This is a genomic window from Streptomyces mutomycini (assembly GCF_001700505.1).
Classification (GTDB): Bacteria; Actinomycetota; Actinomycetes; order Streptomycetales; family Streptomycetaceae; genus Streptomyces; species Streptomyces mutomycini.
In genome coordinates, this window is record NZ_MAPV01000094.1 from 1 (window position 1) to 114,167 (window position 114,167).

The 114,167-nt window shown below is 70.8% G+C and carries 96 protein-coding genes, 1 pseudogene and 1 riboswitch (1 of these 98 running past the window's edge); of the genes and pseudogenes, 36 read left to right on the top strand and 61 right to left on the bottom strand.

Features of this window, described 5'->3' with window-relative positions; genetic code table 11:
• Window positions 1–87: 87 nt before the first annotated feature.
• From BFF76_RS14550 to BFF76_RS14560, 3 genes are read right to left on the bottom strand one after another with little or no spacing between them, the layout of a single operon-like run.
• Window positions 88–852, bottom strand: coding sequence for a DUF3710 domain-containing protein (locus tag BFF76_RS14550; protein ID WP_065848381.1), 765 nt, complete (start codon window positions 850–852; stop codon window positions 88–90).
• 1 nt (window position 853) lies between these two features.
• Window positions 854–1,381: a dUTP diphosphatase gene (gene dut / locus BFF76_RS14555; protein ID WP_031089429.1), complete on the bottom strand. Its 528-nt coding sequence runs from the start codon at window positions 1,379–1,381 to the stop codon at window positions 854–856.
• A complete protein-coding gene (locus tag BFF76_RS14560; protein WP_031089426.1) occupies window positions 1,381–1,965 on the bottom strand; it encodes a PaaI family thioesterase in 585 nt (194 codons plus the stop codon). The genes dut and BFF76_RS14560 overlap by 1 nt, the downstream gene beginning before the upstream one ends.
• Before the next feature lie 58 nt (window positions 1,966–2,023).
• Between BFF76_RS14560 and BFF76_RS14565 the strand changes: the two genes are divergently transcribed.
• On the top strand, window positions 2,024–2,479 hold the full coding sequence (locus BFF76_RS14565) for a DUF3093 domain-containing protein (RefSeq protein ID WP_031089424.1): 456 nt from the start codon (window positions 2,024–2,026) through the stop codon (window positions 2,477–2,479).
• Between the two features lie 11 nt (window positions 2,480–2,490).
• On the opposite strand, the gene BFF76_RS14570 is transcribed toward BFF76_RS14565, so the two are convergent.
• The 4 genes from BFF76_RS14570 to BFF76_RS14585 all read right to left on the bottom strand — a co-directional run bounded on the left by BFF76_RS14570 (window position 2,491) and on the right by BFF76_RS14585 (window position 6,064).
• Window positions 2,491–3,447 (bottom strand): hypothetical protein, encoded by a 957-nt coding sequence (locus BFF76_RS14570; RefSeq protein WP_065848382.1) that lies wholly within the window; start codon window positions 3,445–3,447, stop codon window positions 2,491–2,493.
• Window positions 3,448–3,459: 12 nt separating this feature from the next.
• Window positions 3,460–3,756 (bottom strand): DUF4193 domain-containing protein, encoded by a 297-nt coding sequence (locus BFF76_RS14575; RefSeq protein ID WP_003965732.1) that lies wholly within the window; start codon window positions 3,754–3,756, stop codon window positions 3,460–3,462.
• 405 nt (window positions 3,757–4,161) lie between these two features.
• On the bottom strand, window positions 4,162–5,403 hold the full coding sequence (locus tag BFF76_RS14580) for a sensor histidine kinase (RefSeq protein ID WP_031089419.1): 1,242 nt from the start codon (window positions 5,401–5,403) through the stop codon (window positions 4,162–4,164).
• A 7-nt stretch (window positions 5,404–5,410) separates the two neighbouring features.
• Window positions 5,411–6,064 carry a response regulator transcription factor gene (locus tag BFF76_RS14585; RefSeq protein ID WP_031089418.1) on the bottom strand — a complete coding sequence of 218 codons (654 nt, stop codon included), beginning with the start codon at window positions 6,062–6,064 and terminating at the stop codon, window positions 5,411–5,413.
• A 362-nt stretch (window positions 6,065–6,426) separates the two neighbouring features.
• Here BFF76_RS14585 and BFF76_RS32985 point away from each other — a divergent pair, with 362 nt between their 5' ends.
• The gene (locus BFF76_RS32985; RefSeq protein ID WP_167359495.1) at window positions 6,427–6,600 is read left to right on the top strand and encodes a hypothetical protein; all 174 of its coding nucleotides are present in this window, start codon (window positions 6,427–6,429) and stop codon (window positions 6,598–6,600) included.
• Window positions 6,601–6,703: 103 nt separating this feature from the next.
• Here the strand turns inward: BFF76_RS32985 and BFF76_RS14590 are convergent, their stop codons facing one another.
• Entirely contained in the window at window positions 6,704–7,504 is an 801-nt protein-coding gene (locus BFF76_RS14590) for an inositol monophosphatase family protein (protein ID WP_065848383.1), read from the bottom strand.
• Window positions 7,505–7,574: 70 nt separating this feature from the next.
• Window positions 7,575–8,699, bottom strand: coding sequence for a ferrochelatase (locus tag BFF76_RS14595; RefSeq protein WP_031089413.1), 1,125 nt, complete (start codon window positions 8,697–8,699; stop codon window positions 7,575–7,577).
• Window positions 8,700–8,844: 145 nt separating this feature from the next.
• Here BFF76_RS14595 and BFF76_RS14600 point away from each other — a divergent pair, with 145 nt between their 5' ends.
• Window positions 8,845–10,089, top strand: a complete 1,245-nt coding sequence (locus tag BFF76_RS14600) for an MFS transporter (protein WP_065848384.1) — start codon at window positions 8,845–8,847, stop codon at window positions 10,087–10,089.
• Window positions 10,049–11,368, top strand: coding sequence for a D-arabinono-1,4-lactone oxidase (locus tag BFF76_RS14605; RefSeq protein ID WP_065848385.1), 1,320 nt, complete (start codon window positions 10,049–10,051; stop codon window positions 11,366–11,368). The genes BFF76_RS14600 and BFF76_RS14605 overlap by 41 nt, the downstream gene beginning before the upstream one ends.
• A 25-nt stretch (window positions 11,369–11,393) precedes the next feature.
• On the opposite strand, the gene BFF76_RS14610 is transcribed toward BFF76_RS14605, so the two are convergent.
• Window positions 11,394–12,413, bottom strand: coding sequence for an ICP22 family protein (locus BFF76_RS14610; protein ID WP_065848386.1), 1,020 nt, complete (start codon window positions 12,411–12,413; stop codon window positions 11,394–11,396).
• 497 nt (window positions 12,414–12,910) lie between these two features.
• Here BFF76_RS14610 and sepH point away from each other — a divergent pair, with 497 nt between their 5' ends.
• Complete coding sequence (sepH, locus tag BFF76_RS14615) at window positions 12,911–13,975, top strand: septation protein SepH (protein ID WP_031089405.1); 1,065 nt, start codon at window positions 12,911–12,913, stop codon at window positions 13,973–13,975.
• An 86-nt stretch (window positions 13,976–14,061) separates the two neighbouring features.
• Here sepH and BFF76_RS14620 read toward each other — a convergent pair whose 3' ends face one another.
• Window positions 14,062–14,889, bottom strand: coding sequence for a sulfurtransferase (locus tag BFF76_RS14620; RefSeq protein ID WP_065848387.1), 828 nt, complete (start codon window positions 14,887–14,889; stop codon window positions 14,062–14,064).
• 239 nt (window positions 14,890–15,128) lie between these two features.
• Here BFF76_RS14620 and BFF76_RS14625 point away from each other — a divergent pair, with 239 nt between their 5' ends.
• The gene (locus tag BFF76_RS14625; RefSeq protein WP_031089403.1) at window positions 15,129–15,905 is read left to right on the top strand and encodes a VOC family protein; all 777 of its coding nucleotides are present in this window, start codon (window positions 15,129–15,131) and stop codon (window positions 15,903–15,905) included.
• 139 nt (window positions 15,906–16,044) lie between these two features.
• Here BFF76_RS14625 and BFF76_RS14630 read toward each other — a convergent pair whose 3' ends face one another.
• A complete protein-coding gene (locus BFF76_RS14630; RefSeq protein ID WP_065848388.1) occupies window positions 16,045–16,458 on the bottom strand; it encodes an arsenate reductase ArsC in 414 nt (137 codons plus the stop codon).
• A gap of 92 nt (window positions 16,459–16,550) precedes the next feature.
• Here BFF76_RS14630 and BFF76_RS14635 point away from each other — a divergent pair, with 92 nt between their 5' ends.
• The 3 genes and pseudogenes from BFF76_RS14635 to BFF76_RS33785 form a co-directional block, all read left to right on the top strand.
• The gene (locus BFF76_RS14635) at window positions 16,551–16,859 is read left to right on the top strand and encodes an ArsR/SmtB family transcription factor (protein WP_031089399.1); all 309 of its coding nucleotides are present in this window, start codon (window positions 16,551–16,553) and stop codon (window positions 16,857–16,859) included.
• The gene (gene arsB, locus BFF76_RS14640; protein ID WP_031089397.1) at window positions 16,856–17,965 is read left to right on the top strand and encodes an ACR3 family arsenite efflux transporter; all 1,110 of its coding nucleotides are present in this window, start codon (window positions 16,856–16,858) and stop codon (window positions 17,963–17,965) included. The genes BFF76_RS14635 and arsB overlap by 4 nt, the downstream gene beginning before the upstream one ends.
• Before the next feature lie 135 nt (window positions 17,966–18,100).
• Window positions 18,101–18,349 (top strand): annotated as a pseudogene (locus BFF76_RS33785) (NAD(P)-binding protein); the annotation flags it as partial.
• A gap of 157 nt (window positions 18,350–18,506) precedes the next feature.
• On the opposite strand, the gene BFF76_RS14650 reads toward BFF76_RS33785, so the two are convergent.
• Window positions 18,507–18,863, bottom strand: coding sequence for an ArsR/SmtB family transcription factor (locus tag BFF76_RS14650; RefSeq protein WP_031089394.1), 357 nt, complete (start codon window positions 18,861–18,863; stop codon window positions 18,507–18,509).
• A gap of 190 nt (window positions 18,864–19,053) precedes the next feature.
• Between BFF76_RS14650 and BFF76_RS14655 the strand changes: the two genes are divergently transcribed.
• Together BFF76_RS14655 and BFF76_RS14660 are read left to right on the top strand one after the other, a co-directional pair.
• Window positions 19,054–20,451 (top strand): NAD(P)-binding domain-containing protein, encoded by a 1,398-nt coding sequence (locus BFF76_RS14655; protein WP_031089392.1) that lies wholly within the window; start codon window positions 19,054–19,056, stop codon window positions 20,449–20,451.
• Window positions 20,448–21,716, top strand: a complete 1,269-nt coding sequence (locus BFF76_RS14660; RefSeq protein ID WP_065848390.1) for an MFS transporter — start codon at window positions 20,448–20,450, stop codon at window positions 21,714–21,716. The genes BFF76_RS14655 and BFF76_RS14660 overlap by 4 nt, the downstream gene beginning before the upstream one ends.
• Here the strand turns inward: BFF76_RS14660 and BFF76_RS14665 are convergent.
• From BFF76_RS14665 to BFF76_RS14680, 4 genes are all read right to left on the bottom strand, one after another.
• Window positions 21,668–22,318: a thymidine kinase gene (locus tag BFF76_RS14665; protein WP_031089389.1), complete on the bottom strand. Its 651-nt coding sequence runs from the start codon at window positions 22,316–22,318 to the stop codon at window positions 21,668–21,670. The genes BFF76_RS14660 and BFF76_RS14665 overlap by 49 nt on opposite strands.
• A gap of 55 nt (window positions 22,319–22,373) precedes the next feature.
• Entirely contained in the window at window positions 22,374–23,561 is a 1,188-nt protein-coding gene (locus tag BFF76_RS14670; protein WP_053928809.1) for an alkaline phosphatase family protein, read from the bottom strand.
• Window positions 23,561–24,157 carry a DUF5998 family protein gene (locus BFF76_RS14675; protein WP_031089387.1) on the bottom strand — a complete coding sequence of 199 codons (597 nt, stop codon included), beginning with the start codon at window positions 24,155–24,157 and terminating at the stop codon, window positions 23,561–23,563. Before BFF76_RS14675 ends, BFF76_RS14670 begins: the two co-directional genes overlap by 1 nt.
• 61 nt (window positions 24,158–24,218) lie before the next feature.
• Window positions 24,219–27,137, bottom strand: coding sequence for a bifunctional acetate--CoA ligase family protein/GNAT family N-acetyltransferase (locus BFF76_RS14680; RefSeq protein WP_065848391.1), 2,919 nt, complete (start codon window positions 27,135–27,137; stop codon window positions 24,219–24,221).
• 154 nt (window positions 27,138–27,291) lie between these two features.
• Here BFF76_RS14680 and BFF76_RS14685 point away from each other — a divergent pair, with 154 nt between their 5' ends.
• Window positions 27,292–27,573 carry an HPr family phosphocarrier protein gene (locus BFF76_RS14685; RefSeq protein WP_031089384.1) on the top strand — a complete coding sequence of 94 codons (282 nt, stop codon included), beginning with the start codon at window positions 27,292–27,294 and terminating at the stop codon, window positions 27,571–27,573.
• Between the two features lie 182 nt (window positions 27,574–27,755).
• On the opposite strand, the gene BFF76_RS14690 is transcribed toward BFF76_RS14685, so the two are convergent.
• From BFF76_RS14690 to BFF76_RS14705, 4 genes are all read right to left on the bottom strand, one after another.
• Window positions 27,756–28,460 carry a GntR family transcriptional regulator gene (locus BFF76_RS14690; RefSeq protein WP_065848392.1) on the bottom strand — a complete coding sequence of 235 codons (705 nt, stop codon included), beginning with the start codon at window positions 28,458–28,460 and terminating at the stop codon, window positions 27,756–27,758.
• Window positions 28,461–28,682: 222 nt separating this feature from the next.
• A complete protein-coding gene (locus tag BFF76_RS14695; RefSeq protein ID WP_031089379.1) occupies window positions 28,683–29,486 on the bottom strand; it encodes a M23 family metallopeptidase in 804 nt (267 codons plus the stop codon).
• 14 nt (window positions 29,487–29,500) lie between these two features.
• Window positions 29,501–29,668, bottom strand: a riboswitch (cyclic di-AMP (ydaO/yuaA leader).
• A 190-nt stretch (window positions 29,669–29,858) separates the two neighbouring features.
• Window positions 29,859–31,241 (bottom strand): M16 family metallopeptidase, encoded by a 1,383-nt coding sequence (locus tag BFF76_RS14700; RefSeq protein ID WP_031089377.1) that lies wholly within the window; start codon window positions 31,239–31,241, stop codon window positions 29,859–29,861.
• Between the two features lie 26 nt (window positions 31,242–31,267).
• Window positions 31,268–32,629 carry a M16 family metallopeptidase gene (locus BFF76_RS14705; RefSeq protein ID WP_031089375.1) on the bottom strand — a complete coding sequence of 454 codons (1,362 nt, stop codon included), beginning with the start codon at window positions 32,627–32,629 and terminating at the stop codon, window positions 31,268–31,270.
• A 247-nt stretch (window positions 32,630–32,876) separates the two neighbouring features.
• Here BFF76_RS14705 and BFF76_RS14710 point away from each other — a divergent pair, with 247 nt between their 5' ends.
• Window positions 32,877–35,327: a DNA gyrase/topoisomerase IV subunit A gene (locus tag BFF76_RS14710; protein ID WP_053928812.1), complete on the top strand. Its 2,451-nt coding sequence runs from the start codon at window positions 32,877–32,879 to the stop codon at window positions 35,325–35,327.
• Window positions 35,328–35,397: 70 nt separating this feature from the next.
• On the opposite strand, the gene BFF76_RS14715 is transcribed toward BFF76_RS14710, so the two are convergent.
• The gene (locus BFF76_RS14715) at window positions 35,398–36,510 is read right to left on the bottom strand and encodes a CobW family GTP-binding protein (protein ID WP_065848393.1); all 1,113 of its coding nucleotides are present in this window, start codon (window positions 36,508–36,510) and stop codon (window positions 35,398–35,400) included.
• 21 nt (window positions 36,511–36,531) lie between these two features.
• A complete protein-coding gene (locus BFF76_RS14720; protein WP_053928814.1) occupies window positions 36,532–37,695 on the bottom strand; it encodes a citrate synthase/methylcitrate synthase in 1,164 nt (387 codons plus the stop codon).
• 141 nt (window positions 37,696–37,836) lie between these two features.
• On the opposite strand from BFF76_RS14720, the gene BFF76_RS14725 reads away from it, so the two are divergent.
• Window positions 37,837–39,183, top strand: a complete 1,347-nt coding sequence (locus BFF76_RS14725) for a citrate synthase (protein WP_053928841.1) — start codon at window positions 37,837–37,839, stop codon at window positions 39,181–39,183.
• 28 nt (window positions 39,184–39,211) lie between these two features.
• Here BFF76_RS14725 and BFF76_RS14730 read toward each other — a convergent pair whose 3' ends face one another.
• A complete protein-coding gene (locus tag BFF76_RS14730; RefSeq protein ID WP_031089360.1) occupies window positions 39,212–40,219 on the bottom strand; it encodes a LacI family DNA-binding transcriptional regulator in 1,008 nt (335 codons plus the stop codon).
• A 329-nt stretch (window positions 40,220–40,548) separates the two neighbouring features.
• Between BFF76_RS14730 and BFF76_RS14735 the strand changes: the two genes are divergently transcribed.
• Together BFF76_RS14735 and BFF76_RS14740 are read left to right on the top strand one after the other, a co-directional pair.
• On the top strand, window positions 40,549–42,216 hold the full coding sequence (locus tag BFF76_RS14735; protein WP_031089358.1) for an ATP-binding protein: 1,668 nt from the start codon (window positions 40,549–40,551) through the stop codon (window positions 42,214–42,216).
• A complete protein-coding gene (locus BFF76_RS14740) occupies window positions 42,213–42,890 on the top strand; it encodes a response regulator (protein WP_065848394.1) in 678 nt (225 codons plus the stop codon). Before BFF76_RS14735 ends, BFF76_RS14740 begins: the two co-directional genes overlap by 4 nt.
• A 19-nt stretch (window positions 42,891–42,909) precedes the next feature.
• Here the strand turns inward: BFF76_RS14740 and BFF76_RS14745 are convergent, their stop codons facing one another.
• The 3 genes from BFF76_RS14745 to BFF76_RS14755 all read right to left on the bottom strand — a co-directional run bounded on the left by BFF76_RS14745 (window position 42,910) and on the right by BFF76_RS14755 (window position 47,352).
• Window positions 42,910–44,502 (bottom strand): solute symporter family protein, encoded by a 1,593-nt coding sequence (locus BFF76_RS14745; RefSeq protein ID WP_065848395.1) that lies wholly within the window; start codon window positions 44,500–44,502, stop codon window positions 42,910–42,912.
• Window positions 44,499–44,972, bottom strand: coding sequence for a DUF485 domain-containing protein (locus tag BFF76_RS14750; RefSeq protein WP_031089351.1), 474 nt, complete (start codon window positions 44,970–44,972; stop codon window positions 44,499–44,501). Before BFF76_RS14750 ends, BFF76_RS14745 begins: the two co-directional genes overlap by 4 nt.
• 253 nt (window positions 44,973–45,225) lie before the next feature.
• A complete protein-coding gene (locus BFF76_RS14755) occupies window positions 45,226–47,352 on the bottom strand; it encodes a DNA gyrase/topoisomerase IV subunit B (protein WP_065848396.1) in 2,127 nt (708 codons plus the stop codon).
• Between the two features lie 434 nt (window positions 47,353–47,786).
• On the opposite strand from BFF76_RS14755, the gene BFF76_RS14760 reads away from it, so the two are divergent.
• Window positions 47,787–48,020, top strand: coding sequence for a DUF7455 domain-containing protein (locus BFF76_RS14760; protein WP_014153643.1), 234 nt, complete (start codon window positions 47,787–47,789; stop codon window positions 48,018–48,020).
• A 112-nt stretch (window positions 48,021–48,132) separates the two neighbouring features.
• On the opposite strand, the gene BFF76_RS14765 is transcribed toward BFF76_RS14760, so the two are convergent.
• The 6 genes from BFF76_RS14765 to BFF76_RS14790 form a co-directional block, all read right to left on the bottom strand.
• Window positions 48,133–48,963, bottom strand: coding sequence for a S1 family peptidase (locus tag BFF76_RS14765; protein ID WP_065848397.1), 831 nt, complete (start codon window positions 48,961–48,963; stop codon window positions 48,133–48,135).
• 104 nt (window positions 48,964–49,067) lie between these two features.
• The gene (locus BFF76_RS14770; protein ID WP_053928842.1) at window positions 49,068–50,615 is read right to left on the bottom strand and encodes an RNA polymerase sigma factor; all 1,548 of its coding nucleotides are present in this window, start codon (window positions 50,613–50,615) and stop codon (window positions 49,068–49,070) included.
• A 323-nt stretch (window positions 50,616–50,938) separates the two neighbouring features.
• Window positions 50,939–51,802, bottom strand: coding sequence for a FadR/GntR family transcriptional regulator (locus tag BFF76_RS14775; RefSeq protein ID WP_031089341.1), 864 nt, complete (start codon window positions 51,800–51,802; stop codon window positions 50,939–50,941).
• A gap of 185 nt (window positions 51,803–51,987) precedes the next feature.
• Window positions 51,988–53,772 (bottom strand): ABC transporter ATP-binding protein, encoded by a 1,785-nt coding sequence (locus BFF76_RS14780; RefSeq protein ID WP_065848398.1) that lies wholly within the window; start codon window positions 53,770–53,772, stop codon window positions 51,988–51,990.
• Between the two features lie 145 nt (window positions 53,773–53,917).
• A complete protein-coding gene (locus BFF76_RS14785; protein WP_031089338.1) occupies window positions 53,918–54,682 on the bottom strand; it encodes an NUDIX hydrolase in 765 nt (254 codons plus the stop codon).
• 145 nt (window positions 54,683–54,827) lie between these two features.
• Window positions 54,828–56,210 carry a DUF4192 domain-containing protein gene (locus BFF76_RS14790; protein ID WP_031089337.1) on the bottom strand — a complete coding sequence of 461 codons (1,383 nt, stop codon included), beginning with the start codon at window positions 56,208–56,210 and terminating at the stop codon, window positions 54,828–54,830.
• Between the two features lie 110 nt (window positions 56,211–56,320).
• Here BFF76_RS14790 and BFF76_RS14795 point away from each other — a divergent pair, with 110 nt between their 5' ends.
• Window positions 56,321–58,492, top strand: a complete 2,172-nt coding sequence (locus tag BFF76_RS14795) for a RecQ family ATP-dependent DNA helicase (RefSeq protein ID WP_031089336.1) — start codon at window positions 56,321–56,323, stop codon at window positions 58,490–58,492.
• Window positions 58,493–58,708: 216 nt separating this feature from the next.
• Window positions 58,709–59,341, top strand: a complete 633-nt coding sequence (locus tag BFF76_RS14800) for a hypothetical protein (protein ID WP_053928818.1) — start codon at window positions 58,709–58,711, stop codon at window positions 59,339–59,341.
• Window positions 59,342–59,398: 57 nt separating this feature from the next.
• On the opposite strand, the gene BFF76_RS14805 is transcribed toward BFF76_RS14800, so the two are convergent.
• The 6 genes from BFF76_RS14805 to BFF76_RS14830 all read right to left on the bottom strand — a co-directional run bounded on the left by BFF76_RS14805 (window position 59,399) and on the right by BFF76_RS14830 (window position 65,595).
• Window positions 59,399–60,037: a flagellar biosynthesis protein FlhF gene (locus BFF76_RS14805; RefSeq protein WP_031089334.1), complete on the bottom strand. Its 639-nt coding sequence runs from the start codon at window positions 60,035–60,037 to the stop codon at window positions 59,399–59,401.
• Between the two features lie 57 nt (window positions 60,038–60,094).
• A complete protein-coding gene (locus tag BFF76_RS14810; RefSeq protein ID WP_065848399.1) occupies window positions 60,095–60,805 on the bottom strand; it encodes a ribonuclease HII in 711 nt (236 codons plus the stop codon).
• A gap of 469 nt (window positions 60,806–61,274) precedes the next feature.
• Complete coding sequence (locus BFF76_RS14815; RefSeq protein WP_065848400.1) at window positions 61,275–63,095, bottom strand: DUF4153 domain-containing protein; 1,821 nt, start codon at window positions 63,093–63,095, stop codon at window positions 61,275–61,277.
• Window positions 63,096–63,313: 218 nt separating this feature from the next.
• On the bottom strand, window positions 63,314–64,225 hold the full coding sequence (locus BFF76_RS14820; protein ID WP_031089329.1) for an ADP-ribosylglycohydrolase family protein: 912 nt from the start codon (window positions 64,223–64,225) through the stop codon (window positions 63,314–63,316).
• A gap of 12 nt (window positions 64,226–64,237) precedes the next feature.
• Window positions 64,238–64,897, bottom strand: a complete 660-nt coding sequence (locus tag BFF76_RS14825) for a histidine phosphatase family protein (RefSeq protein ID WP_031089326.1) — start codon at window positions 64,895–64,897, stop codon at window positions 64,238–64,240.
• Window positions 64,898–64,989: 92 nt separating this feature from the next.
• A complete protein-coding gene (locus BFF76_RS14830) occupies window positions 64,990–65,595 on the bottom strand; it encodes a YdbC family protein (protein ID WP_031089323.1) in 606 nt (201 codons plus the stop codon).
• Window positions 65,596–65,797: 202 nt separating this feature from the next.
• Here BFF76_RS14830 and BFF76_RS14835 point away from each other — a divergent pair, with 202 nt between their 5' ends.
• Window positions 65,798–66,328, top strand: a complete 531-nt coding sequence (locus tag BFF76_RS14835) for a TerD family protein (protein ID WP_053928820.1) — start codon at window positions 65,798–65,800, stop codon at window positions 66,326–66,328.
• A gap of 315 nt (window positions 66,329–66,643) precedes the next feature.
• Here BFF76_RS14835 and BFF76_RS14840 read toward each other — a convergent pair whose 3' ends face one another.
• Both BFF76_RS14840 and nrdR read right to left on the bottom strand, forming a co-directional pair.
• Window positions 66,644–69,553, bottom strand: a complete 2,910-nt coding sequence (locus tag BFF76_RS14840) for a vitamin B12-dependent ribonucleotide reductase (protein ID WP_065848422.1) — start codon at window positions 69,551–69,553, stop codon at window positions 66,644–66,646.
• Between the two features lie 156 nt (window positions 69,554–69,709).
• The gene (nrdR, locus tag BFF76_RS14845) at window positions 69,710–70,225 is read right to left on the bottom strand and encodes a transcriptional regulator NrdR (protein ID WP_031089318.1); all 516 of its coding nucleotides are present in this window, start codon (window positions 70,223–70,225) and stop codon (window positions 69,710–69,712) included.
• Between the two features lie 578 nt (window positions 70,226–70,803).
• Here nrdR and lexA point away from each other — a divergent pair.
• Window positions 70,804–71,601, top strand: a complete 798-nt coding sequence (gene lexA, locus BFF76_RS14850) for a transcriptional repressor LexA (RefSeq protein WP_031089315.1) — start codon at window positions 70,804–70,806, stop codon at window positions 71,599–71,601.
• A gap of 137 nt (window positions 71,602–71,738) precedes the next feature.
• On the opposite strand, the gene BFF76_RS14855 is transcribed toward lexA, so the two are convergent.
• The 5 genes from BFF76_RS14855 to BFF76_RS14875 are packed head-to-tail and all read right to left on the bottom strand — an operon-like array spanning window position 71,739 to window position 79,779.
• On the bottom strand, window positions 71,739–73,706 hold the full coding sequence (locus tag BFF76_RS14855) for an ATP-dependent DNA helicase (protein ID WP_065848401.1): 1,968 nt from the start codon (window positions 73,704–73,706) through the stop codon (window positions 71,739–71,741).
• A gap of 50 nt (window positions 73,707–73,756) precedes the next feature.
• Window positions 73,757–75,601 (bottom strand): IucA/IucC family protein, encoded by a 1,845-nt coding sequence (locus tag BFF76_RS14860; RefSeq protein WP_053928822.1) that lies wholly within the window; start codon window positions 75,599–75,601, stop codon window positions 73,757–73,759.
• A 60-nt stretch (window positions 75,602–75,661) separates the two neighbouring features.
• Window positions 75,662–76,381: a GNAT family N-acetyltransferase gene (locus BFF76_RS14865; RefSeq protein ID WP_031089307.1), complete on the bottom strand. Its 720-nt coding sequence runs from the start codon at window positions 76,379–76,381 to the stop codon at window positions 75,662–75,664.
• A gap of 40 nt (window positions 76,382–76,421) precedes the next feature.
• Window positions 76,422–78,359 (bottom strand): IucA/IucC family protein, encoded by a 1,938-nt coding sequence (locus tag BFF76_RS14870; protein ID WP_031089305.1) that lies wholly within the window; start codon window positions 78,357–78,359, stop codon window positions 76,422–76,424.
• A 28-nt stretch (window positions 78,360–78,387) separates the two neighbouring features.
• Complete coding sequence (locus BFF76_RS14875) at window positions 78,388–79,779, bottom strand: diaminobutyrate--2-oxoglutarate transaminase family protein (protein WP_065848402.1); 1,392 nt, start codon at window positions 79,777–79,779, stop codon at window positions 78,388–78,390.
• Between the two features lie 340 nt (window positions 79,780–80,119).
• On the opposite strand from BFF76_RS14875, the gene BFF76_RS14880 reads away from it, so the two are divergent.
• The gene (locus BFF76_RS14880; protein WP_065848403.1) at window positions 80,120–81,331 is read left to right on the top strand and encodes a trypsin-like serine peptidase; all 1,212 of its coding nucleotides are present in this window, start codon (window positions 80,120–80,122) and stop codon (window positions 81,329–81,331) included.
• A 72-nt stretch (window positions 81,332–81,403) separates the two neighbouring features.
• Here BFF76_RS14880 and hflX read toward each other — a convergent pair whose 3' ends face one another.
• From hflX to miaA, 6 genes are all read right to left on the bottom strand, one after another.
• Window positions 81,404–82,924 carry a GTPase HflX gene (gene hflX, locus BFF76_RS14885; RefSeq protein WP_031089298.1) on the bottom strand — a complete coding sequence of 507 codons (1,521 nt, stop codon included), beginning with the start codon at window positions 82,922–82,924 and terminating at the stop codon, window positions 81,404–81,406.
• Between the two features lie 133 nt (window positions 82,925–83,057).
• The gene (locus tag BFF76_RS14890; RefSeq protein ID WP_065848404.1) at window positions 83,058–84,542 is read right to left on the bottom strand and encodes a M1 family metallopeptidase; all 1,485 of its coding nucleotides are present in this window, start codon (window positions 84,540–84,542) and stop codon (window positions 83,058–83,060) included.
• Between the two features lie 103 nt (window positions 84,543–84,645).
• Entirely contained in the window at window positions 84,646–86,826 is a 2,181-nt protein-coding gene (locus BFF76_RS14895) for a RelA/SpoT family protein (RefSeq protein ID WP_065848405.1), read from the bottom strand.
• 140 nt (window positions 86,827–86,966) lie between these two features.
• Window positions 86,967–87,839, bottom strand: a complete 873-nt coding sequence (dapF, locus tag BFF76_RS14900; protein WP_065848406.1) for a diaminopimelate epimerase — start codon at window positions 87,837–87,839, stop codon at window positions 86,967–86,969.
• A gap of 68 nt (window positions 87,840–87,907) precedes the next feature.
• Complete coding sequence (locus BFF76_RS14905) at window positions 87,908–88,345, bottom strand: hypothetical protein (RefSeq protein WP_031099390.1); 438 nt, start codon at window positions 88,343–88,345, stop codon at window positions 87,908–87,910.
• 108 nt (window positions 88,346–88,453) lie between these two features.
• Window positions 88,454–89,392, bottom strand: coding sequence for a tRNA (adenosine(37)-N6)-dimethylallyltransferase MiaA (gene miaA / locus BFF76_RS14910; protein ID WP_053929953.1), 939 nt, complete (start codon window positions 89,390–89,392; stop codon window positions 88,454–88,456).
• 200 nt (window positions 89,393–89,592) lie between these two features.
• Between miaA and BFF76_RS14915 the strand changes: the two genes are divergently transcribed.
• Window positions 89,593–89,838, top strand: coding sequence for an antitoxin (locus tag BFF76_RS14915; RefSeq protein WP_031099388.1), 246 nt, complete (start codon window positions 89,593–89,595; stop codon window positions 89,836–89,838).
• A gap of 82 nt (window positions 89,839–89,920) precedes the next feature.
• On the opposite strand, the gene BFF76_RS14920 is transcribed toward BFF76_RS14915, so the two are convergent.
• Both BFF76_RS14920 and miaB read right to left on the bottom strand, forming a co-directional pair.
• Window positions 89,921–90,640, bottom strand: coding sequence for a class III extradiol dioxygenase subunit B-like domain-containing protein (locus BFF76_RS14920; RefSeq protein ID WP_053929954.1), 720 nt, complete (start codon window positions 90,638–90,640; stop codon window positions 89,921–89,923).
• Between the two features lie 14 nt (window positions 90,641–90,654).
• The gene (gene miaB / locus BFF76_RS14925; RefSeq protein WP_065848407.1) at window positions 90,655–92,175 is read right to left on the bottom strand and encodes a tRNA (N6-isopentenyl adenosine(37)-C2)-methylthiotransferase MiaB; all 1,521 of its coding nucleotides are present in this window, start codon (window positions 92,173–92,175) and stop codon (window positions 90,655–90,657) included.
• Window positions 92,176–92,274: 99 nt separating this feature from the next.
• Here miaB and BFF76_RS14930 point away from each other — a divergent pair, with 99 nt between their 5' ends.
• A complete protein-coding gene (locus BFF76_RS14930; RefSeq protein ID WP_031099382.1) occupies window positions 92,275–93,273 on the top strand; it encodes a TAXI family TRAP transporter solute-binding subunit in 999 nt (332 codons plus the stop codon).
• 16 nt (window positions 93,274–93,289) lie between these two features.
• On the opposite strand, the gene BFF76_RS14935 is transcribed toward BFF76_RS14930, so the two are convergent.
• Window positions 93,290–94,684, bottom strand: coding sequence for a sensor histidine kinase (locus BFF76_RS14935; RefSeq protein ID WP_053929955.1), 1,395 nt, complete (start codon window positions 94,682–94,684; stop codon window positions 93,290–93,292).
• 15 nt (window positions 94,685–94,699) lie between these two features.
• Window positions 94,700–95,398, bottom strand: a complete 699-nt coding sequence (locus BFF76_RS14940; protein ID WP_031099379.1) for a response regulator transcription factor — start codon at window positions 95,396–95,398, stop codon at window positions 94,700–94,702.
• 414 nt (window positions 95,399–95,812) lie between these two features.
• On the opposite strand from BFF76_RS14940, the gene BFF76_RS14945 reads away from it, so the two are divergent.
• From BFF76_RS14945 to BFF76_RS14980, 9 genes are all read left to right on the top strand, one after another.
• On the top strand, window positions 95,813–96,598 hold the full coding sequence (locus tag BFF76_RS14945; protein WP_031099375.1) for an amino acid ABC transporter ATP-binding protein: 786 nt from the start codon (window positions 95,813–95,815) through the stop codon (window positions 96,596–96,598).
• A gap of 31 nt (window positions 96,599–96,629) precedes the next feature.
• On the top strand, window positions 96,630–97,553 hold the full coding sequence (locus tag BFF76_RS14950; RefSeq protein ID WP_031099373.1) for a glutamate ABC transporter substrate-binding protein: 924 nt from the start codon (window positions 96,630–96,632) through the stop codon (window positions 97,551–97,553).
• A 165-nt stretch (window positions 97,554–97,718) separates the two neighbouring features.
• Window positions 97,719–98,366 carry an amino acid ABC transporter permease gene (locus BFF76_RS14955; RefSeq protein WP_031099372.1) on the top strand — a complete coding sequence of 216 codons (648 nt, stop codon included), beginning with the start codon at window positions 97,719–97,721 and terminating at the stop codon, window positions 98,364–98,366.
• On the top strand, window positions 98,363–99,283 hold the full coding sequence (locus tag BFF76_RS14960; protein WP_053929956.1) for an amino acid ABC transporter permease: 921 nt from the start codon (window positions 98,363–98,365) through the stop codon (window positions 99,281–99,283). Before BFF76_RS14955 ends, BFF76_RS14960 begins: the two co-directional genes overlap by 4 nt.
• 347 nt (window positions 99,284–99,630) lie before the next feature.
• Window positions 99,631–101,265 (top strand): FAD-dependent monooxygenase, encoded by a 1,635-nt coding sequence (locus BFF76_RS14965; RefSeq protein WP_053929957.1) that lies wholly within the window; start codon window positions 99,631–99,633, stop codon window positions 101,263–101,265.
• 32 nt (window positions 101,266–101,297) lie between these two features.
• Complete coding sequence (locus BFF76_RS34560) at window positions 101,298–101,384, top strand: putative leader peptide (RefSeq protein ID WP_311605579.1); 87 nt, start codon at window positions 101,298–101,300, stop codon at window positions 101,382–101,384.
• 73 nt (window positions 101,385–101,457) lie between these two features.
• Window positions 101,458–102,048 carry a cupin domain-containing protein gene (locus tag BFF76_RS14970; protein ID WP_199831543.1) on the top strand — a complete coding sequence of 197 codons (591 nt, stop codon included), beginning with the start codon at window positions 101,458–101,460 and terminating at the stop codon, window positions 102,046–102,048.
• A complete protein-coding gene (locus tag BFF76_RS14975; protein WP_381822613.1) occupies window positions 102,039–102,452 on the top strand; it encodes a rhodanese-like domain-containing protein in 414 nt (137 codons plus the stop codon). Before BFF76_RS14970 ends, BFF76_RS14975 begins: the two co-directional genes overlap by 10 nt.
• 150 nt (window positions 102,453–102,602) lie before the next feature.
• Window positions 102,603–103,238, top strand: coding sequence for a DUF6197 family protein (locus tag BFF76_RS14980; protein ID WP_065848408.1), 636 nt, complete (start codon window positions 102,603–102,605; stop codon window positions 103,236–103,238).
• 326 nt (window positions 103,239–103,564) lie between these two features.
• Here the strand turns inward: BFF76_RS14980 and recX are convergent, their stop codons facing one another.
• The 4 genes from recX to BFF76_RS15000 all read right to left on the bottom strand — a co-directional run bounded on the left by recX (window position 103,565) and on the right by BFF76_RS15000 (window position 107,286).
• On the bottom strand, window positions 103,565–104,257 hold the full coding sequence (gene recX / locus BFF76_RS14985; RefSeq protein WP_031099359.1) for a recombination regulator RecX: 693 nt from the start codon (window positions 104,255–104,257) through the stop codon (window positions 103,565–103,567).
• Between the two features lie 3 nt (window positions 104,258–104,260).
• A complete protein-coding gene (recA, locus tag BFF76_RS14990; protein ID WP_031099356.1) occupies window positions 104,261–105,388 on the bottom strand; it encodes a recombinase RecA in 1,128 nt (375 codons plus the stop codon).
• A gap of 326 nt (window positions 105,389–105,714) precedes the next feature.
• Window positions 105,715–106,857 (bottom strand): AI-2E family transporter, encoded by a 1,143-nt coding sequence (locus tag BFF76_RS14995; RefSeq protein WP_031099354.1) that lies wholly within the window; start codon window positions 106,855–106,857, stop codon window positions 105,715–105,717.
• A 234-nt stretch (window positions 106,858–107,091) separates the two neighbouring features.
• Window positions 107,092–107,286 carry a DUF3046 domain-containing protein gene (locus BFF76_RS15000; RefSeq protein WP_031099352.1) on the bottom strand — a complete coding sequence of 65 codons (195 nt, stop codon included), beginning with the start codon at window positions 107,284–107,286 and terminating at the stop codon, window positions 107,092–107,094.
• A gap of 80 nt (window positions 107,287–107,366) precedes the next feature.
• Between BFF76_RS15000 and BFF76_RS15005 the strand changes: the two genes are divergently transcribed.
• The 3 genes from BFF76_RS15005 to BFF76_RS15015 all read left to right on the top strand — a co-directional run bounded on the left by BFF76_RS15005 (window position 107,367) and on the right by BFF76_RS15015 (window position 114,075).
• Complete coding sequence (locus BFF76_RS15005; protein WP_065848409.1) at window positions 107,367–108,281, top strand: hypothetical protein; 915 nt, start codon at window positions 107,367–107,369, stop codon at window positions 108,279–108,281.
• A gap of 211 nt (window positions 108,282–108,492) precedes the next feature.
• On the top strand, window positions 108,493–113,208 hold the full coding sequence (locus BFF76_RS15010; protein ID WP_065848410.1) for an Lhr family helicase: 4,716 nt from the start codon (window positions 108,493–108,495) through the stop codon (window positions 113,206–113,208).
• 60 nt (window positions 113,209–113,268) lie between these two features.
• Window positions 113,269–114,075: an Fpg/Nei family DNA glycosylase gene (locus BFF76_RS15015; protein ID WP_065848411.1), complete on the top strand. Its 807-nt coding sequence runs from the start codon at window positions 113,269–113,271 to the stop codon at window positions 114,073–114,075.
• Here the strand turns inward: BFF76_RS15015 and BFF76_RS33795 are convergent.
• Window positions 114,058–114,167 carry the final stretch of a hypothetical protein gene (locus BFF76_RS33795; RefSeq protein WP_065848412.1) on the bottom strand. 148 nt of this gene lie beyond the right edge of the window, so 110 of the gene's 258 nt are visible here — the last part of the coding sequence; its start codon lies beyond the right edge, outside the window; its stop codon occupies window positions 114,058–114,060. The genes BFF76_RS15015 and BFF76_RS33795 overlap by 18 nt on opposite strands.

The following is a 114,167-nucleotide window of genomic DNA, read 5'->3' on the forward strand; positions in this document are numbered from 1 at the left end:
CGCCGCCGGAAAAGGGCACCGCCGGGAAAGGCCGGTGGGCCGCACCCCTCGGGTGCGGCCCACCGGCCGGAACGGACTGCGGTGCGGTCAGCGCACCTCGGTGATCTCGGGCCCGCGCTGGAGCTGGCCCATGCCCCCGGAGAACTTCGAGCTCTCCTGGTCCTCCTGCTGCACGCCCTCGGGCACCATCTGGGCGTCTTCGGGAAGCTTGAGGACGATCGGGTCGCGCGGTGCCATGGGGCCGTCACCGCGGACGACGACGGTGTCCCGGAAGACCGTCTCCAGCAGCCCGGCGGCCTCCGGCTGCACCGCGCCCTGGCCGGAGATCACTCCGCGCAGGAACCAGCGCGGACCGTCGACGCCGACGAAGCGCACCAGCTGTACGCCGTTCTTCCCGTCGGGAAGCTGTACGGGGACCTGGGCGCGAAGTTCCCAGCCCAGCGGGCCCTCGACCTCGTCGATGATCCCGCCCTGCTGGGTGATGCCCGAGGCGATCTCCTCGCGCACCTCACCCCAGATTCCTTCCTTCCTGGGGGCGGCGAAGGCCTGCAGCTGCACCGCGCTGTCGCGCAGCACGACGGTGGCCGCGACGATCGCGTCGCCGGCGACCTCCACCCGGAGCTCCATGCCCTCGACCCCGGGCACGAAGATGCCGCCCAGGTCCACCCGGCCCTCACCGGGCCGGGAGACCTCGGAGATGTCCCACGGCCCGTCCGGGCGGGGGGCCGGCGGAAGGTTCGTGCGGCGCGAGCCGCTCCCGGTGTCGTCGAGCTCGTCGGCGACCTGCTCGGCCTCGCGCGCTTCGTCCGCCGTGTTTTCGGCGGAACCACTGTTCTTGCGACGTCCGAACACGTCAACGTCCTTCCCGGTCGGGTACGACCGAAGCGTAGCTGTTCCCACCCTGGGTGTTACCGCCCGTGACGCCGTCCACTGCGGCATGACCGCCGGTGGATCCGAAGCCCCCCTCGGCCCGCGCCGAGCCCGGAAGCTCCGTCACCTCGTGGAAGCGCACCTTCTCGACCTGCTGGACGACCAGTTGGGCAATCCGGTCGAACCGTTCGAACCTCACGGTCTCGCGTGGGTCGAGATTGACCACGATGACCTTGATCTCTCCACGGTACCCGGCATCGACCGTCCCCGGGGCGTTCACGAGGGCCAGTCCGCAGCGGGCCGCGAGGCCCGAACGGGGGTGCACGAAGGCCGCGTAGCCGTCGGGCAGCGCGATCGACACCCCGGTGGGGAGGACCGCCCGTTCGCCCGGGGCGAGCTCGGCGGCCTCGGTGGTGACCAGGTCGGCACCGGCGTCGCCCGGGTGTCCGTAGCCGGGAATCGGCACGTCCGGGTCGACCCGGCGGATGAGTACGTCGACGGGGTGGCGCATCAGGGGTTCACCTCGAAGGCACGGGCACGCCGGATCTGGTCCGGGTCGGACATCGCGGCCTGGATCTCCTCCGGCCGTCCGTTGTCGATGAAGTGCTCCACCTTGACCTCGATGAAGAGGGCTTCCGCACGGACCGCGACGGGCCCCTCCGGGCCGCCGGTCCGCCCCGTCGCACGGCAGTAGATCTTCCGGCCGTGCACGGCGGTGACCTCGGCCTCCAGGAAGAGCACCGTGTCCACCGGCACCGGCAGGACGTAGTCGGTCTCCAGCCGTCCGGTCACCGCGATGACCCGCAGCAGCCAGCTCAGCGCGCCGAGCGTCTCGTCCATCGCCGTGGCGAGGACACCGCCGTGGGCCAGTCCCGGGGCCCCCTGGTGGGCGGGCTTCACGGTGAACTCGGCGGTGACGCTCACGCCTTCTCCGGCCGTCGCCTGGAGGTGCAGTCCGTGCGGCTGTCCGCCACCGCAGCCGAAACAGTGTTCGTAGTGGGAGCCGAGGAGCGCCCCTGGCGCCGGGGCGTCGGGATGGCGGACAGGCTTCACCGCGTCGGCGGGGGGTGTCAGACGTGCAGATGTTCCACTCACAGGCGCAGACCTTACCCGCGCGCCCGGCCGCGGGGCGCGCCGTGCCAAGCTTGCCTTCATGCAGCCTTCCGCACCCCCCTTCGACGAACGTCTCACAGCGCCCCGTTCGTGGTGGCTCATCGCCTTCGGGATCGGCGTCGCGTGCGCGCTGATGTTCCTGCCGCTCGGCGCCCTGCCCATGCTCGGCGCCCTGGTCGCCGGTACGGCCGCGGCGTGCGCGGGCGTGAGTTCCTACGGCTCCGCGCGTATCCGCGTCGTGGCGGGCGCCCTCGTCGCGGGCGATGCCCGTATCCCCCTGGAGGCGCTCGGCGACGCCGAGGTGCTGGACGGGGAGGAGGCGCGCGCCTGGCGCTCGTACAAGGCGGATCCCCGCGCGTTCATGCTGCTGCGCAGCTATGTCCCGACCGCGGTGCGGGTGAAGGTCACGGACCCGGCCGACCCGACGCCGTACGTCTATCTGTCGACGCGGGAGCCGCAGGCTCTGGTGGCTGCCCTCGCGCCCGTACCCGCCTGACGGACGGCTGTTCAGCGGCCGGGGTCGTCGTGGCCCTCGGGCAGCTCCGCGGGGGGTTCCGCGGGCTTCAGCGGAGGAAGCTCCGGGAGGCGGTCCCAGGGGACCTGCTGGCGCCGCAGGTCGCTCCTGACCCGGTCGGCCAGCTTTCTGGTGTCCCTGCGGTTCATCACAGCGCCGATGACGGCGCCGATCATGAACGGGATGAGGTTCGGCAGGTCGCGCACGATGCGCTTCATGATCTGCTGGCGCAGTTCGCGCTTCATCTGTCCGCCCAGTGCCGCGTTGAGCGTGGTGGGGCGTGAGACGTCGATGCCGCGTTCCTCGGTCCAGGACGTCAGATACGCGGTGCTGCGCTGGCCGAGGTTACCGGGAGGGCGTTGGCCGTAGACCTCGTGGAGCTCGGCGACGAGCTTGAGCTCGACGGTGGCCACTCCGGTGATCTCGGCCGCCAGCTCGGCGAGCATGGCGGGGGGTACGGGCATCATCGCCGCCGCCCCGATGCCCGCGCCGACGGTCGCCGTGGCGTTGCAGGCGCCCGCGACGAGTTTGTCGGCGAGCTCTTCGGGGCCGAGGCCGGGGAACTGCCTGCGCAGGGTGGCGAGGTCGCGTACGGGGACCCGGGGAGCTGTGTCGATGATGCGGTCGGCCACCAGGGCGACCGCGGCCGCGGCGCTCTCGCCGCTTCTGCGTACGCCTCGTCTCAGTGTGTGCAGACGGCCGGAGCCCTCGGGGGGCTGTGCCGGTCCGTCCTGTCCGGGTCCGGGTGGCCGGTCGGCCGCCCCTACCGCTTCGAGCGAGGCCGGACGGCCTCGCTCGTCGTCAGGTGTGCCGCCGGGAGAGGCAGGCAGGGCGGCCTGGTGCTCGGCAGTGGGGCTCTCGCCCTCCGCCGGGCCTGCGCCGCCCTGATGTGCCTCCGACGACTTCGTGCGCCGCAAGCGCCGCTTCCGGAACGGTGTGTCGCCTGCCACGGCCGGCCTGCCTCAGTCGCAGTCGCGGCAGATGGGCTGACCGTTCTTCTCGCGCGCCAGCTGGCTGCGGTGGTGCACGAGGAAGCAGCTCATGCAGGTGAACTCGTCGGCCTGCTTGGGCAGGACCCGCACGGCAAGCTCTTCGTTGGACAGGTCTGCGCCGGGCAGCTCCAGTCCCTCTGCCGCGTCGAACTCGTCCACGTCGACGGCGGATGCCGTCTTGTCGCTCCGGCGAGCCTTGAGCTCTTCGAGGCTGTCCTGGTCCACGTCGTCGTCGGTCTTGCGTGGGGTGTCGTAATCCGTTGCCATGTTCGCTCTCCCCCTCATGGGTGTCTGCGGTGTCTCAGCGCACGTAACGCGTGAGAGGCCGGACTTGTGCCCGACCTGAGGCGGAGATTTTGCCTCACATCAAGGTCTGTTACTCAATCGACACCCAACCGGATCTCTCGCGAGCGATCAGCTTGGGTGGCGATGGGGACCGTACACGGTCCGATCACTGCTGTTCACGGGCGCCACCCCGTGTACTTCCCGTGATATCACCCCCTGAAAACCCGGACGTTTCCAGGCTTTCGGGCAAAGACGTGATGACGGAGAGTAGAAGGACCTGAAATCGCTTCTGTGATCGATCACACAGGGGTGAAGTGAGCACAGGGCACTAAAATTCCGCCCAAAGCGAACAGAGGGATCCAATACGGCTTCACACCGTGAAGCCTCTCAGGCCGGCAGGGTGACGCGCATCACGAGACCACCGCCTTCGCGGGGCTCCGCGATGATACGGCCTCCGTGTGCCCTCGCGACGGATCGCGCGATCGACAGGCCGAGTCCCACCCCCTTGTCACTGCCCGTTCGCTCCGTGCGCAGCCGCCTGAACGGCTCGAAGAGGTTGTCGATCTCGTAGGCGGGCACCACGGGCCCGGTGTTCGAGACCAGCAGGAGTGCCTGCCCGTGCTGGAGCTCGGTGGTGACCTCCACCCAGCCGTCCTGCTCCACGTTGTAGCGCACGGCGTTCTGCACGAGGTTCAGCGCGATGCGCTCCAGCAGGACACCGTTGCCCTGGACGACGGCCTGGGCACGCTCGCCCCGTATGTCGACCCCCTTCGCCGACGCCTCGGCCCTGGTCTGGTCGATGGCACGGTCGGCGACCTCGGCCAGGTCCACGGGTTTGCGTTCCACGATCTGGTTGTCGCTGCGGGCGAGGAGCAGGAGCCCTTCGACCAGCTGCTCGCTGCGCTCGTTCGTGGCCAGGAGCGTCTTGCCCAGCTGCTGCAGCTCCGGCGACGCCTCCGGGTCGGAGAGGTGGACCTCCAGGAGGGTGCGGTTGATCGCGAGGGGGGTGCGCAGCTCGTGCGAGGCGTTGCCCACGAACCGCTGCTGGGCGGTGAACGCCCTTTCCAGGCGGTCCAGCATCTCGTCGAAGGTGTCCGCGAGCTCCTTGAGCTCGTCGTCCGGGCCGTCCAGCTCGATGCGTCGGGTCAGGTCCGTGCCGGCCACCCTGCGGGCGGTGCGGGTGATCCGGCCCAGCGGGGACAGGACGCGGCCGGCCATGGCGTAGCCGAACGCGAAGGCGATGATGCTGAGGCCCACGAGGGCCAGCAGCGCCCGGTTCAGCAGGCTGTCGAGGGCGTGCTGGCGCTGAGCCGCGGTGCAGTCCTTGATCGCCTCGTTGAGCTGGCTGTTGTTGAGCGCGGAGCCGAGTTGCGGGCACATGTCGCTGGAGATCTGCACGTTGGTGCCCTTGACCTGGAATGCAAGGCCCCCCGCGTCGTGCAGGGCCTGGGCGGCCAGCATGTAGATGATCGAGAGCAGCAGGATGCCCGCGATCAGGAACATCCCGCCGTACAGCAGCGTGAGCCGTATCCGGATGGTCGGACGCAGCCACGGGTAGGGAGCCTCCTGCTGTTTGGGCTCCCAGGTCGGTTTCGGAGGCGTCGCGACAGGGCCCGGGGAGGCTGCCATCACGCCCTCAGATCCGGTATCCGGAACCGGGGACGGTGACGATGACGGGTGGCTCACCGAGCTTGCGGCGCAAGGTCATGACCGTCACCCGCACCACGTTGGTGAACGGGTCGGTGTTCTCGTCCCACGCCTTCTCCAGCAGCTGCTCGGCCGAGACGACCGCGCCCTCGCTGCGCATCAGGACCTCCAGCACGGCGAACTCCTTGGGCGCCAGCTGGATCTCCTGCTCGTCCCGGAAGACCTCGCGGCGGTTGGGGTCGAGCTTGATGCCGGCCCGCTCCAGCACGGGCGGCAGGGCCACCGTGGTGCGGCGCCCCAGGGCTCGCACCCGCGCCGTCAGCTCGCTGAAGGCGAAGGGCTTGGGCAGGTAGTCGTCCGCTCCGAGCTCCAGGCCCTCCACCCGGTCGCTGACGTCACCGGACGCGGTGAGCATCAGCACGCGGGTGGGCATGCCGAGCTCGACGATCTTGCGGCAGACGTCGTCCCCGTGGACCACCGGGAGATCCCGGTCGAGCACGACGACGTCGTAGTCGTTGACCCCGACGCGCTCCAGGGCGGCCGCTCCGTCGTAGACGACGTCGACGGCCATGGCCTCCCGGCGCAGCCCGGTGGCCACCGCATCGGCGAGCAGCTGCTCGTCCTCGACGACGAGTACGCGCACGGCGCAGTCCTTCCCTAGATCTCCGAAAAACGACGAGCGGCCCTCGTTCCGGCCGCTCGCCGCACGTCAGCGGCACCGACTGTGCGCGTCCATCCTGCCCGCAACGCGCATAAACCGGCGGTAAGACGACGCGGCCCGGAACGCTGCTCCATGGAAATGATCGGATTTCCGGGCCAGTTGAGGTTTCTCGCGGGCCCGCGACGGGGAGGACGCTCTCACACCCGCGATCACGCCCTGCATGTGGCGTACCACAGCCCGTCCTGCTTCCAGAGGGACTGCGTGATCACCCGCGCTCCGGCCCACGTGCCGGAGGACCACCGGGCACAGCCCCGTGCCACCGACCCACGACGAGGGGGCGCTTCATGGACGCTTTCACCGCAGGCCTTCTGCAACGGATCAAGACCACCGAGTCCGACCTCACGAGGGCTCGCGAGACGGGCGACGACTTCCTCGCGGACGTCGAGCAGGGAGAGCTGGACGACCTGCACCGCCTCGCCGCCGAGCACGGCGTGGAGATCAGCGCCACAAGCGTCTGAGCCGCCACGAGAGGGCCCCGGGAGCCATCGCGGCTCCCGGGGGGCCCTCTTCTCGGTTCCGGCGGCTCCTCCGGGGCTCCGCAGCGGGCTCAGGAGGCGTGCGTCAGTCGTGCCAGGCGCCCAGTTCCTCGAGGAGTGCCTGCAGCGGCTCGAAAACACCCGGGGTGGCCGCGACCGTCAGGTCACCGTCCGCGGGGCGCCCGGGCCGTCCCCCGGTGAGGGCACCGGCTTCCCGGGCGATGAGGTCGCCGGCCGCCACGTCCCACGGGTGCAGTCCACGCTCGTAGTAGCCGTCGAGGCGGCCCGCCGCGACGTCGCAGAGCTCGATGGCCGCCGACCCCCCGCGCCGGATGTCGCGCAGCCGCGGAATCAGCTGCCGGGCCACGGCCGCCTGACGGGTGCGGACCTCGGTGACGTAGTTGAAGCCGGTAGCCACCAGTGCCTGGTTCAGGGGCGCCGTGGGGCGGCACTTCAGCGCGTCCCCGTTCCCGTACGCGCCGCCGCCGAGCACCGCGTGGAACGTCTCGCGCCGCATCGGGGCCTCGACCACGCCGACGACACGCTCGCCGTCGCGCTCGGCGGCGATGGACACGGACCAGGTCGGGAGGCCGTAGAGGTAGTTCACCGTGCCGTCGAGCGGGTCGATGACCCACCGGATGCCACTGCTCCCCTCGGCGCTGGCGCCCTCCTCGCCGAGGAAACCGTCCGTGGGGCGGTGTTCGGAGAGATAACCGGTGATCAGCTTCTCCGCCCGGATGTCCATCTCGGTGACGACATCGATCGGGCTGGACTTCGTCGCGGCGACCCCGAGATCGGCGGGGCGGCCGTCGCGCAGCAGCGCGCCGGCCCTGCGGGCCGCCTCCAGGGCGAGGTCGAGCAGTTCGGACAGGAGGGGGTCGGTCACAACGCTCCAGAGGTGGTGTCGCGGGCCGGGACGTGTATGCCGGCCCACGGCGGCGGGAGGTGCCTGCGGTCTAGAACGGGCTGTCGGCACCGGCGGCGGCGGGCTTGAGGGCCCTCGCGGGGCAGCAGCCCACCGGACAGAGGTCGTGCGAGGGGCCGAGCGAACCAAGGGCGCACGGTGTGACCGGCCGCTCCTGTTCGGCCGCGGCCCGCTCCAGGACGAGCTCGCGCACCGCGGCGGCGAACCGGGGGTCCGCGCCCACCGTCGCTGAGCGGCGCACCGGCAGACCGAGCTCGGCGGCCTTCGCGGTGGCCTCCGTGTCGAGGTCGTACAGCACCTCCATGTGGTCCGACACGAAGCCGATGGGGGCCATGACGACCGCCGGGACACCGTCACCGTGGAGGGACTCCAGGTGGTCGCAGATGTCGGGCTCGAGCCAGGGGATGTGCGGGGCACCGCTGCGCGACTGGTAGACGAGCTGCCACGGGTGCTCGACGCCCGTCTCCTCGCGTACGGCCTCGGTGATCAGCCGGGCGACGTCCAGGTGCTCGGCCACGTAGGAGCCGCCGTCGCCGTGCGTCTCCACCGGCCCGGAGGTGTCCGCCGCGGAGGTCGGGATGGAGTGTGTGGTGAACGCGAGGTGTGCCCCCGCCCTGACGTCCTCGGGGAGATCTGCCAGCGACGCCAGCACGCCGTCCACCACGGGCCGTACGAAGCCGGGGTGGTTGAAGTAGTGCCGCAGCTTGTCCACCCGGGGCACCGGGAGCCCCTCCGCCTCCAGGACGGCCAGCGACTCCGCCAGGTTCTCGCGGTACTGGCGGCAGCCCGAGTACGAGGCGTAGGCGCTGGTGGCGAGCACGGCGATCCGACGGCGGCCGTCCGTGATCATCTCGCGGAGGGTGTCGGTGAGGTAGGGGGCCCAGTTGCGGTTGCCCCAGTACACCGGCAGTTCGAGGCCGTGATCCGCGAAGTCCTTGCGCAGCGCGTCCAGCAGCGCCCTGTTCTGCGCGTTGATGGGGCTTACGCCGCCGAAGAGGAAGTAGTGCTTGCCGACCTCCTTGAGCCGTTCTTCGGGGATGCCCCGGCCGCGCGTCACGTTCGCCAGGAACGGGACCACGTCGTCGGGGCCTTCGGGGCCGCCGAAGGAGAGCAGCAGCAGAGCGTCGTAGGGAGCGGGATCACGCAGATCGGACATGCACCCGATCCTGCCACCCGCCACCGACAGTCCCGCGACCGCCGTCGGCGGGTCGTCACGGGCGCCGGCCCCCGTGACGACCGCGGGCGGAGCCGTAAGCTGTGACGGCCCTTGCACACCTGACAGGCTTCCCCGGAGCTCCCCCTTGCCCAGCCCCTACCGCGCCATATTCGCCGCCCCCGGAAGCCGGGAGTTCTCGGCGGCCGGATTCTTCGGCCGGATGCCGCTGTCCATGATGGGGATCGGCGTGGTGACGATGGTCTCCCAGCTCACCGGCCGCTACGGGCTGGCGGGTGCGCTCTCCGCGACGCTCGCCATGGCTGCGGCCGTCATGGGGCCCCAGGTCTCGCGGCTGGTCGACCGGCACGGGCAGCGCCGCGTGCTCCGCCCCGTCACACTGTTCGCGGCCGCCTCGGTCGCTGGGCTGCTGGTCTGCGCCCAGCAGGGGCTGCCCGACTGGACCCTGTTCGTCTTCGCCGCGGGCGCCGGCTGCGTCCCGAGCGTGGGATCGATGGTCCGGGCACGCTGGGCCGAGATCTACCGGGATTCCGGGCGCCCGCTGCACACCGCGTACGCGTGGGAGTCGATCGTCGACGAGGTGTGCTTCATCTTCGGGCCCATCGTCTCCATCGGCCTTTCCACCGTGTGGTTCCCCGAAGCGGGGCCCCTGCTGGCCGGTGTGTTCCTGGTGACCGGTGTCTTCTGGCTGACCGCCCAGCGCGCCACCGAGCCCCGGCCGCACCCGAAGGAGCACCACACCGGCGGCTCGGCGCTGCGCTCGCCCGGACTCCGGGTGCTGGTGGTCACCTTCGTCGCCACCGGGGCGATCTTCGGAGCGGTGGACGTGGTGACGGTGGCCTTCGCCGAGGAGCGCGGCCACAAGGCGGCGGCGAGCCTCGTGCTCGCGGTCTACGCCCTGGGCTCGTGCCTCGCCGGAGCGGTCTTCGGCCTGCTGGACCCCCGGGGGAAACCGTCCACCAGGTGGCTAGCCGGGGTGTGCGCGATGGCCGTGAGTATGATCCCCCTCCAACTGGCCGGGAGCCTGCCGTTCCTGGCCGTGGCGCTCTTTGTCGCGGGCCTCGCCATCGCACCGACGATGGTCACCACGATGGCCCTCGTCGAACGGCACGTGCCGCGCACCCGGCTGACCGAGGGCATGACCTGGACCAGTACCGGACTCGCGGTCGGAGTGGCGCTCGGCTCCTCTGCCGCAGGCTGGGTGGTCGACGCCTCGGGGGCCGAGGCGGGGTACGTGGTGCCCGCGGTGGCGGGAGCGCTCGCGGCCGCGGTGGGGCTACTGGGGTATCGCCGGCTCTCGGAGCCGGTTCCTACGGGAGGGCACGGGGAACATGACCGACACCTACGCACGGACGGCGAGCACGTGGCGTAACTGGGCGGGGAACGTCACCGCCCGGCCCGCGCGCGTGGAGTCCCCCGCATCCGTCGACGAGCTCGCCGACGTGCTGCGCCGGGCGTCCGGGGACGGCCTGACGGTCAAGCCCGTCGGGGCCGGTCACTCGTTCACCGCGACCGCGGCCACCGACGGGGTCCTCATACGCCCGGACCTGCTCACCGGCATCCGCGACATCGACCGTACGGCGATGACCGTCACGGTCGAGGCCGGCACCCCGCTGAAGCGCCTCAACGCCGCGCTCGCCCGTGAGGGGCTCTCCCTCACCAACATGGGCGACATCATGGAGCAGACGGTCGCCGGCGCCACGGCCACGGGCACCCACGGCACCGGCCGCGACTCGGCGTCGATCTCGGCACAGATCCGCGCGCTGGAGCTGGTCACGGCCGACGGCACCGTCCTGCGCTGCTCGGCCGACGAGCACCCGGACGTCTTCGCGGCGGCCAGGGTCGGGCTCGGGGCGCTCGGTGTGGTCACCGCGGTCACGTTGGCCGTGGAGCCGGTCTTCCTGCTGACCGCTCGCGAGGAGCCGATGACCTTCGACCGGGTCACGGCCGATTTCGATCAACTGGTCACGGAGAACGAGCACTTCGAGTTCTACTGGTTCCCACACACCGGCAACTGCAACACCAAGCGCAACAACCGGAGCGCGGGCCCCGCCGACCCGCCCGGGCGGGTCGGAGGCTGGATCGAGGACGAACTCCTCTCTAACGGGATCTTCCAGGTCGCCTGCTCGGTCGGCCGGGCAGTCCCTGGGGCCATTCCCTCGATCGCCAGGATCTCCAGCCGCGCCCTGTCGGCCCGTACGTACACCGACATCCCGTACAAGGTGTTCACCAGCCCCAGGCGGGTGCGCTTCGTGGAGATGGAATACGCCCTGCCGCGCGAGGCGGCGGTCGGGGCCCTGCGTGAGCTCAGGGCGATGGTGGAGCGCTCGCCACTGCGGATCAGCTTTCCCGTGGAGGTCCGCACGGCACCCGCGGACGACACCGCGCTCTCCACGGCCTCTGGCCGGGAGAGCGCGTACATCGCGGTCCACCTGTACCGGGGGACGCCTCACCACGCGTACTTCACGGCCGTCGAGCGGATCATGACGGGATACGACGGGCGCCCGCACTGGGGCAAGATCCACACCCGGGACTCCGGCTACCTGGCCGGGGCCTACCCCCGGTTCGGCGAGTTCACGGCCGTACGCGACCGGCTCGACCCCGGCCGGCTGTTCACCAACGACTATCTGCGCCGCGTACTCGGGGACTGAGCCCGCGGCGGCGGTCAGGACCGGATCAAGGGTCCGTGTCCGTCCCGGTGCCGCCCTGCTGCTCCGGTACCTCTTCGGCGCCGGTCGGGTCCGGCGCGGCCGGGGCGGTGCCGTCGTCGCCCGGCGTGGCCGGGGTGGTGGCCTCGGGCGCCGAGGTTCCGCCGGGCGCGGAAGGCGTGGGAGCGGGGTCCCCGGCGGAGCCGTCGCTGCCGGAGGGATCGGGCCGGGCGCTGCTGTCCCCGCCCGTGCCCGTGCCGGGCGTCGTCGTGCTCGCGTCGCCCGGCGTGTTCCCGTCGCCCCGCTGACCTCCGTCGTCCTTCCGGTCCTCGTCGTCCTCCTGGCCCGTGCCGTCCGACGGCGAGGGTGAGGTCGTCCCGCCGTGGCGCTCGCCACTCACGACGGAACCTATGGTCGTCCGTCCGTCGCTTCCCAGACCGTGGCCGGAGACCATCTCGTACACGGTGACGCCTGCCATCGACAGGACGAAGACCCCGGTGGCCGCGAGGGCCGAGCGCTTCCAGCCACGGACGCGGGTGCCGTGCGTGCGGGCGTCGGAGTAGGAGTCGTCCGTGAACGCGTCGCCGGGGCGCGGGGCTCCCGGGGACGTCTCGCCGAGGGCCGGGGTGCCGTGACGCGTCCCACCGGGCTTCGCCTCGCCCGTCCGGAGCTGTCGCAGCACAGTCGTGCGGTCCGCACCGGTCTCCACCGTGCGCAGGACCCTCGTCCCCTCGTCCTCCTGGTGCCGTCCCGCCGGGGACGTCTCCTTCGTGTGCACGGTGATCTGACGTCCCGCCGGGTGCTTCACCTGGACGGTGACCTCGCGGATCTGCTCCCCCGTGCGGCGGAAGAAGTGCTGGAAGACCGAGCCCCCGCAGGTGGCCACCACGCTCATCACGCCCGCGCCGGCGATGGTTCCGTACACGCCGAGCTGCGAGGCCATCACCGCCGCCGCGACCGCCGCGACGGCACTGCCCGCGACCTGCGGCAGGCTCAGATCGATGCGCCTTTCCTTGCGTTCCGCATCAATCTGCGGCTTCTGAACCATGATCAGCCCCTGCTCGACAACTACCCCACCTTGCACCAGGAAGAGACATTTGAGCGAATCCAATAGTTCCGATTCTGGAGATTTTGTGAAGCAGCACACGCATCGAAGGCATTTCGAGAACAACTGGGTAATCCAACTCCTGTGCCCGGTGAGAACTTCGGCGGCGCGCCGGTCCACCCCGGTGGCCCGAATGGAGTACTGTGGCGAGCCCTGGGGCCGGACTCCCGCATGGGTGTCCGGGACTTACGGGAGGGGACCGAAGGAGGCCCCCGAACCGGCGGCGCCTCGGCATCGCACGGGCGTCTGCGACATGGAGCGGCCATCCGGTCGCCCCGCGTGGCACACAGGTGACCGTGCCATCGTGGCGTTGCAGGGCCGAGGCCCGATACGCCGGGTAACTTGGCAAGGTTGTGGCAGGCTGAACCCGGGCAGGTCACACTCGACTAGCGGAAGCAGCGACGCACGTGACGTCGGCAGGCACCACCCGGGAGGTTCCCATGCCCGAACTGCGTGTCGTGGCCGTCTCAAACGACGGCACACGACTGGTGCTCAAGGCTGCGGACAGCACGGAGTACACGCTTCCGATCGATGAGCGGCTGCGTGCCGCCGTGCGCAATGACCGCGCCCGGCTGGGCCAGATCGAGATCGAGGTGGAGAGCCATCTCCGCCCACGCGACATCCAGGCGCGCATACGAGCAGGCGCCTCCGCCGAGGAGGTCGCCCAGTTCGCGGGCATCCCCGTGGACCGGGTGCGCCGCTTCGAGGGCCCCGTCCTCGCGGAGCGCGCGTTCATGGCCGAGCGCGCCCGTAAGACCCCTGTGCGCCGTCCCGGCGAGAACACCGGGCCCCAGCTCGGCGAGGCGGTGCATGAGCGGCTGCTGCTGCGCGGCGCCGACAGGGAGACCGTCCAGTGGGATTCCTGGCGCCGGGACGACGGCACCTGGGAGGTCCTCCTGGTCTACCGCGTCGCGGGCGAACCGCACTCCGCGAGCTGGACGTACGACCCGCCCCGGCGCCTGGTCCAGGCCGTGGACGAAGAGGCGCGCTCACTCATCGGTGAGACCGAGGACGTCGCCGCTCCGGAGCCGAGCTTCCCGTTCGTGCCCCGGATCGCGAGGCTGCCGCGTGACCGGCCGCTGGACCGTGCGCTGGACCGCCAGATCGAGCGGCCCGCGCCCTCCACCGCGGAGCCGGAGGAGCGCATCGGCGGTGTGTCCGCGAGCGAGCGCGACTCGCTGACCAGCCTTCTGGAGGCGGTGCCGAGCTTCCGTGGCGACATGGTCGTCCCGGAGCGGCCCTCGCAGCCCGAACCGCCCGCGCTCGAACCGGCTCCGCAGCAGGAGCCCGAGGCGGACGAGCCCCCGGCCGCGGCGGCGTCGGCCGGTGCGGGTTCCGCATACGCCGATGTACTGATGCCACGCGCGGTGGCCGGCCACCGCGACCGGCTGACCGGGACGACGGACCGTCAGGCCGAGGCGGACGGCGTACGCCCTGGACGCCGGGCGGCGGTACCGAGCTGGGACGAGATCGTCTTCGGCACCCGCCGGAAGAAGCAGGACTGAGGACCGGCCCCAAAGCCGGGCGGGGTGAGGGCCCGTACGCGACTGCGTACGGGCCCTCACCCCGGCCGAAGCCCGGGCCGCTCCCGTCAGACGGGCGACGGCCCCGTGGCGACGGGCCGGGATTCGTCCGAGGACCACTCCGACCAGGACCCGGCGTACAGCGCGGCACGGTGCCCGGCGAGCTCCAGTGCCAGCACCTCATGGGCGCCCGAGACGCCGGAGCCGCAGTAGACGCCGACCTCGGTGGCGCCGTCGGCGCCCAGGGCGGCGAAGCGGGCGGCGAGAGAGCCCGGGGCCAGGAAGCGCCCGTCCTCGCCGACGTTCTGCGTGGTCGGGGCGGACACCGCACCGGGGATGTGCCCGCCGACCCGGTCGATGGGCTCGACGTCCCCCCGGTAGCGCTCCGCGGCCCGCGCGTCGAGCAGCAGCCCGGAGCAGGCGAGCTCCGCGGCGCCGTCCGCGTCCAGGAGACGGAGCGCGCCCGGCTCGGGCCGGAAATCGCCCTCGGCGGGCTCGGGGACAGTGGTGGTGAGCTCGCCGGTCCACGCGGCGAGACCGCCGTCCAGTACGCGGACATCGGGGTGTCCCGCCCAGCGCAGCAGCCACCACGCGCGGGCCGCCGCCCAGCCCTGGCCGCCGTCGTGGACCACCACCGGGGTTTCGCGCCCGACGCCGGCCCGCCGCATGACGGCGCCGAAGGCCTCCGGGTCCGGCAGTGGATGACGGCCGCCGCTGCCGGCAGGCCCCGCGAGCTCGGAGTCGAGATCGATGTACACCGCGCCCGGGAGGTGCCCGGCCTCGTAGTCGGCACGGCCGTTGGGCCCGCCGAGCTGCCAGCGGACGTCCAGGAGGACCGGGGGGCGCGGCCCAGCTGACTCGCTCATGTATTCGGATGCCGTGATGATGGGCTTCATAGGTGCCATCCTCGCGCAGCGCCTGCCCGTGGCGGCGCCGCACCGAAAAGGATGTACCACACCAAATCAGGCCTCGGCGTGTGCGGAAGCGGGAAATCGCGGCGCGGCCGGGGTGCCTCGGGGCCCAAGTGGTGCGAGCATCTGCACGGAGCGTACGCACCCGTATCCGTACCGCTGGTCACCGCGCAGGCTTCGTCCCCCCGTAAGGCGGCCCCGATGGTACGAGAAGAGAGAAGAAGATGACCGAGGCTGCCACCCGGCGCACGCCCGGAGCACCGTGCTGGGTGAGTCTGATCGTGCACGACCTGACCGCGACCCAGGAGTTCTACAGTCGCTTGTTCGGCTGGGAGTTCCGTCCTGGCCCCGAGCAACTGGGGCCCTACGTCCGGGCGCTGCTCCGCGGCAAGGACGTCGCGGGCATCGGGCAGCTTCCGCCGAGCCGGCACCTTCCGATCGCCTGGACGACCTATTTCGCCACGGAGGACGCCGATGTCACGTCGGAGTCGATCCGTTCCTGCGGCGGGACGGTGGCCGTGGGCCCCCTGGACGCCGGGAACGCGGGCCGCCTCCTGCTCGCGTCCGACCCGGGCGGCGCGGTCTTCGGTGTCTGGCAGGCCGCCGAGCACCTCGGTACCGCCCTCGCGGGCACCCCGGGCACGCCTGCGTGGAACGAGCTGGTGACCCGGGAGACCGCGTCGGTCGCCAAGTTCTACCAGGCGGTGTTCGGATTCGGGACCGAGGCGGTCGTCTCGGCCGACTTCGACTACCAGACGCTGCACCTCGAGGGCCGGCCGGTGGCCGCTCTGCACGGCGTGGGGCACGCTCTTCCGCGCGACCGGGGCCCCCACTGGATGACCTACTTCCAGGTCGCCGACACCGACGAGGCGGCGGCCCGCGTGGTGGAGCTCGGCGGGCACGTGCTCCAGCCCCCGCGAGAGTCCTCCAGCGGCAGGCTGGCCACGGTCGCCGACCCCGAGGGTGCGGTGTTCACGATCGTCCGGCCGCCGGGCGGTTGAGCCGGCCCGGAGACACCGCGCGGTCACGGAGCCTTCGAAGACCAGCGGCTGGAGTTCGGCGAGCGCCGCGTGCGGCCGACGGCGTATCCGGCGGGGCCGGAGCCCATGACGGTGACGTCGCGGATGTCCGCATCCGGCCTCACCTGGACGCCTCCGGCGCGATCTCCTCGATCAGGCCCTCGACCATGGCCTTGATCTCGTCGCGGATCGGGCGCACAGCTGCCACACCCTGGCCGGCCGGGTCCTCGAGCTTCCAGTCCAGGTAGCGCTTGCCGGGGAAGACGGGGCAGGTGTCGCCGCAGCCCATCGTGACGCAGACGTCCGATTCCCTGACCGCGTCGACGGTGAGGACCTTCGGCTGCTCGGCGGAGATGTCGATGCCGACCTCTGCCATCGCTTCGACGGCGGCCGGGTTCACCGCGTCGCCCGGGTCGGAACCCGCGGAGCGGACCTCGACGCGGCCTCCGGCCAGGTGGGCCAGCCACGCGGCGGCCATCTGGGAGCGGCCGGCGTTGTGGACACAGACGAACAGCACAGAGGGCTTCTCGGACATCAGGGGATCTCTCTCGTCGCACAAAGGAATCAGGCACCCGTGACATCAGCACCCGGTGGTGTCAGCATTCACTGATGTGACAGTATCAGCCCATGATGACGTCAGTCGACACTGAACTGATCAGGGTGCTGGGTGATCCGCTCCGGCTCCGGATCGTCACCCTGCTCGCACGCGAGACGCTGTGCACCAGCCACTTGGTGGAGGAGACCGGTGCCCGGCAGACCAACCTCTCCAACCATCTGAGGGTGCTGCGCGAGGCCGGGGTCGTGGATACCGAACCGTGCGGGCGCTTCACCTACTACAAGCTCCGCCCGGACGTCATCGCCCAGCTAGCCGGCCAGTTCGCCGACCTGGCCGATTCCGCCCGTAACGCCGCCGAGAACAAGAGGGCCTGTCCGTGACCCCCACCGAAGCACCCGCGACGACGACAGAGGACTCCTCGGTCGTGAGGAAGCTGTCCACCCTGGACCGCTTCCTCGCGGTCTGGATCCTCCTGGCCATGGCGCTGGGCCTCGGTCTCGGACGTCTGATCCCCGGCCTGGACGACGCACTGGCGAAGGTGGAGATCGGTGGCATCTCGCTGCCGATCGCCGTCGGCCTGCTGATCATGATGTATCCGGTCCTGGCGAAGGTCCGATACGACAGGCTCGACGCGGTCACCGGCGACCGCAGGCTGATGGTCTCGTCACTGGTCATCAACTGGATCATCGGCCCGGCCGTCATGTTCGCGCTGGCGTGGATCTTCCTCCCGGACCTGCCCGAGTACCGCACCGGCCTGATCATCGTCGGCCTGGCCCGCTGCATCGCCATGGTCATCATCTGGAACGACCTGGCCTGCGGCGACCGCGAGGCCGCCGCCGTGCTGGTGGCCCTGAACTCGGTCTTCCAGGTCATCGCGTTCGGCCTGCTCGGGTGGCTCTACCTCGACCTCCTGCCCGGCTGGCTCGGCCTGGGCGAAGGCGAGACGCTCGACATCTCCATGTGGAAGATCGCCCTGAACGTCGTCATCTTCCTCGGCGTACCCCTGCTCGCCGGCTTCCTCACCCGCCGCCTGGGCGAGAAGAAGATGGGCCGCGAGTCCTACGAGGCGAAGTTCCTGCCGAAGATCGGCCCCTGGGCCCTGTACGGCCTGCTCTTCACGATCATCATCCTCTTCGCCCTGCAGGGAAAGACGATCACCTCGCAGCCACTGGACGTGGTCCGCATCGCGGTGCCGCTGCTCGTGTACTTCGCGATCATGTTCTTCGGCAGCTTCCTGATCGGCAAGGCCATCGGCCTGGCCTACGACCGCACCGCGACGCTGGCCTTCACCGCGGCCGGGAACAACTTCGAGCTGGCCATCGCCGTGGCCATCGCCACCTTCGGCGTCACCTCCGGCCAGGCGCTGTCCGGCGTCGTCGGCCCGCTGATCGAGGTCCCGGTCCTGATCGCCCTCGTCTACGTCGCCCTGGCCTGGCGCAGGAAGTTCGCCTCGTCCGCACTCGCGACCAGCACCACGCAGCACTGATGCACAGCCTCGGCTCCCGCCCGCACCCCACCGTCCGCACTACGGCCCGCGTCGCATCCGGCTGACGGTGGGAGCAGAGCTGCGCAGGCATGCGGCGGGAGCCGAGGTGCCCGGCACGGGCAGGGCGGTGACCCGGTGACGCGAGCGGTGGATGCAGTGGTGGCCGGCGGCGGCCAAGCAGGACTCGCCGCCGGCCACCACCTGCGCCGTCAGAACCTCGACTTCGTCATTCTCGACGCCCAGCCCGCACCGGGTGGTGCATGGCAGCACACCTGGGACTCACTCCGCCTGCTCCCCCCGGCCGCGTACTCCTCCCTCCCGGGATGGCTGATGCCCGCCCAGGACGGGGCGGAGTACCCGGACGCGGATCACGTCGTGCGGTACCCGTGCAGGGTCGGGACGCATGGACGGCCGTCGCTGTCCGCCCGGCGCGCCAGGCGCCTGAAGGCCGCCGGCTGTTCCAGGGGCTCCGGCAACCCGTCCTCATGGCCTCGGGGACTTCCCACTGCCGGCGAAGCAGCCCCCGGCGAGGGCCGGGATATCAGGCAGCGGCGGAGAGCAACTGCCCCATGGCCGCAAGCACGGAGGGCTCCACGCGGTAGTAGACCCACGTCCCACGCCGCTCGGAGGTGAGCAGGCCGGCCTCCCTCAGCTTCTTCAGGTGATGGGAAACCGTCGGCTGGGACACACCCACGTCGGAGATGTCGCAGACGCACGCCTCGCCGCCCTCGTGCGAGGCGACAGCGGAGAACAGGCGCAGGCGGACGGGGTCACCGAGCGCCTTGAACATCTTCGCCGTCCGCTCGGCCTCGTCCGCGCTCAACGGCCGTTCGGTCAGCGGCGGGCAGCACGGCGCGGCAACCGGCTCCAGCACAGGCAGCGACCTGGTATTCGACATACACCTATGTTGACACACATCGAATCAGCGAGCGAGGAAGCGACAGCAGCCCGCATGCGCCGAAACGCGCCGGGGAGTACAGCACAAGACCCTTCGATTTCGATGAATGTCTATGTTGACGCCTATCGATACAGGTGCCATGCTGGCAGTGCAAGCCATCGACAGACGTCGAAGCAATCAGGGAGTCACCGTGAACGCGCCCACCACCGCCCTGCCCACCGTGGTGATCGGAGCCGGCCCCACCGGCCTGGCCGCCGCCGCCCACCTCACCGGGCACGGCATGGAAACCCTGGTCCTGGAGGCCGGCCCCACAGCGGGCAGCGCGGTGCGCGAGTGGGGGCACGTGCGGCTGTTCTCGACGTGGTCCGAGCTCGTGGACCCGGCCGCCGAGAAGCTCCTGTCCCCCACCGGCTGGACCGCACCCGACGGCGGCACCTACCCCTCCGGCGCCGACTGGGTGGAGAAGTACCTCCAGCCGCTTGCCGACGTTCTCGGGGACAAGATCCGCTACGGCGCCACCGTCACAGGCGTGTCCCGCCTCGGCCGCGACCGCATCGTCGACGCGGACCGTGAGCAGCAGCCCTTCACCGTACGCATCAAGAGCGCGGACGGCACGGAGGAGCGGATTCTCGCCCGGGCCGTCATCGACGCCTCAGGCACCTGGTCCACCCCCAGCCCCATCGGCGCCGACGGGCTTCCCGCGCTCGGTGAGCACGCCGCCTCGGCCCGCATCTCCTACCGCGTCCCCGACCTCCGGGACCCGGCCGTACGCGCCCGGTACGCCGGCAAGCGCACCGCCGTCATCGGCTCGGGTGCCTCCGCCTTCACCGCCCTCGCCTCGCTCGCCGACGTCGCGAAGGACGAGCCCGGCACCCACTCCGTCTGGATCCTGCGACGCGGGATCAGCGGCTCCACCTTCGGCGGCGGCAGCGCCGACCAGCTCCCCGCCCGCGGCGCCCTGGGCCTGGCGGCGAAGGCCGCCGTCGATGCCGGACACGCCGATGCCGTCACCGGCTTCCGCACGGACGTCGTCGAACGCGGTGACGACGAGCGTCTGATCCTCGTGGCTGACGACGGGCGCCGTCTCGACCCGGTGGACGAGGTCATCGTCCTGACCGGCCTGCGTCCCGACCTGTCCTTCCTGTCCGAGCTCCGCCTCGGCCTGGACGAGCGCCTGCAGGCACCGTCCGAGCTGGCCCCGCTGATCGATCCCAACCAGCACTCCTGCGGCACGGTCTACCCGCACGGGCACCGCGAGCTTTCCCACCCCGAAGCCGGGGTCTACCTCGTCGGCATGAAGTCCTACGGCCGCGCCCCGACCTTCCTCGCCATGACCGGATACGAGCAGGTCCGCTCCGTCACCGCCGCCCTCGCCGGTGACATGGAGTCCGCCGACCGCGTCGAACTCACCCTCCCCGAGACCGGAGTCTGCGGCGGGGCCGGACTCTTCGACGACCCCTCCGCAGGAGAAGCGGACGGCGGCGGCTGCTGCGCCCCGGCGCCCGCCCTGGTGCAGATCGGCTCCTCCGCGCCCGCTTCCACCGCGGCTGCCGAGGAGCCCGCGCCGTCAGGTGGCTGCTGCGCGTGACCGAGACCGACGCCCGCGGGGCCGCGACCGGAACAGGGGACCGGTCGCGACCCCGGGGAGTCCTCCCGGCCCTGTGCGCCACACAGGTCACCAGCTGGGGCGTCGTCTTCTACGCCTTCCCCGTCCTCAACCCCCAGATCACCGAGAACACCGGCTGGCCGCCCGGGGCGACGACAGCGGCGTTCTCCCTCGCCCTGCTCATCTCCGCGTTCGCCGGAATACGGGTGGGCCGGATCATCGACCACCGTGGTCCCCGCACCGTCATGACGGCCGGCTCCGTCCTCGGCGTGCTGAGCATCCTCGTCGTCGCCGCCGCCCCGAACCTGCCTCTCTTCGCCTCCGGTTGGGCGCTGGCCGGATTCGCAATGGCGGCCACCTTCTACCAGCCCGCCTTCGCCGCGGTCACCCGCTGGTGGGCCCCCGACCACGTCCGCGCACTGACCATCGTGACCCTCGCCGGCGGACTGGCCTCCACTCTCTTCGCACCCCTCACCGCAGCGCTGGCCGGACACCTCTCCTGGCGCATGACCTACACGGTGCTCGCCGTCCTCCTCGCCGTCGTGACGATCCCCGCCCACGCGCTGGCACTCAGAGCTCCCTGGCCCCCAGCGCCATCGCCCCCGAAAATTCACGCCGGCCAGTCCGCGAGGACGGCGGCCCACAGCCGCCCCTTCCGCATGCTCGCGGTAGCACTCACCCTCTCCGCGTTCACCGTCTCGGCCGTGGTCGTCGCCCTGGTCCCCCTCCTGCTGGAACGCGGTTACTCCACCAGCGAGGCGGCGTGGGCACTCGGACTCGGCGGCGCCGGACAGACCCTCGGACGCACCCTGTACGCAAGTCTCGCCCGCCGCACCGGAGTCACCGCCCGCACGACCACACTGATCGCACTCGGCGGCCTCACCACCGCGGCACTCGCACTCAGCCCCGGCCCTTACGGACTGCTGATCGCTCTGTCGATCGCCGCCGGGATGGTCCGGGGCAACCTCACCCTGCTCCAGGCAACTGCGATCACCGACCGCTGGGGCACCACCCACTACGGCCGCCTGTCCGGCCTCCTGGCGGCACCGACCACCACCGCCTCCGCCCTCGCCCCCTTCGCGGGCGCCGCACTGGCGATACCGCTGGGCGGCTACCCGCACGTGTTCGGAGCGCTGGCGGCGGTCTCCTCGCTCGCCTCCGCAGCCGCCCTCCGCGCGGCTCCGTACCCGCCCCGGCATCAAGCAGACGAAACCGGCAGAACATCCGGGGACAGTGCGCCGACGTGAGCGGACGCGGCAGTCATACGGCGCCGGTGGTGACGGCGGCAGAGAACCTCGTAACCGATCTCGCCCATCGGCCGGTTCACATCACCGACCACGACCTGGGCGCCCTCGACGACCATCTCGCCGTCTATGGTCCGCGCGTTGTGCGTGGCACGGGCTCCGCACCAGCACAGAGCCTCGACCTGGAGCTGCTCGATCCGGTCCGCCAGCTCGATCAGTCGCTGCGAACCGGGAAACAGCCTCGTGCGGAAGTCCGTCGTGATACCGAAAGCGAAGACGTCCATCCCCAAGTCGTCCACGACGCGCGCCAGTTGATCAATCTGGGCAGGAGCCAGGAACTGCGCCTCGTCCACGATCACGTAGTCGACCCTGCCGCCCTTGGTCAGCTGGTCAACCAGGTACGCGTAGAGGTCCATCCCCTCGTTCGCCTCGACGGCCTCCGTCACCAGACCCAGCCGTGAGGACAACTTGCCCTCACCAGCCCGGTCGTCCCGGGTGAAGATCACACCCCGGAGCCCCCGCGCCGACCGGTTGTGTCCGATCTGGAGTGCCAGAGTGCTCTTTCCGCAGTCCATCGTCCCGGAGAAGAACACGAGCTCGGGCATGAGAAGGTGCGGGCCTTTCGGAGGTGGGTTCGGTGCGAGGTGCGGAAAACGTCGGCTACGAGCGTACTTCGAGGAGCGGGACCAGTTGTTCCACGGGGGTCAGTGAACCGTGCATGCCCACCATCGCGGACTCGTGGGGCTCCTTGGCCGAAGCGGTGATCACGACGTCGTCGTGGGCGGCCGCCACCACGTCGCCGATCCTGCCGTACACCCGCTCGTCGATCCGCGGGCCGAACCAGCCGGCCGCGATGGCCTCGTCCCTGCTCGCCACCCAGAACTGCTCGCCGAGCACCTCTCGCCAGACGGTCAGCACGTCAGCCTGGGCTCCGGGGACCGCGTACACATGGCGGGCACGGCCTTCGCCGCCCAGCAGGGCGACCCCGGCGCTCAGTTCCCAGTCCTCGTCGAAGTCGATCCGGGACTGCTCGTCGAACGGGATGTCGATCATGCCGTGGTCGGCGGTGATGTACAGCGCCGAGCGCGGCGGAAGCTGCTCGGCGAGGCGCCGGGCGAGCCCGTCGACGTACATCAGCTGGCCCCGCCAGGCGTCGGAGTCCACCCCGTAGCGGTGCCCCTGGCCGTCGACCTCGCTGTAGTACGTGTAGACGAGGGACCGGTCACCGGCCGCGAGCCGCTCGGCCGCGAGGTCCATCCGGTCCTCGCCCGTGAGCCGGCCGAGGAAGGAACCACCGCTGAGCGCGACCTTGGTCAGGGGGGTCTGCTCGAAGGCTGGAGCGGAGACCTGGGCCGTGCGTACGCCGGCGGCGTCGGCGAGCTGGAAGACGGTGGGGTGCGGCTGCCAGACCTTCGGCGCGGTCCACGGCTTCCAGCGGAGCTGGTTCATCAGCGCACCGGTCTCCGGGTTGCGCACCGTGTATCCGGGGAGGCCGTGCTCACCGGGCGGCAGGCCGGTGCCGACCGAGGCGAGGGAGGTCGCCGTGGTCGCCGGGAAGCCCGAGGTGACGGGGCGGCCGGTGCCACCGCGGGAGGTGGGGAGCAGCGAGTGCAGGAAGGGCGCCTCGTCCGGGTGTGCCTTGATCTGCTCCCAGCCGAGCCCGTCGATCAGGAAGACGCAGTTCCGGTCGGCGGGGGTGAGTTCGTCAATCGCCGCCTCGAAGCCGGGTACGCCCTGCCCGGCGACGAGCGTCGGCAGCAGATCGGCGAGCGAGCCGGTGCCGTATTCGGGTACGGGCGCGGCCTCGGGGGCGAGCAGGACGGGATCCTGCCAGGCGGGCTGGACCATCAGCGGGCGGTCGCCGCTGTCACGGCCGTGGCCTCGGAGAGGGACTGCGCGAAGGCGAGGGTCTGGCGCACGGTGTCCGGGCCGTCCCCGGCCTCGCTGACGCGCAGGCTCAGGTCGTCGGCGGTGGAACTGCCGGTGTAGCCGTGGTCGGCATCGCAGTTGGGGTCACCGCATGCCGCGGGCTCCAGGTCGATACGGGACACAGCGCCCCAGCCGATGGTCAGGACGACCTCGCGGGGCAGCGTGCCGGGCACGTACTTCTCGGGGTTGGCGACCACGCGGCTGACCACGACGGACGAGATCCGGTCGAGCTTGACCGACTCGGTCGACGTCGTGGCGTACGGCGTGGGGGAACTCGTGTCGGCCGCCTGCTCGTCGGTGTGGCTGACGATGAAGCGCGTGTCCGTCAGGACGAGGACCGTGACATGGCGGCGGACCTCGTTGGAGTCGAAGGTGGTCTCCTGGTGGACCAGGTACGAAGCGACCGGCTCACCGCCGACGGCGGCCTCCACCGCCTCGGCCACGAGGGCCGGGTAGTAGCCGCTGCGCTCGATCGCCGCGCGCAGCCCCTGGGTCGTGGTACCGGTCTTTGCCATGCGCACCATCCTACGGGGGGCCGGTGGCTGCCGGGGACGTCGTACGCGGGTCCATGGGCGGTCAGTAGCTGGGGAGCCGGCGGGGACCGAGATCGCTGCGGGCCGGTGGCGGCGCGAGCCGGACGCTCGCTCCGAGCACCGTCAGCCCCTGCGTGGCCACGACCACGGGCTCCAGGGTGACCGAGACGACCTCGGGGTGGTCGTCGACGAGCCGGGACACCCGCAGGAGGAGTTCTTCGAGCGCCTCGGTGTCCGCCGGCGCGGAGCCGCGCCAGCCGAACAGCACCGGAGCCGCCTTGATGGAGCGGATCAGTTCGGCGGCGTCGCGGTCGGTGGCGGGCACGAGCCGGTGGGCCGTGTCGCCCAGGAGTTCGGAGGGGGCGCCGGCCAGACCGAAGGAGAGGACGGCGCCTGCGGCGGCGTCGATGGACGCCCTGACGACGGTGTCGACGCCCCTGGGCGCCATGGCCTGGACGACTGGGCGCAGTTCGGCGGGCGTGCCGAGCAGGTCGGTCAGTTCGGCGTACGCCCGGCGCAGGGCGTCCTCGTCGACGAGGTCGAGCCGGACTCCCCCGAGGTCGGCGCGGTGCCGGAGATGGGGTGCGGTGGTCTTGAGGGCCACCGGGTAGCCGAGCTCCGCGGCGGCTGCGACGGCGGCCTCCGCCTCGGGGGCAGGCAGCGCCGGCCGTACGGTCACGCCGTAGCGGGCGAGCAGCTCGCGGGCCTCGTCGTGGGTGAGGGGGCGGCCACGCGGGTCGGGGTCCGGGCCGAGCAGCGTCTCGATCAGCCCGGCGGTGCCGTGCTCGTCGATGGTGTCGCCCAGGAATTCGGGGACTTTGCCGGGGGAGGCCGCCTGGCGCCGCCACTGGGCGTACTTCACCGCCTCGGCGAGCGCGCGGACGGCTCGCTCGGCGGCGGGGTAGGCGGGGATCCGGCCCGCGGAGGGTTCCGGGTGGCCGGCGGTGCCCGCGCCCCTTCCGGGCGCGGCCGGTGCCGGGTCGCCGGTCCGGGGCCCGCCCTCGGCCGGCGCGCCGGAGGGGGCCGGAGTGGGGAGCTGTGGCCGCCGGGCGGCCGGAGGTCCCGCCTGCCGGGGCGCGGGCGGGCCGGCGGTGCTCGTGGCGGCGGCGAGGGCCTGCGCCAGGCCGCCCATCTCCACGTGCACCACCGCCACCGGCTTGGCCGGGCCGGTGGCCGCCGCCTCCCGCAGCGCGGCCGCGAGGACCTCCCCCTCCCCGGTCTCCGCCTCTCCGTTCTCCCCCACCCAGGGGATCGCTGTCACGATCACGGCGTCGCACGTCCCGTCGGCGAGCGCCTCGGCCAGCGCGCGCCGGAAGTCCTGCGGGCCCGCCGCCGTGGTGAGGTCGCGGGGCTGGCGCGGGCGCAGTCCTTCCGCCAGGCAGGCGTCGTAGGTGAGGAGGCCGAGCGACTCCGAGTTGCCCAGGATCGCCACCCGTGGGCCGTTCGGCAGGGGCTGGCCGGCGAGGAGCAGCCCGACGTCCGCCATCTCCGTCACCGTGTCGACGCGGATCACTCCCGCCTGGCGCATCAGAGCGGACACCGTCGCGTCGGGGATGCGGCTGACCGGTACGGCGTGGCCCTGCGGGTTGGAACCGCTGTGCCGGGCGCCCTTCACCACGACGACGGGCTTCACGGCGGCCGTCCGGCGGGCGAGCCGGGTGAACTTGCGCGGATTGCCGAGTGATTCGAGGTACAGCAGGGCGACGTCGGTGCCCTGGTCCTCGTACCAGTACTGCAGGAAGTCGTTGCCCGAGACGTCGGCCCGGTTGCCCGCCGAGATGAAGGCCGACAGCCCCGCGCCCCTGCGGTGGAGACCGGACAGGACGGCGATCCCGATAGCGCCGGACTGAGTGAAGAGCCCGATGCGCCCGGCCTTGGGGGACTCGGGGGCGAGGGAGGCGTTGAGGCGGACCGTGTCGGAGGTGTTGATGATGCCGAAGGCGTTCGGCCCGATGATCCGCATGCCGTACGAGCGCGCCTGCCGGACCAGTTCCCGCTGCCGCTCCCGGCCGTCGGCGCCGCGCTCGGCGTACCCGGCCGTGAGGACGACGAGCCCTTGCACCCCGTGTTCGCCGCAGTCGGCGACGGCCTCGGGCACCCGGTCCGCGGGGACGGCGACGACCGCGAGGTCGACCTGCTCGCCGATGCCGCCCACGGAGCGGTGGGCGGGCACTCCGTCGACCGTGTCCAGGCCCGGGGGGAAGGAGGTGTTCACCGCGTACGTGCGTCCGGTGAAGCCCGAGCCGAGGAGATTGCGCAGCACGGTCCGGCCCACGCCGCCGGGTTCGCGGCCGACTCCGATGACGGCGACGGACCCGGGGGCCAGCAGACGCTGGACGGAGCGCGCTTCGGCCCGCTGTTCGCGGGCGCGCTGGACGGCGAGGGACTCGGCCGTGGGCTCCAGGTCGAGGGTGAGGTGGACGGAGCCTTCCTCGAAGCTGCGCTGCTGGGTGAAGCCCGCGTCCCGGAACACCTTGATCATCTTGTTGTTGGCGGGCAGCACCTCGGCCGCGAAGCGGCGGATGCCCCGTTCCCTGGCCACCGCCGCGATGTGTTCGAGGAGGGCCGACGCCACGCCGCGGCCCTGGTGGGCGTCCTGGACGAGGAACGCGACCTCGGCCTCGTCCGCCGGGGCCGATGCGGGCCTGCCCTGCTCGTCGATCCGGTCGAAACGGACGGTGGCGATGAACTCGCCGCCGATCGTGACGGCCAGGCCCACCCGGTCGACGTAGTCGTGATGGGTGAAGCGGTGCACGTCACGGGCGGAGAGACGCGGATACGGGGCGAAGAAGCGGTAGTACTTCGACTCGTCGGACACCTGCTCGTAGAAGCTGACCAGCCGCTCGGCATCGTCCGTGGTGATGGGCCTGATGCGCGCGGTGCCACCGTCACGGAGCACCACGTCGGCCTCCCAGTGGTCGGGGTACGCGTGATGCGGACTCTGCTCCGGAGTGGGCTCCATGGCCAAAGCCTACGGCCCGTCGCACCGGTCGCGGCGGGATGGCGGCAGGGGCACGCTGAGGGAGCCGGCGGGCGGGCGGCGGCGCCGGGCACGGCAGTCCGGCGTGCATGAGAGACTGGTCTAGACAACTCATCGTTACGTGAAGGGCAGAACCATGGCTGAGCGCCGCGTCAACGTCGGTTGGGCCGAGGGCCTGCACGCCCGCCCCGCTTCCATCTTCGTCCGTGCCGCAACGGCCTCCGGCGTCCCCGTGACGATCGCCAAGTCGGACGGCAACCCGGTGAACGCCGCTTCCATGCTCGCGGTGCTCGGCCTGGGCGCCCAGGGTGGCGAGGAGATCGTGCTCGCGTCCGAGGCCGACGACGCCGAGGCGGCCCTGGACCGCCTGGCGAAGCTGGTTGCCGAGGGGCTCGAGGAGCTTCCGGAGACCGTCTGATTCCGGCAGCCCCGGACTGGAGTCTTTTCCACGGAAAAGCCGCGGCATCCCCCACCGGGATCCGCGGCTTTTCTGTTTCCGGGCCAGAGCGATGAACCAGGTGGCCGCGCCCCGGAAATCTGATTCAGGGCAGCAAAAAGAAAGCGCATCGAGAATTACTCTCTTTGTATACGGCGCAATTGTTAATGGCGGGCTCCCGCGGTGTTTACGGGGTGTTGCGAAGTCCTCACCCGGGCCGCCCCCGCCCCGCGCCCCGGCAGGTCCACACCCCGCAGCCGGTGGGCGGTGGTGGCGCGCTCCGCGTGCTGGGCCGCCAGCGCCCTGGCCCGTTCCGGGTCGCGGCGCGCCACGGCGTCGACCAGCGCCCCGTGCGCGGCCCAGGAGTCCGCGGGGCGGGCCGGCTGCTCGACGGCGTACATCCAGGCGATCTTGTGCCGGAGCTGGGTGAGCAGCGCGATGAGCGCGGGGCTGCCCGAGGCCTGCGCCAGCGTCTCGTGGAACCAGCCGCCCAGGGAGCGCAGATCCTCCCCCTCGCCCCGGCGCACCCGCTCCTGCCCCAGCCTGACCAGGCCGCGAAGCACCTTCAGATGCGCCTCGGTACGGCGCTGGGCGGCCCGCGCCGCACCGAGGGGCTCCAGGAGCATCCGGATCTCGAGGAGGTCGGCGGCCTCCTGCTCCGTGGGTTCCGCGACACAGGCACCGGCGTGCCGGCGGGTGACGACGAACCCCTCGGACTCCAGGGTGCGCAGCGCCTCGCGCACGGGGACGCGGGATACGCCGTAGCGGCGCGCAAGCACCTCTTCGGTGAGGCGGCCGCCGCGCTCGAAGACACCCGAGACGATGTCGTCACGGATTGCCGTGCATACCGAATGCGCGGGAATGCGCATGTCCGAACCTCCGCCTTAATCCCCGCGAAACGCGGCCGATCGACGCCTGTTCTGTGACTCTATTGCAACCGGCCGGAATTTCCGATGGCGGGGTGGAATCCATGGATATCTTTTGGCCGGGGGCCACTTCCGCGAGGGCTTCGGCGGGTGCCTCCCCGGGACACGGCGAAGGCCCCGGCGGGTGCCGGGGCCTTCGTCGGAGCGGTGCCGTGCGGGAAGGTGTCAGACCTGGACGCCGTGGGCGCGGAGGTAGGCGACGGGGTCCATGTCCGAGCCGTACTCGGGGGTGGTCCGGGCCTCGAAGTGCAGGTGCGGACCGGTGGAGTTGCCGGTCGAGCCGGAGACGCCTATCTGCTCGCCCGAGCCGACGCTCTGGCCGACGGAGACGCCGATCGAGGAGAGGTGGCCGTACTGGGTGTACGTGCCGTCCTTCATCCTGAGCACGATGTTGTTGCCGTACGCGCCGCCCCAGCCCGCCTCGACGACCGTACCGGCGCCGACAGCGACGACGGATGTGCCGGACGCCGCCTGGAAGTCCACGCCGGAGTGGCTGCCGGAGGACCAGAGCGCCCCACCGGACTGATAGCCGGTGGTCACGTGCGAGCCGTCGACGGGGAGGTGGAAGGAGTTGAGCCGGGCCCGCTCGGCGGCGCGTGCGGCACGCGCCTTCTCCTCGCGGACCTCCTCGGCCCGGGCCTCCGCCTTGCGCTTGGCCTCGGCCTCCGCCCTGGCCTCGGCCTCCGCCCTGGCCTTCGCTTCGGCCGCGGCCTTCGCGGCCGCGTCGGCCTGGCGCTGCTGGGCCTTCGCCTGAGCCTCGATCTGGGCGGCGAGGGTGTTGTCGAGGGCGACGGTCTGGGTCAGACCGGTGGCGGCGGTGGCGGGCTCGGAGTCCGCGGCGACGGCGGGGGAGGCCGTGGCACCGATGACACCGGTGGTGGCCAGGGCCGCGATGCCGGCGACCTTGGCGCTCTTGCGCGTCAGGCGGCTCGGGGCACGGTGCTTCCCGGTGGCACGGATGAACGCCATGGAGGGGCTTGTTCCTTTCCTTCCTTCTCGCCTACCGGGTTAGCTGACGGGTTCGGAGCAGGAAGGTCTCCTACGGCCCCCTCCGCCTCGTGCGAGACGCAGGGATCCGATTCACCCCAGGGACTTCGTGGGTCCCCGGCTCCCCAGGCTCGCGCCTGACGGGGACTCGGCGATGACTGTCCGGCGCCGCGGTCGCGGCTTTCGTCCGGCGGACAGACGAGCCGACGCTAGAGCGGGCCTCTTTCGCCCACCAAACGGAAAGGGCCTTTTGTCGCACATCCCACAGGATGAACCGAACTTTCTTTGCGAAACGGACAAATGACCGAACCCCGGCGAGAAAGCGCTCGCCGGGGTCCGTCATGTCCTGTTCCGTCAGCCGCTGACGACCGACACCTCGCCGATGCCGAGCGCCCTCACGGGCTCCGCGATCTGCGCGGCGTCGCCGACCAGGACGGTGACGAGCCGGTCGACCGGGAAGGCGTTGACCACGGCGGCGGTCGCCTCGACGGTACCGGTCCCGGCCAGACGCGCGTACATCTGCGCCTGGAAGTCGTCCGGGAGGTGCTGCTCCACCTGGTCGGCGAGGGTGGCGGCGACGGAGGCCGCCGTCTCGTACTTCAGCGGGGCGACGCCCACGAGGTTCTGCACGGCGGTCTCGCGCTCCGCGTCGGTGAGCCCTTCGGCAGCCAGAGTGCGCAGCACCTTCCAGAGGTCGTCGAGTGCGGGGCCGGTGGACTCCGTGTCGACGGATCCGCTGATGGCGAGCATCGCGGCGCCCGCAGCCCCTGAAGCCGATCCGGGGGCCGTCGAGCGGAGCACCTGGCCGAAGGCCCGGACGCCGTAGGTGTAGCCCTTCTCCTCGCGCAGCACGCGGTCCAGCCGGGAGGTGAGGGTGCCTCCCAGGCAGTAGGTGCCGAGGACCTGGGCGGGCCACACGCTGTCGTGCCGGTCCGCTCCGATCCGGCCGATCAGCAGCTGCGTCTGCACAGCTCCGGGACGGTCCACGATGACGACGCGGCCGGAGTCGTCCGCGGTGATCGGAGGCACGGGCCGGGACTGGCCGGCATTGCCGGACCAGTCCCCTACGGTGTCGGCGAGCAGTGCGTCCAGGTCCACCTCGGTGAGGTCCCCCACGACGACCGCCGTCGCGGTGGACGGACGGACATGGGCGTCGTAGAAGGCGCGCACGGCGGCGGCGTCGATCCGGCGGACCGTCTCCTCGGTGCCCAGGCGCGGACGCGACATCCTCGCCGTGGCGGGGAAGAGCTCCTTGGAGAGCTGCTTGGCGGCCCGCCGGGCCGGGTTGGCCTGCTCGTGCGGGATCTCGTCGAGCCGGTTGCCCACCAGGCGCTCGACCTCGCTCTCCGCGAAGGCCGGGGCCCGCAGGGCCTCGGCGACCAGGCCGAGGGCCTTGGCCAGCCGGGAGACCGGGACCTCCAGGGAGACGCGCAGCCCCGGGTGGTCCGCGTGCGCGTCGAGCGTGGCACCGCACCGCTCCAGCTCGGCGGCGAACTCCTCCGCGGAGTGCTTGTCCGTGCCCTCGGACAGCGCGCGCGCCATGATCGTGGCCACGCCGTCCAGGCCCTCGGGCTCGGCGTCCAGCGGGGCGTCGAGGAAGATCTCCACGGCAACGACCTGCTGGCCGGGGCGGTGGCAGCGCAGCACGGTCAGCCCGTTGGGCAGGGCGCCGCGCTCGGGCGCGGGGAAGGCCCAGGGCCTGGCCTCACCGGCGGTCGGCTGCGGGTGGTACTCCATCGCTACTCCAGTCACGGCGGCGTCGGTCACTTGTCGGCCCCCTCGTGCGCGTCGGTGCCGTCGGTCTCGTCGGTCTCGTCGACCGGTTCGACCGGCTCGTAGACCAGGACCGCACGGTTGTCGGGGCGCAGATGCGCCTGAGCGGCGGCCTTGACCTCGTCGGCCGTCACGTCGAGCACGCGGCCCACCGCGGTCAGGGCGAGCTGCGGGTCGCCGAACAGGACGGCGTACCGGCACAGTTCGTCCGCGCGGCCCGCGACCGTGCCGAGTCGGTCCAGCCACTCGCGCTCCAACTGTGCCTGGGCGCGTTCCATTTCCTCCGGCGTGGGGCCTTCCTCGGCGAACCGGGCGAGCTCCTCGTCGACGGCGGCCTCGATCTGCGGCACCTCGACGCCACCGGACGTCTTGACGTCCAGCCAGCCCAGCGAGGGCGCGCCGGCCAGCCTGAGCAGCCCGAATCCCGCGGCCACCGCCGTACGGTCACGGCGGACCAGGCGGTTGTGCAGGCGGGACGACTCACCGCCGCCGAGCACGGTCAGTGCCAGGTCCGCGGCGTCGCACTCGCGCGTCCCGTCGTGCGGCAGCCGGTAGGCGGCCATCAGCGCACGCGCGGGGACCTCCTCCTGCACCACTTCGCGCAGCTGCTCGCCGATGGTCCCGGGCAGTGTGCCGTCGCGCGGGGGCTGCTTGCCGTCGTGGGAGGGGATGGAACCGAAGTACTTCTCGATCCAGGCGAGCGTCTGCTCCGGGTCGATGTCCCCGACCACGGAGAGCACCGCGTTGTTCGGCGCGTAGTACGTGCGGAAGAACGCCTGCGCGTCCTCCAGCGTCGCCGCGTCCAGGTCGGCCATGGAGCCGATCGGCGTGTGGTGGTACGGGTGGCCCTCCGGGTAGGCGAGGGCGGTGAGCTTCTCGAACGCGGTGCCGTACGGGACGTTGTCGTAGCGCTGGCGGCGCTCGTTCTTCACCACGTCCCGCTGGTTCTCCATGGACTCCTCGTCGAGCGCGGCGAGCAGAGAGCCCATCCGGTCGGCCTCGAGCCACAGGGCCAGCTCCAGCTGGTGCGTGGGCATCGTCTCGAAGTAGTTGGTGCGTTCGAAGCTGGTCGTGCCGTTCAGGGAACCACCCGCCCCCTGCACCAGCTCGAAGTGTCCGTTCCCCTTGACCTGGCCCGAGCCCTGGAACATCAGGTGCTCGAAGAGGTGTGCAAGGCCCGTGCGTCCCTTGACCTCGTGGCGGGAGCCGACGTCGTACCAGAGGCAGACCGCGGCGACGGGGGTCAGGTGGTCCTCGGAGAGCACCACGCGCAGGCCGTTGGCCAGACGGTGCTCGGTCGCCGTCAAGCCGCCGGAACCGGCCTGGGCTGTGGCCGTGTGACCCATGGGCATGTACGTCCCTTCGATCGGTACAGGATTTCCTGCCGGACCTGCCACTCTAGGCAAGCGCACGGGCACCTGGCGAAGTTCCCGCCGGGTGAATGTTGTCGTAGATGCTGCCGTAAACAGGGGTTCCGCGAAGGCCCTGGGGGCCGCTTCGGACGGGTCGAGGTCGGCGCTGTCGGTGCGGCGGTCCACAATGGTCGGCGTCAGAACCTGAGGTTGCCCGACAGAATCTTGTGAAGGAGTCGCAGCCGCGATGGCCCGCCGCAGCACGAAAACCCCGCCGCCGGACGACTTCGAGGAGAAGATCCTCGACATCGACGTCGTCGACGAAATGCAGGGCTCCTTCCTCGAGTACGCGTACTCGGTGATCTACTCCAGGGCTCTGCCCGACGCGCGTGACGGCATGAAGCCCGTGCACCGCCGCATCGTGTCCCAGATGAACGAGATGGGTCTGCGCCCCGACCGCGGCTATGTGAAGTGTGCCCGGGTCGTCGGCGAGGTGATGGGCAAACTGCACCCGCACGGTGACGCGTCGATCTATGACGCGCTGGTACGCATGGCACAGCCGTTCTCGATGCGCCTGCCTCTCGTCGACGGGCACGGCAACTTCGGCTCGCTGGGCAACGACGACCCGCCGGCCGCCATGCGGTACACCGAGTGCCGTATGGCCGACGCCACGTCACTCATGACGGAGTCGATCGACGAGGACACCGTCGACTACCAGTCGAACTACGACGGCCAGGAGCAGGAACCGGTCGTCCTGCCGGCCGCGTACCCGAACCTCCTGGTCAACGGCGCTTCCGGGATCGCGGTCGGCATGGCGACCAACATGCCCCCGCACAACCTCGGCGAGGTCATCGCCGCCGCCCGCCACCTCATCCGGCACCCGGGCGCCGACCTCGAGACACTGATGCGTTTCGTCCCGGGCCCCGACCTGCCCACCGGCGGCCGGATCGTCGGCCTCGGCGGCATCAAGGACGCCTACGCGGCCGGGCGCGGCACGTTCAAGATCCGCGCCACGGTCGCCATAGAGAACGTGACGGCCCGCCGGAAGGGTCTCGTCGTCACCGAACTGCCCTTCGCCGTCGGGCCGGAGAAGGTGATCGCCAAGATCAAGGACCTCGTCGGCTCCAAGAAGCTCCAGGGCATCGCGGACGTCAAGGACCTCACCGACCGGGCGCACGGTCTGCGTCTGGTCATCGAGGTCAAGAACGGCTTCGTGCCGGAGGCCGTGCTGGAGCAGCTCTACAAGCTGACGCCGATGGAGGAGTCCTTCGGCATCAACAACGTGGCGCTGGTCGACGGGCAGCCGCTCACCCTGGGGCTCAAGGAGCTCCTGGAGGTCTATCTCGACCACCGCTTCGACGTGGTGCGCCGGCGCAGCGAGTTCCGCAGGACCAAGCGCCGCAACAGGCTGCACCTGGTCGAGGGCCTGCTCGTGGCGCTGCTCGACATCGACGAGGTCATCCGGGTCATCCGGGACAGCGACAACTCGGCGCAGGCGAAGGAGCGCCTGATGGAGCGCTTCTCGCTGAGCGAGATCCAGACCCAGTACATCCTGGACACCCCGCTGCGCAGGCTCACGCGCTTCGACCGGATCGAGCTGGAGACCGAGCGCGACAGGCTCAAGGAGGAGATCGCCGAGCTGACCGCGATCCTGGAGTCGGACGCGGAGCTGCGCAAGCTGGTGTCGTCCGAACTGGCCGCGGTGGCGAAGAAGTTCGGCACCGAGCGGCGCACGGTGCTGCTGGAGTCGGCGGGTTCGCAGATCGCTTCCGTGCCGCTGGAGGTCGCCGACGACCCCTGCCAGGTGCTCCTCTCCTCGACCGGCCTCCTGGCCCGGACGGCCGGCGCCGAGCCGCTCGAACAGGCCGAGGACGCCAGGCGCGGTAAGCACGACGTGATCGTCTCGGCGGTCGCCGCCACGGCACGCGGGGACGTGGGCGCGGTGACGTCCGCCGGACGGCTGCTCCGGCTCTCGGTGATCGACCTGCCGCAGCTGCCGGACACCCATGCGGCTCCGAACCTGTCGGGCGGGGCCCAGATCTCGGAGTTCCTGAGCCTGCAGCCGGACGAGGGGCTGATCTGCCTCACCACCCTGGACGAGGAGTCGCCCGGCCTCGCCATCGGCACCGCGCAGGGGGTGGTGAAGCGCGTGGTGCCCGACTACCCGGCCAACAAGGACGAGTTGGAGGTCATCTCGCTGAAGGACGGTGACCGGATCGTGGGCGCCACCCAGCTGCGTACGGGCGAGGAGGACCTGGTCTTCATCACGTCCGACGCGCAGTTGCTGCGCTTCCCGGCCGCGTCGGTGCGTCCGCAGGGACGCGCCGCGGGCGGCATGGCGGGCGTCAAGCTCACGGCGGGCGCCACCGTCCTCTCGTTCGCCGCGGTGGCTCCTTCGGCGGACGCCGCGGTGTTCACGGTCGCCGGGTCGCACGGCACGCTGGACGACTCCGAGCGCACCTGGAAGCTGACCCCGTTCGACCAGTACCCACGCAAGGGCAGGGCGACCGGCGGGGTGCGCTGTCAGCGCTTCCTCAAGGGTGAGGACGTCCTGGTCTTCGCCTGGGCGGGCGAAACCCCGGCCCGGGCCGCACAGAAGAACGGCACACCGGCGGATCTGCCCGCCCCCGACCCGCGCCGTGACGGATCGGGTACGCCGATGACGAGTCCGGTCGCGGTGATCGCCGGGCCGCTGTAGGACACCGGCCGGGGGCGGTCGGGCCTCCCGTACGGATCCTGCCTGATCCGTACGGGAGGCCCCTGGTGCCTCAGGTCTCGTCGTCGTCCGGCGCGGCGGCCGGTGCCACGTCGTCGTCCGGCTGCCGCACGTAGCGCAGGACACCCCACATGCCGCGCTCCAGCTGCTCGGCGGCGTCCTGGTCCGCCGCGGAGGGCTGCCACGGTTCCTGGCAGCCCTCGAGTTCCTTGCGCAGCGCGTCGGCGTCGATTCCGGAGCCGATCAGCACCAGCTGGGTCAGCCGGGGTTCGTCGCGGGCCCAGCGCCGCGGTACGAAGCGCAGGAACCCGCCCACGGCGTGCAGCGCGTACCGGTTTCCGGGGTCACCCGCACCGAAGTCGGCGAATCCCTTGATCCGGTAGAGGCCCGCGGGCCTGGAGTCGAGGAAGGCCATGAAGCGGCGTGGGCAGAGCGGCACGTCGGAGGTGAAGGCGACGCTCTCGTACGCCGCGTGCAGATGTTCCTCGTGCGTACGGTCGTCCTCGGGCAGCAGGTCCTCGAACGTCAGCTGCCGGAAGGAGTCGTCCTCGTCCGGCCGGAGCACGGGGTCGAAGAGCAGCTCCGGGTCGATCCGCCCGTAGGCGGAGCAGATGACCGCAGCCCTTCCGCCCGACGTGCCGACCGATTCCCTCACGGCACGCAGTCGCGCGTCCGTGACCCGGTCGGTCTTGTTCAGGACGATCAGGTCGGCGACCGCGAGATGGCGGTCGATCTCGGGGTGGCGCTCCCGCGTGGCGGTGAACTCGGCGGCGTCGACGACCTCGACCAGTCCCCCGTACCGGATGTGCGGATTGTCGCTGGCCAGCAGCATCCGTACGAGCTCCTGGGGCTCGGCGAGGCCGCTCGCCTCGATGACGATCACGTCGAGCCGGGCGGCCGGCCCGGTCAGCGTCTCCAGATAGGTGTCGAGCTCGCTCGCGTCGACGGCACAGCACAGGCAGCCGTTGCCCAGCGAGACCGTGGAACCGACCTGTCCCGCGACGGTCACGGCGTCGATCTCGATGGACCCGAAGTCATTGACGATGACGCCGATCCGGTTGCCCGCCCTGTTGCGGAGCAAGTGGTTGAGCAGTGTCGTCTTGCCGGATCCGAGGAACCCCGCAAGGACGACGACCGGGATCTGCGGGGCGCGGGGCGGGGTCAACAGGGGCCTTCCTGGGGTGGGTCAGAGTGCCGGTACGGGATGCGGAGGCGGGGCCCCGACATAGCGGGCCGCCGGGCGGATGATCTTCGAGTCCTCCGCCTGCTCAAGGATATTGGCGCTCCAGCCGACCATGCGCGCGGCACAGAAGGTGGGTGTGAACATCTCGCGCGGCAGCCCGCAGAGCTCCATGACGACACCGGCGTAGAACTCCACGTTGGTGTGCAGCTCTCGTCCCGGCTTGAGCTCGGCGAGGATCGCCTCCACCCGGTGTTCCACCTCGACGGCGAAGTCCACGAGTGGCCCGCCGAAGCTCTGGGCGACCGAGCGGAGCATGCGTGAGCGGGGGTCCTCGGTGCGGTAGACGGGGTGCCCGAATCCCATGATCCGCTCCCCCGCGAGGACGCGTTCACGGATCCAGCCGTCGATCCGGTCCGCGGTGCCGATGGCGTCCAGGGTGTCCAGCGCCCGGCTCGGCGCACCGCCGTGCAGCGGGCCGGAGAGCGCGCCGACGGCTCCGACGAGGCAGGCGGCCACGTCGGCACCGGTGGAGGCGATCACTCGAGCCGTGAACGTGGAGGCGTTGAAGCCGTGGTCGACGGTGGAGACGAGGTACCGCTCGACGGCCGCCGTCCGCGCGGCGTCCGGCTCCTCACCGGTGAGCATGTGGAGGTAGTTCGCGGCGAACGGCAGGTCGTCACGCGGCTCGACCGGCTCCAGCCCCTGTCCCAGGCGGTACAGCGAGGTCAGCACGGTGGGAACGGCGGCACACACGGCGAGCGCGTCCTCGCTGCGGCGGTCGGCGCCGATGTCGTACACCGGGCGGAACCCGGCAGAGGCCCCGAGCAGCGAGAGCGCGGTCCGCAGTCCCGCGAGCGGGCCCGAGACCACACCTGCGCGGGCGATGGCGGGCAGCGCCTCCCGCACCTCGGAGGGCAGCCGGCGCAGGCCGGCGGTGCGGGTGGCGAAGGCGGTGCTCTCCGCCCGGCCGGGCAGCTCGCCGTGGAACATCAGGTACCAGACGTCCTCGAAGCTGCGGCTCTGCGCCAGTTCGATCGCCGAGTACTGCCGGTAGTGGTAGAAGCCCTCGCGTCCGCGCACGTCTCCGAGCGCGGTGTCGGTGACGATCACGCCGGCGAGGCCCCGGGGGGCGGCGGGCGATGCGGATTCCGTATGCGTGGCGGGCATGGCAGGTCTCTCCTCCACCGATGAGTTGTACATTGATTCGACTGTCTATGATTGACTCAATACCTGTCAATGTTGATTGAATCAATGTCAAGTCCTGTTGGCGGTGATCCGGCATCGACGGAAATGGATACGGTGGACGCCATGACGCATGACTCGGCTCACGGGACCGGCACACAGGACGCGGGAGCCGAGGGGGCGGCGGCGGAACGGAGGCTCACCACCCGGGAGGCCGCCGAGCGGCTCGGCGTGAAGCCCGAGACCGTGTACGCGTACGTGAGCCGGGGGCAGCTCGCCAGCAGGCGCACCGCCGGCGGACGCGGCAGTACGTTCGACGCCTCCGAGGTCGACGCCCTGGCCCGCCGGGCAGGACGCAGGGAGCCTTCGCCGCCCGTCGCGGGTGACCTCGTCTTCCGTACCGGGATCACGCTCATCGAGCCGGACCGCTACTACTTCCGCGGCGTCGACGCGACCGAGCTGGCCCGCCACTACGGCTACGAGGAGGTCGCCGAGTGGATCTGGACCGGTGAGCTCCGTCCCGGAACCCGCTTCACCGCCGCGCCCGAGTCGCTCGCGGCGGCGCGGCGGACCGCCGCCTCACTGCCGCGGCACAGCAGCTCGACTGACCGGCTCCGGGCCGCTGTCGCCGCCGCCGCGTCCGCCGACCCCCTGCGTTTCGACCTCTCCCCCCAGGGGGTGCTCAACAGCGCACGCACTCTCGTCCCGACCCTCGTGGACGCGCTGCCGCCGGCCGGAGAGGAGGGCGGCGAGGGCGGCTCGCTCGCCGCGCGGCTCTGGCCGAAGCTCACCGCACGGCCCGCCGACGCGGCTTCGCTGGCCGTGCTCGACACCGCGCTCTCGCTACTGGCCGACCACGATCTCGCGGCCTCGACCCTGGCGGCACGCGTCGCCGCGTCGGCCCATGCCCACCCCTACGCCGTGGTCTCCGCGGGGCTCGGCGTGCTGGAGGGTCCGCTGCACGGCGCCGCGAGCGGACTGGCCCACCGCATGCTCCTGGAAGTCGTGGACCGGGGTGGCGCGGCTCCGGTCGTCGCGGATCATCTGCGCGCCGGCCGGCGGGTACCGGGGCTCGGTCATCGCCTCTACACCGCCGAGGACCCGCGGGCGGGTGCCCTGTTCGCACTGCTGGACGAGCTGCCGCACGCCGTACCGGTGATGGCGGCGGCCCGTGACGTGGTCGCGACCACCGCTCGGCACACGCCCCTGCACGCCAACGTCGACCTGGCCCTGGCCGCCTTCTCGGTCGCCTGCGGCATGCCGGCCGAGACGGGCGAGACGGTGTTCGCGGTGTCCCGTGCGGCGGGCTGGATCGCCCACGCGATGGAGGAGTACGCGGAGAGACCGCTGCGCATGCGGCCCAGCGGTCAGTACGGCGGTCCGCGCCCGCCGCAGCCGCTGCCGCTGCCGACGGCGGAGGCGGCTGCTTCGGAGAGTGGAGCCACCGGAGCGCCCCGGCAGTCCGCAAATTAACTACAGCCGACCGAAAATCTCACGGTCCCTACCGGGGCGGTCGGGCCGTGGAGCCCCGGACGACCAGCTCCGGCTCGAAGAGGAGCTCGTCCGAGGGCACCGTGCGCCCCCCGATCTGCACAGAGAGCAGTTCGACCGCGGCCCGGCCCATCGCTTCGATCGGCTGGCGCACCGTGGTCAGCGGCGGCTCGGTGCAGTTCATGAACGCCGAGTCGTCGTAGCCGACCACGGAGACGTCCCCCGGCACCGACAGCCCTCGGCGGCGCGCAGCGCGCACCGCGCCCAGGGCCAGCGGGTCACTGGCGCAGATGATGCCGGTGATCCCCTGGTCGAGAAGCCGCATGGCTGCGGCCTGGCCGCCCTCGAGCGAGAACATCGCACGGGCCACCCGCTCGTCCGGCACGGTCGCCCCCGACCGGGCGGCCAGCGTGCGGGCGGCGGCCAGCTTGCGCTGCGAGGGCATGTGGTCGGCCGGGCCGAGGACGAGCCCGATCCGCTCGTGACCGAGCGAGACCAGATGGCGCCACGCCTGCTCGACGGCCACGGAGTCGTCGCAGGAGACCGCGGGGAATCCGAGGTGGGCGATGGCGGCGTTGATCAGGACGACCGGGATCTTGCGGTCGGCGAGCACCTTGTAGTGATCGTGGGGGGCGTCGGCCTGCGCGTACAGACCACCGGCGAACACCACCCCGGACACCTGCTGCTGCAGGAGGAGCTCGACGTAGTCGGCCTCGGAGACCCCGCCCTTGGTCTGCGTGCAGAGCACCGGCGTCAGTCCCTGCTGGGCGAGCGCACCGCCGACCACTTCGGCGAAGGCGGGGAAGATCGGGTTCTGCAGCTCGGGCAGGACCAGTCCGACCAGGCGGGCACGCTCACCGCGCAGTTGCGTCGGACGCTCGTAGCCGAGCACGTCCAGTGCGGACAGGACGGACTGCCGGGTGGCGTCGGAGACGCCCGGCTTGCCGTTCAGCACGCGGCTGACCGTGGCCTCGCTGACTCCTACCTTCTGGGCAACCTGAGCAAGTCGTCGCGTCATGAGCGCAAGATTAGCGCAAAATCCGCAAGAATATTGCGTTGGAACGGATACTCATAGAACGCTCACAGACGGAGGGCGAGGAGGCAAGAGCCCTGCCCGACCGGGACGTCGACGGACGACGGGCCGGACTCCGGCCGCCGGGCCGGGCTCCGGCTCCGACTCCGGTTCCGGCTCCGACTCCGGTTCCTGCTCCGACTCCGGTTCCTGCTCCGGACTCCGGCCGCCGGACGGCCCGGGCGTCGGCGGGGGAAGGCCGTCGCCCCCGGCTTTCCCCGGCGTCCCCCGGCGGGGATTTCAGTAAGCACGGTTTGCCCCTTACCGTTCGTACGATGAGCGCCCCACCGACCACCCCACGGGGACCGCGCCGGTTCGGCTGGCCGAAGCGGGTCTTCTCTCAGGTCTTGCTGATGCAGCTGGCCATCATCACCGGCGTCACGGTCCTCGTCACGGGCCTCTTCCTGGCACCGCTCAGCGCCCAGCTCGACGACCAGGCGATGCGCCGCGCCCTGGCGATCGCGCAGAGCACGGCGGCGCAGCCCCAGATCGCCGCCTCGCTGCTCAGCACCGAGCCGCGCCCGGACGGTGCCGTCCAGGCCGCGGCGGAGCGGATCAGGCTGTCGACCGGCGCCGAATACGTCGTGATCATGGACAGGCACGGGGTGCGCTGGTCGCACACGGACTCCTCCCGCATCGGCGACGTCGTCTCCACCGATCCCAGTACGGCGCTCGCCGGCCGGTCCGTGATGGAGATCGACAGCGGCACGCTCGGACGTTCGGCCCGCGGCAAGGTACCGCTCCTCGACGAATCGGAACGGGTCGTCGGCGCCGTCTCGGTCGGCATCGCGTACGACAGCGTCCGCGCCCGGCTGCTCGCAGCGATCCCGGGGCTGCTCGCCTACGCGGGCGGCGCGCTGGCCGTGGGAGCTCTGGCCGCCTATCTGATCTCCCGGCGTCTCCAGCGACAGACCCATGACCTGGCCTTCTCCGACATCTCCGCGCTGCTGACCGAGCGCGAGGCCATGCTGCACAGCATCCGCGAGGGGGTCGTCGCGATCGACCGCACCGGACGCATCAGGCTCCTGAACGACGAGGCCCAGCGACTGCTCGGTCTCGGCCCCGGCGCCGCGGGCAGGCAGTTGGACGAGGCGCTGGGCGAGGGCCGGACCACCGACGTGCTGGCCGGGCGGGTGGCCGGCGACGACCTGGTGACGGTCAGGGGGAACCGCGTGCTGCTCGCCAACCGGATGCCGACCGACGACGGCGGGGCCGTTGCCACGCTGCGCGACCGTACGGAGCTGGAGCACCTCGGCCGCGAGCTCGACTCCACCCACGGCCTGATCGACGCGCTCCGCGCCCAGGACCACGAGCACGCCAACCGGCTCCACACCCTGCTGGGACTGCTGGAACTGGAGATGCACGACGAGGCGGTGGAGTTCGTCACCGAGGTCGTCGGCGTCCACCGGGCAACGGCGGAGCAGGTCACCGAGAAGGTCCACGATCCCCTGCTGGCCTCACTCCTGGTCGGCAAGGCGACCGTGGCCGCTGAGCGCGGAGTCGCTCTGCGGATGGCGCCCGGGACACTGCTTCCGGACCGGCTGGTCGACCCGCGCGGTCTCGTGACGGTCCTCGGCAATCTGGTCGACAACGCGCTGGACGCGGCCTCGGGATCGGACGCGGCGAGGATCGAGGTGGAGCTGCGGGCCGAGGACCGTACGGTGGTACTGCGGGTGCGTGACAGCGGACCCGGAGTACCGCCCGGTGACCACGAATCCATCTTCACGGAGGGCTGGTCGACCAAGGAACTCCCGGCCCACGGCAAACGCGGCCTGGGACTGCCCCTGGTACGGCGGCTCGCCGAGCGGCAGGGCGGCAGCGTGTCCGTATCGGGCTCCCCCGGGGGCGGGGCGGTGTTCACCGTCGTCCTTCCGGAGGCTCTGGGCGAACCGGACCGGCTGGGCGCCCCCTCGCGGCCCGCGACGTCAGGAGACTTGCCGTGATCGAGGTTCTGGTGGTGGACGACGACGTACGGGTCGCCCGGATCAACGCGGCCTACGTCTCCAAGGTCCCCGGGTTCCGGGTGGCCGCCACCGCCCACTCGGCGACCGAGGCCCTCGCCAGGATCGGCGAGATGCCCATCGACCTGATCCTGCTCGATCACTACCTGCCGGACCGCAACGGCCTGGCCGTGGTCCGGGAGGTGCGCGAACTCGGTCACCACACCGACGTGATCATGGTGACGGCAGCGCGCGACGTGGCGACCGTTCGGGCGGCGATGCGCCACGGAGCCCTCCAGTACCTGGTGAAGCCCTTCGCGTACGCCGGACTTCGCACCAAGCTGGAGGCGTACGCGGCACTGCGCCGCAGCTTCGAGGGGGGCGGCGAGGCCGAGCAGACGGAGGTCGACCGGCTGTTCGGGGCCTTGTGGGCCACCGACGGATCAGACCTCCCCAAGGGGCACTCGACGACGACCGCGGAACTGGTCCGCCAGGCCCTGCGCGCGGCCGACGGACCACTCTCCGCGCAGGAGGTCGCGGAGAGCGCCGGCATGAGCCGTCAGACGGCCCAGCGCTATCTGAAGCTGCTGGAGCGCACGGGCAGGGTGCGGCTGTCGCTCAGATACGGCGAGACGGGCCGCCCGGAACACCGGTACACCTGGGCCACCGGCTCCTGAACCCGCCCCTCTGCGCGGCCTACGCGGCTCCCGCTCCGGTGAGCGACCGGACCTCCGCCTCCGCGTGTTTTGCCGGGTCGGGCGGCTCGGGTGAGGTGACGGTGCCGATCCAGCCGGCCAGGAAGCCCGCCGGGATCGACACCAGTCCCGGGTTCTCCAGGGGGAAGAGCGCGAGATCCACACCGGGGAGGAGTGAGGTGGGGCTCCCCGAGACGATCGGGGAGAGCAGGACCAGCACGACCGCGGGGATCAGTCCGCCGTAGACCGCCCAGACCGCTCCCCTGGTGGTGAAGTTCCGCCAGAACAGGGAGTAGAGCAGCGCGGGCAGGTTGGCGGACGCTGCGACCGCGAAGGCCAGACCCACCAGGAACGCGACGTTCAGATCCTGGGCGAGGAGGCCGAGAGCGATGGCCACCACCCCGATGCCCGCCGCTGCCGCCCGGGCCACGCCGACCTCGCTCCGCTGCTTGGCCCCCGGCCGCCGGAAGGAGGCGTAGAGGTCGTGGGCGACGGATGCGGAGGAGGCGAGGGTGATCCCGGCGACGACCGCGAGGATCGTGGCGAAGGCGATGGCGGCGACGACCGCGAAGAGCACCGTGCCGCCCGTGGAACCCTCGCCGCCCCCGAGGACGAGCGCCAGGAGCGGAACAGCGGTGTTCCCGGAGGCGTTGGACGCCCGGACGTCCGCGGAGCCGACCAGCGCGGCGGCTCCGAACCCGAGCACGATGGTCATCAGGTAGAAGCTGCCGATCAGGCCGACGGACCAGACGACGGAGCGCCGGGCCGCGCGGGCGGTGGGAACGGTGTAGAAGCGCGACAGGATGTGGGGCAGGCCCGCCGTGCCGAGGACGAGCGCCAGGCCGAGGCTGATGAAATCGAGACGCGCCGTCCAGCTCCCGCCGTACCTCAGCCCGGGCGCGAGGAAGTCCCGGCCGTGGCCGCTGCGCTCGGCTGCGGAGTTGAGCAGGGAGTTGATGTCCCCGTGGAAGCGGGCGAGGACGAGGGCGGTGAGCGCGACGGCGCCGGCCATCAGCAGGACGGCCTTGACGATCTGGATCCACGTCGTGGCGCGCATGCCGCCGAACGACACGTAGACCACCATCAGCGCCCCGACTCCGACCACCGTCCACGATCGCGCGGTGTCGCTCGTGCCGCCGAGCAGCAGTGCGACCAGGCTCCCCGCACCCACCATCTGGGCCACCAGATAGAGAACCGAGACCGTGACGGACGACGTGCCCACCGCCGTACGCACCGGACGCTCCGCTATCCGGGCCGCCACCACGTCGGCGAGGGTGAACCTTCCGCAGTTGCGGACGAGTTCGGCGACGAGAAGCAGGACGACGAGCCAGGCCACGAGGAATCCCACGGAGTAGAGCATGCCGTCGTAGCCGAAGAGGGCGATCAGCCCTGAGATGCCCAGGAAGGACGCGGCGGACATGTAGTCACCGGCGATGGCGAATCCGTTCTCCATCGGGGAGAAGAGCCTTCCGCCCGCGTAGAACTCCTCGGCGGAACCCTGTCTGTTGCGGCTGACCCAGGTGGTGATGCCGAGTGTGACGGCGACGAAGACACTGAACAGCAGCAGTGCCAGCGTCTGGTGGTCCTCCCTCACCGGACGGCCCCTCTTGTCATCTCCTGGGTCTCCCAGCGCAGTTCCAGAGCGGCGCGGTCCCGGTGAAGACGTGCGTGACGGGCGTACGCCCAGGTGAGCAGGAACGTGGTGAGGAACTGCCCGAGCCCCGCCACCATGGCCACGTTGAGCGCGCCGGCGACGGGACGCGCCATCAGGTCGTGCGCGGTGGTGGCCGCGACGACGTAGGCGAGGTACCAGAGCAGGAACGCGGCAGCCGCGGGAACCACGAACCGCCGGTAGCGGCGCCGCACTTCGCGGAACGCCGGGCTGTTCTGCACCTCCAGGTAGATCTCACCCGCGCTGTCGCGGTGCTGTTCCGCCGGCCGTGGCCGCTCGTCGGCCGCGGCCTCCAGCGCCCCGTCCGGCCGGCCCCACCCGGCGGTCGGCGCCTCGCACCACGGGTCGTCGAGCCGCGTTGCCCGGGCGCCCGACCCTGCTTCCTTCTCCACCAACAACTCCCTTGTCCACGAGCCTTTTCGGCCGCGTAGCCAAGAATGGACAGATCTGGAAGATCCCGGGCACTTCATTCGCCGTGCTTCACCATTTCAGGTGACGGGAAGTGCCGGGCGGTTGTGCGAGCCCCGACCGTACGCATGGCGCGCGGCTCGGTTCTGTCGCGCGCTCCCGCCACGTGTTGTCACGGGACCGCCTCGGGCACAGGCCGTGGGTGGAGGGAAGGTCTCCACCCACGGGTGGATGCCGTCAGACGTCGATACGCGAGCGGTCCAGGGTGGCGGCGGAGCTGGTGATGAACTCCTTGCGGGGGGCGACCTCGTTGCCCATCAGCAGGTCGAAAACCTGCTCGGAGGATTCCAGGTCGCCGATGTTGATCCGGCGCAGTGTCCGGTGGCGCGGGTCCATAGTGGTCTCCGCCAGCTGGTCCGCGTCCATTTCGCCGAGACCCTTGTAGCGCTGGATCGACTCCTTGAACCGGACGTTCTTGCGCTGCATCTCCAGCAGGGTCTGCCGGAGCTCGTTGTCGGAGTAGGTGTAGATGTACTTGTCCTGGCCCTTCTTGGGCTGGACGAGCTCGATCCGGTGCAGCGGGGGCACGGCCGCGAAGACCCGCCCCGCCTCGACCATCGGCCGCATGTAGCGCTGGAAGAGCGTGAGCAGCAGGGTGCGGATGTGCGAACCGTCGACGTCGGCGTCCGTCATCATGATGACCTTGCCGTAGCGTGCGGCGTCGATGTCGAAGGTCCGCCCGGAGCCCGCTCCTATGACCTGGATGATGGCCCCGCACTCGGCGTTCTTGAGCATGTCCGAGACGGACGACTTCTGTACGTTGAGGATCTTTCCGCGGATCGGCAGCAGCGCCTGGAACTCACTGTTGCGGGCCAGCTTCGCCGTACCGAGGGCCGAGTCGCCCTCCACGATGAAGAGCTCGCTGCGCTCGACGTCGTCGCTCCGGCAGTCGGCGAGCTTCGCGGGCAGCGATGAGGACTCGAGCGCGGTCTTGCGGCGCTGCGCGTCCTTGTGCTGGCGTGCGGCGATACGGGTCCTGGCCGCGGCCACCGCCTTGTCCAGCACCGCCCTGGCCTGGGCTTTGGCATCGCGCTTCGTGGATGTCAGGAACGCCTTGAGCTCCTTGGCGACCACATTGGCCACGATCCGGTTGGCCGCCGAGGTGCCCAGCACCTCCTTCGTCTGCCCTTCGAACTGCGGCTCCGCGAGCCGTACGGTGACGACCGCGGTCAGGCCTTCGAGGGCGTCGTCCTTGACGACGTCGTCCTCGGCGACGCGCAGCAGCTTGGCGGAGCGCAGCACCTCGTTCACCGTCTTCGTGAGGGAGCGCTCGAATCCGCTGACATGGGTGCCGCCCTTGGGGGTGGCGATGATGTTGACGAAGGACTTGAGGTTGGTGTCGTAGCCCGTGCCCCAGCGCAGGGCGATGTCGACGGCCAGCTCACGGGTGACCTCGGTCGCCGTCATGTGCCCGCGGTCGTCCAGGACCGGCACGGTCTCCTTGAAGGTTCCCGTGCCGCTCAGGCGCTGAACATCGCAGACGGCCTTGTCCTGCGCCAGGTACTCGCAGAACTCGCTGATTCCGCCGTCGAAACGGAAGGTCTCCTCCGTCTTGCCCTCGCCGTCGATGCCCCGCTCGTCGCGCACGACGATGGTCAGGCCCGGCACGAGGAACGCGGTCTGGCGGGCCCGCTGGTAGAGCGTCTCCAGGTTGAGCTTCGCGTCCTTGAGGAAGATCTGGCGGTCCGCCCAGTACCGCACCCGGGTACCCGTACGCGTCTTGGGAACCCTCTTGCCCTTGCGGAGGCCGTTGGCGGGATCGAAGGGGCTGTCCGGCCCCTGCTCGGTGAACATGCCCGGGACACCGCGCCGGAAACTGATGGAGTTGGTCGCGCTGTTGCGGTCGACCTCGACGTCGAGCCGGGCGGACAGCGCGTTCACCACCGAGGCGCCGACGCCGTGGAGGCCGCCCGACGCCGCGTAGGACCCGCCGCCGAACTTTCCGCCGGCGTGCAGTTTGGTCATGACGACCTCGATGCCGGAGAGCCCGGTCTTGGGCTCCACGTCCACGGGAATGCCCCGGCCGTTGTCCCGGACCTCCACGGAGGCGTCGTCGTGGAGGATGACCTCGATGGCGTCGCAGTAGCCTCCGAGAGCCTCGTCGACCGAGTTGTCGATGATCTCCCAGAGGCAGTGCATGAGTCCGCGGCTGTCCGTGGACCCGATGTACATCCCGGGGCGCTTACGGACCGCTTCGAGCCCTTCGAGGACGAGAAGGTGCCGCGCGGTGTAGTTGGAGCTGTCCCTGTCTGCGCCGCCTGCTCCGGTCAGCAGCGCAGTGGACGGCACGGAATCGGCGGTCACGCGGTTCGCTCCTCGCTGAATTTCATTTGGGGGCCCAGTGGGTGACGGGCTCGGCCTCGGTGGCCGCTGAGAGCCTACCGAGGCCTGGTAGAGCGGTTGTAACGCCACCCAGGGGGGAATCCTTATGCTAGTCCAGCCTCGCATAGACGTTCGATCACTCCTTGGGGTGACGCGCACATCACGTTCCCTTCGAGGCATGAACCATTTAGGCTCCGGGCACGTCCTCATGAACAACCGGCAAGCCAGCCGGCGGACCGGCCCACACAAGCAACGCGAAACCGTAGCGCTACGCAATACGGCACATTCGCCGCCAACCGGTAACAGACAGCCATCCTGAGAAGAAGTTTCGAAGAAATGCCACGAGCGGGAACGTTTTCGGCCTGGTTGGATGTTGACCCTGGTACGACAGCTCGTCGAGCTAGAGAAGAGGCGACGTGACTACTGTTCTGACCCCCGCGAGCCCGCTGACCGCAGCAGACCGCTGTGACCGTTGCGGCGCCCAGGCATATCTGCGCGTCGTCCTGATCAGCGGCGGTGAACTGCTCTTCTGTGCCCACCACGGGCGCAAGTTCGAGCCGGAACTCAAGAAGATCGCCGCGGAAATACAGGATGAGACAGATCGGCTCACTGCCGTGCAGGCCAGTGCCGCCGACGAGGAACAACACTGACACCTCGCATCCACGACGAGCTATGGGCACGGTCCAGGACCGGCCGACGGGCGGCCTCCCCAGGGAAAGCCGCCCGTTCTCACGTTCTCGGACGTATGCACGGTCTCCGCGGTCAGGTCCGGTCGGCCATCCACCGGATCGCCGCGGACACACGCGTGTACACCCCCGGGCTGCCGGGGCTCCCGCAGCCACTGCCCCACGACACGAGCCCGACGAGGCGCCCACGGGCCACCAGCGGGCCTCCGCTGTCTCCCTGGCACGCATCCCGCCCACCCGCCGTGTGACCGGCACAGAGCATCGACGATGCGTCGTAGGCGCCGCGTGTGCCGCCCGGGTACGCCTTTGTACAGTCGCTGTCCGGCAGCACCCGCACGGCGGCGGCGCGCAGCCCTGACGCGTACGCGCCGTATCCGGTGGTGTCCCCCCAGCCGTAGACCGTGGCCGGGGTCCCCGGCGCGTACGCCGCGCTCCCGGCCCCGGCCATCGGGATGACGCTGCTCTTCGGCAGCGCCCGGTCCAGGGTGAGGACCGCGAGGTCGCCGGCATTGGTCCCCGGGTCGTACGACGGATTGACCCACGCCGAACGCACCGGGATCTCCTGCCCGCCCGGCCCGCTCAGTTCGTCCCGCCCGGCGATGATCCGCAGGTCCCGGACCTCCTGGACATCGGTTCCCAGGACGTCCTCCCTCAGGCAGTGCGCGGCCGTCAGTACCTTGGCGGGTGCGATCGCCACGCCGCCGCAGAACTGGCCCGCGCGGATTCCGCCGAACCGGTCACGGCTCGACAGGGCCACGGTCCACGGGCTGTCCGCGACGGCCACGGGCCGTCCGCCGACGATGATGCTGTCCGCCGAGGCGGGCGCCGGGGGACCGAGAGGTATCACCGCCGCAGCGACCGCCAGGGTGCAGGCGGCAGGGAGGACACGGACGAGAACGCGTGGCATGGAGGCTCCTTACGCCGAGGTGAACGTTGCCCACTCAGCGTCATCCGCTCCGGTGCCGACCGCACGCGGACATGGGCCGGGCCCGGCCCATGTCCGTCCGCGATCTAGTCGAGGTAGTCGCGCAGCACCTGCGAACGCGACGGGTGGCGCAGCTTCGACATCGTCTTGGACTCGATCTGACGGATGCGCTCGCGCGTCACCCCGTAGACCTTGCCGATCTCGTCCAGAGTCTTCGGCTGACCGTCGGTGAGACCGAAACGCATCGACACCACGCCCGCCTCACGCTCCGAGAGCGTGTCGAGCACGGAGTGCAGCTGCTCCTGGAGCAGCGTGAAGCTCACCGCGTCCGCGGGAACGACGGCCTCGGAGTCCTCGATCAGGTCCCCGAACTCGCTGTCCCCGTCCTCACCCAGCGGAGTGTGGAGAGAAATCGGCTCGCGGCCGTACTTCTGGACCTCGATGACCTTCTCGGGGGTCATGTCGAGTTCCTTGGCCAGCTCCTCCGGGGTGGGCTCACGGCCCAGGTCCTGGAGCATCTGACGCTGCACCCGCGCGAGCTTGTTGATGACCTCGACCATGTGCACCGGGATACGGATGGTGCGGGCCTGGTCGGCCATGGCGCGGGTGATCGCCTGGCGGATCCACCACGTGGCGTACGTGGAGAACTTGTAACCCTTGGTGTAGTCGAACTTCTCGACCGCGCGGATCAGGCCGAGGTTGCCCTCCTGGATGAGGTCCAGGAAGAGCATGCCGCGACCGGTGTAGCGCTTGGCCAGCGACACCACGAGCCGGAGGTTGGCCTCCAGCAGGTGGTTCTTGGCCCGGCGGCCGTCCTCGGCGATGATCTCCAGCTCGCGCTTGAGCTTCGGCGCGAGCTTGTCGGAGTTCGCCAGCTTGTCCTCGGCGAAGAGCCCGGCCTCGATGCGCTTGGCGAGCTCGACCTCCTGCTCGGCGTTGAGGAGGGGGACCTTGCCGATCTGCTTCAGGTAGTCCTTGACCGGGTCGGCCGTGGCGCCGGCGACGGCGACCTGCTGCGCAGGTGCGTCGTCCTCGTCGTCGTCGGAGAGGACGAAGCCCTTGTTCTCGCCTTCGCCCTCCTCTTCCTCACCCTTGCCGGCCTTGACCTCTTCGACCGCCTCGTCGCCGTCGAGCAGTTCGTCGTCCTGCTTGCCGGCCTTCTTCGCAGCGGTCTTCTTGACCGCGGTCTTCTTCGCGGCGGTCTTCTTGGCAACCGTCTTCTTGGCTGCCGTCTTCTTCGCGGGAGCGGCAACGGCGGCGTCGCCGGCCGCCGCGTCCGCGCCCTCGGCCGCCGGGGCGGCAGATGCCGCGACGGTCCGCGTCACGGCTGTCTTGGCCGCGACGGTCTTGGTGGCGGTGCGCTTGACCGGGCTCTTCGCTGCGACGCTCTTGCGGGCGCGCTTAGGCGACTCCGCGGCACTGACCATCAGCGTCACACCCTCTTCCTCGAGGATCTGGTTGAGGCTGCGCAGAACGTTCTTCCACTGGGTTGGCGGAATCTGGTCAGCCTCGAAGGCCCGACGCACGTCATCGCCGGCGATCTGCCCATCAGCCTTTCCCCGCTCGATGAGCGCCATCACAGACTCGGACTCGGCGATCTCCGGCGGGAGCGTACGGGATGTGCTGGCCGACACGAACAACCTCTCGGAACGATGGAAACGGCTTCCGGCCCGGCCCTGGAGAGGGCTGGAACCGACGACCGTCGACTGGGGATGTCGCCGACGGCGCGGGCTTGGCCTCAGAACTGCACAGCGCACTGTGTGGCTGCTGTATTCCTTCCGCGGCGGTCACCTCTTAAGTCATCGCACTGTTTCGAGGAGTGTTACGCCCAATTCTCGTGGCCCCAGTCACACCCCATCCGCGACAAACAGACCCAGAGGTCACATCTCCGCGCAAAGACGCCGCCGAATCACGTGGGCCGGGCGGTACACAGTGCACATACCCGGCCTTACGGCGTTCAGTGCTCGCGAGGCGCGGGAACCACCCGTTCCCCGCCGGTGGGACCCACCAGCAGTTGCCGCATGGCGGCCTCTGCGTCTGCGGAATCACCCGACGCGAGGGCCTCGACGATCCGCGCGTGGTGGCCGAGGGACGCCTCGGCCGGCCGGTCGCAGCCGGTGACGGGACCGCCGGAGACATGCAGGGCGGCGGACACGATCCCGGAGAGGTGTTCGAGCATGCGGTTGCCCGCCGCCTGGATCAGAAGGGCATGGAACTCCGCGTCAGCCCTGGAGAACGTGAGGGAGTCCCCCTGCCCCATCGCGTGTCCCATGATCTCGATCATGTCGCCGAGGCGCTGCTGGATGTCCTCGCGCCCGTGGCCGGCTGCCAGGCGGGCGGCCAGCGGCTCGATGGTCCACCGGAGGTCTTCCAGTTCTCCGCGCTGGTCGTCACGCTGCGGGCCGAAGGCTCGCCATTCGATGATGTCGGGGTCCAGCAGGTTCCAGTCACTCACCGGCCGGACCCGGGTACCCACGTTGGGCCGGGCGCTGACCAGGCCCTTGGCCTCGAGAACGCGCAGGGATTCCCTCACAACGGTGCGGGACACCTCGAATCGCTGGCCGATCTCCTCCGGGACCAGCGGACGGTCGGCACCGAGATCACCGGAAACGATCATCTGACCGAGCTGCTGAACCAGTTGGCCGTGAAGTCCACGGCCGCGACTGGCCGTGCCGCGTCGGCCCGCCCGCCCAAGATCGGATTCGGCGCCGCCCCAGGGACGGAGGGCGGGGCGCTCGCCGGCCGGCGTCTCGGTGTAGGGGTAGCGGTCGAGTTCGCCCGGACCGGCGAGGCCGGAGTCGGCGGAGCGGGCGGCGGTCATCGGGGTGTGCGCAAGGGTACTCACGCATCCTTGTTTCGGCGCGCCTCAGCCAGCCCTTGAGGTCTTTGCTGAAAAGCACACGAAAGGGTGATCGGCACCCACTCCTCAATTGACGCGTTATCGGTAGAAATCACATCTTTTCAAGTGAGTTGCCTGCAAAGAGTCATCGAGCCTGGGCGATCCGGTCACCAACGGGCCCTGCCTCGAAGGCTGGTGAACACATACGCGCAGATCAAGGCGGACAACGACAAGGAAAGCGCCAGCCCTACGGGTTGGGCCACCACGCGTACGACGGCCATGGCCCATCGGTCCGTCTCGTACGGCCACTGCAGCCAGCCGAGTTCACGCAGCCGGCCCGGCAGTCCGCTGATCGAACGGGCGGAGGGTCCCGCGAGGAGCTTCTGCATCAGCGGCACGACGAGCACGGGCACCGCCAGTACGGCAGCGACTCCGGCACCGGTCAGCCGGAACACGCCTGCCCCCAGCAGCCCCGCCCAGGCGCACCCGACCGACAGCCCGGCCCAACTGGCGGCGAGCTGGACCGCGTTCGCCGGAACACCGACCAAGTCGCCTCCGTAGACGAGGCGCAGAGCTTCTGCGTCCACCAGCACGGAGAGCACGGCGAGCAACAGCGCGACGCCCGCCGAGACCGACAGTTTGGCCACCAGGAGGCCGAGACGGCGCGGGACCGTCCCGCGCCCGGCGGCGAGTGCCGGGTAGCGGAACTCGTCACCGAAGGAGAGGGCGCCCAGCAGCCCGGCGGCGAACGCGGCCGGCGGAAGCGGCAGCAGATCCGGCCAGGCGACCAGCAGGTCCGGCAGCGGCGTCCTGCCGGAGCGGGCCAGCAGCACGGAGAGGCACGCGGAGACGACCAGGACGGCCGCCATGATCAGGGTGGCCGTCCGGACCCCGAAGAGGCGGCGCATCTCGTACCGGAGGGGACGAAGCGGCCCACGGGCCGGGCGCACGGAAATCGGCGGGGGCAGCTTCGAGATCGCCACGGTCGAGGCGGGCCCCGGCAGGACGGTCCTCACCGGACCACCGTCCTGGCCCCGAGCAGGACCACCACCCGGGCCCCGGGCCGGAGCGGTCACGGGGCCCGCGTCCCCGGTCTCGTCGGCGAGCTGATGGAGGGGGACACCGTGCCGGTACGCAGTGTCCCCCACCTCTGCGCAGCTGCTGCCGTACACCGACAGCCGGCTGCCGCCCTCGGCCACCACTTCGACGGAGCGCCGGGTGGCGCGCGCCTCCCGGCTCACCACGGCGGCCAGCCGGGCTGCGTGCGGGGTCCGCACGGCGACCCTCGGCCGCAGGCGGGTACGCGAGAAGTCCGCGACGTCCTGGTCGGCCACGAGGCGTCCGTCACCGATGGTGATCACACGGTCGGCCGCGCGGGCGGCCTCCTTGGGGTCGCCGGTCGTGTGCAGGACCGTGCCGCCCTCGGCGGCGTGTGCGCGGAGCAGGCCGTGGAGCCAGCTCTTCTCACGGGGTGAGAGGCCCGCCGTGGGTTCGTCGAGCACGAGCGTGTGGGGGTCGCCGAGCAGCGCGGAGGCGAGGCCGAGCCGCCGGTCCATTCCCGCCGAGAGGGTTCCGACGCGCTGGTCCCCCAGCCCTGCGAGACCGACGACGTCGAGCAGTTCGTCGGCTCGCGACGCGGGAACCCCCGCCGCGGCGCAGAGCATGCGGAGCTGTCCTCGCGCGGTACGCGCGGGATGCCCAGGCACGTCTCCGAGCAGCACCCCGACCTCCCGGGCGGGATGACCGATGCGGTGCAGCGGGCGGCCCTTGAAGTAGGTGACGCCCCGCCCCGTCTCCAGCTCGAGCATCAGACGGAGAGCTGTGGTCTTGCCGGAGCCGGGAGCACCGAGCAATACGGTGACACTGCCGGACGGGGCTTCGAAGGTCAGGTCGTCCACGACGGGGGGACCGTCGCGGCGGGGGGCGCTGGTGAGTCCGATGGCCTGGAGCATCGCTTCTCTCGCGGAGGGTGAGACCGCTCGGCGGCAGTGTGGAGGGCCCCTGCAAGATAACGCGACATTTAAGACTTTTGGTGCACCGATGCTTCAGTGGGCGTTCCGCAGGGCCGCGCGGCATGAGCTCGCGGTCCTGGTCCGGTCAGACTTCCGGCCTCAGCATCGGAGGGTTGAGCACCGTCGCCGCACCGGCCCGGAACAGTTGGGCCGGGCGACCCCCCTGCCGCGTGGTCGTCCCTCCGGACGGGACCAGGAAGCCGGGCGTGCCGGTGACCTTGCGGTGGAAATTCCGGGGGTCGAGGACCACCCCCCACACCGCCTCGTACACCCTCCGCAGCTCACCGACCGTGAACTCGGGCGGGCAGAACGCCGTGGCCAGGGAGGAGTACTCGATCTTCGAGCGGGCCCGCTCCACCCCGTCGTCGAGGATTCTCGCGTGATCGAAGGCCAGTGGCGCAGCCTGTTCGCCGTCGCGGGCGAAACCGCCCCCCGGCCCGATCAGATCGTCGACGGACGCCCAGCGGGCACTGTTCGCGTCACCGCCGGCACGCGGCGCCGGGAGGTCGGGGGCAAGCGCGAGGTGCGCGACGCTGACGACCCTCATCCGCGGGTCCCGCGCCGGGTCACCGTAGGTGGCCAACTGTTCGAGGTGGGCGCCGTTCCCTACGGCGGGGGCGACCGGATCGTGCGCGCAGAGCCCGGTCTCCTCCGCGAGTTCACGAGCTGCCGCCGCACCGAGATCCTCATCGGCTCTGACGAACCCGCCGGGCAGCGCCCACCGCCCCTGGAACGGCGCTTCACCTCGGCGTACCACCAACGCGCAGAGCGCGTGACGTCGCACCGTGAGGACGACCAGGTCGACGGTGACAGCGAAGGGCGGGAAGGTCGACGGGTCGTAGGGCGGCATACCGAAATCATAGTCGTCTTCCTGACGATAAACACTCTCTTCGCGACAACGGTTCCTCGCCCGGACCCTGTTCGCGGTTTCTCCTCCCTCCAGCCGCGGTCGTCCCGGAGCAGGGTCATCCGTCCGCCCCAGGGAGCACGGCCCGTCAATCGCTGCTCCTGGCACCGCGGTGGCCACGCCGCCTGGCGTCACGGGCCCGCCCCCGGCCTGCGGCTGTGCCGGGACGGGATGCGGCTCCCGGTGACGGCCGGTGCGTCATGCTCCGTTTCCCCCTCCCGGCCGGAGCGCGCCTTGGTCCCGGCGCGGCCGGAGCACGCGCGGGCCTCGGCCCTGTCCGCCGCTCCGGGCGCCGGCCGCCCTGTTCCGGAGCAGTGCTGCTGCTTCCGTCGCTGTTGCCGTCGCCGTCGCGCACGGTGCGCTCCCCACGGAGACAACGACGCAGCGTTTCCGGGTCCAGTCCCTGGTTGCATGCCTGATGCAGCAGTTGAGCGAACGTGTAGGCGGGGTCGGCCCGCAGTGCGAGCCCCAACGCCACCCTGGCGCCCGCCTCGTCGCCGGTGGACCACGACACCCACCCGGCCAGCGTGAGCGGTGCCGCCGAGTGCTCCACGTACGGACCGACACACCGGCGGGCGAGAGCACGCCACAGCCTCAGCGCCGATCCGCCTTCGCCGCCCTCCATCCACTCGGCGGCCCTGTCCCTCGTCTCGCGGTCCTGAAGGCCGAGAATCACAGCCGCCGCCTCGTCGGCGGTGATCAGGGCGTCGTCACGGCTGTCCTCCCCCGCGGGGCCCGCCGCCGGCGCGCCCTGGAGGCGCTCCATGAGGTCACGCGCGAGCGCGAGAGTGTCGCGCGCCACCTCACCGCGACCGTCGACGTCGAGGATGCGGGACACCAGCACGGCACCCGCCGAATCCAGAGCCCGCTCCTGCTCTCGTGCCGCCGGGGACTCCCACGGCGTGAGCCCGGCCTCCATGTCCCGCAGCGATCCGCGCACCTGAACTCCGGCGTATGCCGCTGCTGCCGCCATGACCGTGGTCCCCGGCAGCGCCAGCGGATTGCCCTCGACCGGGCAGCAGCGGTCGTCGGGGCAGCAGTAGGACCAGTAACGGCCGTCGGAGATGCAGAGTGCCTCGAGCACGGGGACATCGAGCGCCCCGCAGGCGGTACGCAGGCGCTGGGCGAGCGGTCGCAGCCGTTCCATGGTCTGCGGAGCGCTCTCCCCCTCGGCCGGGTCCTGGCAGAGGAAGACGATGATCGCGTCGGGGCGGGATTCGTGCCTCTCGCTTCCCGCGATCAGGCACTGCGCCAGTTGGTCGGCGACGGGCGCCCATTCCTCGGGCTCCTGCGGGATGCCCAGCCTGAGCCGGCCGCCGAAGCGGCCCCGGCCACCGTGCAGGGCCACCATGACCACGCTGTCGTTCGGATGGAAGCCCATCAGATACGGAAGGGCGTCGGCAAGTTCGGCGGGACCGCGCAAGGTGATCTGCTGCGCGTCGGGTGCGGTGGTTTCGTCGTGCCTGTTCATGGCACGACAGTCCCGCGGGGCGCCGATTTCCGCGACCCCTGTGGATAAAGTTATCCACAGGTGCCGGCCGCCGTTCGCGGTTTGTCCCGCCCATCGGGTTGCATGGGGGCATGACCAACGCAGACCGCGCAGAGCTCAGAGCCTCGGCCGATTCCGTACTCGCCCGCCTGGTCGGGGACACCACCGGCGCCGCCCGGCTGCGCGAGGACCAGTGGCGGGCCATCGAGGCCCTCGTCGCCGACAAGCGCAGAGCCCTGGTCGTCCAGAGGACGGGGTGGGGCAAGTCCGCCGTGTACTTCGTGGCGACGTCGCTGCTGCGCGCGCGGGGCAGCGGACCGACGGTCATCGTCTCGCCCCTGCTCGCACTGATGCGCAACCAGGTGGCGGCGGCAGCCAGGGCGGGTATCAGCGCCCGCACCATCAACTCCTCCAACACCGAGGAGTGGGACACCGTCCAGGCCGAGGTGGCGGCGGGCGAGGTGGATGTACTGCTGGTCAGTCCGGAGCGGCTCAACAACCCCGACTTCCGGGATCAGGTGCTGCCGCGCCTTGCCGCCGCGACGGGTCTGCTGGTGGTCGACGAGGCGCACTGCATCTCCGACTGGGGCCATGATTTCCGGCCGGACTACCGACGGCTGCGGACCATGCTCGCCGATCTGCCGGCGGGCGTTCCCGTGCTTGCCACGACCGCCACCGCCAATGCCCGCGTGACCGCGGACGTCGCGGAGCAGCTCGGCACGGGGGCCGGCACGGACGCGCTGGTGCTGCGGGGGGCGCTGGACCGGGAAAGCCTCAGCCTCGGCGTGCTTCAACTGCCCAATGCCGCACACCGCCTGGCCTGGTTGGGTGACCATCTCGGAGAGCTGCCGGGCTCAGGCATCATCTACACACTCACGGTCGCCGCGGCCGAGGAGATCACGGCCTACCTCCGCCAGTGCGGACACCCGGTCACGTCGTACACCGGGCGGACGGAGAACGCCGACCGGCAGCAGGCGGAGGACGATCTCCTGGCCAACCGGGTCAAGGCCCTGGTGGCCACGTCCGCGCTCGGTATGGGCTTCGACAAGCCGGACCTCGGCTTCGTCGTGCATGTGGGATCGCCGTCCTCGCCCATCGCCTACTACCAGCAGGTAGGACGTGCGGGACGTGGAGTCGAGCACGCCGAGGTCCTGCTGCTCCCCGGCAAGGAGGACGAAGCCATCTGGCAGTACTTCGCATCGGTCGCCTTCCCTCCGGAGGAACAGGTCCGGCGCACGCTCGACGTCCTCGCCCAGGCAGGCAGGCCACTGTCGCTTCCCGCCATGGAACCGCTGGTCGACCTGCGGCGCACCCGTCTCGAGACGATGCTCAAGGTGCTGGACGTCGACGGAGCGGTGAAGCGGGTGAAGGGCGGCTGGATCTCCACCGGAGAACCCTGGGCGTACGACTCCGAGCGCTACGCCTGGGTCGCACGGCAGCGGGCCGCGGAGCAGCAAGCCATGCGCGACTACGCTTCCGGGACCGGCTGCCGCATGGAGTTCCTCCGGCGTCAGCTGGACGACGAAGAGGCCACCGCCTGCGGACGCTGTGACAACTGCGCGGGCGCACGGTTCGACGACAAGGTCTCCACGGCTGCCCTCGACGGAGCACGCGGCGAGCTCGGCAGACCCGGGGTCGAGGTGGAGCCGCGCAAGATGTGGCCCACAGGGCTCTCCGCGGTGGGGGTCGATCTCAAGGGCCGTATCCCCGCGGGTGAGCTGGCGCTTCCCGGCCGGGCTCTGGGCAGGCTCTCGGACATCGGCTGGGGGAACAGACTCCGTCCACTGCTCGCGGCGCAGGCGCAGGACGGACCGGTCCCGGACGACGTGGCCAGCGCGGTGGTCACGGTCATCACCGACTGGGCGAAGGGGCCGGGCGGCTGGGCCACCGGGGCCCCGGACGCTGCCCCGCGGCCGGCTGGTGTGGTGACGGTCGCCTCCCGCCGCAGACCGCAGTTGGTCCACTCGCTCGGCAGCCGGATCGCGGAGGTCGGCCGGATGCCACTGCTGGGGACGGTCACCTACGCTCCGGGCAGCGAGGACCTGCTGGTCTCCCGCACCAACAGTGCGCAGCGGGTGAGGGCGTTGCACGAGGCGCTCGTCGTGGAGCCCGCACTGGCTGAGGCGCTCGCGGCCGCGGGCGGGCCCGTCCTGCTCGTGGACGATCTTTCCGACACGGGGTGGACCCTGGCGGTCGCGGCACGGCTGCTCCGGCGTGCGGGAGCGGAGGAGGTGTTTCCGCTGGTCCTCGCAGTCCAGGCATGACGAATGGCATCGTTCGTCGTCGAACGGGGCAGGGATATGCGTGTCATTCCGTCAGATATCCGTCAGCCGCATCAATTGCTCGTTGCCGCCTGCCGATACGACAGGAAGAATTGGAGTCGCTCCCCGCACGGTCTTTCGCGGGCCCGGAAGGGCTGTGCCGCGGCGCGTCCTCATCCCACCCTGCCCGCACCGTGGGCGCGTAGCGAAGGGAGGACCGTGACCTTCGGATTCGCTCCGTCCGCAGCCACGTCTCTGTCGGCGTCCGCAGGCTCCGTCAGCCACGTTGCCAGAATGCTCGAACCGGCCGAGTGGGCTGCGGCGGGCATACCCCTGCTGCGCAGTCCGCGTGAGGTGGTCAGCGGCCTCCACGCGCGGCACCGGCCGACACCGGCCACCGCCGTCGTCGCCGTCCTCGATCATGAGGAACGGCTCACGGCCAGCGCCTCGTTCGCCCGGCGGTCCACCGTCGCCACGGACGGCTGGGAGTTCCGCAACGCACTGCTCGCACACCTGCGCCGGGTGATTCCGCACGATCTGCGCCGCCGCACCCCGGTGCGTACGGCGATCCTCCTCTACTGCCGCGAAGGTGACGAGCGTTGGACGGAGGAGGACGGGGCGTGGATGTGGGGGCTGAGAGACGCCTGCACGCTGCACGGCCTTCGCTGCGGGGCCTACATCACCCTGACGCGTGGAGGCTGGCAGGTACTCGGCGAAGGCCGGAGCGGCCGGAGACCGACTCTGCTGTCCAGGCCGTCGGCCCTGGCGGACACCTCAACCGACCACGATCCTGTGCCGATGAGCACCGGGGGCGGGGCGGCCGAGGCGCTGAGGCGGAGCGCCGCACGGTGAGACGGGACGTGGGCCCCGGGCGTCCTCACGGACAGCCGGGGCCCACGGACCCGCGGATCAGGCAGCGGCGCCGAGCGCCGAGTTGATCTTCTTCGGGTCTCCGCACACGATCAGCAGGCCGCCGGCGCGCTCCCGTACGTCGGACAGCGCACGGGCAGCGGCCTCGTCGAGGTCGCTGTTCACCGCGACGACGACCACTGAACGGGACGCGCAGCGTTCCGCGTTCGCGGTGCGGGCGAAGAACACGTCGTCACCCGCGTCGTGCTGCGCCCAGTACGTGGTCTCTCCGAAGGAGAGCTCGTGCGCGGCCCAGGGGTGCTGTTCGCCGGTGGTGAGCACCAGGATGTCGCCGGGTGACCGGCCGGAGTCGAGCAACAGGTCGACGGTCTCCTCGGCAGCGTCGATCGCGCCGTCGGCCGAGGCCGGGATGAGCTGGAACTGCGCGGCGGGACGCTCCTCCGGCGCCTTCCGCACGGCAGGGGCCGGAGCAGCGGGAGAGGCGGAAGCGGTATGCGTGCGCTGCGCCGGGGGCGCGGGCCGCGCGGGGCCGCGGCCGGGGCTTCCGGGACGCGGTGTGGCCGCGGAACGCGGACCGGGGACGGGACGGGGGGTCGACGCGGTGCGGCCGGCGGCCGGAATGACGCGGGGACCCTGGGCGCTCTCGGAAATCTGAGGCTCCTCGGGGATGAGAGGCATGAATGGTTGTCTGTCACAGCCGACGCGAACACGTCGGCGGGTGGTACGCCTGCGCGATCAGAAATCGAAGCCGAGCTGGCCCCCGCTTTCCAATGCCGCCGCCTCGGCGGAGAACCGGACCTTCTTCAGGTGCTGCCACTTGGGCAGCGCGTCGAGGTAGGCCCAGCTGAGGCGATGGTGGGGCGTAGGCCCCCGCTCCTCCAGCGCGGCCCGGTGCACCGGTGACGGATAGCCGGCGTTCGCGCCGAAGGCGAAGTCTGCGTACTGCCCCGTGTCCGCGCCCAGTTCGCCCATCATCGCGTCCCGGTGGACCTTGGCAATCACCGAGGCCGCCGCGACGGCGATGCAGGACTGGTCGCCCTTGATCACGGTACGGACGTTCCAGGGCGGTCCGAGGTAGTCGTGCTTGCCGTCGAGGATCACGGCGTCAGGCCGTACCGGCAGGAGCTCGAGCGCCCTGACGGCCGCGAGACGAAGAGCTGCGGTCATGCCGAGTTCGTCGATCTCCAGTGGTGAGGCATGCCCCAGCCCGAAGGCCGTGACCCACTTCTCGAGCACCGGAGCGAGTTCCGCCCGGCGCCTGGGGCTGATCAGCTTGGAGTCGGTCAGGCCCTCAGGGGGTCTGCGGAGACCGGTGACGGCGGCGCACACGGTGACGGGGCCGGCCCACGCTCCGCGTCCGACCTCATCGACACCGGCGACGGTCCTGGCACCGGACGTAGCGCGCAGTGAGCGCTCGACGGTGTGCGTGGGTGGTTCGTACGGCATGGCGCCTGCCAGGTTACGCCGATGGGCACCGCAATAACACCCCGGGGTACCGTCCGGCAGTTCCGCACCCGCCCGGCCTCCTCCGAAGCGCCCCGAGCCGGCGCGCGGCGGGCCCGGTGGCAGCGGGCAGCCCAGGTAATTGTCCGGCGGCCGCTCGCCACAGCGCGTCGGGGCGCAACGTGGCACGGGCCTCGCCGACCGGGTCACGTTCCACAAACGCCCGCAGCGAGAGCAGGTGTTCGGAGAGCCCGGGGTGTACACCGGCGTGAGCGAGAGGTCGATCGGCTGCACAAGCGGCGGGCGGACGCGGACGGAACCGTGCGGGCCGCCTCTTCGGGGCGGCCCGCACGACGCACACGGCCCGTGAGCGGAGGACCCGCGGTTCATCACGGCCGGCCAGATCCTCGGGACGGCCCGGTTCACTACGGGGCGTCCCTCAGCACGGCTGCCAGATCAGACAGCAGTCAGCTCAGTACGGGTCGTAGGAGTCATCCTCCTCGTATCCTTCCCGCTCGCCGGTCCCCTCGCCCAGGCGGTAGCACTCGGTCCCGTTGTTCTGTACGGGGTGCTTCTCCAGGATGTCCCGGGCCCTGACCTCGCCCCAGCTGGAGGCGTACCACGGAGCCTCCGTGACGGTGAGGTCGCGATCGATGTTCTCCAGGGCACAGGACCTCAGCGGCTCCGGCAGCGTGTTCAGGGCCGGTACGGCATCCGCGGAGAGCCCCGCGAGGTAATCGATGTCGATCGGCTTGTCCCTGCCGTGCCGCTGGACGCTCTGTTCGGCGATCAGCCCGTCGGGCGAGACCAGCCCGAAGGCGAGAACGCCGACGGCAGCGCTCACGGCGATCGCGCGTGGCAGCAGCTTGGCTCCGAAGACGCCGGCCGCGAGGATCATGACCAGCACCACTCCGAGCCAGAGCTCCACAGCGGCGACAGAGATCCGCAGCCGGGTCAGCCCGAAGGCGTCCACGTAGAGGTCCATGCGGCGCAGCGCGGAGGCCACGACGACGAGCGTGAGGACGCACAGGGCACCGAGGACCCCCCGGACCAGGGCCCGGTCGCGCGGTCCGCCCCGCGGGGCCCAGCGCAGGGCGAGTGCGATGACGATCAGAGTCAGCACGGTGGCCCAGAGGAGCTGCCAGAAGCCCTGGCGGGCGTATGCGGCGGGGGTCAGTCCCGTCTCCTCCAGCACCTTGTCGTACCCCCCGAGGAGCACGACGAGCTGAAGCGTGATGAAGGCGGCGAAGAGCAGGTTGAGCACGATCAGCGGAAGGGCCCACTCCGCCCTGTTCCTTGCCTTGCCCGGCCTGACGGTGATGCCGTCCCAGCGCACCGGCGCCGCAGCGCTGTACGCGGTGGCGAGCGCACCGACGAGCCCGAGCACGAAGAGGAAGGCGCGCCAGGGGCTGTCTCCGACCGACGCGTCGGGGGTCAGGCTGCCCAGCAGGTCGGCGAAGGCCGCGTCCGCCGAGGCGAAGAGCGCGCCGAACACGACGAGCAGCACGACGGCCACCGCGGTGCTGCGCACGATGGTGCGGACTCTGCCGCGGGAGTCGTCCGCGCGGGCGCGCACCCCGTGCCACCCCCATCGCACACCCGCCGCGACCGAGGGGAACAGCCCCACCGACCCGAGCAGCACCCCCAGCCAGCTGCGGCTGCCGTGCAGAGCGAGCGAGCCCAGGGCGAGGGCCGAGACCACGGCGAGGAAGACCGGCCAACCCGCTTCCCGGAGCGCCGGAACCACAAGGAGCGTCAGGCCGCCCACCGCCCAGACGGCGGTCCAGGGCCGTAGCCCGCGCCGTGCCGAGCGCGCGGCGAAGAAGGCACCCAGGGCTGCGGGCAGGGCCACGATAAGCAGGTTGGGGCCAAGGCCGTCGCCGAGCAGCAGGGCGCTGAGCAGCGCCGTGGCGAGAACCGACCAGAGCGTGCCCGGCCCGATCGCGGGCGGGGAAGCGGTCCGCAGCCGGGACAGTACGCCGGGCTGCTGCTGTCCCTGCCGCTGCCGCTGCCAGACGTCGCCCGGCGGTGCCTGGAGGTAGGCGGGCACCTTCGGCACGTCCGGTCCTGCGTTCTGCGGCGGAACCGGCGGGGTGGAAGCCGGCGGGGTGGAAGCCCGTGCAAGCTGCTTCCCCGCGTCCGGCTTCGCCCCTGCCGCCTTCGCTCGGCCGGGACCTCCGGGTGCCGCCTCGTTCACCGGCTCGGGCGCGGTGCCTGACGTGGATTTCGCCGCGTCACGGGACTCCTCCGGCTTCTCGGGCCTGCTGGACGCGTCGGACGACTGATCGGACATGGGACCCCTCCCCCACCGAGGTCCGCTCGCACGGCCACATCGCGGCACGACTGCCCCGGCTTCTCTAGGCGCACGCCCACCAAGATCAATGAGGACGGCGTGGCCGAAAGACTAAGTTCCGTCCCGGCGGTTCGGACGGCCGGGGCCGCTGCTGTGTCAGGACCGTGACAGTAAGAACTGCCGATGGCTGACCGCAAGCCCGTGGGTCCGGCGGTATGTCAGGTACGCGCCGGAGCGAGGGGGACCCAGTCCGGCAGTTGCTCGGTGCGGGCCAGCCAGTCCGCCGGAGGGGCACCGGCCGGCTCAGCGGCGACGATTCCGCCGACGATCGCGCAGGTGGTGTCCACGTCACCGCCGGCCTGGGCCGTCACCCAGAAGGCCTGTTCGAAATCACCGAGGCTCCGCGCCGCCGACCAGAGCGCGAACGGCACCGTGTCGTGCGCACTCGTACGGCGGCCGTTGCCGAGCACCGCCGCGACCGTCCCCGCGTCCCGGTAGTCGAGCATGTCGCGCGCTCTGCGCAGGCCGGCGCCGACGGCGCTGCGCGGCACGAGGGCGACGACACCGTCGATCAGGTCCTCCGGCGTGGGCGGCCCTCCCGGTGCGGCGACGAGGGCGGCGGCGGCCGCGACGGCCATGGCCCCCACGACGGCTTCGCGGTGCTGGTGGGTGGTGTACGAGGAGATCTCCGCCTGGTGCGTGGCCTGCTCCGGGTCGTGCGCGTACCAGGCGCCCAGCGGCGCGATACGCATCGCCGAACCGTTGCCCCAGGAGCCCTGGCCCTGGAAGAGGGCAGATGCCAGCTCACGCCAGTCGCCGCCTTCTCTCACCAGCCTGAGCAACCGGTTGACCGCGGGCCCGTAGCCCCGGTCGAAGTCGTGGTGCCGGGCGAAGGAGTGGGCGAGCGCGTCCTGGTCGACACGCTCGTGGGAGGCCAGTACGGCCAGCACGGAGCAGGCCATCTCGGTGTCGTCGGTCCACTGCCAGCCGTCGGGCGGCAGGTCCCGGCTCTTGAGCAAGGGGTAGTTGGCCGGGACGAAGAACTGGGAGCCGAGGGCATCTCCCACGGAGAGTCCACGCAGGCTGGCCAGAGCGCGTTCGAAGCGGTCAGTAGCAGAGTCAGCGGTCATCGCCCTGCCACTCTATCCGGTGATGCCGTACGGCTCAGGAGTGCGCCACTGCTCGAAGGGCCGGTCGAGCGTGTACCGGCCGTCCTCACCGAGCAGCAGCACCCTGGATTCACCGTTTCCGGGATTGGACAGCGACTCGAATTCCGCGACCGACCAGTGGAACCAGCGCATGCAGAAGAGCCTCATGGTCAGCCCGTGGGTGACCAGCAGGACGTTGGGCGGATGGTCGGGCGCCTCGAAGCTGCGGTGGAGGCTCTCCAGGAACGCGTCGACCCGGTCGTACACATCGGCACCGGACTCACCCTGCGCGAAGCGGTAGAAGAAGTGCCCGTAGGCGTCCCGGTAGACCTTCTGCAGCCTGACGTCGTCCCGGTCCTGCCAATTGCCCCAGTCCTGCTCGCGCAGCCGGGGCTCCTCCCTGATGCGCACATGTTCCGGTTCGAGGCCGAACGCCCTGAACGTCTCATGGGTTCGCCGGTAGGGCGAGATGTAGACGCTTACACGCTCGTCGCCGAAGGTCTCACGCAGCCGGGAGCCCGTCGCCGCCGCCTGACGCCTGCCCTTGGACGTGAGCCTGAGGGCGTGGTCGGGCTCACGTTCGTAGACCGTGTCGTCGACGTTGCCCTCGGACTCGCCGTGGCGGACAAGAACGATGCGTTGCGGTCGTGCCATGTACCGACCCTAGATGCCGTCCGGCCCGGTCGAGCAACTGTGCGGGCTCCATCGGGCGTATGTGACCGAGGAAACGGCCGGAGGGGTGCGGGTCAGACCGTCCACGACGGTTCGAGCTGCACCACGTCCCCCGTGAGCGATTCGACGTCCTTCTCGGTCTCGGCCCGCGCCGAGAGCCGGGCGACGCCCTCGGGCCGGTACTTGCCGCGCTCGGTGCTCGACTGCCACATGGACAACACCAGGAACTCATGTCCCGGGGCTTCTCCGAAGAGTCCGCGCAGCATCCCGGGAGAACCGGCCATGGCGGGGTTCCACACACGTTGCTGCATGAGCGCGAAGTGGTCGACCCGGTCCTCGTACACCCGGCTGTGCGCGACCCTGACCACGTCCGCATCGGTGAAGTCCGGCGTGAAACCTGTCTTCACATCGAATCGGTACTCGAAGAGACTGACACGCATGTCCTTGTACGTGCCGGACTGCGGCGCGGCCAGCTTGTCATGCCCGCGGGCCATGAAGGAATCGTAGAAGACCCGGTTCTCCCAGAACGCGAACACGTGGGCGACGTCGGGCCGCCCTCGGCTCCACCCGCCGCTCTGGGTACGGAATCCCGGCTCACCGAGCAGCCCCGCCCACTTCCGCTGCCCCCGCTCGAAACCGTGGCGGTCCACCACGGTGCAGCGAATCCACTTGACCAGCACTGCGCCATCGTACGGCGCCCGGCGTGGCGCGGGTCACGCTCGGCACCGGCCGGGGCCTGTTGGCGCCTGCGGCGCACAACTCAGGCCACACCATGGCCCGAATACGACGTCCGTTTCCAACGCGGTTGGATCCACGGACAGTTACGGACATGATCTGAGGATGGAAGAGGTCCGACGGTCCAGCAGCGAGGAGGCATGTCCGATGAGCACTCCCAACAAGGACATCGAGAAGGTAGAAGTGAGGGTCAAGTGGGACCCCAGCGCCACCGGCGAACCCGCCAACGACCTCGACATCATCGCGGCCACGTACGGGACCGACTCGCCCTACGGCACTCCCGCCTATCTCGTGCACTTCGACAGCAGGTCGCCGGACGGGACGATCACGCTGAACCGGGACAGCCGGACCGGACAGGGGTTCGGCTTCGACGAGGTGATGACACTCGAACTGGACCGGCTGTCGGACGCGTACTCCAGGGTCGTCGTCGGTGTGGCCATCCAGCAGCGCGACGGCCGCAAGACCTTCGGCCAGATAGAACACACGGCCGTGCAGATCCGCGAGGGCTACACGAATCTGGCGGAGAACGACTTCTCGGCGGTGGCCGCCGCCAGCGCCGCGGTCGTCGCGGAGTTCGTCCGGGATGCCTCGGGGTCCTGGGGCTTCCGGGGGGACGTCCGCGGCTTCGACGGCGATCCTGATTCGTTCGCCTCGGTGATGGGGAGCCGGTCCGGCTGATGTCCGACGGGGCGCGGGCCCCTGACGCCACGTCGAGGGCGCCTGGGAAGGATCATCCTGATGATGTTCGGCACCCCTCGAAGACGGCCTCTTCGAGGGGCTGGACCGAAGACTCGACCGGCACCCACACCTTCGGCAGGGGTGTCGTGCTGCTCATCCACCGTCCTCGCACGACGGATCATCCTGGCCACGCCCCGTGCGGCGTGACGGCACGCCGAAGGGGACCGGCCGACGGCCGGTCCCCTTCGTGCGCTGCTGGTCAGCTACCCGTGCGGTCCGCACCGGTTGTCCCGTCCGGTGCGGCTAAGCGCAGTATCAGCTGCACCCGCTGGTGGAGCCGCAGCCCTCGCAGATGTAGCAGGAGCCGGCACGCTGCATCTTCGTGCCGCACGAGAAGCACAGCGGCGCGTCCGCGCTGATGCCGAGCTGCATCTCGACCAGCTCGGCCGAGGTGTGCGCGGCCCTGGGAGCCGGCTTCTCAGCGGCGCTCTCCTCGGGCGGCGCGACGGCCTTCAGCGGTTCCACGCGCACGGGGGCGGACTGGGCCAGACTCTCCACGTCCAGCTCGCCGTCCCCGAAGGCGGGCTCGTACGACCCGGTGTCGAGGTGACGCTGACGCTCCTCGGCCGAGTGGATGCCGAGCGCGGAGCGCGTCTCGAACGGCAGGAAGTCGAGCGCCAGGCGGCGGAAGATGTAGTCGACGATCGACTGCGCCATCCGCACGTCCGGGTCGTCCGTCATACCGGCCGGCTCGAAGCGCATGTTGGTGAACTTGGAGACGTAGGTCTCCAGCGGCACGCCGTACTGCAGACCGACCGAGACCGCGATCGAGAAGGCGTCCATCATGCCGGCGAGGGTGGAGCCCTGCTTGGACATCTTCAGGAAGACCTCACCGAGACCGTCGTCCGGGTAGGAGTTGGCGGTCATGTAACCCTCGGCGCCACCCACCGTGAAGGAGGTCGTGATCCCCGGGCGGCCCTTGGGCAGACGCTTGCGGACCGGGCGGTACTCGACGACCTTCTCGACAGCCGTGCGGATGGTGTCCTCGGCCTTGGCGGTGACCGCCTCCTTCTCCTTCTCCTTCGTCTTGGCGGAGAGGGGCTGGCCGACCTTGCAGTTGTCGCGGTAGATCGCGAGCGCCTTGACGCCCATCTTCCACGCCTCGAAGTAGACCTCCTCGACGTCCTCGACCGTGGCCGTCTCCGGCAGGTTCACGGTCTTGGACAGTGCGCCGGAGATCCACGGCTGGATGGCCGCCATCATCCGGACGTGCCCCATGGCCGAGATGGAACGCTCGCCCATGGCGCAGTCGAAGACCTCGTAGTGCTCGGTCTTGAGAGCGGGCGCGTCGATCACGTTGCCGTTGTCGGCGATGTGGGCGACGATCGCCTCGATCTGCTCCGGCTGGTAGCCGAGACGGCGCAGGGCCTGCGGCACCGTGCCGTTGACGATCTGCATCGAGCCGCCGCCGACGAGCTTCTTGAACTTGACCAGGGCGAGGTCCGGCTCGAGGCCGGTGGTGTCGCAGGACATCGCGAGACCGATGGTGCCGGTCGGGGCGATGACCGAGGCCTGGGCGTTGCGGAAGCCGTTCTTCGCGCCGAGGCGGAGCACGTCCTGCCATGCCTCCGTGGCGGCGGCCCAGACCGGCGAGTCCAGGTCGTCGACGTGGACGGCCACGGCGTTGGCGTCCGAGTGCTGCTTCATGACGCGCTGGTGCGGCTCGGCGTTGCGGGCGTAACCGTCGTACGGGCCGACGACAGCGGCGAGCTCGGCGGAGCGCCGGTAGGACGTGCCCGTCATCAGCGAGGTGATGGCGCCGGCGAGCGCACGGCCGCCGTCGCTGTCGTACGCGTGCCCGGTGGCCATCAGCAGAGCGCCGAGGTTGGCGTAGCCGATGCCCAGCTGGCGGTAGGCGCGGGTGTTCTCGCCGATCTTCTGGGTCGGGAAGTCCGCGAAGCAGATCGAGATGTCCATCGCGGTGATGACCAGCTCGACGACCTTGGCGAAGCGCTCGGCCTGGAAGGACTGGTGGCCCTCACCGTCGTCCTTGAGGAACTTCATCAGGTTCAGCGAAGCGAGGTTGCACGAGGTGTTGTCCAGGTGCATGTACTCGCTGCAGGGGTTCGAGCCGTTGATGCGGCCGGACTCCGGGCAGGTGTGCCACTGGTTGATGGTGTCGTCGTACTGGATGCCGGGGTCGGCACAGGCCCAGGCCGCTTCGGCCATCTTGCGGAAGAGGGACTTCGCCTCGACCTCTTCGATGACGTCACCGGTCATCCGGGCGCGCAGCCCGAACTTCCCGTCGGACTCGACGGCCTTCATGAACTCGTCGTTCACGCGGACCGAGTTGTTGGCGTTCTGGTACTGGACGGACGTGATGTCGTCGCCGCCCAGGTCCATGTCGAAGCCCGCGTCACGAAGGGCGCGGATCTTCTCCTCCTCCTTCACCTTGGTCTCGATGAAGTTCTCGATGTCGGGGTGGTCGACGTCGAGGATGACCATCTTGGCCGCGCGGCGGGTGGCGCCACCCGACTTGATCGTTCCCGCGGAGGCGTCGGCGCCACGCATGAAGGAGACAGGGCCGGAGGCGTTGCCGCCGGAGGAGAGCAGCTCCTTGGAGGAGCGGATGCGGGACAGGTTCAGGCCGGCACCGGAGCCGCCCTTGAAGATCATGCCCTCTTCCTTGTACCAGTCGAGGATCGACTCCATCGAGTCGTCGACGGCCAGGATGAAGCAGGCCGAGACCTGCTGCGGCTGGGGCGTTCCGACGTTGAACCAGACCGGCGAGTTGAAGCTGAAGATCTGGTGCAGGAGGGCGTAGGCCAGCTCGTGCTCGAAGATCTCGGCGTCGGCGGGGGAAGCGAAGTAGCCGTGCTCCTCGCCGGCCTTCCGGTAGGTCTTCACGATCCGGTCGATCAGCTGTCGCAGACCCGTCTCGCGCTGCGGCGTGCCGACAGCCCCGCGGAAGTACTTGCTGGTGACGATGTTGACCGCGTTCACCGACCAGAAGCCGGGGAACTCGACGCCACGCTGCTCGAAGTTGACCGAGCCGTCGCGCCAGTTGGTCATGACGACGTCACGGCGCTCCCACACGACCTCGTCGTACGGATGCACGCCGGGAGTCGTGTGGATGCGCTCGATGCGCAGGCCCTGCTTGGTCGCAGTCGACTTGGCTCCCTTGGTACGGGAACCTCGTGCCGGGCCGCTCGCCGTCTCTGTCATGCCGCCTCCCATATGTGGGCAAAAACGCCCTGAAGTGCCCAGTTCTTCCCAGGGCACAGTGTGTGTCTGATGCTCCGGACGCCACGCGCGGCGTCACGGAACAGGTCTGGTGCCGCTCACCGCCGGCTCCGCCGCCCCGCGGGCCGGCTTCGTTGGTCAATCAGCGGCGACTGCGGCGGGGGCGGGGACCTCGGGGGTCTCGCCGCTCCCGCATTGCTCTGCCCGGGGCCGCTGCTCACGGAGTTCCGTGATGGCGGTCTCGAAGTCCTCGAGCGAGTTGAACGCCCGGTACACCGAAGCGAAACGCAGGTACGCGACCAGGTCGAGCTCCTGCAAGGGTCCGAGTATGGCCAGACCCACGTCGTGTGTCGTCAGCTCGGCGCTCCCCGTGGCCCGCACGGCCTCCTCGACCCGCTGGCCGAGCTTCGCCAGGGCGTCCTCGGTGACCGGGCGGCCCTGGCATGCCTTGCGGACCCCCGAGATGACCTTGGTGCGGCTGAAGGGTTCGGTCACGCCACTGCGCTTGACCACCATCAGCGAGCAGGTCTCCACCGTCGTGAAGCGACGGGAGCAGTCGGGGCACTGGCGGCGCCGTCGGATCGACGTCCCGTCGTCCGTCGTGCGGCTGTCCACGACCCTGCTGTCGGGGTGCCTGCAGAAGGGGCAGTGCATATCTCCGAACCCTCCTTCACAGCACGACTGAATGGCCCTCCGTGCCCTGTTCAGGGCCCCTGAGGACAGTCACAAGCATAGGCGATGAACTCGACCCCGATGGACCGGGGACCACTACTTATGGGCGACAAGAGCAAGCCAACCACTACATCTAGGGTTTCGCTCCACCCGTACCCCTCGCGCGTGTCGCGCTTCGGCGAGGCCCGGCGGTCGGATCACGGCCCGGCACGAGGGTACTGGAAACGCGCGGCCGTCGAGGCCGCGGGGCACCCGGCGGCGGACCCGGACACGGCCCCGCGGGCATCCTCGCACCGCACCGCCGGCCTCTCTCGCGCGCCACCGCACGCCCCCCTCGCGAACCGCCGGGGCCACACCCCGCACATGGAGACCGACCGGCGGAGCGCTAGCGTGACCCCTGGCACCGGCGCCCCACTTCCGGCCCACCGCTACAGCACATACACCTCTCGGCAAGTCCGTGGCGGCCCTTTATTTGTTTTTCACTCGAACGTGTGTTTGGCGCAACCTTTCGAAAGCTACTACCGTTGCCTAACCAGGGAGACCATTCGAGAGGGGCCGACGTGACCACCACCGCAGACAGCGCCACCATCACTGCCCAGGACCACCGCTCCCAGGGCCGACTTGAGCCGGTGCATGCCATGAATGACTCAGTCATGAACGCGGAGGGGCCCGAGCCCACGCGACCCGCACGCTCCTTGCCCGGCCGCCCCCCGGGGATCAGGGCGGACAGCTCGGGGCTCACGGACCGGCAGCGGCGCGTGATCGAGGTGATCCGGGATTCCGTGCAGCGGCGTGGCTATCCCCCGTCGATGCGCGAGATCGGCCAGGCGGTGGGACTGTCCAGCACCTCGTCCGTCGCCCACCAGCTGATGGCCCTGGAGCGCAAGGGCTTCCTGCGCCGCGACCCCCATCGGCCGCGCGCCTACGAGGTCCGGGGATCGGACCAGCCCACCTCGCAGCCGACCGACACCACCGGGAAGCCCGCGGCTTCCTATGTGCCGCTGGTCGGCCGGATCGCCGCCGGCGGGCCGATCCTCGCCGAGGAGTCCGTCGAGGACGTCTTCCCGCTCCCCCGCCAGCTCGTCGGTGACGGCGAGCTCTTCGTGCTGAAGGTCGTCGGTGATTCGATGATCGAGGCGGCGATCATGGACGGGGACTGGGTCACGGTGCGTCGCCAGCCCGTCGCGGAGAACGGCGACATCGTGGCAGCCATGCTGGACGGCGAGGCCACGGTCAAGCGCTTCAAGCGCGAGGACGGCCATGTATGGCTGCTCCCGCACAACTCCGCCTACCAGCCGATCCCCGGTGACGAGGCGACCATCCTGGGCAAGGTCGTGGCGGTGCTGCGGCGGGTTTGACCGCCGTCGGTCCCGGACCGGGCCCCGGGACCCCTGCGTCGGTCCCGGGGCCCTTACGTCGTCCATAGGCCTTCCGTGGAGACGGAAAAGGTCCTACGGCGGGGCGCCGAGGTTTCCCCCGGCGCCCCGCCTTCCACTCACTCCGCGGTCCTGGCCGCCGCGTCGATGGCAGCGAGCGACCGCCGCGCCTGGTTGCGGTCCGTGGTGTACCAGAAGTCCGGCAGGGAGGCGCGGAGATAGCTCCCGTACCGGGCGTTGGCCAGCCGGGGGTCGAGCACCGCGACCACGCCCTTGTCGCCCATGGCCCGTACGAGCCGGCCCGCACCCTGCGCCATCAGCAGTGCCGCGTGGGTGGCCGCCACCGCCATGAACCCGTTTCCGCCGGCTTCCTCGACCGCTTTCTGGCGGGCGCTCATCAGCGGATCGTCCGGCCGGGGGAACGGAATCCGGTCCATGACCACGAGCTGACAGCTCGGGCCGGGCACATCGACGCCCTGCCACAGGGACAGCGTCCCGAACAGGCAGGTCTCGGGATCGGCCGCGAAATTCTTGATCAGCTCCCCGAGGGTCTCCTCGCCCTGCAACAGGATCGGCTTGTCCTGACGGCCGCGGAGTTCCTCGGCCGCCGCCTGGGCCGCCCGCATCGAGGAGAACAGCCCCAGGGTGCGGCCGCCTGCCGCCTCCACCAGCTCGGCGAGTTCGTCGAGCATGTCGGTGCGGGAGCCCTCCCTGCCTGGTGTGGCCAGGTGCCGGGCGACATAAAGAATGCCCTGCTTCGGGTAGTCGAAGGGCGAGCCGACGTCGAGTCCCTTCCACTGAGGGATGTCGTCGCCCGCCATGCCCTCGGGCGCGAGTCCGAGCGATGCTCCGACCCCGTTGAAATCGCCGCCGAGCTTGAGCGTGGCCGAGGTCAGCACCACCGACCGCTCGGCGAACAGCTTCTCGCGCAGCAGCCCTGACACGGAGAGCGGCGCGATCCGGACCGACGCCCCGAAGCGGTCGTGACGCTCGTACCAGACGACGTCGTACTCGGAACCCTGCGTGATGCGCTCCGCGACGCTGTGGATGGACTCGACGGACGCCATCGCCTGCTTACGCACCGCGTCCTCGTCCTGGACCGACTTGTCCCGGGTGCCGCCGAGGGCGGAGATCACCGTACGCGCGGCGTCACGCAGGGCCATCAGTGCGTAGCCGAGGTCTTCCGGGACCTCTTCGAGGCGCCCCGGGAGCGCCAGCTCCATGACCCGCTCGAAACCCTCCGACGCGGTCAGCAGGGCGTCGGCCACCTTCTCGTTGACCAGCTTCGCCGCACGGCGCACCGCTCGGTTCACCTGCCCCGGGGTGAGCTCGCCCGTAGCCACCCCGGTGACCCGGGAGACCAGCTCATGGGCCTCGTCGACGATGAGCACCTCGTGTTTGGGGAGCACCGGGGCGCCTTCGATCGCGTCGATCGCGAGAAGGGCGTGGTTGGTGACGACGACATCGGCGAGCTTGGCCCGCTCCCGGGCCGCCTCCGCGAAGCACTCGGCTCCGTACGCACACTTGGTGGCACCCAGGCACTCACGCGAGGAGACGGAGATCTGCGACCAGGCACGGTCCGAGACACCCGGTGTCAGGTCGTCCCGGTCGCCGGTCTCCGTCTCGTCCGACCAGTCGCGCAGGCGCAGCAGGTCCTGGCCCAGCTTGCTCGACGGCGCCGCCGCTTCGAACTGGTCGAAGAGCCCCTCCTCCTCGTCCTGCGGCACCCCCTCGTGGAGCCGGTGGAGACACAGGTAGTTCGACCGGCCCTTGAGCATCGCGAACTGCGGCCGGCGGCGCAGCAGCGGGTGCAGCGCGTCGACCGTACGCGGCAGGTCCCGCTCGACCAGCTGGCGCTGGAGGGCCAGTGTCGCCGTGGCCACCACGACCCGCTCGCCGTGGGCCAGCGCCGGCACCAGATAGCCCAGGGACTTCCCTGTGCCGGTGCCGGCCTGCACGAGCAGATGGGCGTTGTCGTCGACGGCCTCGGCGACGGCCTCGGCCATGGAGACCTGGCCGGGCCGTTCCGTACCGCCGACGGCGGTGACGGCGGCGTGGAGGAGGTCGGGAAGAGATGGCTTCGTCATAGCGCGTCCACCCTACGGCGCCCCACCGACAACACCGATCGCTCCCGGACTCAAGCGGAGGGGTGGAGCGGGTTGGGGACCCTGCCGTGGACGGCCGCGTGCGGGCGCTGCGACCGGTCGCGGTAGCCGTCCAGATGCAGACGGTTGCGGTTGAGACACAGTCGCTCGATCGTCGGCGTCAGCATGTCGAAGATCTCGAACCGCTCCTTGAGATCGGGGAAACGCGCGTGGTGCCTCAGGACCTCGGCACGGACGAGTGACCAGAATTCACCCTCCGGTACGTCCAGTTGCTCCTCGCAGAGCGGGGAGAGATAGCGGAAGACGCCCACGAAGAGTCCCGAGTGGATGAACTGGGTGAGGAAGGAAGGCTCCTCGGTCAGCAGGATGTTCCGGACGTCCTCAGGCATCGTGTCGTGCTCGGGCAGCGGCCGGGCGCTGACGTTCACGTCGTCGACGAAGTCCTTGATCGCGAGGCGTACCGGTACGTCGTTCTCGTCGAAGACGACGATGGCGTTCTCGCCGTGCGGGGAGAACACCGTCCCGTAGCGGTAGAGGAAGTGCAGCAGCGGGGGCAGCAGCGCGGCGAAGAGCCGGGTCAGCCAGGCGGCGGGGGCCAGACCCGAGCGGGCGACGAGTTCCGCGGCGAAGGACCGGCCCTCGGGGTCCGTGTGCAGCAGGGAGGCCAGCGTGCGGGCGCGTTCGCCGGGTTCGAGCCGCGGCTGGAGAGGCTCCCGCCAGATCGCTCCGAGGATCTCCTTGAACTGGTACGGCGACTCCGGGAGACGGTCGTAGAGCGGGTGCTCGACGGCCACCGAGGCGACCTCGCCGAGCAGGACGACGCCACAGGTGTCCCGGAGGAACGGATCGTCGTCGCACAGCCCCTGGACCCAGGCGGTGACAGCCGGGGCGGCGAGCGTTCGCTCGGTGGGCAGGCCGCGCCAGACAAGGGTGTTGAGGATCGACAGGGGTAGCTTGACCGTGTGCCGGTCCGGTCGGCCCACGTTGGTGAAAGTGCGGATGGACTGCTGCGGCAGCCGAAGGTCGTCGTCGGGGTGCAGAAGCACGATGTCGCCGTCCGCGATCGCGGGAGCGAAGAGCGGAATGATCCATTCGTCCCACTGCCACGGATGCACGGGAAGGAACAGATAGTCCGCGGGGTCGAGAGCCCGTCCGCGCAGGATCGCGGCGAAGGATTCCCGGATGCGCGGGTCCAGCTCCTGGTCGTAGAGGTCTTCCGGGCCGGCGAGGCGCGCCACTCCCCGGTAGCCGGCTATCCGGGTGCTCACGGCGATCCAGGGCAGTACGGTCGTCGAGCGGGCTTCCGGTGTGAAGCGGGCGGCGTCAGCGGCGGAGAAGCCGAGACGGCCCTTGTTCGCCACGAGCCAGGGATGCCCGGTCTGGTGTCCTTCGAGTTCGGCGTAAGGGAGCTCGGCGAGCTGCGCCGCGCGGAGAGCGGTGCGGTCGAGGCGGACGTCGGCGGCGAGTGTGGCGGTGAGTTCGCGGATGAGGTGGCCGAGCGTGGCCCCGTCCAGGCCGAGGAGGCGGCTGCCGCGGGCGAGGAATCGCAACGGGTCGCGGAAGTCGGTGCCGTCGGCACCCGTGGCGGTCTCCTCGCGGATCGTCGCGGGGTCGACGCGCCAGCTGCCGTAGACACCCCGCCGGGCGTGGAAGCTCACGTCCGCGCCGTCGTCGAGCGACACCGTGTAGTGGCCGGTCCGCCCGGCCCCACCGTCAGTCAGGGGCACAGGCTCGATGATCTCCTCGTAGGCGAACTCACCGAGCATCTTGGCGAGGAGCCTCGCCGCCGCCCGGTCCCAGGCGGCCCGGTCGAGTTCCGGACTGTCGAGCGTCGTACGGGGCTCCGCCTGACGGTGGCTCGCAGGATATGTCGGCACGTTGACTCCTCCGGGTGGGACCGATGGGGTTCGAGCGGGCTGTGCGGTGCAGCGGTTCCTTCACAGGTGTTCACGGTGGGCTCGGTCGCGGACCATCAGTGCGGCTCGCTTGTCGGGAAGGTCCACTTCCGCACAGAAGCGGAAGCCGGCGCCCAGGAAGGCGGACACGGAGGGGGTGTTGCGCAGGTCAGGCTCCGCGACGACACGGCCGCAGAGCGGACGGTTGTCGAGTACGAGATCGGAGACGGCCCTCAGCAGCACGGTGCCGACACCCCGTCCGCGATTTCCCACACCGCCGATGAGGAGGTGGACCCCCATGTCGTGCGGCCGCGCCGGGTAGTGACGGGCCAGCGGGTCCAGGTCCGCCCGGTAGATCTCCCAGTAGCTCATGGGCGTACCGCCGAGGACACCGAGGCAGGGAACGCTGCGGCCGTCACCTGCCAGTTGGCGGCGGAGATGGGTGTCGGTGACCGAATCCGGCCCTGCGAGCTCCCAGAAGGCGGCCACCGCCGGGTCGTTCATCCAGCGGGTGATCACCGGGAGATCGCGCTCCGGCTGCACCACGACGAGTTGGAACACCCCGGCGGGGGTGGTGACCGGCTGCCATGTGCCGGGGTCGCCCACGAGAGCGGAGACGTCGGCCCCCGCGGCGGTCGCCGCGGGGGCGTCACCGAGCACGGCGAGAAGCTCTTCGGTGAGCCGCAGCTCCAGAGTGTCCTCGGTACCGGTGGCGGCGGGCGGGACGGCACCGGTATCGGTGTGGGCATCGGCTCGGTGCACCGTGACGCTCCCCTCTCGTGCGTTCGGTCGGTCGTGTCCCTCAGGCGTGCAGCGGGTTGGCGATGGTGACGTACACGGACTGGGTGTCGACCGGCCCGACGAGTTCGTCGAGGCCGTGCATCCGGGTCAGCAGGTTGGCCTTGCAGCGCAGCTTCCCGGTTTCCAGGAGGTAGGCGGGCAGGGAGGAGCCCAGCGGGACGGCGCCTTCGAGGAAGCGGCGGAACGCGGCGAGGAGCAGCCGTTCGTCGGCGAGCCGCTGGGCGCCGAAGGCCCCGATCAGCCCGAACACGTTGTTGATGCCGAGGTAGTAGGCGAGCCGCTCGTCCGTGACGGCGTCGGATACGAAGGTGTCGCTGACCGCTCCGATGCCCGGGAGCCTGCGTTCGAGAGCTGACCGGTGGGATTCCCGGAAGTAGTAGCCCTGGTTGTCGCGGTACCTGCCGCCGACGGGCCAGCCGTCCGCGTCGAGGAGCACGATCGTGTTCTGCTGGTGGGCTTCGAGGGCGACGCCTGCGTGTGCGTCGAGCCAGAGGACGGGCAGGACGACACGGTCGAGGTAGCGCAGGAACCATTCCGCGCACACGGCCCCGGTCGTCCTGCCCGTGCGTGCGGCCAGCGAGGAGACCGTGTCCGCGAGCCGCGAGTGGGTGCCCGGCCGGCCGGGCCAAGGACGGGGAGCGGTGAGTCCCGCGATGCACACCGCGTCGTCGGCCGGTCCGAACGGATTGTGACGGAGCATCACGTCGAGCCCGGGCACGGGGCTGCCGTCCAGGTGATCGACGGCCAGCCAGGCGGGGTCCCGGACGATGTCGAACCCCGGATGCGCCGCCTGCCACCGTTCCGCCAGCCCGGTGCGCAGCAGCCGGTGGACCTCGGCTCCCCGGTGGAGTTCCTTGCGGAGGTTCTCGCGGCGGGAGTTGGTGATGCGTACGCCCAGGGACAGCTTCAGCATGAGGTCGGAGCCGGGGCGGTGCACGGTGCGGACGGAGGAGGTGGGGTGCCAGCGTTCCCCGTGCGGACCGAGGTCGTGCAGCAGGCCCTTCTCGCACAGGGAGACGACCTCGGGCCGGCGCAGGACCTCCGCGGCCTGCCAGGGGTGGAGCGGGAGGGCCGTGGTCCCTTCGGGGAGACTCAGTCCCCCGGCGTGAGGGGCCAGGAGGGCCTCTGCGGGGACCGTCCGGCCGGCCTTCGTCCACGAGGACTCCGTGGCCAGCACGGAGCGGTCCACGGCCATCCAGTGGAGCGGGAAGGAACCGCGCAGCTCGGGTGAGTAGAGCAGCGTCTCGGATTCGGAGAGACCCTCGCGGCTCTTGGGCGTGGGGTGCAGGGGGTGGCCGAGGACGAGTGACTGCTCGGCGGTGAGGAAGAGGTCTGCCTCGGGCGGCGCGGTGGGTGTGCGGCGCCGGCCCGCGATGAAGGTAGCTGTGTGCCGTACGGAGTCCGCGACCCTGGCTACCAGGTCGGTTCCGGCGTTCCGCTCGCACTCGCGGCTCAGCAGCGCGGCGACGGTGACGGCATCGACGTCCGGAGCGCCGACGGGGGCGTTCTCCAGGACCGGAGTCCCGAAGCGGTGCCAGCCAGTCGGGGACCAGTGGGCGACCTGGACGGTCAGTGCGGTGCCGCTCGCGGGGAGCGGAATGCGCAGTGTGCTTCCCGCCGGGCGGGGCAGGTCGTTCTCCCTGGTCCAGCAGCGCAGCAGGTTCTCCGTACCGGCCGAGTCCGCTGCCTTGAACGGGTCCGGGTGGTCCAGTGGATCCTGCTCCGCGTGGCTGGAGCGGTCCGCCGCGACGGCGGCCGTGGAGGTGAACGTGGAGTGGTCCGTGGGGGTGTCCGTCCCGGAGGACGGGGCTCCGCGCGGGCCTGCCTTCTGGCGCGGCACGGTCGTCGACTCGACGGCGAGTTGGCCTTCCGGCAGGTCGTGTCCTCGCTGCTGGCTGGTGAGGGGGCCGTCGGCCTCGGGCGCAGGGGTGGGGTTCACGGCGGTCTTCCTTGTGAGGGGTCCGGGATCAGCGGGCCGGCGCGGCAGCAGCCCGGCGGTACGCAGAACTCTCGGCCGCTCTCAGCGCGTCGGCGAGGCGGTCGACCACCGCCGTCGCCTGTTCGTCGGTGAGAGTGAGGGGAGGGAGCAGCCGGACGACGGCGCCGTGCCGGCCGCCGAGTTCGACGATGAGGCCGCGGCGCAGGCATTCCTGCTGCACCGCGGCGGCGAGGGATGGATCGGGCGGCGGGGCGGAGCCGTTCTCGGCGGTTACGTCGAGCGGTTCGGCCTCGGGGTCGACGAGCTCGATGCCGATCATGAGGCCGCGCCCCCGGACGTCACCGATGCTCGGATGGTCGGCGCTCAGCGCCTGCAGCCTGGCGGTTATGCGCGCGCCCAGCGTCCCCGCGCGCTCGGCGAGCCTGTTCTCCCGTACGTACGCGAGGGTCGCGGCACCGGCCGCCATGGCGAGCTGGTTGCCCCGGAACGTGCCCGCGTGGGCGCCGGGCTGCCAGAGGTCGAGCTCGGAGCGGTAGACGATCACCGCGAGGGGCAGCGAGCCTCCGATGGCTTTCGAGAGCACCATCACATCGGGCACGATACCGCTGTGCTCGACCGCCCAGAAAGTACCCGTCCTGCCGACTCCGGTCTGCACCTCGTCCGCGATCAGGGCGATGGAACGCTCCTGGGTGATCTCCCGCATCCGGCGCATCCAGCCGTCGGGGGCGGGATTCACCCCGCCCTCGCCCTGGACGGGCTCCAGGATCATGGCGGCCGGAGCGGGCACCCCGCCCTTGGGATCGTCCAGGAGGTACTCGGTCCAGCGCGCGGCGATGTCCGCGCCCCGTTCCCCGCCGACTCCGAAGGGGCAGCGGTAGTTGTGCGGGAAGGGCAGCCGCGTCACCCGCACGTCCGTGGCGCCGCCGGAGGCGGCCAGGGCACCGGCGGTCATACCGTGGTACGCGCCGGTGAACGCCAGAAGTTCGCTGCGTCCGCTCGCTGCCCGGGCCAGCTTGAACGCCGCCTCGACGGCATCCGTGCCCGCCGGACCGCAGAACTGGATCCGGGCGTTGTCCGCCAGCTCACGGGGCAGGGTGGCGAACAGCTCGGTCGTGAAGGCGTCCTTGACGGGGGTGGCGAGGTCGAGCACGTGCAGCGGTGCGCCGGAGTCGATGACCTTTCTGATGGCTTCGAGCACCACGGGGTGGTTGTGGCCGAGGGCCAGCGTGCCGGCCCCTGAGAGACAGTCGAGATAGCGCCGTCCGTCGGCGCCCTCGATGGTCATGCCACGCGCGCGCACGGGCACGATCGGCAGGGACCGCGCATAGGTGCGGGCAGCGGACTCCCGTAGCGCCTGGCGCCGCAGGATCCCGTCGTGCGCAGGAGAAGGTGCCACCGGAGCTGGTTCGGTCACGGCCACGGCTGTTCGGTCCTCCTGCGGTAACAGTTGAGTTGCACCTCGGTGCGGTCCCCCGGGGACGGACTGCGCAGATGAACGCCGTCCGGGTGTCCCCCGTACGTACCAACGACGCGGAACACGGGAGATCACGGGTAAATCGGAAGATCCTTGCGCCGCCGGAACCGTGGCCCTGCCGCGGACCGTCCCCATCAGCACCGGCATAGTAGGGGCCGCACCACGGACGGAGCCGCCGCTCCCAGGCGGCGTGCCGTGGCCCGCAGGGCCGTGCCCGCGCGCCCCGAGTCCGCGGTGCGGCACCGAAGTCAGTGACGAAGTCCCAGGGGGATCCCAGATGCGACCCATGCGCCCGACCGACACCGCACACCGCGGGGGGAGCGTACGTCGCACCCCCCAGGTGTTCGCCGCAGCCACCCTCGCCGCTGTCCTCACGCTCACCGCCACCGCCTGCGGGCCGGAGGAGGACGGCGCGGCCGCCGGGCCGAGCACTGCCACCGGCCAGTCCTCGGACGGGAAGGTCGTCATCCCGGACGACCTCAAGGACCGGCTCAAGGAGCACGGGATCGACCTCGACAAGTGGCGGGACGGCGAGTGGAAGAACTGGGACAAGGACACCTGGCTGCGTGAGGCCAAGGACTACGTCAATCCGATCATCGAGGACCTCTGGGACCCGGACCGGATGCGGGAGGCCGACAAGCCCCCGGCGACCCCCGTCGACCCCGACATCTCCGGCGACGAGGGCGTGACGGACCCGACCCCCGCAGCGGTCGAGGCGACGAACGTCCGAACGCCGTACCACGGCAGCGCCCCGGAGTCCGGGAAGCTCCTGTTCGACGGCCCCGAGGGCTCGATGGTCTGCTCGGCGACCGTGGTGCAGGACCCGGCCCACCCGGGCAAGTCCAACATGGTCTGGACGGCCGGGCATTGTGTGCACGCCGGCAAGAACGGCGGCTGGTACCGCAACATCGCCTTCGTCCCCTCGTACAACGACAGCGGCATGTCGACGGCCGAGCTGCAGAACGCGACGAAGGAGGAGATCGCTCCTTACGGCGTGTGGTGGGGCCAGTGGGCGCAGACCTCCGACCAGTGGATCAGCCAGGGTGCCGCCACCGGTGGCCAGGGCGCGCCGTACGACTTCGCGGTGCTGCAGGTCGCACCGGAGAAGGGCTCGACGGGCAAGTCCCTGGAGGAGACCGTCGGTTCTGCGCTCCCGGTCGAGTTCGGCGCCCCGGCCGTCCCGGAGATCGACAGCATGACGGCCACCGGGTATCCGGCGGCCCCGCCGTTCGACGGCCAGAAGGCACTCCGGTGCACCGACCGGCCGGGCCGCCTGACCGTCTTCGAGCAGCAGCCGACGATGTACCGCATCGGGTGCACGATGACCGGCGGTTCCTCAGGCGGTGGCTGGGTCGCTGAGGGCCAGGACGGCAAGCCGGCTCTGGTCTCCAACACCTCCATCGGCCCGGTGACGGCGGGCTGGCTGGCCGGCCCCCGCCTGGGCAAGGAGGCCGAGGGCATCTACAAGGCCGTGAGCAAGAAGTACGCGGGACAGTAGGCAGCAGGACCGCACGCAGGAGGCCGGGCTCCCCTCGGGAAGGGGAACCCGGCCTCCTGTGCGTCTACCGCGTCAGTGATTCACCGGGACGAAGACCGCGAGGTCCGATCCGAGCTCCTCGTGCACCCGCGCCTTGAGCAGCGTGCCCTCCGGCGTGTGCTCCTCGGAGATCACCTCACCCTCGGCATGCACCCGGGAGACGAGTCCGCCCTGGGTGTAGGGCACGAGCGCCTCGATCTCCACCGAAGGCCGCGGCAGCTCGGCGTCGATGAGCGCGAGGAGCTCGTCGATACCGGCGCCGGTCCGTGCGGACACCGCGATCGCGTGCTTCTCGTTGCGCAGCAGGCGCTGCAGCACGAGCGGGTCCGCCGCGTCCGCCTTGTTGATCACGACGACCTCGGGTACGTCGACCGCGCCGACCTCCCGGATCACCTGGCGCACGGCGGCGAGCTGCTCCTCCGGCACCGGGTGGGAGCCGTCCACCACATGCAGGATGAGGTCGGATTCGCCGACCTCCTCCATGGTGGAGCGGAAGGCCTCGACCAGATGGTGGGGAAGGTGCCGCACGAAGCCGACGGTGTCGGCCAGGGTGTAGATCCGGCCGCTCGGCGTCTCGGCCCGGCGCACGGTCGGGTCGAGGGTCGCGAACAGAGAGTTCTCCACGAGGACGCCCGCGCCGGTCAGCCGGTTGAGCAACGAGGACTTCCCGGCGTTGGTGTACCCGGCGATCGCCACCGAGGGCACCTTGTTGCGCCTGCGTTCCTGGCGCTTGATCTCACGGCCGGTCTTCATCTCCGCGATCTCCCGGCGCATCTTCGCCATCTTCTCGCGGATCCGTCGCCGGTCCGTCTCGATCTTGGTCTCACCGGGACCGCGCGTGGCCATGCCGCCACCGCCGCTGGAACCGCCGCCGCCCATCTGACGGGACAGCGACTGCCCCCAGCCGCGCAGGCGCGGGAGCATGTACTGCATCTGTGCCAGCGACACCTGCGCCTTGCCCTCCCGGGACTTGGCGTGCTGGGCGAAGATGTCGAGGATCAGCGCGGTCCTGTCGACCACCTTGACCTTGACGACGTCTTCCAGATGGATCAGCTGGCCGGGGCTGAGCTCACCGTCGCAGACGACGGTGTCGGCCCCGGATTCGAGAACGATGTCGCGCAGCTCCAAGGCCTTGCCCGAGCCGATGTACGTGGCCGGGTCCGGCTTGTCGCGCCGCTGGAAGACGGCGTCGAGCACCTGGGCTCCCGCCGTCTCGGCGAGGGCCGCGAGCTCCGCGAGGGAGATCTCGGCGTCGTGGACGGTCCCCGAGGTCCAGACACCGACGAGAACCACGCGCTCGAGGCGCAGCTGCCGGTACTCGACCTCGGTGACGTCTTCGAGCTCGGTGGAGAGACCCGCCACACGGCGCAGCGCCGCACGCTCGGAACGGTCGAGCTGGGCGCCGTCCCGCTCTCCGTCGATCTCATGGCTCCAGGCGACGTCCTCTTCCATCAGGGCGTCGGCCCGAAGGCTCTCGGTGAGGCTCTCGGAGGTGGCTTCCGTGGCGCTCTGCGCGTCCTGCGCGTCCTGGGGAAGGGAAGAAGAGGAGGTCATTGGATCCTTACGTCGATAGAAGTCGGGTTCGTCAGTCACAACGCGTGACACAGCCGGAAGATTCCCATGGGGGAGAACCACCGGCCGGCTGCCGTGCCGACGCGTCGATAGTGGCATGTCCCCGTGGGGCTCGTCACTCGGGTTTCGGTGTCCGCGCGGGGCTCTTCCCCGCGTTCCCGGGTGTCCCGCTGCGCCAGTCAGGGTGTCCCGGCATCGGCGGGGTCTTCTTCCCGTACAGCCACCCGTCGAAGAAGGCCGTCAGGTCCCGCCCCGCGATCCGCGACGCCAGGGCCGTGAACTGCCGGGTGGTCGCCGATCCGTCCCGGTGGACACGCACCCAGGTCCGCTCCAGGCGGTCGAACGCGGCCTCGCCGATCTCCTCGCGCAGGGCGTAGAGGACGAGTGCGCTCCCGTCGTACACGACGGGGCGGAACAGGCTGATCTTGTGGTCGGGGGTGCGTGGCGCGCCGCCGGCGGGCGGCCCGCCGGCGGCGCGCCACGCGTCGGAGCGGGCGTATGCCTCACGCATGCGCCGCTCCACCGGCTTCTGCGCGTGTTCCTCGGCGTAGCGGGCCTCGTACCAGGTCGCGTGTCCCTCGTTGAGCCACAGATCGGACCAGGACCGCGGGGAGACGCTGTTCCCGAACCACTGGTGGGCGAGCTCGTGCACCATGACCGAGTCGACGTACCACTCCGGGTATCCGGTACGGGTGAACAGGGAGCGTTCGAAGAGCGAGAGTGTCTGGGTCTCCAGCTCGAAGCCCGTCTCGGTGTCCGCGACCAGGAGTCCGTACGTCTCGAACGGATACGGGCCGACCTGCTTCTCCATCCACGCCAGTTGCGCCGGGGTCTTCTTCAGCCAGGGCTCGAGCTTCTCCCGGTCGGCCACGGGCACGACGTCGCGGACCGGCAGTCCGCCCGGCCCGGTGCGGTGCAGGACCGCGGAGCGCCCGATGGACACCTGGGCCAGTTCCGTCGCCATCGGGTGCACGGTGCGGTAGGTCCAGGTGGTGGTGCCCGCGTGGTCCCGCTTTCCGGCGGGAAGGCCGCCCGCCACGACCGTGAGGTCCTTCGGCGCGGTCACCCGGAAGGTGAAGTACGCCTTGTCCGCGGGGTGGTCGTTGCCGGGGAAGACCCGGTGTGCGGCGTCGGCCTGGTTCGCCATCGCGAGACCGTCGGCGGTCGGGACCCAGCCCCCGTCGGCCTGGTCCCCCGAGGGGTCGCTCGTGTGCCGGACGGTGACCCGCACCGGCGTCCCCGCCGGGATCCGGGAGGGCGCGTCGACGACCAGGTCCTCGCCCGCGGTGGCGAACTCCGACTCCCGCCCGTTGACTTCGACGGATCGGACGGAGCCCCGGGCGAAGTCGAGATTGATGCGTTCCAGGGTTTCGGTGGCCCGCGCGTCGATCGTGGTGACGGCGTCGAGGGGCTTGCCGTTGCTGCCACCGTAGGTGAGCGAGATGTCGTACGAGAGGACGTCGTAGCCGGGGTTGCCGAGGTGCGGGAACAGGCGGTCGCCGATGCCGAGCGGCTCGGGTGCGGGCAGGGTGGCGGCGACGAGGGTGACCGACGCGGTGGCCAGCAGGGCGGCACGCAGTCGGCGGGAGGTGAGCGGCATGGACTACGGCTACCAGTGCGCACGCTCCACGCGGGGGTGGCGCGCGCCGCACCACCCGAACGGGGACGCCGTGGGCGGGCAGGGAGGGGACCTGTGGCAGTGGTCAGCGTGTGGCGGTGGGCTGCTGGGCCCGGCTCACGTCGTACACGCCCGGTACGTCGCGCATGGCCCGCATGAGGCCCGGCAGCCCTGCGGCATCCGGCAGTTGCAGTGTGTAGGTGTGTCGTACGCGCTGCTCACTGGGCGGTTCGACGGTCGCGGACACGATGGCCGCTTCCGCTGTCGCGATGGCCTCGGTGAGATCGGCGAGGAGCCGGGGGCGTCCGAAGGACTCGGCGACGAGTGTGACCCTGCAGTCGGCGGTGCCGCTCCAGCCGTCCGGATCGTTCCAACGGGCCTCGACGGCTGTCCGGCCGACCTCCCGCATACGGGCCACCGCAGGGCACTCCTCGCGGTGCACGGTGACCGCCCCGCCGCGCACGGTGAACCCGGTGATGCCGTCGGGCGGGACGGGGGTGCAGCAGCCGGCCAGACGCACCGGTGCGCCCGGTGCGCCGACGGCCACGGTGGGAGCCCGGCCGGCGGCTCCGGCCCGGCTGTTCGGCGCGTCCTCGGCCGGCCGGGCGTGCGGTCTCGGGGCGTCCTCGGCGGGCTGGGCCGGTGGCCTCGGTGCGTCGGGCCGGCCCCTGTGGGGTCCCTGCACGCACTCGGGATGGGCATCGAGCCACGTGGTGATGGCGATCCGGGCGGCGGGGGTGCGCGCGTGGTCGAGCCACTCCGGGGAGGGGCCGGACGAGGCGTCCTGGGCCAGCAGCAACTGCACGGTGTCGCCGTCGTTCAGTGCGGTGCCGAGCGTGGCGAGCCGGCCGTTGACGCGGGCTCCGATGCAGCCGTGCGCCTCGTCGCCGTACTGCGCGTAGGCGGCGTCGACGCAACTGGCGCCGGCCGGCAGCCCGAGCGTCCCGCCGTCGGTGCGGAACACCGTGATCTCGCGGTCCTGTGCGAGGTCGGCGCGGAGCGTGGCCCAGAACGTGTCGGAGTCGGTCGCCGATTCCTGCCAGTCCAGGAGGCGGGAGAGCCAGCCGGGCCTGGTCGGGTCGGCGCGCTCGCCGTCAGAGGATTCGGTCTGGTGCGCGGCGGTCGTGGCGTCCTGGGCGTAGGGGTTGCCGAGCGCGACGACGCCCGCCTCGGCGACCTTGTGCATGCGGTGCGTGCGGATGAGGACTTCGGCGACCGCACCCTCGGGGCCGACGACCGCCGTGTGCAGCGACTGGTAGAGATTGAACTTGGGGGCCGCGATGAAGTCCTTGAACTCGGAGATCACCGGGGTGAAACAGGTGTGCAGTTCACCCAGGACCGCGTAGCAGTCGGCGTCCTCCCCGACCAGCACCAGCAGCCGCCCGAAGTCGGTGCCACGCATCTCGCCGCGTTTGCCCCTCACCCGGTGCACCGAGACGAAGTGACGCGGCCGGATGAGCACTTCGGCGCTGATACCGGCTTCACGCAGAGTGGACCTGACGCTGTCGGCGATCTCCGTGAGCGGGTCCTGCGCATCCTCCCAGGCGGAGATCAGGGCGCGGGTGCGCTCGTACTCCTCCGGGTGCAGGATCGCGAAGACGAGGTCCTCGAGCTCCGTCTTGAGCGCCTGCACGCCGAGGCGTTCGGCGAGCGGGATGAGTACGTCGCGGGTGACCTTGGCGATCCTGGCCTGCTTCTCGGGGCGCATGACGCCGAGGGTCCGCATGTTGTGCAGCCGGTCGGCCAGTTTGATCGACATGACACGGACGTCGTTCCCGGTGGCGACGAGCATCTTCCGGAACGTCTCGGGCTCGGCGGCGGCTCCGTAGTCGACCTTCTCGAGTTTGGTGACGCCGTCGACGAGATAGCAGACCTCGTCGCCGAACTCCTCCCGCACCTGATCGAGCGTCACCTCGGTGTCCTCGACCGTGTCGTGGAGCAGAGAGGCCGTCAGCGTCGTCGTCCCCGCGCCGAGCTCGGCGAGGATCAGGGTGACCGCGAGCGGATGGGTGATGTACGGCTCGCCGCTCTTGCGCATCTGACCGCGATGGGAGGACTCGGCGAGAACGTACGCCCTGCTCAGAACGGTCAGATCGGCGTCCGGACAGTGCGCGCGGTGCGCCTCCGCCACATGCCCGATGGCGTCGGGGAGCCGGTCACGGGAGACCGGCCCGAGCAGGGCGACACGGCCCAGCCTGCGCAGATCGATCCGTGCGCGACCGCGCTTGCGAAGGGGAGCACCTGGATTGGCGGCCTCTGCGCTCATGGGGCACCTCCGGCAACGTCGACCGGCGGGGAAGGGGTGCCGATACACCCCCGGGCCGGTGCTTGATGCTATCGACCCCACCACGTGGCGCAGTCCCGCTCTCGCCCAGCGTGAAACGGATCACCCATTCGAGCGAAGGTCTAACCGATCATCGTTTCGATCCACGCGGAGTCGATCACACCCTCGGCGACGATGACCGCGGGGCCCGTCATGTCGACCCCGCCGTCCGGGTATTCGGTGATGACCAGGGTGCCACCGGGGAGATCCACCGTGTACGTGGCCGGCGCCCCTGTCAGCGCGGGGTCCACGCCGTCCCTGCGTGCGGTGGCGACGGCCACGGCACAGGCTCCCGTGCCGCAGGAGCGGGTCTCGCCGGAGCCGCGCTCGTGGACGCGCATGGCGACGTGCCCCGGGCCCCGGTCCGCGACGAACTCGATGTTGACCCCGTCCGGGTAGACGGACTGCGGGCTGAACGGCGGTACGGAGAACAGGTCTCCGGCGTGGTCCAGGTCCTCGACGAACGCGACGGCATGCGGATTGCCCATGTTCACGTTCCGGGCGTCCCAGGTGCGGCCGTCCACGGTGACCGTGACCCCGGCGCCGGGCAGCACCGCCCGCCCCATGGAGACCGTGATGTCGCCGTCCTCGGCGATGTGCACCCGCTTGACCCCGCCCCGGGTCGCGACGGCCAGATCTCCCTCGGTGACGAACCCGGCACGCTGCAGGTAGTGGGCGAACACACGCACCCCGTTGCCGCACATCTCGGCGACCGAGCCGTCGGCGTTGCGGTAGTCCATGAACCACTCGGCCTCGTCCGCCATGCCTCCGGCGTCGGGATGTGCCGCGGACCGTACGACGTGCAGCAGCCCGTCGCCGCCGATGCCCGCCCGGCGGTCGCAGAGCCGGGCGACGACGGAAACCGGCAGGTCGAGGGCGTTGTCCGGGTCGGGAACGATCACGAAGTCGTTCTCTGTGCCGTGGCCCTTGAGGAAGGCGATCTGCGAAGTGCTCACGGATCAACTGTACGAGGCCGTGCCGGCCGCCCGCAGGACCGGGGCCACCAGGGGGCGCCCTGCGCGTGTCAGCGGAGGCGGGCCACGCGCCAGACGGCCAGGGCGACAAGCACGGCGCATACGGCCACGTAGAGCGCGATCACACGCCAGTCGGGGCGTTCGCCCGGTCCCCTGGCCGGCAGGCCGGGCCAGGTATGGCCCACGCGGCGCGCGGCCATCATTCCCCAGCCGGCGGCGCAGCAGCTGATGAGCAGCCCCAGCATCGCCACCACGGCACCGCCGCCGCCGAACTCGAAGGCGAGCGGGAAGGCGAACATCAGGGAGCCCACCGCCGCCAGCACCACGATCGGTGCGAGCTGCCAGATCCGCATGCGACGGGCGGGGCGGAGCTCGACCTCGACCTCCGCGGTCGCCTCGTGCTCGCCGGGCCCGTCAGGGCTCAGACGTCCTGCTTCGTGCCGCGCATCCGGTACGTCCCGGTCTGTGTCGCGAGGGCCGGCCTCCATCGCCACGCGCCCTCCCATACTCGGACTCCACTGGTCGATCGTCGCTCGATGATGGCACGGCACCGGCCGCCGAAATGACGGGCGGAGCTTCCCGATGCCATCACGTGATCAGGCTGTGACCGCCCGTTCGACCAACGCCAGCGCCCGGTGCGGGAGTTCTTCGCGCTGTTCTTCTGCGCCGCTCAGCCACCGGACGCGCGGGTCGCGCCGGAACCAGGAGTCCTGTCTGCGCGCGAAGCGCTTGGTGGCGCGTACCGTCTCGACGCGCGCCTCGTCCTCGGTGCACTCCCCCGCGAGCACCGTGAGCACCTGCTGGTAGCCGAGCGCACGCGAGGCGGTGCGCCCTTCGCGCAGTCCCGTGGCCTCCAGGTCGCGCACCTCGTCCACGAGTCCGGCTTCCCACATCCGGTCCACGCGGGTACGGATCCGTTCGTCGAGTTCCGGCCGTTCGACGTCCACCCCGATCTGCAGGGCGTCGTAGACCGCTTCGTCGCCCGGGAGGTTGGCCGTGAAGGGCTTGCCCGTGATCTCGATGACCTCCAGGGCGCGGACGATACGGCGCCCGTTGCTCGCCAGGATGGCGCGGGCGGCCTCGGGGTCGGCCGTCGCGAGCCGGGCGTGCAGGGCACCGGAGCCACGTTCCGTCAGCTCCTGTTCGAGGCGGGCACGTACGTCCGGGTCCGTCCCCGGGAACTCGAGGGCGTCGATCGCGCCCTTCACGTAGAGACCGGAACCGCCCACCAGGACGGGCGTCCGTCCTTCGGCCAGCAGTCGGTCGATCTCACCGCGGGCGAGCCGCTGGTACTCGGCGACGCTCGCCGCCTCGGTGACGTCCCAGATGTCCAGCAGGTGGTGGGGCACGCCGGCGCGCTCGGGAAGAGTCAGCTTCGCGGTGCCGATGTCCATGCCGCGGTAGAGCTGCATGGAGTCGGCGTTGACGACCTCGCCACCGAGCTGCTGGGCGAGGAACACTCCCAGATCGGACTTTCCGGCTGCCGTGGGACCGACGACGGTGATGACGCGGGGGGTGGGAGCTGGTCTTCTCACGGGGACAGTCTCCCAAACTTCCGGACACGTCCCGAACGGCAGACGCTGAGCGAGCGCCCTGTCCGGTCGGTCCGGGACTTCCCGCTCCGGCCGACGGGTGCCTCCGCCGCCGCCCCGCGCGGACGGACACGGCGAGTGACGCGTGATTGCTCACAGACGAGTAAAATGTGACCACAGTCCCCCAGCACGGAAGGTGACCCATGGGTTTCCTGGACAACCTGAAGGCCAAGCTGGCCCCGGCCAAGGAGAAGGTCGGCGACCTCGCGCAGCAGCACGGGGGCAAGATCGACCAGGGCCTCGACAAGGCAGCCCGCACGGTCGACCAAAAGACCAAGGGCAAGTACAGCGACAAGATCGTGTCCGGCACGCAGAAGGCAAAGGACGCGGTCGACCGCCTGGGCCACAAGAACGAGGGCGGCACACCACCTCCGCCGCCCGCATCCTGACCCTGTCCCGGCAGAACCGAGGGCCGTGGAGCGCAGTCGCTCCGCGGCCCTCAGTCATGTCCGGTGAGTGGCCCGGGGCGTATCACGACCAGGCGGCGACGGCGTAGCCCACGCCGTACGGGGCGCCCTCGTACAGCAGCTGCCCGCCGAGACCGGCGCCCCGGGCCGCGCCCGCGAGTACCTGCCAGGGCGCCCGGCCCGCCGCCTTCAGCTCGTACGCCAGCGAGGCGTCCAGGGCACTCAGCGCCGCCAGGTCCGCGCTGCCCAGCGCCCGGACGGCAGCAGCGTCGAAGTCCGCCGCCCGCTCGTCCAGATAGCCGGGCGCCTTGACCGTACGACAGGCACTGCCGTCGCCCATGACCAGCAGCGCCACCCGCTCCGCCCTGACCGCGAGGCCCGCTCCGGACCGCAGGCAGCTGTCCGCGGCGAGCTGCTCCTCCACGCCGAGCCCTTCGACCGGGGCTCCGCTCCACCGGGCCAGCTCGAGGAGCCAGGCGCCGACGGCGAGGGACGCCGGGAGCGGGCGTTCCGGTGCGGGGGACCCGGTGGACGCCTCACCCAGCCGCACGGTCAGCCCGACGCCGAACCCTTCGAACGAACCGTCCGAGCCGGCGGGAAACGGCCCGCGTTCGTCCGGTCCCGCGGGCCCGGCCACGATCAGCAGATCCGGTTTCGCGGCGGCGAGCACGCCCAGTGCGTCGAGGCACGCGTTCCTGGCGGCATCGAGCTCGGGCCCGGCCCCCGCGGCCACCTCGGGGACCAGCAGCGGCGGGCAGGGGCAGACTGCGGCGGCGACAAGCATGCCGGTCAGCGTACTCAGTCGAGTCCGCACCCCGGTGCCGCGGCGGCGGGCAGCGGCGCGGGGGCGCCGATGCCGGGCAGGCCCAGCATCACTCCGGCGGGCTGCGCTGCCGGAGCCGCGGTGCGCTTCTCCCAGGCGTCCCCCGACCGGGTGCGCCGGACGCCCAGGGGCGCGCCCTCGGCGAGCAGGTGGTGCGGGGCGGCGTAGGTGATCCGGACCGTCACCACGTCCCCGGGACGGACGTCCTGGGACGGCTTGGTGAAGTGGACCAGGCGGTTGTCGGGAGCGCGGCCGGAGAGCCTGTGCGTGGCACCGTCCTTGCGGCCCTCGCCCTCCGCGACCATGACCTCCAGGGTGCGGCCGACCTGCTTCTTGTTCTCCCCCCAGGAGATCGCCTCCTGGAGGGCGGACAGTCGCATGTAGCGCTCCTGGACGACCTCCTTGGGGATCTGTCCCTCCATCTCGGCAGCGGGGGTCCCGGGGCGCTTGGAGTACTGGAAGGTGAAGGCGTTCGCGAAGCGGGCCTCGCGCACGGCGTGCATGGTCTGCTCGAAGTCCTCCTCGGTCTCCCCCGGGAAGCCGACGATGATGTCGGTGGAGATGGCGGCGTCCGGCATGGCGGCACGCACCTTCTCGATGATCCCGAGGAAACGCTCCTGCCGGTACGAGCGGCGCATGGCCTTGAGGATCGTGTCCGAGCCGGACTGCATCGGCATGTGCAGCTGGGGCATCACGTTCGGTGTCTCGGCCATCGCCGCGATCACGTCGTCGGTGAAGTCGCGCGGGTGGGGCGAGGTGAAGCGGACGCGCTCCAGGCCCTCGATCGCGCCGCACGCCCGCAGCAGCTTGGAGAAGGCCTCACGGTCGCCGATGTCGGAACCGTAGGCGTTGACGTTCTGGCCGAGCAGGGTGATCTCGCTGACGCCCTCGGCGACGAGGGCCTCGATCTCGGCCAGGATGTCGCCGGTGCGGCGGTCCTTCTCCTTGCCGCGCAGAGCCGGGACGATGCAGAAGGTGCAGGTGTTGTTGCAGCCGACGGAGATCGACACCCACGCGGCGTACGCGGACTCGCGGCGGGTGGGCAGCGTCGAGGGGAACGCCTCGAGGGACTCGGCGATCTCGACCTGCGCCTCCTCCTGGACCCGGGCACGCTCCAGGAGAACCGGCAGCTTGCCGATGTTGTGCGTACCGAAGACGACGTCCACCCAGGGGGCCCGGCGCACGATGGTGTCGCGGTCCTTCTGGGCCAGACATCCGCCGACGGCGATCTGCATCCCGGGGCGCTTCGTCTTCATGGGGGCGAGACGGCCGAGGTTGCCGTAGAGCTTGTTGTCGGCGTTCTCGCGCACCGCGCAGGTGTTGAAGACCACGACGTCCGCGTCACCGTCGGAGCCGTCCGGGGCGCGCACGTATCCGGCGTCCTCCAGCAGACCCGACAAGCGTTCGGAGTCGTGGACGTTCATCTGGCACCCGTAAGTGCGTACCTCGTAGCTCTTCTGGACGTCCACTGCTTCGCTCCGGTTGCCGCTGGTCATGGGACAAGGGTAGGCGGTGACGGCTCCTCCTCCGCCGCCGGAGCCCGTGCCCCGGATCCGGCCTGGCCAGGACGGGGCACGGCCTGGCAGGATCGCGCCATGCTGCACGCACTGTCCCGGTTCGGCCGGCGACGCACCCTTCAGGGGTGCGCCGCCTTCGTGGTCGTGCTCGGACTGCTGCTGTGGTGGGTGCTCCCCATCGGGGAGGAGGAGCCGAGCGGTTCGCTCACGTTCTCCACCGGCGTGCGGAGCGGGGTCTACCAGCGCTACGGGCAGCGGCTCGAGGGCGCACTGGCCAAGGACATGCCCAAGGTGTCGATAAGGCTGCGGACCAGCGAGGGCTCCCAGCAGAACATCGAACGGGTGGCGAAGGGGACGGCCGACTTCACCGTCGCCACCGCCGACGCCGTCGCCACCTACCTGCAGAGCGGGAAACCGGGGGCCGGGCGACTGCGCGGCTGCGTACGGCTGTACGACGACTACGTCCAGCTGATCGTGCCCCGCGGCTCAGACATCCGTAAGGTCTCCGATCTGCGGGGCAAGCGGGTCGGCGTGGGCCAGAAGGGGTCGGGGGTACTTCTCGTGGCGGACCGGCTGATGAGGGCGGCGGGCCTCGATCCGGCTGCGGACATCACGCCCGTCCAGGCCGGGATCGACACGATGCCGGAGAGGCTGACGGACGGCCGGCTGGACGCCTTCTTCTGGTCCGGCGGGCTGCCGACCGGGGCGGTGCAGGACCTCTCGGAGAAGTTCGCGATCCGGCTGGTCCCCCTGGAGGAGGCGCTGGTCACCGAGCTCCAGGCGGCCGGCGGATCCACGCGCTACTACCGCTCGGCCGTGATGCCGGCCGACGCCTATCCGCGCGCACAGCAGGGTGAGGCCGTTCCGACGGTCGCGGTCTCCAATCTGCTGATCACCACGGACCGTACGGATCCGCTGATGACCGAGGCGTTCACGCGGACCGTGATCGACAGCCGGGACCGGATCGGCCGCGAGGTGCACTCCGCCCAGCTGGTGGATCTGCGGACGGCGATCTACACCGATCCGCTGCCGCTGCACGAGGGCGCCAGTCGCTACTACCGCTCGGCCAAGCCCTGACGCCTCGGCGCGGGGCTCACGCGTGCGGAGGGTTCCGGGGCACGGTGACCGTCACCCGCAGTCCGTGCGGCTCGTGCGGGTCGTAGCGGATCGATCCGCCGCCGGCTGCGAGCAGGGCACGCGAGATGGAGAGTCCGAGACCGGATCCCTTGATGTTCTGATGCCGGCCGCTGCGCCAGAAGCGGTCGCCGACGCGCTCCAGTTCCTGCTCGGTGAGGCCGGGCCCCCGGTCCGCGACGACGACCGTGGCCCCGTCACCGTCGGATCCCGCCGTGACCCGGACCTCCTGGCCCTCCGGGGTGAACTTCAGCGCGTTGTCGATGACCGCGTCCAGCGCGCTGGACAGAGCGATCGGATCCGCCCAGCCGGTCACCGCCGGCGCCCCGTCCAGCGTCAGGCGTACGCCCTTCTCCCGGGCCAGCGGACGCCATGCGGCGACCCGTTCGCCGGTGAGCGCGGCGATGTCCGTGAGCTGGAGATCCGCTTCCGTGTGCTCGGCCAGCGCCAGGTCCAGCAGGTCGTCGAGGACCTGGGCGAGGCGCTTGCCCTCGGTGCGGACCGAGGCGATCTCCTCGTTGCCCTCGGGGAGTTCGAGTGCGAGGAGCTCGATCCTGAGCAGCAGCGCGGCCAGCGGGTTGCGCAACTGGTGCGAGGCGTCGGCGACGAAGGCGCGCTGCTGCTCCAGCACGTCCTCGACGTTGTCGGCCATCTCGTTGAACGACCGGGCCAGGCGCTGGAGCTCCGGGGGCCCGCCGGACGCGGCGACCCGTGACCTCATCCTGCCGCTCGCGATGTCGTGGGTGGCCGCGTCCAGGACCCGTACGGGCAGCAGTACCCATCCGGTGAGGCGGAACGCGGCGCCGAGCGCCACCAGCATGGCCACGGCCTCGCCGAGGGCGATGAGAAGCCAGCCCCGCAGTGTCCGGGACCGCATGTCGCCGGTGGGCGAGTCGGTCACGACGACGGCGACCACGTCGCCGTCGCGTACGACCGGGGAGGCCACGGCGATCCGGTTGCTCTGCCAGGGCCAGACCTGGGGCGGGTCGTGGGAGCGCCGGCCCAGGAGAGCTTCGGCGAAGGCCTCCCGGCCCTCCCCCTCGGCGGGCAGGGACCAGGATGCCGGGGCTTTGGCGAGCGCCGTGTCGTCCCGGTAGAACACTCCGGCCCGTATTCCGTACACGGAGTCGTACGCCTCGAGCTCGGTCTGCAGGATCCGCTGCCGCTCCTCGGTGCCCCCGAGGGGTTCGTCGACGAACTGGGCCAGCGCGCCGAAGCGTGCGGTGTCGTCGATCCGGTCGATGACGACCCGCTGCTGTTCCGCGGCGGCCACACTGACGGCCAGCGGGAACCCGAGGGCCAGCAGCACGGCGGCCATCAGGACGATGAGCAGGGGGAGCAGGCGGGTGCGCACGGGGAGTGGAGGTCCTCAGGCCGACGGTGGGACGAGCCGGTAGCCGACCCCTCGTACGGTCTCGACCAGTGCGGGCAGCCGCAGCTTGGAGCGCAGCGAAGCGACGTGCACCTCCAGGGTGCGTCCCGTCCCCTCCCAGCTCGTCCGCCAGACCTCGCTGATGATCTGCTCCCGGCGGAAGACCACACCGGGACGCTGGGCGAGCAGCGCGAGCAGGTCGAACTCCTTGCGGGTGAGCTGGACCTCCTGGCCGTCGATGATGACCCGGCGGGTGGGCAGCTCGATGTGGACCGGGCCGAACTGCAGGCCCGCGAGCGGGGTCGCCCCGGTGTCCTCGCCTGCCGTCCTGCGCCGGGCGACGGCGTGGATCCTGGCCAGGAGCTCACCGGTGTCGTACGGCTTCACGACGTAGTCGTCGGCCCCGAGATTGAGGCCGTGGATACGCGAGCGGACGTCGGACCGCGCGGTCACCATGATCACCGGGATCGCCGAGCGTTTGCGGATCTTCCCGCACACCTCGTAACCGTCCTGATCGGGCAGCCCGAGATCGAGCAGTACGACCCCGAAGGGCTCCTTCTCCTTCTCCGCCGGCAGCAGTGCCTGCAGGGCCTCCTCGCCACTGCGGGCGTGCACGACCCGGAAGCCGTGGCGTGAGAGCACGGCGGCCAGAGCAGCCGCGACGTGGTTGTCGTCCTCCACGAGCAGCAGTCTCATGGCCCCCCTCTCCGCCTCATGCGTTCATCCTGTGCCTCGCGATGCGCCTCGCGCTGTTCCTTGCGACGTTGCTCGCGACATGGCTTGCGACGTTCCTTGCGACGACAGGGAACCGTGCGTGACGGTCCACCGGCGTTCCGCTCGGCGAAGCTTCCCGCACAGCGGCGATTCACATCGTCCCCGTACCAGGGCATCCACGCCGATGACCGGTACCCCAGTCAAGTCCCTCCCCGTTGCCACCAGGTTTCCGTTATGCACCCGGTACGCCTCCGAGCAGTCCGTGTCGTCCCGTTCACACGGAGTGTCCTGTTGAGGCCTGATCGTTATGCTCAATTTCCGCTCAGATGTAATGACGCTGGTAGCACTGCGTCACTAGGGTCCTTCCCTAACCGAGGAGGACGGAGCAAAAAGCCGATGAGCGGAGTTTCAGTGACCAAGGCCGCCGAGGATGCCGCACCTGCGGGAGACGACCTTGTCGTACTGAGCAACGTCAACAAGCACTTCGGCGCGCTGCATGTGCTCCAGGACATCGACCTGACCATCGCCAGCGGCGAGGTCGTCGTAGTCATCGGACCCTCCGGGTCCGGGAAGTCCACGCTGTGCCGCACGATCAACCGCTTGGAGACGATCGACTCGGGCGCGATCTCGATCGACGGCAAGCCACTGCCCCAGGAGGGCAAGGAGCTCGCAAGGCTGCGTGCCGATGTCGGCATGGTCTTCCAGTCGTTCAATCTCTTCGCGCACAAGACGGTGCTCGAGAACGTGATGCTGGGCCAGGTCAAGGTCCGCGGAACGGACAAGAAGGTCGCCGAGGAGAAGGCCCGGAACCTGCTCGACCGCGTGGGGGTCGGCGTGCAGGCGGACAAGTATCCGGCGCAGCTCTCCGGCGGCCAGCAGCAGCGCGTCGCGATCGCCCGCGCGCTGGCGATGGACCCCAAGGTCATGCTCTTCGACGAGCCCACTTCGGCGCTCGACCCGGAGATGATCAACGAAGTGCTCGAGGTCATGCAGCAGTTGGCCCGGGAGGGGATGACCATGGTCGTCGTCACCCACGAGATGGGCTTTGCCCGTTCGGCAGCCAACCGTGTGGTCTTCATGGCGGACGGGAAGATCGTCGAAGAGGCGACTCCCGACCAGTTCTTCAGTAATCCGCGCAGCGACCGGGCCAAGGACTTCCTGTCGAAGATCCTTCACCACTGAACCGACGACCTACGACACGAGGATTGTTCACATGAAGCTCCGCAAGTCGGCCGCCGTTGCGGCCATCGCCGTGCTCGCCCTGACCGCGACCGCCTGTGGCGGCAAGGAGGGCTCCGCCGGAGACAAGGCGTCGGGTGTCAAGCCCGGTTCCTCCGAGGCGCCCAAGCTCCCGACGTACACCGTCGCGACCGGTGTCGACCTGGACTCGACGGCCTTCAAGGACGCGAAGAAGCGCGGCAAGCTGGTCATCGGCGCCAAGGCCGACCAGCCCTACCTCGGCTTCGAGGACCAGTCGACCAAGGAGCGCTCCGGCTTCGACATCGAGATCGCCAAGATGATCGCGGCCGATCTCGGCTTCTCCGAGAAGCAGATCGAGTGGAAGACCGTCGACTCCGGCATCCGCGAGACGGCCATCGCCAAGGGTCAGGTGGACTACTTGGTCGGTACGTACACGATCAACGACGAGCGCAAGAAGCAGGTCGGCTTCGCGGGGCCGTACTACAAGGCCGGTGCGGACCTGCTGGTGCGCAAGGACGAGACGTCCATCACCGGCAAGGACGCGGTGAAGGACAAGAAGGTCTGCTCGATCGTGGGTTCCACCCCGCTCCAGGAGATCAAGAAGCCCGAGTACGGCGCGCAGGTCGTCGAACTGGCCAAGTACTCGGACTGCGTGCAGCAGCTCCTCACCAAGCAGGTCGACGCCGTCACCACCGACGACTCGATCCTCAAGGGTTACGCCGCCGCCAACTCCGGCAAGCTCAAGGTCGTCGGCAAGCCGTTCACCGAAGAGCCCTACGGCATCGGTCTGAACAAGGACGACAAGGCACTCCGCGAGGCGATCAACAAGTCGCTGGAGACCCACGTCCAGGACGGCACGTACAAGAAGATCTACGAGGCCACCCTGGGTCTGTCGGGTTCGGACTACGTCGAGCCGCCGGCCATCGAGAGGTACTGACGCGGCTCCGTCGCTGACGTCTCGTCACCGACTCCCCGCCAGCTCCTTTCACTGACGCCAATCGCGTGAGCGAGGCGTCCCGCAGGCCGCTGTCACTGTGCACAGCGGCCTACGGGGCGCCCCTTCCCCTGCCCTGCTGCCGCTGACCGCCGACGCGGAGACCCCATGAACGTATTGCTCGATAATTTCCCGGAATTCCGCGACGGCTTCATAGGCACCTTGTCGATCACCGCCATCAGCTCGGTAATCGCTCTGGTGCTGGGCGTCGCAATAGCCGGCTGCCGGGTGTCACCCGTGCCGCCGCTGCGCTACTTCGGCACCGCCTGGGTGACCCTGTTGCGCAACACCCCGCTGACGCTTCTCTTCCTGATCTTCTTCTTCGTGGTGCCGGAGATCCTCTTCCCGGGCATGAGTTCGTTCCTGCTCGGCTCGCTGGCACTCGGCTTCTACACCTCCTCCTTCGTGTGCGAGGCGGTCAGGTCGGGCATCAACACCGTTCCCCTGGGGCAGGCCGAGGCCGCGCGCTCCATCGGAATGACGTTCGCCCAGACCCTGCGGATCGTGGTTCTGCCCCAGGCGACCAGGTCCGTCATCCCACCGCTGAGCAGCATCTTCATCGCACTCACGAAGAACTCGGCGATCGCCGGTGCCTTCAGCGTCACCGAGCTCTTCGGGTGGCAGAAGCTCATGAGTGACCGGGGCTACGAGATCACGCCCGTCTTCATCTGGGTGGCCCTCGGCTACCTGGTCGTCACGTTTGCCATCAGCGGTCTCTTCCGGCTGCTCGAGCGCCGTATGGAGGTCGCCCGATGAGTGCCAGCGTTCTCTACGACGCCCCGGGTCCCAAGGCCGCTGTCCGCAACCGGATCTACGCCGTGGCCGGCAGCCTCGCCATCCTGGCCCTGATCGCCGTCAGCGTGATGCGGCTGTCCGACAAGGGGCATCTCGCCCCCGAGATGTGGGACATCTTCAACTACGCGGGCATCCGGCAGAACATTGCCGACGCCGTGCTCGCCACGCTCAAGGCCTTCGGTCTGGCGGCGGTCGGCTCACTGATCCTCGGGGTCCTGCTCGCCGTCGGGCGGCTCTCCGACCACAAGCCGGTCCGCTGGCTGGCCACCACCTTCATCGAGCTCTTCCGCTCGATCCCTCTGCTGATCACCATCTACGCCATCTGGGTCGGCTTCCTCACCGACTACTCGATGTGGGCCCTGGCACTCGGACTGTCGGTCTACAACGGCTGCGTCCAGGCCGAGGTGCTGCGCGCGGGCATCAACTCCGTACCCAAGGGGCAGAGCGAAGCGGCATACGCCCTGGGGATGAGCAAGACCCAGGTCATGCTCAGCGTGCTGATGCCGCAGGCGGTCCGCGCGATGCTGCCGACGATCATCAGTCAGCTGGTGGTGACCCTCAAGGACACCTCGCTCGGCTTCATCATCCTGTACCCGGAGCTGCTCCAGACCGCGCGTCTGATCGCCTCCAACACACAGGTCAACTCCCAGTACCCGTACGTCTCGACCATCGCGGTCATCGGCACGATCTATGTGGCGATGTGTCTGCTCCTGTCTGCGCTCGCCACCTGGATCGAGAAGCGTGGGCGACGCGCCAAGACCGGCATCACGATGGCGGCGGCCGCCGAGACACCGGAGGTCCTTCCGGCCGGGAGCCTCGCCGGGCCCCACGCCGAGGGCGACCCCGACACGAACAAGGGCATCAGCAAGACAGACTGACGGACCGAACGCCCGTATCTGCCACAACGGGTGACGCGTGGTTCGCCCTCCCGTTCACGGCAGCCCGCCGGTATCCCCGGCGGGCTGTTCGCGTTCTTGGGCCGTACTTCCGGTGCGGCGGCACTCCGGGCGCGGCGCTCTGACCGCTGGGGCGGCCACACGGGCGCGGGAGCTGCATGGGTTGCGTGGGGCGGCAACGCGACGGCCCCGCCCCGCTGTCGCTTGACGCAAGCTCCGGCAGTGGGTTGCATTCGTTCTGTGATCGCGCCCCGAACCACCGCCTCCGCACCCCCTTACTACCCCACGGCCTCTGCGACCTCGACGATCAGCACCGGAGGGATCACACCGTGGACCCGGTGATCGTCGTCGGCGCCGGGCCGGTAGGTCTGGCGCTGTCGCTCGCACTCGCGGCCCAGGGCGTCCCCTCCGTCCTGCTCGACGAGGGACCGGGCAGCGACGAACCACGCCCCGCTCGCACCGTCGTGCTGCGCGAGGACACGGCGGACCTGGTGGCACGGCTCGGCTGTTCGGCGCTCCACGACGAGGGGCTGCGGTGGACCGGCTGGCGGTCGGTGCGGCGTAAGCAACTGGTGCGGGCCGTGCCGCTGGGCGAGGAGGAGGGCACCGTTCCGCTGCCCTCGCCCGTGCATCTGCCCCAGCACGCGCTCGCCGGAGGGCTGCGGGCAGCGGTCGCCGCGCAGGACCTGGTCACCATGGTGCCGTTCAGCAGGATCGACACCCTGGAGCAGGACCAGCACGGTGTCACGGTGCACACCCGGGGGCCCGGTTCGACCTGGTGGCGCGGGAGTTACCTGGTGGGCTGCGACGGTGCGCGATCCACCGTGCGCAAGCTGCTGGACATCAGGTTCCCAGGCCGTACGGCGGTCGAACGGCATGCGGTCGCCGCGCTCCGCGCCGAGCTGCCCTGGCCGGGCGAGGCCGTGCTGCACCGGTCGCCGCCCTGGCGTTCGGGTGGTTCGGAGGTCACCGCCCGGCCGCTGCCCGACGGCGTCTGGCGACTGGACTGGCTCCTTCCGCCACGCGGCGAACTCGTCACCCCGGACGCCCTGATCACCCGTATCCGCGACACCCTCGCGGGATGGTGCGGTGAGACACCGCCCTACGAACTGCTGGACACCGGTGTGTACACCCTGCACCACCGGCTGGCCAGGCGCTGGCGGTCCGGGCGCGCGTTCCTCGCCGGGGACGCCGCACACCTGCTGGGCGCCCTCGGCACCCAGGGCCTCGACGAGGGGCTGCGGGACGCCGAGAACCTCGCCTGGAAGCTGGCGCAGGCCTGGCACCAGAGCGCCTCCGAGCTCCTGCTCGACAGCTACCAGGCCGAGCGCAGGGCCGCCGTCGCCTCCCGGCTGCGCGCCGCCGATCAGTCGCTGCCGATACTGCGTGGCGGCGCGGGACTCCGGACGCTCGTGTCCGGCGCCGCCCGCGGGCACGACACCCTGCTGGCCGACGGCCATCTGGGATGCGGTCCCCTGGGCGCACCCCCTTCGTACACGCACTCCCCCCTTTCGCCTCAACGCGCCGAGGCCCACGCCACGGTGGGGACCGCACCCGGCACCCCGGTCACCGATGTGCGGGTGACCGCGCCCGACGGGAAGACGGTGCGGCTGCGGGACCGGCTGGGCCTGGGACACCTGCTGGTGATCCTGGTCGCACCCGGCACCGGGGTGTGGGACAGGCGGCACTGGCTGACCGCCGGTGTCATGCCACGGCTCGTGGACGCGGTGGACGCCCTCCCCGCGAAGGCCGAGCTGCTGGTGACCGAGAGCTACCCGGGGGCGACGGCCCATACGGTGTTGCTGGTCAGGCCCGACGGGCATCTCGTGGCGGCCTTCAGCGGGGTGCGGCCCGCCGAGCTCTTCGCAGCGGCCGACACGGCGCGCGGGGGCGGCGCGGACGGCGCACGGGGGGACGAGGCGCGTCCCACTGCGGACTCCGACCGGACCGCGGACGTCAATTGACCGCCACAGGCGCACATGGTGTACTCCAGCTCATGACCGACACCGATGTGCGCCTGTGGCGGAGGGTCCATATGGACCTCGTCCGCTACGCGGGCTGCGTGTGTCGCCCGTCCTGCTGAATCGCCTCTCCCCGCACGGCTTGCTGCATCCCCCGCGGCTGTGCTCCCACGCGAACTTCCCAGGACGGTCCCTGTGTCTGCATCCCTCCCTTCCCTGCCCACGCCCGCGTCCGCCGTCGACACGGACCTGCCGGCCCCGGCCGCCGTCAGCCCGGCCGCCGTCAGCTCGGACGCCCCGACCGCTGCGGAGCTGCTCGACTTCGTCCGCCGTACCGCGCAGGACACCGCCCTCGTCGCCTCGCTCCCGCTCGATCCAGAGGGGCGCACCTGGCTCCGCCTCGAGGGCCCCGGTGGCAGCGAGGCGTGGCTGATCAGCTGGCCGCCCGGGACGGGCACCGGCTGGCACGACCACGCAGAGTCGACGGGCGCGTTCACCGTCGCCGCGGGTGCCCTCAAGGAGTACTCGCTGGCCGCGCGGCTGCCCACCGACGGCTGGAAGACACTCGAACTGAGCGAGGGCGTCGACCGGGCCCGCCTCCTGGCGACCGGCCAGGGCAGGGCTTTCGGCCGGCACCACGTCCACGAGGTGCTCAACGAGTCCGGCCAGGAGCACGCCGTGTCGGTGCACGCCTACTACCCGCCGCTGCCGCAGATCCGCCGCTACAGCCGCACGGGAGCGGTGCTGCGTCTGGAGCAGACCGAACGCCCGGAGGACTGGCAGTGAGCGGCGGGGACCAGGGCTGCCGGCCCCCTGTCGGCATCGACGTACTCCTCGACCGGGTGCGGGCCCGCTACGAGCGGGTCGGCCCCGAGGAGGCCGCAGCCGCCGCCGCGGAAGGGGCGCTGCTGGTCGACATCCGCTACGCGGCACTGCGCGAGAAGGACGGCCTGATCCCCGGGGCTCTGGTCGTGGAGCGCAACGAGCTGGAGTGGCGGCTCGATCCGCAGGGCAGCCACCGCGCCGCGCAGGCGGTGAGCCACGATCTGCGGGTCGTGGTGATCTGCAACGAGGGCTACGCCTCGAGCCTGGCGGTCGCTTCCCTGCGTCAGCTGGGACTGCACCGGGCCACGGACCTGACCGGCGGCTTCCAGGCGTGGCGCGCGGCCGGGCTTCCTGTCACTCCCTGACGGGAACGGTCCTGGGCCCCGATGGCGGCCGCGCCCAGGGCCGAATGACTCTCCGGCCCACCCGAACGCTGCTCTCCGGTGGAGCAATCGGCACGAGCGACGGACATTCGCCTCATCACTGAGGACGGAATGTACGGAGTTGTCGTGCCGATGGACACCGCTCAGGTCACCCCTGACCAGCTCGACGCACAGGCCTCCCTGCTCCACGACACGGACGCGTGGCAGCGCATCGTCACAGGCTGGGAACGCACCGCCCGGGAACCCGCTCCCGCCGCTCTCCTGCCGGGCGGTGAGGCACAGCCGGGGCACCCTGCCGACTGGCGGGAACTGCTGTCCGTGCCCGTCGACCGGCTCGTCGAGGACTCCTTGCGGGCCTTGCCCGCACGCCCGCCCCGCGAGCGGCCGCTCCCCGGACGCCTCGGCGCTGTGCTGCCCGAGCGTCTCCACGCGTGGAGACGCATCGGTCAGCCCGATGTCCGTCCGTCCACCCATCTGGGCCACGCGCGGCGGGTACTGACCGAGTGGGGCTGGCAGAACGCCCCCTACCGTCTGCGCAACGCCCGCGGTGCGCGCTGCCTCTGCGGCGCCATGCTGACCGCCCACCGGCTCGGCTACGGGTCGCTCGACACCGTCGACCGCGCCGGTGCCTGGCTCGTCACCGAGCTTCGATCGCAGGGCTGGACCGACCTGATCGGCCCCTGGAACCGCCATCCCGGCCGCACCGCCGCAGACGCACTCGCCTTGATCGACAGCACGATCCGCCGGGCGTCGCTGGCTGGACACTGAGCCCGGCAGCGCCCGGCCGCCGAACGCGCCCACCGCCGACGCCCTCGCCGTCCGATGCCCCCATCGCCGAGTGCCCCGACTGAGCACTCCCCGAGCACTCCCCCGGCAGACGGGGACTGCCCCCTGCGCGGCATCAGCGCGGCCGCCCGCCGCCCTGGCCAGGCACCAGGCGAGGGTGCGGCCTGTCGGCGATAGCCCCCTCCGCCACCGCCACAGCCCTCTTCACGCGGCCTGTGCGCCCGATCCTCGATCCCCGGTCACTCCTGGCACAGCGATCCCCCGCGCCCGCCAGCCGGCTCGCCCCCCGTCTCTCCCCCGTTTCCCCGTCAGAAGGGCTCGTCCAGCCCTTCCGTGTCCTCTCCCTCAGCCTCGATCGCCTGACGCACCACTCGCAGGGCCATCCCCTCGCCGTACCCCTTGCGGGCGAGCATGCCGGCCAGCCGGCGCAGCCGCTTGTCGCGGTCCAACCCCTGTGTGGAGCGGAGCTTCCGCGCGACGAGCTCCCTGGCGGTCTCCTCCTCCTGTTCGGGGTCGAGCTGTCCGACCGCCTCGTCGATCACCACCGGGTCCACACCCTTGGTGCGCAGCTCCCGCACGAGGGCACGGCGGGCCAGTCCTCTGCCGTGGTGCCGGGACTCGACCCAGGCGTCCGCGAACGCCGCGTCGTCGATCAGCCCCACGTCCTCGAACCGCGAGAGCACTTCCTCGGCCGCCTCGTCGGGGATCTCCCGCTTACGGAGCGCGTCTGCCAGCTGCTTGCGGGTGCGCGGGGTCCCGGTCAGCAACCTGAGACAGATGTTGCGCGCCTGCTCGACCGGGTCTCGCGGTTCCCCCTTCTCGGCCCTCGACGAGGAAGGGGAACCGCTGCTTCTGGAACGGGAGCGGGAACGACGGCCCACTCCCTCGCCGAACCCGGCCCCCCGGCCGGGCTCCGGGGAATCCCCGGACGGTTCCGCGGCGTACTCGGGGCCGGGACCCGCACCGGCATCGGCACCCGGCCACTCCGTGCGACGCGTCATGACCTAGCTCTTGGCGGCTGCGGCCTTGGCAGGCTTGGCCTTGGTAGCAGGAGCCGGTACCGACTTGGCCGCCCCGTCGGCCGGAGCACCCGCGGCGGCCGCGGCATCGGCCGTGCTCTCCGCCCCATCGTCCGCACGGACACCGATACCGAGCTTGTCGAGGATCTTCTTCTCGATCTCGTTGGCGAGGTCGGGATTGTCCTTGAGGAAGTTGCGCGAGTTCTCCTTGCCCTGGCCGAGCTGGTCACCCTCGTAGGTGTACCAGGCACCGGCCTTGCGGACGAAGCCGTGCTCCACTCCCATGTCGATCAGACCGCCCTCACGGCTGATGCCCTGGCCGTAGAGGATGTCGAATTCCGCCTGCTTGAACGGCGGCGCCACCTTGTTCTTGACGACCTTGACGCGGGTGCGGTTGCCCACGGCGTCGGTGCCGTCCTTCAGCGTCTCGATCCGACGGATGTCCAGACGCACCGAGGCGTAGAACTTCAGCGCCCGGCCACCGGTCGTGGTCTCCGGGGAGCCGAACATCACTCCGATCTTCTCGCGGAGCTGGTTGATGAAGATGGCGGTGGTCTTGGACTGGTTGAGCGCGCTGGTGATCTTACGGAGCGCCTGGCTCATCAGACGGGCCTGCAGACCCACGTGCGAGTCGCCCATCTCGCCCTCGATCTCCGCACGGGGCACCAGGGCCGCGACGGAGTCGATGACGATCAGGTCCAGCGCACCGGAGCGGACCAGCATGTCCACGATCTCCAGCGCCTGCTCACCGTTGTCCGGCTGCGAGAGGATGAGGTTGTCGATGTCGACGCCGAGCTTCTTCGCGTACTCCGGGTCCAGAGCGTGCTCCGCGTCGATGAACGCCACCGAGCCGCCGAGCTTCTGCGCGTTCGCCACGGCATGCAGCGTCAGCGTCGTCTTGCCGGAGGACTCCGGGCCGTACACCTCCACCACGCGACCGCGCGGCAGCCCGCCGACGCCGAGCGCGACGTCGAGCGCGGTGGACCCGGTGGGGATCACCTCGATCGGCTCGTTCGGCCGCTCACCGAGGCGCATCACCGCACCCTTGCCGAATTGCCGTTCAATCTGTGCGAGTGCGGCGTCCAGCGCCTTCTCGCGGTCGGTTCCTGCCATGGGTTCCACCCGATTTGCTTGAGTCGATCGCTTCACGTGACAGACGCTAACCCCTGCCACTGACAATGGGCCTCGACGTCCTCCCGGCCTGTGGACAACTCCACGGTCGGGCCCGGCAAAACCCGGCCCGGATCCCATGAGAATGGATGTTCGATTTCAGTGTCAAGCGCACCACTCCGGGCCCACACAGCCGAGGGTAGCGGCTCGTAACGGGCGATATCGGGCAAGCCGAAGAACTGTGACGGACCCCGGTGCCGGATCCGGGCGACATGGGGCCAGGGTTCGGGTGAGCTTCAGGACCCCGGCCCCGCCGCCGACGCCACCGGCTACCGCCTGCGGGGCCCAGCCCCGCCCTCCGCCCCGCCCCGCAATGCTCGGCGGATCCGGGACAGCGACGGGTCGCCACGGCGCCAGCGATGGCTGCCGTGCACCCTGGGGTCGTCGGTCACGTCGTAGCGCTTCACGTACGCGCCCAGGAAGGCCTGCAGCGTGGCGATGGCCGGAATGGCGATCAGCGCCCCGACGGCGCCCATCAGCGCGGTGCCCGCGACGACCGACCCGAAGGCGACCGCTGGGTGGATGTCGACCGTCTTGGACGTGAGCTTAGGCTGCAGCACATAGTTCTCGAACTGCTGGTAGACCACGACGAAACCGAGAACGTACAACGCGTACCAGGGGTCGACGGTGAAGGCGATCAGCATGGGCAGCGCGCCCGCCAGATACGTGCCGATCGTGGGGATGAACTGCGAGACGAGTCCGACCCACACCGCGAGCGCCGGCGCGTAGGGCACACCGAGGACCACCAGCAGGACGTAGTGCGCCGCGCCGGAGATCAGCGCCATCAGCCCGCGCGAATAGATGTAGCCACCGGTCTTGTCGACCGCGATCTCCCAGGCGCGCAGCACCTCGGTCTGCCGGGAGGGCGGCAGTACGGAGCACAGCGCGCGCCTCAGCCGGGGGCCGTCGGCAGCGAAGTAGAACGAGAACAGGAAGATCATCAACAGCCGGAACAGCCCGCCGAGCACGGTGGTGGAGACGTCGAGTACACCGGTCGCGCTGTTCTGGACGTACTTCTGGAGCCAGTCGGAGTGCAGCAGACTGTCCTGAACCTCGACCCGGGAGAGCTCCGTGCGGAACGTCTGGTTGACCCAGTTGATCACCGAGTCGAGGTACTTGGGGAACTCCTCGACCATGTCGACGATCTGGCCGGCGAGCATCGAGCCGAGCAGGACGACGAAGCCGACTCCTGCGACCAGCACGGCGAGGAAGACCAGGAAGGTGGCGAGACCCCGGCGCATCCCGTGTCCGGCCATGCGGCTGACGGCCGGCTCGATGGCCAGCGCCAGGAAGAAGGCGATGAGGACATTGGTCAGCAGGCCGATGAGCTGGTGGAAGGCCCAGCTGCCCAGTTGGAAACACCCGTAGAGCGTGAGTGCCATGACCATCGCACGCGGCAGCCAGACGGGCATGCGGACGGGGCCGGTTCCGGGCGGCGGACCGGGCGGTGCGGCCGGAGGGACGGGCGGAGGTGCGGGCGGCTGGGTCTGGTCGGTCTCGTCTGTCGGGGCCACCGGACAAGTCTCGCTCACCGCGGTGACACCGGGCCGCCCGGCCCCTCGCCGACGGGCGCGGTGGCCGCAGTGGCCGCGGGTGTCACATCGACGCGGCCGACCCGGTCGTGCCGGCGGGCGGGACCGCGCCGGTCAGCGCCGGTCCGGAGGGACGCCGACCGCCGAGCAGACCCCGCGCCACACGTCCTTGGCCTCCCAGCCGGCGGCCAGGGCCTCGTGCACCGTACGCCCGCCGAGCTCCGCCATGACGTGATCACGTGCGAACGAGTCGGCGTACGTCTCGCCGAAGTGGTCCGCCATCCGTTCCCAGAAAATCGTCAACCGCATGCCTTCATTATCCCGCTCCTGAGAGTGCAGCCCGGCCGCGAGGGCCATGCCGCCGTCCCTTTCCCCTCTACGGTCGGTTCATGGCTGGAAACGGAGCAACCCCTCTCGCCCGCGCCGAGCAGTTCATCTGGCTCACCGCACGCGTTCTCGAACAGCGGCGGTTCGCCCATCTCTTCCTCGGAGGAAGCGCGGACATCGTCGAAACCGCGCTCGCCGCCTACCGGAACGAGGACGGCGGCTACGGCCACGCGCTCGAACCCGATCTCCGCGGACCTGTGAGTCAGCCCCTGCACACCGCGCACGCGCTGAGCGTCCTCGACTCGATCGGTGGCTGCGGCGGTCTGCGCGTGGAGCGGATCTGCCGCTACCTGACGGACGTGTCGACCAAGGAAGGCGCCCTGCCCGCGCTGCATCCCTCCCAGCGCGGCTATCCCGCGGCACCCTTCATCACCGCGGTCGACGACCCGCCCGCCGAACTGCTGGCGACGGGCCCGGTGGTCGGCCTGCTGCACCGCAATCAGGTCTGGCACGCCTGGCTCTTCCGGGCCACCGACTTCTGCTGGGCCGCCGTCGACTCTCTGGAACAGTCGCATCCGTACGAGATCGAGGCGGCCATCGCCTTCCTGGACGGCGTCCCCGACCGTGCACGCGCCGAATCGGCCGCCGACCGGCTGGGACAACTCGTGCGTGAGCGACGGCTGGTGGTGCTCGATCCGGGGCGCCGGGCGGAATACCCGGTAGCCGCCGGCTACGCCCCGGGGGAACACCACTTCCCTTACGACTACGCCCGCACACCCGGATCGCTCGCCCGTCGCTGGTTCAGCGACGGCGAAGTGGAAAGTGCGCTGGACCATCTGGCGGCCGAACAGAAGGAGGACGGAGGCTGGCCGGTCAACTGGCGGGAATGGGCGCCCGGAACCGCCCTGGAAGGCCGTCCGATCGTGACGATCAGGGCTCTGCAGACCCTCCGGGCATACGGGCGGCGGCTGGGCTGACCCGTTCTGCTGCGGACAGTGCGCCGGCAGACGATCGGCGCGCACGGTGGCTACGGTCGGCGCGCGGTGGCTACGGGGAGGCCGACGTCCTCGACACCGCTGGTGTCCGTGCCGGAGACCTGGCCCTCGCGGCCGCGTCGCGGAAAGGCGCGGCGGAGGTACCGGGCACGCCCACCGGCCGTTGTCAGTGGCGGGGTGCACGATGGGGTGCATGGCCGGTTCCGCACTCGATTCGTTCACGCCCGCGACCCGCAGCTGGTTCGCGGCGGCCTTCGACGCGCCCACCGCGGCGCAGGAGGGAGCCTGGCGGGCGATCGGCGAGGGGTCGGACGTACTGGTCGTCGCGCCGACGGGATCGGGCAAGACGCTCGCCGCCTTCCTCGCTTCCCTGGACCGGCTAGCGGCCGTCCCGCCGCCCGCCGAGGCGAAGAAGCGCTGCCGCGTGCTGTACGTGTCGCCGATGAAGGCGCTCGCCGTAGACGTGGAGCGGAACCTGCGGTCCCCGCTGACCGGGATCCGTCAGGAGTCGGTTCGCCTGGGCCTGCCCGAGCCTGAGGTGCGGGTGGGTATCCGTTCCGGCGACACGCCTCCGGCCGAGCGCCGTTCGATGGCGACGAAACCCCCGGACATCCTGATCACCACTCCCGAATCCCTGTTCCTGATGCTCACCTCCTCGGCCCGGGACGCGCTCGCCGGGGTCGAGACGGTGATCGTCGACGAGGTGCACGCCGTCGCGGGCACCAAGCGCGGTGCCCATCTCGCCGTGTCCCTGGAGCGTCTGGACGAGCTGTTGCCGCGGCCCGCACGGCGTATCGGACTGTCGGCGACGGTCCGCCCGGTGGACGAGGTCGCGCGCTTCCTGTCGCCGCAGCGGAGGGTGGAGATCGTCCAGCCGCCGTCCACCAAGGAGTTCGACCTCTCCGTCGTGGTTCCGGTGGAGGACCTCGGAGAGCTGAGCGGTTCCCCGGCCACGGGCGACGAGGGCGGCCAGGCGGAGAAGCCGTCCATCTGGCCTCACGTCGAGGAGCGGATCGCCGATCTCGTACAGGCGCACCGTTCCACGATCGTCTTCGCCAATTCGCGGCGGCTGGCGGAGCGCCTGTGCAACCGGCTGAACGAGATCGCCTACGAGCGGGCGGCCGGAGCCGCGTCCGGGGAGGAACCGGGGGGCGGCGGGCCCCTGTCCGAGGCCCACTCCCCCGCCGAGATCATGGCCCAGTCCGGGGCCGCGAAAGGGGCGCCGCCGGTTCTCGCCCGTGCGCACCACGGCTCGGTGTCCAAGGAGCAGCGCTCCCAGGTCGAGGAGGATCTCAAGGCGGGCCGGCTGCCCGCCGTGGTCGCCACCTCCAGCCTGGAGCTGGGGATCGACATGGGCGCGGTCGACCTGGTGATCCAGGTCGAGTCGCCGCCGTCCGTGGCCTCGGGGCTGCAGCGGGTGGGACGCGCCGGGCACCAGGTCGGCGCCGTGTCCACCGGCGTGGTCTTCCCGAAGTACCGCGGCGACCTGGTGCAGGCGGCCGTCGTCACCGAGCGGATGCGTGCAGGCGCCATCGAGGCCCTTCGGATCCCGTCCAACCCTCTGGACGTGCTCGCCCAGCAGATCGTCGCCACGGTCGCACTCGACAGCTGGCAGGCCGACGACCTCCTGGCCCTCGCCCGCCGGGCAGCACCGTTCGCCTCGCTTCCCGAATCGGCGTTCACCGCCGTGCTGGACATGCTCGCCGGACGGTATCCGTCCGACGCCTTCGCTGAACTGCGGCCCCGTGTGGTCTGGGACCGTGTCACCGGCGCGGTCACGGGCCGCCCCGGTGCCCAGCGACTCGCCGTCACCTCGGGCGGCACCATTCCCGACCGGGGGCTCTTCGGTGTCTTCCTGGCAGGCGCGGACCCGAAGAAGGGCGGCGGACGCGTCGGTGAGCTGGACGAGGAGATGGTCTACGAGTCCCGGGTCGGCGACGTCTTCACGCTGGGCACCACATCCTGGCGGATCGAGGACATCACCAGGGACAGGGTCCTCGTCTCGCCCGCCCCCGGAGTTCCGGGCCGGCTGCCGTTCTGGAAGGGCGACCAACTGGGCCGCCCGCTGGAGCTGGGCCGTGCGCTGGGCGCGTTCCTCCGCGAGCTCGGCGGGCTGTCCGCCGAGGACGCCAGGCTCCGGCTGCTCGCCGCCGGACTCGATGCCTGGGCGGCGGACAACATCCTGTCCTACCTCGACGAGCAGCGCCGGGCCTGCGGCCACGTCCCCGACGACCGGACCGTCCTCGTCGAAAGGTTCCGGGACGAGCTCGGCGACTGGCGGGTCGTGGTGCACTCGCCCTTCGGCGCCCAGGTGCACGCCCCGTGGGCCCTCGCCCTGTCCGCCCGTCTCGGCGAGCGTTACGGCATGGACGCACAGGTCATGCACGCGGACGACGGCATCGTCCTGCGGCTGCCCGACGCCGATCTGATGGGCCTCGACCTCCTCGACTTCGATCCGGTTCAGTCGGATGCGGGCGGTGGGGCCGCCGGCGGTCCGGGACGCGGGGATACCGGACACGGTTTTCCCGCCGCCGGACACGACAGTGAGCAGCCCCCCGTCGGGGCCACCGACATCGTTTTCGACAAGGGGGAGATCAGCCAGGTCGTCACCGAACAGGTCGGGGGATCCGCCCTGTTCGCGTCCAGGTTCCGCGAGTGCGCCGCGCGCGCCCTGCTGTTGCCCAGGCGCAGCCCGGGAAAGCGCACCCCTTTGTGGCAGCAGCGTCAGCGCGCGTCCCAGCTGCTCCAGGTGGCCTCCGAGTTCGGCTCTTTCCCGATCGTTCTCGAAGCCGTCCGCGAATGCCTGCAGGACGTCTTCGACGTTCCCGGCCTCACCGAGCTGATGGGCGACCTGGAGGCGCGCCGCATCCGTCTGGTCGAGGTGACCACACCCGAGCCGTCGCCGTTCGCCCGCTCACTCCTCTTCGGCTACGTCGCGCAGTTCCTGTACGAGGGCGACTCGCCGCTCGCCGAGCGGCGGGCGGCGGCCCTCTCGCTGGACTCCCATCTCCTGGCCGAGCTGCTCGGCCAGGCGGAGCTGCGCGAGCTGCTCGACGCCGACGTCCTGGCCGAACTGGAGCGGGAGCTCCAGTGGCTGACCGACGACCGGAAGATCAAGGACGCCGAAGGGGTCGCCGATCTGCTGCGCGTCCTCGGTCCCCTCACCGAAGCCGAACTGACGGAGCGAGGCGCGGAGTCCGCGTGGGCACCGGAGCTCGAGACGTCCCGGCGCGCCATCCGGGTCCGCATCGGCGGAGCGGCCCACTGGGCGGCAGTCGAGGACGCCGGCAGGCTGCGGGACGCGCTCGGCACCGCCCTTCCGGTAGGCGTTCCCGAGGCTTTCACCGAGCCTGTCAAGGACCCGCTCGGTGACCTCCTCGCCCGGTACGCCCGTACACACGGGCCGTTCACCTCCACGCAGGCCGCGAGTCGTTTCGGTCTCGGGACCGCCGTCACGGACGGGGCGCTGCAACGGCTCGCCGCGTCGGGCCGTGTCGTCCAGGGCGAATTCCATCCCGCGGGTATCGGCCAGGAGTGGTGCGACGCCACGGTCCTGCGGAGGCTGCGCCGCCGTTCGCTCGCCGCGCTCCGCCACGAGCTGGAGCCGGTTCCGCCGGCCGCGCTGGCAGGTTTCCTCCCCCAGTGGCAGCACGTCGGCGACAGCAGCCTGCGCGGGCTCGACGGGCTGGCCCGCTCCATCGAGCAGTTGCAGGGCGCCCCGGTCCCCGCGTCCGCCCTGGAGAAGCTGATCCTGCCGAGCCGCGTCGCCGGATACACCCCCGCCATGCTCGACGAACTCACGACCACCGGTGAGGTCGTCTGGGCCGGTGCGGGCGCCCTCCCGGGAAAGGACGGCTGGCTCTCCGTCTATCTCGCCGACAGCGCACCCCTGCTCCTCCCCGCGCCCCACCCGCTGGAGCAGACCGCGCTGCACGAGTCGCTCCTCACCGTCCTCTCGGGCGGATACGGTCTCTTCTTCCGGCAGATCGCCGACCAGGTCCGGGCCACCACCCACCCGGACTGCACCGACCCCCAGCTGGCCGAGGCTCTCTGGGACCTGGTCTGGTCCGGCCGTCTCACCAACGACACCCTCGCTCCGCTGCGTTCACTCCTCGGCTCCGGGCGCACCGCCGGCTCCACCGCGCACCGCGCGAGGCGCAATGTGCCGCGCGGCCGGTACGGGTCGCTGACCGCAGCCGCACGCCCCGCGTCCCGTACCGGTCCACCGACCGTGTCGGGCCGCTGGTCGCTGCTGCCCCCCGCCGAGCCCGAACCGACCCATCGCGCGCACGCCCTGGCCCGGACGCTCCTGGACCGCCACGGCGTGGTGACCCGGGGTGCGGTGCAGGCCGAGGGTGTCGAGGGCGGGTTCTCGGCGGTCTACCGCATCCTTGCCGCGTTCGAGGACAGCGGACAGGCCCGCCGCGGCTACGTCGTCGAGGGACTGGGGGCAGCCCAGTTCGCCATGGACGGTGCGGTGGACCGGCTCAGGTCGGCCTCCACCGCACGCGACCGCGCGGACCCCGGCTCGGCTCCCCGCGCACTGGTCCTCGCGGCGGCTGATCCTGCCAACGCGTACGGCGCCGCACTGCCCTGGCCCGAGTCGCCGGACGGCGCGGGACACAAACCGGGGCGCAAGGCGGGTGCGCTGGTGGTCCTCGTGGACGGCGAGCTGACGCTCTACATGGAACGCGGCGGCAAGTCCCTCCTCGCCTGGCCCACCGACCCCGCCGATCCGGCGCTGCGCGCCGCAGCCGATGCGCTCGCGTCGGCGGCACGCGCGGGGGCACTCGGGACGGTCACGGTGGAGCGCACCAACGGGGCCTCCTCCCTCACGTCCCCCCTGGGCCGGACCCTGGAGGCCGCCGGCTTCCTCGCCACCCCGCGAGGTCTGCGGCTCCGCGCCTGAGGGAGTACGGGGCGCGCGGGCGGACACCCGCGCGCACCCCTGTTCGCGCATCATGGATGCATGCCCGAAGGTGACACCGTCCTGCAGACCGCCCGGCGTCTCGACGTGGCACTGGCCGGTCAGGTCCTGACGGTCTCCGACCTGCGGGTCCCGCGCTTCGCCACAGCCGATCTGACCGGTCTGACGGTCCTGGGTGTCACGGCGCGCGGCAAGCATCTCCTCACACGCTTCCAGAACGGCCTCACTCTCCACAGCCATCTGCGCATGGAGGGCGCCTGGCGGGTGTACGACCACGGCGAACGATGGCGGGGCGGCCCCGACCACCAGATCCGCGCCGTACTCGCCAACGCGGAGCACACCGCGGTCGGCTACCGCCTGCCCGTCCTCGAGCTGTTGCGCACCGACGACGAGGACCAGGTGGTCGGCCATCTCGGCCCCGATCTGCTGGGGCCGGACTGGGATCCGGAGACCGCTCTGCTTCGTCTGCTCTCCGACCCCGGGCGCCGGATCGGGGACGCGCTCCTGGACCAGCGCAACCTGGCCGGCATCGGCAACGTCTACATGTGCGAACTCTGCTTCATGGCCCGTGCGACGCCATGGCTCCCGGTGGGTGAGCTGTCCCTGCCCATCGCCACCCGGCTGGTCAGCACGGCCAAGCAGCTTCTGGAGGCCAACCGTGAGCGTCCGATGCGGACCACCACCAGGGCGACGGCGGCCATGTCCCGCAGCCGCACACGGGAGCGCCTCTTCGTGTACGGGCGGGCCGGCCGCCCCTGCCTGCGCTGCGGCACCCCGATCCGTAAGGCAGAACGCGACGACCGTCCCGCCTACTGGTGCCCTCGCTGCCAGTCAGGTCCCACCGGCTGAGTCTCTCCCTGGGGCCCGCTGAGGGGCCGAGGGTATCTCCGGGTCGCTGCCACGCTCTTCGGCGGTCCGCTCCGGCCGCACCGAGCCGGCAA

What these genes read in the sequence shown, in the direction of transcription:
- dut (WP_031089429.1), bottom strand. Translation starts at nt 1,381, where the DNA reads ATGCGCCACCCCGTCGACGTACTCATCCGCCGGGTCGACCCGGACGTG.
- BFF76_RS14565 (WP_031089424.1), top strand. Translation starts at nt 2,024, where the DNA reads ATGCAGCCTTCCGCACCCCCCTTCGACGAACGTCTCACAGCGCCCCGT.
- BFF76_RS14575 (WP_003965732.1), bottom strand. Translation starts at nt 3,756, where the DNA reads ATGGCAACGGATTACGACACCCCACGCAAGACCGACGACGACGTGGAC.
- BFF76_RS14580 (WP_031089419.1), bottom strand. Translation starts at nt 5,403, where the DNA reads ATGGCAGCCTCCCCGGGCCCTGTCGCGACGCCTCCGAAACCGACCTGG.
- BFF76_RS32985 (WP_167359495.1), top strand. Translation starts at nt 6,427, where the DNA reads ATGGACGCTTTCACCGCAGGCCTTCTGCAACGGATCAAGACCACCGAG.
- BFF76_RS14595 (WP_031089413.1), bottom strand. Translation starts at nt 8,699, where the DNA reads ATGTCCGATCTGCGTGATCCCGCTCCCTACGACGCTCTGCTGCTGCTC.
- BFF76_RS14605 (WP_065848385.1), top strand. Translation starts at nt 10,049, where the DNA reads ATGACCGACACCTACGCACGGACGGCGAGCACGTGGCGTAACTGGGCG.
- BFF76_RS14610 (WP_065848386.1), bottom strand. Translation starts at nt 12,413, where the DNA reads ATGGTTCAGAAGCCGCAGATTGATGCGGAACGCAAGGAAAGGCGCATC.
- sepH (WP_031089405.1), top strand. Translation starts at nt 12,911, where the DNA reads ATGCCCGAACTGCGTGTCGTGGCCGTCTCAAACGACGGCACACGACTG.
- BFF76_RS14620 (WP_065848387.1), bottom strand. Translation starts at nt 14,889, where the DNA reads ATGAAGCCCATCATCACGGCATCCGAATACATGAGCGAGTCAGCTGGG.
- BFF76_RS14625 (WP_031089403.1), top strand. Translation starts at nt 15,129, where the DNA reads ATGACCGAGGCTGCCACCCGGCGCACGCCCGGAGCACCGTGCTGGGTG.
- BFF76_RS14630 (WP_065848388.1), bottom strand. Translation starts at nt 16,458, where the DNA reads ATGTCCGAGAAGCCCTCTGTGCTGTTCGTCTGTGTCCACAACGCCGGC.
- BFF76_RS14635 (WP_031089399.1), top strand. Translation starts at nt 16,551, where the DNA reads ATGATGACGTCAGTCGACACTGAACTGATCAGGGTGCTGGGTGATCCG.
- BFF76_RS14650 (WP_031089394.1), bottom strand. Translation starts at nt 18,863, where the DNA reads ATGTCGAATACCAGGTCGCTGCCTGTGCTGGAGCCGGTTGCCGCGCCG.
- BFF76_RS14665 (WP_031089389.1), bottom strand. Translation starts at nt 22,318, where the DNA reads ATGCCCGAGCTCGTGTTCTTCTCCGGGACGATGGACTGCGGAAAGAGC.
- BFF76_RS14670 (WP_053928809.1), bottom strand. Translation starts at nt 23,561, where the DNA reads ATGGTCCAGCCCGCCTGGCAGGATCCCGTCCTGCTCGCCCCCGAGGCC.
- BFF76_RS14675 (WP_031089387.1), bottom strand. Translation starts at nt 24,157, where the DNA reads ATGGCAAAGACCGGTACCACGACCCAGGGGCTGCGCGCGGCGATCGAG.
- BFF76_RS14680 (WP_065848391.1), bottom strand. Translation starts at nt 27,137, where the DNA reads ATGGAGCCCACTCCGGAGCAGAGTCCGCATCACGCGTACCCCGACCAC.
- BFF76_RS14685 (WP_031089384.1), top strand. Translation starts at nt 27,292, where the DNA reads ATGGCTGAGCGCCGCGTCAACGTCGGTTGGGCCGAGGGCCTGCACGCC.
- BFF76_RS14690 (WP_065848392.1), bottom strand. Translation starts at nt 28,460, where the DNA reads ATGCGCATTCCCGCGCATTCGGTATGCACGGCAATCCGTGACGACATC.
- BFF76_RS14695 (WP_031089379.1), bottom strand. Translation starts at nt 29,486, where the DNA reads ATGGCGTTCATCCGTGCCACCGGGAAGCACCGTGCCCCGAGCCGCCTG.
- BFF76_RS14700 (WP_031089377.1), bottom strand. Translation starts at nt 31,241, where the DNA reads ATGGAGTACCACCCGCAGCCGACCGCCGGTGAGGCCAGGCCCTGGGCC.
- BFF76_RS14705 (WP_031089375.1), bottom strand. Translation starts at nt 32,629, where the DNA reads ATGCCCATGGGTCACACGGCCACAGCCCAGGCCGGTTCCGGCGGCTTG.
- BFF76_RS14710 (WP_053928812.1), top strand. Translation starts at nt 32,877, where the DNA reads ATGGCCCGCCGCAGCACGAAAACCCCGCCGCCGGACGACTTCGAGGAG.
- BFF76_RS14720 (WP_053928814.1), bottom strand. Translation starts at nt 37,695, where the DNA reads ATGCCCGCCACGCATACGGAATCCGCATCGCCCGCCGCCCCCCGGGGC.
- BFF76_RS14725 (WP_053928841.1), top strand. Translation starts at nt 37,837, where the DNA reads ATGACGCATGACTCGGCTCACGGGACCGGCACACAGGACGCGGGAGCC.
- BFF76_RS14730 (WP_031089360.1), bottom strand. Translation starts at nt 40,219, where the DNA reads ATGACGCGACGACTTGCTCAGGTTGCCCAGAAGGTAGGAGTCAGCGAG.
- BFF76_RS14735 (WP_031089358.1), top strand. Translation starts at nt 40,549, where the DNA reads ATGAGCGCCCCACCGACCACCCCACGGGGACCGCGCCGGTTCGGCTGG.
- BFF76_RS14765 (WP_065848397.1), bottom strand. Translation starts at nt 48,963, where the DNA reads ATGCCACGCGTTCTCGTCCGTGTCCTCCCTGCCGCCTGCACCCTGGCG.
- BFF76_RS14775 (WP_031089341.1), bottom strand. Translation starts at nt 51,802, where the DNA reads ATGACCGCCGCCCGCTCCGCCGACTCCGGCCTCGCCGGTCCGGGCGAA.
- BFF76_RS14780 (WP_065848398.1), bottom strand. Translation starts at nt 53,772, where the DNA reads ATGCTCCAGGCCATCGGACTCACCAGCGCCCCCCGCCGCGACGGTCCC.
- BFF76_RS14785 (WP_031089338.1), bottom strand. Translation starts at nt 54,682, where the DNA reads ATGCCGCCCTACGACCCGTCGACCTTCCCGCCCTTCGCTGTCACCGTC.
- BFF76_RS14790 (WP_031089337.1), bottom strand. Translation starts at nt 56,210, where the DNA reads ATGAACAGGCACGACGAAACCACCGCACCCGACGCGCAGCAGATCACC.
- BFF76_RS14795 (WP_031089336.1), top strand. Translation starts at nt 56,321, where the DNA reads ATGACCAACGCAGACCGCGCAGAGCTCAGAGCCTCGGCCGATTCCGTA.
- BFF76_RS14805 (WP_031089334.1), bottom strand. Translation starts at nt 60,037, where the DNA reads ATGCCTCTCATCCCCGAGGAGCCTCAGATTTCCGAGAGCGCCCAGGGT.
- BFF76_RS14810 (WP_065848399.1), bottom strand. Translation starts at nt 60,805, where the DNA reads ATGCCGTACGAACCACCCACGCACACCGTCGAGCGCTCACTGCGCGCT.
- BFF76_RS14815 (WP_065848400.1), bottom strand. Translation starts at nt 63,095, where the DNA reads ATGTCCGATCAGTCGTCCGACGCGTCCAGCAGGCCCGAGAAGCCGGAG.
- BFF76_RS14820 (WP_031089329.1), bottom strand. Translation starts at nt 64,225, where the DNA reads ATGACCGCTGACTCTGCTACTGACCGCTTCGAACGCGCTCTGGCCAGC.
- BFF76_RS14825 (WP_031089326.1), bottom strand. Translation starts at nt 64,897, where the DNA reads ATGGCACGACCGCAACGCATCGTTCTTGTCCGCCACGGCGAGTCCGAG.
- BFF76_RS14835 (WP_053928820.1), top strand. Translation starts at nt 65,798, where the DNA reads ATGAGCACTCCCAACAAGGACATCGAGAAGGTAGAAGTGAGGGTCAAG.
- BFF76_RS14840 (WP_065848422.1), bottom strand. Translation starts at nt 69,553, where the DNA reads ATGACAGAGACGGCGAGCGGCCCGGCACGAGGTTCCCGTACCAAGGGA.
- nrdR (WP_031089318.1), bottom strand. Translation starts at nt 70,225, where the DNA reads ATGCACTGCCCCTTCTGCAGGCACCCCGACAGCAGGGTCGTGGACAGC.
- BFF76_RS14855 (WP_065848401.1), bottom strand. Translation starts at nt 73,706, where the DNA reads ATGACGAAGCCATCTCTTCCCGACCTCCTCCACGCCGCCGTCACCGCC.
- BFF76_RS14880 (WP_065848403.1), top strand. Translation starts at nt 80,120, where the DNA reads ATGCGCCCGACCGACACCGCACACCGCGGGGGGAGCGTACGTCGCACC.
- hflX (WP_031089298.1), bottom strand. Translation starts at nt 82,924, where the DNA reads ATGACCTCCTCTTCTTCCCTTCCCCAGGACGCGCAGGACGCGCAGAGC.
- BFF76_RS14890 (WP_065848404.1), bottom strand. Translation starts at nt 84,542, where the DNA reads ATGCCGCTCACCTCCCGCCGACTGCGTGCCGCCCTGCTGGCCACCGCG.
- BFF76_RS14895 (WP_065848405.1), bottom strand. Translation starts at nt 86,826, where the DNA reads ATGAGCGCAGAGGCCGCCAATCCAGGTGCTCCCCTTCGCAAGCGCGGT.
- BFF76_RS14905 (WP_031099390.1), bottom strand. Translation starts at nt 88,345, where the DNA reads ATGGAGGCCGGCCCTCGCGACACAGACCGGGACGTACCGGATGCGCGG.
- BFF76_RS14915 (WP_031099388.1), top strand. Translation starts at nt 89,593, where the DNA reads ATGGGTTTCCTGGACAACCTGAAGGCCAAGCTGGCCCCGGCCAAGGAG.
- BFF76_RS14920 (WP_053929954.1), bottom strand. Translation starts at nt 90,640, where the DNA reads ATGCTTGTCGCCGCCGCAGTCTGCCCCTGCCCGCCGCTGCTGGTCCCC.
- miaB (WP_065848407.1), bottom strand. Translation starts at nt 92,175, where the DNA reads ATGACCAGCGGCAACCGGAGCGAAGCAGTGGACGTCCAGAAGAGCTAC.
- BFF76_RS14930 (WP_031099382.1), top strand. Translation starts at nt 92,275, where the DNA reads ATGCTGCACGCACTGTCCCGGTTCGGCCGGCGACGCACCCTTCAGGGG.
- BFF76_RS14940 (WP_031099379.1), bottom strand. Translation starts at nt 95,398, where the DNA reads ATGAGACTGCTGCTCGTGGAGGACGACAACCACGTCGCGGCTGCTCTG.
- BFF76_RS14945 (WP_031099375.1), top strand. Translation starts at nt 95,813, where the DNA reads ATGAGCGGAGTTTCAGTGACCAAGGCCGCCGAGGATGCCGCACCTGCG.
- BFF76_RS14950 (WP_031099373.1), top strand. Translation starts at nt 96,630, where the DNA reads ATGAAGCTCCGCAAGTCGGCCGCCGTTGCGGCCATCGCCGTGCTCGCC.
- BFF76_RS14955 (WP_031099372.1), top strand. Translation starts at nt 97,719, where the DNA reads ATGAACGTATTGCTCGATAATTTCCCGGAATTCCGCGACGGCTTCATA.
- BFF76_RS14960 (WP_053929956.1), top strand. Translation starts at nt 98,363, where the DNA reads ATGAGTGCCAGCGTTCTCTACGACGCCCCGGGTCCCAAGGCCGCTGTC.
- BFF76_RS34560 (WP_311605579.1), top strand. Translation starts at nt 101,298, where the DNA reads ATGACCGACACCGATGTGCGCCTGTGGCGGAGGGTCCATATGGACCTC.
- BFF76_RS14980 (WP_065848408.1), top strand. Translation starts at nt 102,603, where the DNA reads ATGGACACCGCTCAGGTCACCCCTGACCAGCTCGACGCACAGGCCTCC.
- recX (WP_031099359.1), bottom strand. Translation starts at nt 104,257, where the DNA reads ATGACGCGTCGCACGGAGTGGCCGGGTGCCGATGCCGGTGCGGGTCCC.
- recA (WP_031099356.1), bottom strand. Translation starts at nt 105,388, where the DNA reads ATGGCAGGAACCGACCGCGAGAAGGCGCTGGACGCCGCACTCGCACAG.
- BFF76_RS14995 (WP_031099354.1), bottom strand. Translation starts at nt 106,857, where the DNA reads ATGCCCGTCTGGCTGCCGCGTGCGATGGTCATGGCACTCACGCTCTAC.
- BFF76_RS15000 (WP_031099352.1), bottom strand. Translation starts at nt 107,286, where the DNA reads ATGCGGTTGACGATTTTCTGGGAACGGATGGCGGACCACTTCGGCGAG.
- BFF76_RS15005 (WP_065848409.1), top strand. Translation starts at nt 107,367, where the DNA reads ATGGCTGGAAACGGAGCAACCCCTCTCGCCCGCGCCGAGCAGTTCATC.
- BFF76_RS15010 (WP_065848410.1), top strand. Translation starts at nt 108,493, where the DNA reads ATGGCCGGTTCCGCACTCGATTCGTTCACGCCCGCGACCCGCAGCTGG.
- BFF76_RS15015 (WP_065848411.1), top strand. Translation starts at nt 113,269, where the DNA reads ATGCCCGAAGGTGACACCGTCCTGCAGACCGCCCGGCGTCTCGACGTG.